Origin of the sequence: Polaromonas sp. C04 (genome assembly GCF_002002705.1) — a bacterium.
Taxonomy (GTDB): Bacteria; Pseudomonadota; Gammaproteobacteria; order Burkholderiales; family Burkholderiaceae_C; genus Rhodoferax_A.
Genome location: NZ_MUNS01000034.1, coordinates 56,228 through 167,129, shown reverse-complemented (window position 1 = coordinate 167,129; position 110,902 = coordinate 56,228). Strand labels below are relative to the sequence as shown.

Genomic DNA, 110,902 nt, shown 5'->3' with positions numbered 1-110,902 from the left:
GAAGGTCGCCCTGGTGGCTTGCATGCACAAGCTGCTGGTCATCCTCAATGCCATCGCTCGCACCAAGTCGCCTTGGAACAACGCTATCGCAGTGACAAATTAAGGTCTTCATTCAAGATGGTTGCTGAAGGATCAAACGGTGTGGGTGCCGAGCCAGGCACCCTCTAACTCCAGACGGGACTGCAACGCTTTGGTGTCCACCGCGGCGGCCGTGCAGCCGGCTGTCAAGGCCAGATCCGCCGCGCTGCCTGCCGCCTGGCCCATCACAAAACAGGCGCCGGTGACGCGCGCGGCCGACTGGGCTTCGTGGGTCATGGACGCGCAGCGCCCCGCGACCCACAGGTTGTCCAGCGTTGCGAGAGCCCCCACGCGCTTCGCGCTGCCCCCCGAGGGGGCGTCGCCGGCTTGAGGCGGCTCGGCGCCGGCGAGCGGCACGAGCATGCGGTAGGGCAGCTGGTTGAAGCCGCGGCTTTCGGGAATCGGGGGCCAGCGGAATTCCACATCGCCCTTCAGGTGCAGCTCCAGCGGCCAGCCGTTGACGCCGATGCTGTCGTCGAAACTGGCGCAGCCCAGCACGTCGGATTCGGTGAGCTGGTACTGGCCGCGCACGCGCCGGGTTTCGCGAATGCCGACCTGCGGCGCGATATCCACGATGTACGAGTCCTCGAACCCGGGGACTTCCTTGAGGAAACCGGCCACGCTGGCGATCTGCCGGCGGCCCAGAATCTCGGCGTCGCTGAGTTCCTGCGCGTTGGTGCCGTCCGTGGCGTTGCCCTGCGCATTGGCCAGCTGGGTCAGGTTCACGCGCCACTCGATCGGGTTTTTCTGCGGCCGCACGATCGGCGTCTTGCGCGGAAAGGTGTAGCGCCCGGCGGCTTCGGCCTGCTGCATCAGGCGCGGGATCACGCTCCAGTCCGAGCCCGCGCGCTGCGGGTCGATGCCGTTCAGGCGGAACATGGCGGACGGGTACAGCAGATTGCCCTGGCCGTCGCCTTTCTCGAAAGGCGCGCCGGCCCAGGCGGCGAGATCGCCGTCGCCCGAGGCGTCGATGAAGCAGCGCCCGAGCACTGCGCGCCGGCCGGACTTGGTCTCGATCAGCAGCGCGTGCACGCGCACCGGGGAGGCCATCACCACGCCCACCGCGAGCGCGTGGAACAGCAACTGCACGCCCGCGGACAGCAGCAGATCGTCCGCAGCGATCTTGTAGGCCGCGGTGTCGTAGGCCTGCGCCCAGGTTTTGCCGAACACCGTGTGCGGCGCGTTGAGCCCGCCGAGTCGGGCTATGCGCGCCAGCAGGTCGTCGGCCACGCCGTGCACCACCTGGCGGATGTCGCCATGCACATTGGCATGCAGGCCGCAGAAGTTGGTCACGCCCGCCGCCGTGCCCATGCCACCGAGAAAGCCGTAGCGCTCGATCAGCAAAGTGGAGCGGCCGGCGCGCGCGGCCGCCACGGCCGCCGCGATGCCGGCCGGCCCGCCGCCCAGCACCACGACGTCGTATTCGCCGTGGATGGGGGTCTGGCGACCAGGTTCGCCCAGGCTGGCGGGAGTCGTTTGAGTGTTGCTCATGCGGATCAGTGGAACAGGTTTTTCGGGTTGATGCTGCCGCCAGGCACCAAAATGGGAAGCGCTTGCGTCATGGGATGTGTCTCGAAAGAGCTTTGCGCGAGGCGTCTATATGTTAAGTGAACATATTGATTGTAAAAGCGCAATCCCTCTTTATTTGCATCAATCTGGGTACACTTGAAACATGGCAAAAAGCTTCGATTTCGAGCATTCGCCGGGCTATCTGATCCGGCGCGCGCACCAGCGCTCGGTGGCGATCTTCATGGAAGAAACGTCCGATTTCGATATCACGCCGGTCCAGTTTTCCATCCTGAATGCGCTGATCGACCAGCCCGGCGAGGACCAGATCACGCTCGCGGGACGGGTGGCGTTCGATGCCGCCACCTCCGGCTCGGTGATCGGCCGGCTCGAGAGCAAGGGCTGGATCCGGCGCGAGCCCGACGCCGACGACAAGCGCCGCAAGCTGTTGTGGGTCACACCGCAAGGCGAGCGGGCCGTGCAGCAAATGACGCGTGCGGTGCGCAAGGTGCAGGCGCGCATCGTCGACCGCCTCGATGCGCAGGAGCACCAGCAACTGATCGCGCTGCTGCGCAAGCTGGTGGCCGATTCCGACGCTTCGCCATAGCCCTGGCGCGCGCCCTGCGCAAGCCTGCGGACGCGGCGGACCGGACGGACCCGCCTCGCTGGGGGGTTCAGTCGGATTTGGCCAGCAGCTCGAAATGCTCGACCACGGGCGGCGCGGCGAAGAATGGCCCCACGATCGCGCGCCACTCGGCAAACAGCGGCGACTGGCGAAACGCCACGGTGTGGTCTTCCAGCGTGTCCCAGAAAATCTGCAGGATGTAGCGCTCGGGCGATTCGATGCACTTGTTGACCTTGAAGCCCTGAAAGCCCCTGGCGCGTGCGATCACGGTGGACAGGCCGCGCTGGATCGCTTCGTCGAAGGCGGCCTGCTGGCCGGGCTGGATGCGGATGTCGGCGAGTTCAAGAATCATGGGAATCTCCTGGGAATGGGGTGGTTACTTTCGCACGAAACGCACGATCATCTCGACGATGCTGTCGCGCCGTGCCCGCAGCGCCGCGGATGATGCGAGCTCGCGCTTGAAGATCAGCGAGAACGTGTGCCGGTTCGCCACGTTGAAGAAGCACAGCGCCGAGATCGACATGTGCAGGTCGGTGGGGTCGAGCCCCTGGCGAAACACACCTGCCTGCACGCCGCGCTCGTACACCCGCTGCACCGCGTTGATGGCCGGCACGTTCAGTTGCTGGATCGTTTTGCTCTGGGCCAGGTACTCGCCCCGGTGCATGTTCTCGTTCATCACCAGGCGGATGAAGTCCTCGTTGTCGTGCTGGTAGTCGAAGGTGAAGGCCACCAGTTTGCGCAGCGCATCCTCGGGCGCGAGGTCTTCGAGGTGCAGGCCGGTCTCGATGTCGCGGATGCGCTGGTACGAGGCTTCGAGCACGGCCAGGTACAGGCCCTCCTTGCTGCCGAAGTGGTAATAAATCATTCGCTTGCTGGTGCGCGTGGCGGCCGCGATCTCGTCGATGCGCGCGCCGCTCAGGCCTTTGTCGGCGAACTCCGCGGTCGCGACTTTGAGGATGTCCGCCATCGAGCGTCCGGCATCGTAGGTCCGGATTGGAGTCGTGCGCGCCGCCCCCATGGCAAGGCTGTTTGGTTGTACCAGTTCGTTCATTTATAGAGCCTATCACGAAGTTCCCGCAGGTAACTTTACAAAACCCTAGGGTTTTTACTAATGAATGAAAGCGAACTAGTTAGTACATTTACGTCAACCGGCTACTTCGAGGCCGCACCATGGAGACATCAATGAACCCAGGATCCCAGGCCACTGCCGCCCAGCCGAAAGCCGTGCACGCCCCCAAAAAAGCCGCCCTTGCGAGCTGGATCGGCAGTGCGGTCGAGTACTACGACTTTTTCATCTACGGAACGGCCGCCGCGCTGGTTTTCGGCAAGATATTCTTCCCGTCGATCGACCCCAAGCTCGCCAGCATCGCGGCGTTCGCGACCTTTGGCGTGGCCTACATCGCGCGCCCGTTCGGTGCCTTCATCCTCGGCCACGTTGGCGACAAGTTCGGGCGCAAGAAGGTGCTCACGTTCACGCTGCTGCTGATGGGCATATCGACCTTCCTGGTCGGCGCGCTGCCCACCTACGATCAAATCGGCATCGCCTCGCCGATCATGCTGGTCGTGCTGCGCCTGCTGCAAGGCATCTCGGCCTCGGGCGAGCAGGCGGGCGCGAACTCGATGACGCTGGAGCATGCACCGGCGCACCGGCGCGCCTTCTTCACCAGCTTCACGCTGTCGGGCACGCAGGCCGGGCTGATCCTGGCCACGCTGGTCTATATCCCGGTCTCGGCATTGCCCGAAGACCAACTGCTGGCATGGGGCTGGCGCATCCCGTTCTTCCTCAGCGCCGTGGTCGTCGCGGTCGGCGTCTGGGTGCGGCGCTCGCTGCCGGAGACGCCGGTGTTCGAGCAGGAGGAGAAGCAGCACGTCACGCCCAAGCTGCCGGTGGTCGAACTGTTCAGCCACCACGCCGCCGCCGTGCTGCGCGTGATCTTTGCCGCGCTGGTCTCGGTGGTCAGCACCATCTTCGCGGTGTTCACGCTGTCGTATGCGGTGAACACCATGCACCTGCCGCGCGCCACCATGCTCACCATGCTGGTGCTGGCCAACGTGGTGGCGCTGGCGGCGATTCCGCTGTGGGCGATTCTGTCGGACCGCATCGGCCGCCGCCCGGTGTTCATCATCGGCGCGCTCGGCTCGGCCGCGCTGATCTGGCCCTACATGTGGGCCATCGCAAGTGCCGACATGACGCTGATCTTCACCTTCGGCCTGTTGCTGTCGGGGGTCGTCTACAGCGCGGCCAACGGCGTCTGGCCGGCACTCTATGGCGAAATGTTCGACACCCGTGTGCGCCTGTCGGGCATGGCCATCGGCACGCAGATCGGCTTTGCGCTCGGCGGCTTCGCGCCCGCCATCAGCGCGGCCCTGCTCGGCGACGGCCCGACCGGCTGGATGCCTGTGGCGCTGTTCACCACCGCTACCAGCGTGGTCGCCGCAGTGTCGGCCTGGTCGGCGCGCGAGACCTACAACGTGCCGATGGAGCAGCTCGGCAAGAAGCTGCGCGCCGTCGCCGCCTGAGACCCCAACGCAAGGAAAGACTGCCATGATCAGCGGCAAAACCACGCTCATCACCCACCTCGGCTATCCGACCGAGGCGTTCAAGGCGCCGATGATTTACAACCCCTGGTTCGACCAGCAGGGCATCGATGCGGTCGTGGTCCCGATGGGTGTCAAGCCCGAGGACTACCCGGCGGCGCTGGCCGCACTGGCACGGCTGACCAACCTGCGCGGCGCGCTGGTGACCATGCCGCACAAGATCACGACGCTCTCGCTGGCCGACGAGGTCACGCCCACTGCACGCATCGCGGGCGCCTGCAACGCGCTGCTCAAACGCCCCGACGGCACGCTGCTGGGCGACCAGTTCGACGGCGCGGGCTTCGTGCGCGGCGCCGAGCGCAAGGGGCGGCAGATCCGTGGCACGCGCGTGCTGGTGGCGGGCTGCGGCGGTGTCGGCTCCGCCATCGCGGCCTCGCTGGCGGCGGCCGGCGCAGCCTCGATCAGCCTGTTCGACGCGCACGCCGCCTCGGCCGACGCGCTGCGCGAGCGGCTGCTGCAGCACTACCCGAAGCTGGTGGTGCAGACCGGCTGGAACGACCCCGCTGGCCACGACATCGTGGTCAACGCCACGCCGCTGGGCATGAAGGACGGCGACCCGCTGCCCTTCGACATCGACCGCATCGACCCCCAAACCTTCGTCGGCGAGGTGGTGATGAAGGCCGAGTACACGCCGCTGTTGCGCGCCGCCAGGGCCAAGGGTTGCGCGGTCCAGGTCGGCACCGATATGCTGTTCGAAATGATCCCCGCCTACCTCGAGTTCTTCGGCTTCGGCACGGCGACCTCGGACGAGCTGCGCGCGGTGTCGCAGATCAAATACTGAGGCCAGCGACCATGCGCCGATCCATCGCCACCGTCTCCATGAGCGGCACCTTGCGCCAGAAGCTCGAGGCGATCGCTGCCGCGCGCTTCGACGCGATCGAACTGTTCGAGAACGACTTCATCAACTTCAACGGCAGCGCGCCAGAACTGCGCGCCATGGCCACCGACCTGGGCCTGGGCATCGACCTGTACCAGCCGCTGCGCGACTTCGAGGGCATGCCGGACGAGCTGTTCCGGCGCAACCTCGACCGGGCCGAGCGCAAGTTCGACGTGATGCAGGCGCTCGGCGCGCCACTGATGCTGGTGTGCTCCAACACCTCGCCGCAGTCGCTCAACGATCCCGAACGCGCAGCCGCGCAACTGCACGAGCTGGCCGAGCGCGCGGCACGGCGCAACCTGCGCATCGGCTTCGAGGCGCTGGCCTGGGGCCGCTGGGTCAAGCTGTACGCGCAGGCCTGGCGCATCGTGGAGCGCGCCAACCATCCGCACCTCGGGCTGATCCTGGACAGCTTTCACACGCTGTCGCTGGGCGATGATCCGGCCGGCATCCAGGACATTCCCGGCGAGCGGATCTTTTTCGTGCAGATGGCCGATGCGCCGCTGCTCGCGATGGACGTGCTGCAATGGGCGCGGCATCACCGCAACTTCCCCGGCCAGGGCCAGTTCGACCTCGAGAATTTTTTTGAGAAGACGCTCTTGTCGGGCTACGACGGCAACTTGTCGCTGGAGATATTCAACGACGTGTTCCGCGAGACGCCCAACCGGCGCACCGCGGTCGATGCGATGCGCTCGCTCCTGTACCTGGAAAGCCAGGTGCGGCGCCGGCTCGAGCACCTGCGCGACGGGGCGGATCAGGGCGTAGCCGGCGACGCTTTGCGCGGCCTGGCCAAGAGCACTTTGAACCGCATCGAATTGTTCGATCCGCCGGATTCGCTGCCGCTCGATGGCATCGCGTTCCTGGAATTCGGCGTCGATGACGCGGCCGCCGTGGCGCTGGGCGCGCTGCTCGAACAGCTCGGCTTTGCACGCGCCGGCCGGCACCGCTCCAAGGCCGTGACGCTGTACCGGCAGGGCGGCATCCACCTGATCGTGAACGCCCAGCCGGGCTCGGACGCGCGGGCCCGCTTCGACCAGCAAGGGCCCTCGGTGTGTGCGCTGGGCCTGGGCACGAGCGACCCGGCGCGCGCCGCGAACCGGGCCAGCGCGCTGCTGTCGGCGCGCTACGACAGCCCGCGCGGGCCAAACGAGCTGCGGCTGCCCGCGATCGTGGCACCCGGCGGCACCGTGGTGCATTTCGTGCCCGGCGCAGCCGGTGATGTGGGGGGGCTGCAGGCCGACTTCGTGCCCGAAGTGCCCGGGGCATCGCGCCCCGATGCCCCGGCGGCCTGCGGGCTGCAGGCCATCGACCATATCGCCATGGGTCTGGCCAATGACCAGTTCGACACCTGGATGCTGTTTTGCCGCGCCGTGCTCGGCCTGCAGCCGGGCGAGAGCCTGGAGCTGGCCGATCCATTCGGCCTGATCCGCAGTTGCGGCCTGGCCAATGCCGGGCGCAGCGTGCGCGTGGTGCTCAACGTGTCGCTGAGCCAGCGCACGCGCACCGCGCGCCAGGTCAGCGCCACCGGCCGCTCGGGCGCCAGCGTGCACCATATCGCACTGCGCTGCGACGACATCTTCGCCGCGATGACCCGGCTGCGCGCCAATGGCGTGCGCTTCGTGCCGATCTCGGGCAACTATTACGACGACCTGCTGGCGCGCCTGGATCTGGACGAACCGCTGGTGCGGCGCATGCAGGCGCTGGACATCCTGTACGACCGCTCGGCCACCGGCGAGTATTTCCACGCCTACACCGAAGCGTTCGCCGACCGCTTTTTCTTCGAGATCGTGCAGCGCAGCGACTACGACGGCTACGGCGCCGTGAATGCGCCGGCGCGCATGGCGTCGCAGGAGCAGGGCGCCCGGCCTTGATGCCATGCCATCAAGGGTGCGACTGGCCTGCGGGATGGCGAATTTATGATGATTTCTGCCGCTAGCCCATACACCGCCTGCGCTGGGTGCTATGAATACGATAGTGAAGCAGCTGACTGCAAGAGTTGGCCCACGGCACGCGGGGACGCATCCGGTTTATCCTTGCATCCATGAAGCTCTACAACTACTTTCGCTCCTCAGCCTCGTTCCGCGTGCGCATTGCGCTGCAGCTCAAGGGGCTGGCCTATGAGTACATTCCCGTGCACATTGCCAGGGGCGAGCACAAGCAGCCCGGCTATGCCGCGATATCGCCCGACCTGCTGGTGCCCACGCTGGAGATCGACGGTCAGCGCCTGGGCCAGTCGATGGCGATCATCGAGTACCTGGACGAAACCCATCCCGAGCCGGCCCTGTTGCCCAGGGACGCGCTGGGCCGCGCGCGCGTGCGTGCACTGGCGCAGACCGTGGCCTGCGAAATCCATCCGCTGAACAACCTGCGCGTGCTCAAGTACCTGGTCCGGGACATGGGCGTGAGCGACGATGCCAAGAACAGTTGGTACCGGCACTGGGTGCGCACCGGGCTGGAGGCGTTCGAGCGCGAACTGGCCCTGCTGCCCGCGTCCACCCACTGCTATGGCGAGACGCCGACGTTGGCCGACTGCTGCCTGGTGCCGCAGATATTCAATGGCCAGCGCTTCAAGGTCAGCTTTGACGGCCTGCCGCGCACCATGGCCGCGTTCGACGCGTGCATGGCGCTCGATGCCTTCCAGAAGGCGCAGCCGTCCGCCTGCCCCGACAACGAGCCCTGAGCCGTTTGCGCATGCCGCACGACTGGCTGATGCCCGACTGGCCCGCGCCGGCCACGGTGCGCGCGCTGTGCACCACGCGCAGCGGCGGCGTCAGCACGGGTCCCTATGAGAGCCTGAACCTGGGCGATCACGTGGGCGATGCGCCGGCGGCCGTGCAGGCCAATCGCCAGGTGCTGCAACAGGCTCTTGGTGTGCGACCGGTGTTCCTGCAGCAGCTCCATGGCCGGCAGGTGGCAACGCTTGACGCGCAAACGCCCGATGGCACACCGGCCGATGGCTGCATGACCCAGAGTCCCGGCGTGGCCTGCACCATCATGGTGGCGGACTGCCTGCCTGTGTTGTTCAGCAATCGGCAGGGCAGTGCGGTGGCCGCCGCGCACGCGGGCTGGCGCGGGCTGGCGGGCGAGGGCGGGCGCGGCGTTCTGGAGTCGACCGTTGAATCTTTTCGGGTTCTAGCCCATGCCGGTACTGGGGATGGTGCTACAGAAATAGTAGCGTGGCTGGGTCCGTGCATCGGCCCCGAGCAGTTCGAGGTGGGGCCGGAGGTCAAGGCCGCCTTCGAGGCGCACGACCCGCAGGCGGCCGCTTGCTTCAGGCCGCACCCCGGCGGCAAATGGCTGGCCGATCTCGCAGGCCTGGCGCGCCGGCGGTTGCAGGCATCAGGCATCACCAGCATTCATGGCAACGACGGCAGCGCACCGTGGTGCACGGTCAGCAATCCGTCAAGGTTCTTTTCGCACCGGCGCGACACCCTCGCCCTCGGCGGCAGCGGGCGGCTGGCCGCCTGCATCTGGCTCGCTTGAGGCGGCTTCGGCCTGCCCGGCCGCTGCCTCGCGGGCCTTGATGGCGCGGCGCCGCGCGGGCGAGCCCATCAGGTACACCAGCAAGGCCATCGGCGCCAATCCATAGAAGACAAAGGTGGCGATGCCACCCAGAAGGGTGCCGGTGCTGCTGGCGGCTTCGGCCACCGCCATCATGAGGGTCACATATATCCACCCAATGACAATGAGATACATCTAAAAGCGCGCGTAGAGTGTTAAATTAAAGCTTATAAACAACAGTATCACGAGGAGACGGCATGAATCAGGAATCTCCGGAGTTCTGGGCCCAGGCGGCCGAGCAATTTCAGCAAGCCTTCAGCGATAACTGGAACAAGACGATGCAGTCTTTTCAGGGCGTGGATGTGGGTGCCGCCGGCACGATGGCTTCCGCTCCCCCCGTGACCCTGTCTCCCGACCGGTTAATGGAGCTGCAGCAGCAGTACGTCACGGACGCCATGCAGCTGTGGAACGAGAGCGTGCACGCCGTCCCGACGAGCGACGACAAGCGCTTCAAGGCGGAGGCCTGGAGCCACAACCCCGTCTCGGCCTTCTCCGCCTCCACGTATCTCCTGAACGCCCGCACGCTGATGGCCATGGCGGAATCCGTCGAGGGCGACGAAAAGGCCAAGGCGCGCATCCGCTTTGCGGTCGAGCAGTGGATGGCCGCCTCGGCCCCGAGCAACTTCCTGGCGTTCAATGCCGACGCGCAGCAAAAGGCCATCGAGACCCAGGGCGAGAGCATCGCCGCCGGGCTCGCCAACCTGCTGCACGACATGCGCCAGGGCCATGTATCGATGACGGACGAGAGCGTGTTCGAGGTCGGCAAGAACGTCGCCACCACCGAAGGCGCCGTGGTGTTCGAGAACGAGCTGTTCCAGCTGATCGAGTACAAGCCGCTCACGGCCAAGGTGTACGAGCGCCCGTTCCTGCTGGTGCCGCCCTGCATCAACAAGTTCTACATTCTCGACCTGCAGCCTGACAACTCGCTGATCCGCTACGCGGTGGCGCAGGGCCATCGCACGTTCGTGGTGAGCTGGCGCAATCCGGATGCGTCGCTCGGGAACAAGACCTGGGACGACTACATCGAAGACGCCGCTATCAAGGCGATAGCAGTCACGCAAGAGATCACGGGAGCCAAGAGCATTAATGCCCTGGGCTTTTGCGTCGGCGGCACGATTCTGACGACCGCGCTGGCGGTGCTGGCGGCGCGCGGCGAGAAGCCCGTGGCCAGCCTTACCCTGCTCACCACGCTGCTGGATTTCAGCGATACAGGCATCCTCGACATCTTTATCGACGAGGGCATGGTCAAGTACCGCGAAATGGAGATGGGCAAGGGCGGCCTGCTCAAGGGCCAGGACCTGGCCTCGACCTTCAGCGCGCTGCGCCCGAACGAGCTGGTCTGGAACTATGTGGTGGGCAACTACCTCAAGGGCGAGACCCCGCCGGCGTTCGACCTGCTCTACTGGAACGGCGACTCGACCAACCTGCCGGGCCCCTTCTACGCCTGGTACCTGCGCAACACCTACCTGGAAAACAACCTGATCAAGCCGGGCAAGGCCATCGTGTGCGGCGAGGCCGTGGACCTGCGCAAGCTGGACCTGCCGGTGTATATCTACGGCTCGCGGGAAGATCACATCGTGCCGATCGGCGGCGCGTATGCGTCCACGCAGTGGCTGCCGGGCAAGAAGCGTTTTGTGATGGGCGCGTCCGGCCATATCGCGGGTGTCATCAACCCGCCCGCCAAAAACAAGCGCAGCCACTGGATTGCCAACCACAACAAATTTCCGCCCACGGCGCAGGCGTGGATCGCCAGCGCCAAGGAGTATCCGGGCAGCTGGTGGGCCGACTGGTCCGACTGGCTCGCGGGTCACGCGGGCAAACAGATTGCCGCCCCCAAGGCCTATGGCAAGGGCAAGTACAAAGTCATCGAAGCGGCGCCCGGCCGCTACGTCAAGGCAAAAGCTTAATCACTGGAGGTCAAAATGGAAGATATCGTTATCGTTGCAGCCACACGCACTGCGGTTGGCAAGTTTGGCGGAACCCTCGCCAAAACCCCGGCCGCCGAACTCGGTGCGGTCGTCATCAAGGACATCCTCAAGCGCAGTGGCCTGGCCGCCGACCAGATTGGCGAAGTCATCATGGGCCAGGTGCTGGCGGCGGGAGCGGGCCAGAACCCGGCGCGCCAGGCGCTCATCAAAAGCGGACTGAACCAGGGCACGCCCGGCCTGACCATCAACGCGGTGTGCGGCTCCGGCCTGAAGGCCGTGATGCTGGCGGCGCAGGCGGTGGCCTGGGGCGACAGCGAGATTGTGATTGCCGGCGGCCAGGAGAACATGAGCGCCGCACCGCACGTGCTGATGGGTTCGCGCGAAGGCCAGCGCATGGGCGACTGGAAGTTGACCGATTCCATGATCGTCGACGGCCTGTGGGACGTGTACAACCAGTACCACATGGGCATCACGGCCGAGAACGTGGCCAAGAAATACGGCATCAGCCGCGAGGCGCAGGACGCACTGGCGCTGGCCAGCCAGCAAAAGGCGGCGGCCGCGCAGGATGCCGGCAAGTTCAAGGATGAAATCGTGCCGCTCAGCATCGCGCAGAAAAAGGGCGACCCCCTCGTTTTTGCGGCCGACGAATTCATCAACCGCAAATCGACCGCCGAGGGACTGGCGGGCCTGCGCCCCGCGTTCGACAAGGCCGGCGGCGTGACCGCGGGCAATGCCTCGGGCATCAATGACGGCGCCGCCGCCGTGATGGTCATGACGGCCAAGAAGGCGGCCGCGCTGGGCCTCAAGCCCCTGGGCCGCATCGCCAGCTTCGGCACCAGCGGGCTCGACCCGGCTTACATGGGCATGGGCCCGGTGCCTGCGTCCACCAAGGCCCTGGCGCGCGCCGGCTGGAAGGCCGCCGACCTCGACTTGCTGGAAATCAACGAAGCCTTTGCCGCGCAGGCCTGCGCCGTGAACAAGGAAATGGGCTGGGACACGTCCAAGGTCAACGTCAATGGCGGCGCCATTGCCATTGGCCACCCGATTGGCGCGTCCGGTTGCCGCATTCTGGTGACGCTGCTGTACGAGATGCAAAAGCGCGACGCCAAAAAAGGCATTGTATCGCTGTGCATCGGTGGCGGCATGGGGGTTGCCCTAACTATCGAGCGCTGATTTTGTAGCTGACAATGACCATGGGTTGGAGTATTCAACACTTTCAACCCATAGTCCCCGTGCAATGGTCGTAACATGCTATTAAATTTATAGCGAACAGGGTGAAAAAGGAGCAAATCATGAGCAAGAAAGTAGCGTACGTCACCGGTGGTATGGGCGGCATCGGAACCGCCATTTGCCAGCGTTTGCACAAGGAAGGCTTCACGGTCATCGCGGGCTGCGGCCCGACCCGTGATCACGCCAAGTGGCTGGGTGAGCAAAAGGCACTGGGCTTTACGTTCCACGCCTCGGTCGGCAACGTGGGGGATTGGGATTCCACGGTGGCCGCATTTGAAAAAGTCAAGGCGGAACATGACCCGGTGGCGGTGCTGGTGAACAACGCCGGCATCACGCGCGACGGGCAATTTCGCAAGATGAGCAAGGCCGATTGGGATGCCGTGATCTCGACCAACCTGAACAGCATGTTCAACGTGACCAAGCAGGTCATCGACGGCATGATCGAAGCCAACTGGGGGCGCGTCATCAACATCAGTTCGGTCAACGGCCAGAAAGGCCAGTTTGGCCAGGTCAACTACTCCACGGCCAAGGCGGGCCTGCACGGCTTCACCATGGCGCTGGCGCAGGAAGTGGCGGCCAAGGGGGTGACGGTCAACACCGTGAGCCCGGGCTACATCGGCACCGACATGGTCAAGGCCATCCGCCAGGACGTGCTCGACAAGATTGTTGCGACCATTCCCGTCAGGCGCCTGGGGGGGCCGGAAGAAATCGCATCCATCATCGCGTGGCTGGCGTCCGAGGAAGGTGGTTACTCCACCGGCGCGGATTTCTCGGTCAACGGTGGCTTGCACATGGGGTGAGCCTTATTGCATATTCCCCATTTTTTGAAAACCCGCTTCGGCGGGTTTTTTTGTCATCGCGGAATCGTTCAAACCAAAAGAGGTCTGCCAAATGAGTGAAACACTGGTTGCGGCAAAACGTCCGCTTTATAAATCCCTTTACGTGCAGGTGCTGGTGGCCGTGGTCATCGGTGTCGTCCTGGGCCACTTCTACCCGCAGTTCGCGGCGCAGATGAAGCCACTCGGAGATGGTTTCATCAAGCTGATCAAGATGATCATCGCCCCCATTATTTTCTGTACTGTGGTGGTGGGGATTGCGGGTATGGAGGATATGAAGAAAGTGGGCAAGACCGGCGGCCTGGCCTTGCTCTACTTCGAGGTCATGAGCACCGTCGCGCTGATCGTGGGCCTGGTCATCGTCAATCTGCTGCGGCCGGGCTCGGGCATGAATGTGGACGCCTCCACGCTCGACACGAAAAGCATCGCCGCGTACACCGAGCCCGGCAAGATGCAGGGCACGGTCGATTTTTTGCTCAACGTGATCCCGAACACTGTGGTCGATGCATTTGCCAAGGGTGAAATTTTGCAGGTGCTGCTGTTTGCGATGATGTTCGGCTTTGCGCTGCACAAGTTTGGCGGGCGTGGCACGCTGGTGTTCGATGTCATCGAAAAAACCTCGCACGTGCTGTTCTCCGTCGTTGGCATCATCATGAAGGTGGCCCCCATTGGCGCCTTTGGCGCGATGGCTTTCACGATCGGCAAATACGGCATCGGCTCGCTGTTCTCCCTGGGCAAACTGATGGGCACGTTCTACCTGACCTGTCTGATTTTCGTCTTCGTGGTGCTTGGCATCGTTGCGCGCCTGAACGGCTTCAGCATCTGGAAGTTCGTCAAGTACATCAAGGAAGAACTGCTGATCGTGCTGGGGACTTCGTCGTCCGAGTCGGTGCTGCCGCGCATGATGGAAAAAATGGAGAACCTCGGCGCCAACAAGACAACGGTCGGCCTGGTGATTCCGACCGGTTATTCGTTCAATCTGGACGGCACATCAATCTACCTGACCATGGCCGCCGTCTTCATTGCGCAGGCCACCAACACCCCCATGACGCTGATGCAGGAGATTACCCTGCTGATGGTGTTGCTGCTCACCTCCAAGGGCGCGGCCGGCGTCACCGGCAGCGGCTTCATCGTGCTGGCGGCCACGCTGTCGGCCGTGGGCCACGTGCCGGTGGCCGGCCTGGCGCTGATCCTGGGCATCGACCGCTTCATGTCGGAGGCGCGCGCGCTGACGAATCTGGTGGGCAATGGCGTGGCCACCATCGTGGTGGCCCGGTGGACGGGCGAACTCGATACCGGGCGGCTGCACGCGGGGCTGAACAACGAAACCTGGGTCGAAGCCGAGATGCCTGAAGTCATGCTCGACCGCAAAGTCGAGCACATGGCGGTGACGAGCCGGTAGCCGGGCGCCGGCGCGAGCCAGGCTGCGTGCTACTTCTTTGCCCGCAGCACGGCGGCGCGCAGCAGCACCAGCCGGTCGTTGCCGAAGTACATGTCGTCGCCGACAAAAATAGTGGGTGAGCCGAAGCCGCCGCGCCGGATCAACTCCTCCGTATTGGCCTTGAGCTGTTCCTTTACCGCGGGCTGCGCAATACCGGCAAAAAAGTCGTCAGGCGCGACCCCTGCCTGCTGGCAGGCCTGTGCCAGCACGGCGTCCTGCGAGATGTCTTCGTCGCGCTGCCAGTAGGCTTCAAACACGGCCGTGGCAAACGGCACCAGCTTGTCCTGCGGCGCCAGCCACAGGCAGCCGCGCATGGCCTTGACGCTGTTGACCGGAAAGACGCTGGGCGGCATCACGATCGTCAAGCCGGCCGCGCGCGCCCAGTCCTGCAGGTCTTTGAGCATGTAGTCGCGCTTGGCGGGCACCGGGTTGTCGCGCTGCGCGTACACGCTCGGGTTGACGCTGTTGAACACGCCACCCACGAGGATCGGCCGCCAGCGGATGGGCACGTCCAGCTCGCGGGCGAGCGGCTGGATGTTGTGGAACGCGAGATAGGTCCAGGGGCTGGAACAGTCGAAGAAAAATTCAATCATGAACGGGCTCCACGATGAGGTCGAACGAGGTTCAGATGAGCTTGTGCGCACCACCGCGCACGCTTTGCGCGGTCTGCCCGAACAGCGCCTTGCGTGCTTCCTCGGTCAGGCCCGGCGCGCGCAAGTCCTTGCCCAGATCGAGGCCGCGCTTGACGGCGGGGCGCTGGAACAGCGCGTCGTACCAGCGCTGGATATTCGGGAAATCTTCCAGCGCGACTTGCTGTGCCTTGTGTGTGCGCACCCACGGGAAGATGGCCATGTCGGCAATCGAGTAGGCCGCACCCGCCACAAAGGCGCCTGTGCGCGCGAGTTGCGTGTCGAGCACGCCGTACAGGCGATTCACCTCGTTGCCGTAGCGCTCGATGGCGTAGGGGATTTTCTCGGGCGCGTACAGCCGGAAGTGGCCGTTTTGCCCGGCCATCGGGCCCAGGCCCCCCATTTGCCACATGACCCACTGCAGAACCTGATAGCGGCCGCGCAGGTCGGCGGGCAGATAGAGGCCCGTCTTTTCGGCCAGATAGATCAGGATGGCGCCGCTCTCGAACACCGACACCGGCGCGCCGCCGCCCGCAGGGGCGTGATCCACGATGGCGGGCATGCGGTTGTTCGGGCTGAGAGCCAGAAATTCCGGCGTGAACTGCTCGCCCTTGCCGATGTTCACCGGGACCAGCCGGTAGGGCAGCGCGCATTCCTCCAGCATGATGGAAATTTTCCAGCCATTCGGGGTGGGCCAATAATGCAGGTCGATCATCCAGGTTCCTTAAGGTGCATCTTGCAGCGTGAGCGATGGTGCCGTCATCACGCGCACGGTGCTTTGCAGGCTGTCCAGCAGGTGGTTGGCGAAGTAGCTGCTTTGGGTGTCGGGCTCCAGCGCTGCGAGCACCAGGCTGCCCAGCGGCTGGTTTACCGGAACGTAGTAGCTGCCGCGCGGTGCATCGACCACCCCGCGCACCAGGTCAACGGCGACTCGGGTGACCGGTTGACTGTCGGCGATGGCGCCGCGCGCGTCCTGCCGTGCGCCCGTGGACCGTGCCGTTTCCCGGTAGCTCTCGCCCAGGACGGTTCCGGGCTCGGTGACCTGCATGACCGGGACGCCCAGCAGGCGCAGGCGGTCTACGGCTACGGTAGAGGCGGCCGACAACAGGTAGCCGCAGGGGCGCATGCGGCTTTTCAGGGCGCGCAATTGCAGGGCGGAGTTCCAGTCGACCGTGATCGTGTGGTCCAACCCGGTTTGGGGGTCGAGCATGATCAGGTCGCGCCGGGTAGGAGTGGGTGCTGCCTCGATCACCGCCTCTTCATTGCAGGCCTTGGCGCTGACCTCGCGCTCCACATACGAGCGCAGTTGCACCAGGTCGTTGGCACGACGCGCCGTGCTGTTGAGTACGCTGGTGATGGCGGTCACGTCGGTGTGGACCCGGCGCTGAATGTGCAGCCGTCCGATGCCGACACCGCGGGTTTCGATCAGCAGGCTGACGGCGTTTTCCAGCCCTCCGACGTTGCGCTCCGTGTCCGGCAGGGTGCCGCCCATGGAGATGCGCTTGTCGTCGGGGTCCGTGGAGGTGGTGTAGTACCACTCGCTGCTCAAGGACTGCTCCTTAAGTGCTGCCACGACCGGCTGGCGAAACCACTCCTCGGAGGCCTTGGTCACGAAATCCGGCAGATTGGCCGTGGTGGCGTACTGCAGCAGGGCGTCGAAGCGCTGGACGGCATCGAACTTTTGCAGATAGCGGCCAGCCACGGTGTATTCGTGCGCATCGACGATCACCATCGGGCGGTAGTCGCGCGCGAGTTTGGCCAGTGCACGTGCCTCCGGCGTCTTCAGCAGCAGGTGGTCGCGGTTCATGTCGATCCCGTTCGCCGTCACGCGCTGGTTCGCGGCGGCACCGTCGGGGTTGGCGCGCGGCACGATGATCACGTTGATTTGATCCAGCAAGGGCTGCAGCAGGCCCTGCACCAGTTCGCGTGCGATGACAAGCAACGCCTCACTGCCGGCGGGCTCGTTGCCATGCTGCTGGCCGATGAGCAGCACGGTGGGGCGTGCGGCTGCCAGCACCGTCGCGGCATCCGTGCTCGAAGCCCGGGTCACGATCAGCGCCTCGAGCGGCTCGCCGCGCTGCGACGGGCCCAGTGACAACACGGCCGCCTTCGGGCCGGCGGTCTGGGCCGACTGCCGCGCGAGATCGCGCAGCCAGGTCTGGACTTCGGCGTTCGAGGTGAAGCTGGTGCGTCCGGGCGCCAGTCCCGGCGTGCTGTAAACAATGGCGGGGTCGGGAAAGCGCGCCGCCACGGCGGCGCCATAGGGCACCGCGGCGGGTCCATTCGGTGCTGCCCCGATGGGCGTGACCTGCACCGGCACTGGCGTGGCCGGGGAGGGGGCCCGTGGCGCCGTGGCGGGCACCGCGGGGACGGCAGTCGCGGGCTGGGTCGTGTCGGGCCACTGTGGCAAGGGAACGGAGGTGCAAGCCGCCAGCAGCAGCGCTGCTGCCGCCATCCACCACGAGCGCCGCCGGAGCGCGCACAGGCCTTCGGCGGGGCCAGCGGAGCTCGTATTTGGTGCTGTCTGTCGTGTCATCGTCCAGGTCCCTTTGGCCATCACTTTGCGTTTGTCGGTTACCGGGCCGTGCACCGGGTGAGGGCGCAGCCGCGTCGCCGGATATTACCCGCCCCGGCGCTGGCACCCGACCGCTGGGATAATTGAGGCCATGCCGACTTTGCCGATGTCTGTTGCCTTGCCACCTTCAACGCTGTCCGTGGCCCCCATGATGGCGTGGACGGACAGGCATTGCCGCTATTTCCACCGCCTTCTCTCCAGCCAGGCCCTGTTGTACACCGAGATGGTCACCACCGGGGCACTCGTGCATGGCGACGTGGCGCGGCACCTGCAGCATGACGCGCGCGAGCACCCCGTGGCGCTGCAACTGGGTGGCAGTGAACCTGCGGACCTGGCGTACAGCGCCCGGCTCGGTGAGCAATGGGGCTACGATGAAATCAATCTCAATTGCGGCTGCCCGTCGGAGCGCGTGCAGCGCGGCGCTTTCGGCGCCTGCCTCATGGCCGAGCCGCAACTGGTGGCAGATTGTGTCCGGGCGATGATGGACGTGGTGTCCGTGCCGGTCACGGTGAAACACCGCATTGGCGTCGACCGGACCGAGAGCTACGACTTTGTCCGTGACTTTGTGGGGGCGGTCAGCGAGGCAGGTTGCCGCACCTTCATCGTCCACGCCCGCAACGCCTGGCTAAAAGGCCTGTCACCCAAGGAGAACCGTGAATTGCCGCCGCTGCGTTACGAGCTGGTGCATCGCCTGAAGCGCGAGTTCCCAAGGCTCACGATCTGCATCAATGGCGGCATCACCGGCAGCGAGCAGGTGGCGCAGCAACTGCAGACTCTCGATGGCGTGATGATCGGGCGCGAGGCCTATCACAACCCCTGGTGGCTGGCGCAATGGGACGAGCAGTTCTTCCATCGTCCGGCGCGCGCAGCGCTCACGCGCGAGGCGGTTGAGGAGCAGATGACCGACTACATGGCGCGTGAGGCGAAGTTGCACGGCACGCCGTGGAGCGCCATCGCGCGCCACATGCTGGGCCTGCGCCACGGCCTGCCGGGGTCCAGGCACTGGCGACAGGTTTGGAGTGATCACCGGCTCAAGGCGTTGCCTGCGCGCGACGTGATGGCGCTGGCGCATGAGACGGTGCAAAACAGCCCGTCCGAGTGCGCCACAGCTTGATCTCCGGCCCATCACCCCCAAAGACGATGCCGGAAAGAGGGCGTTTCCCGAACTTTTTTCACGTTTCATGGTCTATTCATCAGTCGCACGGGGGTATACATTGAGGGGGTGTGCGGTAGGGCAGAGTGGGCCGTCACCACTGCAGTGAGGGTGCCGTTCGACCGCCGCTTATGAAGGAGGTCTCTTATGGATGTCGTCCGCAACTTTCTGGCACGTTACGAGCAGTCTCGCGAGGAGGAACTGTCGCTCGAAGACTATCTGGAGCTGTGCAAGAAAGATCCCCTTGTCTATGCCACCTCGGCCGAGCGCATTCTGGCGGCCATTGGCGAGCCCGAGATGTTCGATACGCGCCATGACCAGCGGATGTCGCGCATCTTCGGCAACAAGGTTGTCAAGATTTACCCGGCCTTTCGGGACTTCTACGGGCTGGAAGACCCGATCGAGCAGGTCGTGTCGTACTTCCGCCATGGCGCCCAGGGGCTGGAAGAGAAGAAGCAGATCCTGTACCTGCTCGGCCCCGTCGGCGGCGGCAAGTCCTCGATCGCCGAGCGGCTCAAACAGCTGATGGAGCAGGTGCCGTTCTACGCGCTCAAGGGTTCCCCCGTCAACGAATCTCCGCTGGGCCTGTTCAGCAATACCGAAGACGCGCCGGTGCTGGAATCCCAGTACGGCATCGCACCGCGCTACCTGCAGCGCGTCATGTCGCCCTGGGCCGTCAAGCGCCTGGAAGAATACGGCGGTGACATTCGCAAGTTCCGCGTGGTCAAGCGCTTTCCGTCGATCCTCAAGCAGTGCGCCATTGCCAAGACCGAACCGGGCGACGAGAACAACCAGGACATCTCCTCGCTGGTCGGCAAGATCGACATCCGCAAGCTGGAAACCTTTGCCCAGGACGACCCGGACGCCTACAGTTATTCCGGCGGGCTGTGCCTGGCGAACCAGGGCTTGCTGGAGTTCGTCGAAATGTTCAAGGCGCCGATCAAGGTGCTGCACCCGCTGCTGACTGCGACGCAGGAGGGCAACTTCAAGGGCACCGAGGGCTTCGGCGCGATTCCGTTCGACGGCATCGTGATGGCGCACTCCAACGAGAGCGAGTGGAAGGCCTTCAAGAACAACAAGAACAACGAGGCTTTTCTGGACCGGATCTATATCGTCAAGGTGCCGTATTGCCTGCGTGCCTCGGATGAGGTCAAGATCTACGAAAAACTGATTCGCAACTCATCGCTGTCACACGCCGTCTGCGCGCCCGGCACGCTGAAGATGATGGCGCAGTTCGCCGTGCTGACCCGGCTCAAAGAGCCCGAGAACTCCAGCATCTTCAGCAAGCTCATGGTCTACGACGGCGAGAATCTGAAGGACACCGACCCGAAAGCCAAGAGCTACCAGGAGTACCGCGATTACGCGGGCGTGGACGAAGGCATGAGCGGCATCTCGACCCGCTTCGCGTTCAAGATCGTCTCCAAGGTGTTCAACTTCGATTCGACCGAAATCGCGGCCAACCCGGTGCACCTGATGTACGTGCTGGAGCAGCAGATCGAGCGCGAGCAGTTTCCGCCGGAAACCGAGCAGAAATACCTGGGCTTCATTAAGGAACAGCTGGCCGTGCGCTATGCCGAATTCATCGGCAAGGAAATACAAACGGCGTACCTGGAGTCCTATTCGGAATACGGCCAGAACATCTTCGACCGCTATGTGACGTATGCAGACTTCTGGATCCAGGATCAGGAGTTCCGCGATACCGACACCGGCGAGCTGTTCGACCGGGCGGCGCTCAACGCAGAGCTCGAGAAGATCGAAAAGCCGGCCGGCATCAGCAACCCGAAGGACTTCCGCAACGAGATCGTCAATTTCGTGCTGCGCGCGCGCGCCAGCAACGCCGGCAAGAATCCGGTCTGGACCAGTTACGAGAAGCTGCGCAGTGTGATCGAGAAGAAGATGTTCTCGAACACCGAGGATCTGTTGCCGGTGATTTCGTTCAACGCCAAGGCGAGCGCCGACGAGCAGCAAAAGCACGAGGACTTCGTCAACCGCATGGTGGCCAAGGGCTACACCCCGCGGCAGGTGCGCCTGCTGTGCGACTGGTACCTGCGGGTGCGCAAGAGCTCGTGAGGCCGACCTGAGGCCACCATGCTCTACCAAATCATCGATCGGCGTCTGTCAGGCAAGAACAAGTCGATCGGCAATCGCGAGCGCTTTCTGCACCGCTACCGCGGGCAGATCCGCGAGGCTGTGCGCCGCGCCGTGAGCGGGCGCAGCATCCGGGACATGGAGCAGGGCGAAGACATCACGCTGCCAAGGCATGACGTGTCCGAGCCGGTGTTCGGGCATGGCCCGGGCGGCACGCGCGAGAGCGTGCACCCCGGTAACCAGGAATATGTGCGCGGCGACCGCATCGAGCGCCCGGCCGGCGGTGGCGCGGGTGGGGCCGGCAGCGGGGCGAGTCCGGACGGCATGGGCGAGGACGATTTCGTGTTCCGCATCACGCGCGAAGAGTTCATGCAGTACTTTTTCGACGACCTCGCGCTGCCGCACCTGGTGCGCACGCAGTTGCTGCCCGATGCGCCGGAGTGGCAGTCGCGGCGCGCGGGTTTCATCTCGGAGGGAACGCCGACCAATCTGCATGTGGTGCGCTCGATGCGCATGGCGCTGGGCCGCCGCATTGCCATGGGAGGCGATGTACGCCGGCGCCTGCGCGAGCTGGAGGCGCGGCTGGCGACGGCCTTGCGCCACGCGCAAACGCCGCATACCGAAATCCTCGCCCTGAAAGCGCAAATCGAGGCACTGCGGCGCCGGCTCGGCCAGATTCCGTTTCTCGACCCGTTCGACCTGCGTTACCGCAACCGGGTCCGGGTGCCACTGCCCACCGCCAAGGCCGCGATGTTCTGCCTGATGGACGTGTCCGGTTCGATGGACGAGGCGCGCAAGGACATTGCCAAGCGCTTCTTCATCCTGCTGTACCTGTTTTTGACGCGGCATTACGAGCGCACCGATGTGATCTTCATCCGCCATCACACGCAGGCCTCGGAAGTCTCCGAGGAGGAGTTCTTCCAGTCCACCGAAAGCGGCGGCACCGTGGTGTCCAGCGCCCTGACGCTGATGCACGAGATCATTCAGGCGCGTTACCCGTCGAACCAGTGGAATATCTACGGCGCGCAGGCCTCGGACGGCGACAACTGGCACCAGGACTCGGCCAAATGCCGGGAACTGCTGTCCGACAAGCTGCTGCCGCTGACCCGTTATTTCGCCTACGTGCAGGTGGCCGATGAGGACCAGAACCTGTGGCAGGAATACAGCCTGGTGCAGGAGGCGCATCCCAACTTCGCCATGCAGAAAATCTCCGGGCCGTCCGAGATCTACCCGGTGTTCCGCGAGCTGTTCAAGAAAACGACCACGCCATGACCGTGCCCACCTTCCAGGTACCCTCAGACGAGCCGGCCGGGCCGCCCACCGCGCCGCGAGTCGTGGGCCGGCGCACGCCGCTGCCGTGCCCGTCCGACTGGTCGTTCGAGCTGATCGAGACGTACCACGCCGAGATTGCGCGCATGGCCCGGCGCTTCGGGCTGGACACCTACCCATTGCAGCTGGAGGTCATCAGCGCCGAGCAGATGATAGACGCCTACGCTTCGGTCGGCATGCCGGTGAACTATCGGCACTGGTCATATGGCAAGCAGTTCATCGCGACGGAAAAAAGCTATCGCCGCGGCCAGATGGGGCTGGCCTATGAGATTGTCATCAACTCCAATCCCTGCATTGCCTACCTGATGGAGGAGAACACAATGCCGATGCAGGCGCTGGTGATGGCGCATGCCTGCTATGGCCACAATTCCTTCTTCAAGGGCAACGACCTGTTTCGCATGTGGACCGACGCCACCTCGATCATCGACTACCTGGTGTACGGACGGGCCTACATCGCCGAGTGCGAGGAGCGCTACGGGCTGGACGCGGTGGAGGAACTGCTGGATTCCTGTCACGCCCTGATGAGCCACGGCGTGGACCGCTACCGGCGCTCGCAAAAGCGCTCGCTGGCCGAAGAGGAAGCACTGCGCAAGGACCGCGAAGCCTACCTGCAGCAGCAGGTGAACGACCTGTGGCGCACCCTGCCGAAGGCGGCCGAAAAGCAGGTCGAGAAAAAGAGCCGGCGTTTTCCGGCCGAGCCGCAGGAAAACATCCTGTACTTCATCGAGAAAAACGCGCCCTTGCTCGAGCCCTGGCAGCGCGAGGTGATTCGCATCGTGCGCAAGATTGCGCAGTATTTCTACCCGCAGCGCCAGACCCAGATCATGAACGAGGGCTGGGCCACGTTCTGGCACTACACGCTGCTCAACGCCATGTACGACGAGGGCCAGTTGACCGACGGCTTCATGATCGAGGTGCTGCGTTCCCACACCAATGTGATCTACCAGCCCCCGGTCACACACCCGGCATACAGCGGCATCAATCCCTATGCGCTGGGCTTTGCCATGTTCAGCGACCTGCGCCGCATCTGCGAGAACCCGACCGAGGAGGACCGGACCTGGTTTCCCGACATTGCGGGATCCCCCTGGCTGCAGACGCTCGACTACGCGATGCGCCACTTCAGGGACGAGAGCTTCATCGGGCAGTATCTGTCGCCCCATCTGATGCGCGAGATGCGGCTGTTCTCCATCGTCGATGACGCGTCGCAAAACGAGCTCGAAGTTGCCGCCATCCACGACGAGCGCGGCTACCGTCATGTGCGCGAAGCGCTGGCGCGTCAGAACGACCTGAGCTACCGCGAGCCCAACATCCAGGTCTGGAACGTCGATTTGCGCGGTGACCGCTCCCTGACCCTGCGCCATACGCGCCACAATGACCGCCCGCTCAACGAGGAGGCGCAGGAAGTCCTCAAGCACGTGGGTCGGCTGTGGGGGTTTCGCGTGCGGCTGGAGAGCGTGGACAAGCACGGCAAGGTGATGCAGCAATGGGAGGTCACGCCAACCCTGCCGCCCGTGTCCTGACGGCCGCGCGGTGCCCGTGCCGGCTCAGGCCATGTCTTCGATGATCAGCGGGCGGTATTTCTGCGCATAGGAAAACGGCACGCTGCGCACCGTTTCCATGATCCGCGGGGTGTCCTTTTCGGACGGCACATGGATCATGACCGCGCAATGCCCCTGCCGCGCGAATTTTTCGTATTCGCGCACCGTGTTGCTCTCGGAACCTACCGAAGGCAGCGGGTTGGTGTCGTCGCGCACGGTCTTGCGGATCTGCCCGAGGATGACCTCGGGCGTGAGCAGCATGAGTTCGCGGTCGCTGTAGCCGCTTGCACGCAGATTGCGGTCGAGCGTTTCAGCATCCTCGAGTTTGGGCAGCATCACGAACAGGTAACCGGTGGGGTAGAACACCCCGCGCATCGTCAGCATGCTCGATTCCAGTGAAAACGGCTTCATGGCATTCCTTTCGGCTGCGTTGCACGCCGTCAAGCGCTACCCGTTCAATTTAGTTGCTGGGCAGATGGAATTCAAACTTCACGCTCTTTTCGGCAAGGGCAATGGCAGCCCACGCCTGAGCATCGGCTTCTTCGGCCAGCCGGAAAAATTCACCAGAAAAATTCAACTTGACAGTTCTGTTTTTTGCCGCGACATTTCAGCCATCAAAAATGCACCTTTACGAAGGAACTGCCATGGTCATACAGGACGAAGTCTGGTTGTTGACGTTGACGGGGATCTCAGTGGTCGCGCTGGCGTTCATTTACGTGATCGCCCAGGCGGGCAAGCCGGCCGATCCGGCGCAGGTGCAAAAGAGGGCCCATGCGATCCGACGATGGTGGTTCCTCGCGTTGGTTCTGCTCGGTGTCGGCGTCGCGTATGCGACCCTGAGCCCGTTTCCGATTGCTGACCAGCGCGTGCAGGCGCCAGCCGCACAGATCGTCAACGTGATCGGGCGCCAGTGGAACTGGGAATTGAGCCAGAGCCAGGTCCGGGCGGGCACGCCGGTGGAATTCAACGTCACCAGCGCCGATGTCAACCATGGCTTCGCGATCTACGGCCCGAGCGGCCGGATCGTCACGCAGACCCAAGCGATGCCCGGCTTCAGCAACCGGCTGCTCTACACCTTCACCGAGCCCGGCAAGTACCGGGTCATGTGTCTGGAATATTGCGGTTTGGCGCACCACGGAATGGTCACCGAGTTCGAAGTCGTCGCGGCCGATAAAGGAGCGCAATCATGAGCACCATGCAACTGTACCCGGCCGACGAGGCCCTGACGCGCAACGAGCGCATCGTCTTCAATTTGTATGTGGTCTCGGTGCTGCTCGTCTTTGTGCTGATGATGCTCTTCGGCTTGACGATGCGCCTGGCCCAGAGTACCTGGCTCGGCGTTCCGCTCGACGTTTTCTATCGGGTAATGACGGCGCACGGTGCCGGCATGGTGGGCACGATCGGGTTGGCGTCCAGCGTGGTGATGTGGTTTTTTCTGCGCAAGTATGTCAAGTTGACACTCGCGATCTTCGCTGCCAACTACGTGCTCTTTATGCTCGGCGCGGTCGCTCTCCTGGCGGCGGTATTCATGGGTGGCTACGCCGGAGCGTGGACCTTTCTTTATCCGCTGCCGGTGCATTCGATGAACGTGTGGAGTCCGCACGCTGCCGCGCTGTTCATGTTCGGCTACCTGCTCATCGGCGTCGGCTTCCTGCTGTTCTACCTGGATGCGATGTGGGCCATCATCCGGGTTTACGGCAACCTCGGCCGCGCGCTGGGACTGCAGTGGCTGTTTGGCGGCGAGATCGACAAGTCGCATCCGAAGGCCGTGGTTGCGAGCACCATGGTGGCCATCACCAATTCGATCGGTGTGCTGGCCGGCGCGGTCGTGCTGGTGATGTGCCTGATCAACATCTATTTTCCGTCGGTCGGACTCAACGCACTGCTGGTGAAGAACCTGACCTATCTGTTCGGCCACATGTTCATCAACGCCAGCATCTACATGGGCGTGATCGCCGTCTACGAGATGTTGCCGCGCTACAGCGGCAGGCCGTACCCGATCTCGCGGCCGTTCCTGTGGTCATGGGCGTCGAGCCTGGTGATGGTGCTGATCGTCTATCCACACCACCTGATGATGGATTACGCCATGCCATTCTGGATGCTGGTGATGGGCCAGATCATTTCCTACTGCGCCGGCCTGCCGGTGTTTACCGTGACGGTCTATGGTGCGTTGACCAATGTTTACCGCTCCGGCATGCGTTGGCGCATGCCGTCCAGTCTGCTGATGTTGTCCATGTTCGGGTGGGCGGCGGGCATCATCCCCGCCATCATCGATGGCACCATTTCTGTCAACAGGGTGATGCACAACACCCAGTGGGTGCCGGGTCACTTTCATTTCTATCTGCTGCTCGGTGTGCTGCCGATGGTGCTTGCGTTGATGTTTCACGTGATTGGCCAGCGTACGCCCGCTCGCGCAAGCGACAAGCTTGGTTTTCCGCTCTATGTTTTGGGGGGCCTGGTGTTCGTCTTCGCATTTCTCGCGGCCGGCCATGAAAGTACGCCGCGGCGTTTCGCGGTCCATTTGCCGCAGTGGCTGCCGTACGACCAGGCCGGGGCCATCGGTGCAGCCTTGCTGATTACAGCGATGCTGGTGTTCGCTGTTCAAATCCTTGTCGGGCTGCTCAGGTCGCCTGGCCATGCCGACCCTGCGCGCGTTACTGGCTAGCCTGGTGTTCCTGCTGGTCGGCGGCGCAGTGTTCAGCGCGGCCACCGACGGGTTCCAGTCCTTTACCACCGAAGCCGCGCGGCGGCTTGCAGTGCAGCGGCATCCGGCCCGGATTCCTGCGGCGGCCTTGCAAACGCAGTCGGGCGCGCACATCCAGTTGAGCGATTTTCGTGGCAAGTGGCTTGTGATCGATTTCATCTACACGCGCTGCCCGAGCTATTGCATCGCGCTCGGGGGCGAATTCGCGCAATTGCAGGACCGTCTTGCCGGGCCAATCGCTCAGGGCAAGGTGCAGTTGCTGAGCATCAGTTTCGACCCGGATCACGACACCCCCTCGCAACTTGCGGCCTACCTGGCGCACTCACGCGACCGCGGCCATGGCTGGCTCGCCGCCAGGCCGATCGACCCTGACGGCCTGGCGCAGATCAAGCGTGTGTTCGGCGTCACCGTCATCGCCGACGGCCAAGGCGGCTACACCCACAACGCGGCAGTCCATCTCGTCGATCCGCGTGGCCGGCTGGTCGGGATCTTCGACCTCGGCGACCCGGGGTCGGTCGAGCGCGCGGTGCTGCAGCGTCTCGGCCAATGACCATGCACCTGCGTCACCCCGGCCGCCTCGCCGCGCTGGCGCTGGTGGTGCTGCTGGCGCCACCGCTCAGGCACGCGCTCGAGTCGAGCATGACCGCGCAGATGCTGCTGCAACTGCCATTGTTGATCGGCGTCGGCGGCCTGTTGGCGCAGGCGCTGCCGGCGCCGCTGCTGGCGCGAATCGCGCGCTGGAATCACCTCGGCATCAGCGGGCTGGTGCTCGCCAGCGTTGCCAGTGCGTTCTGGATGCTGCCGCGCGCGCTCGACGCCTCGGTGACCGAGCCACTGGTCGCCGCGGCCAAATATCTCTCGCTGCCGTTGCTCGTCGGGCTGCCGTTCGCGCTCAGCTGGCCGCGCATGAACTTCATCGTACGCGGCATGTTCCTGCTCGAATTCATTGCCACGTTCTTCCGCCTCGGCTGGCTTTACCTGATCTCGCCCGAACGCCTGTGCAACCTCTATCTGCTCGACGACCAGCAGCAGCTCGGCAAGTACATGCTGGTGATTGGCTCGGCGCTGTTTCTCGGCGTCGCCGGCAAGCTCGTCTGGGGGCGCTTTGAGTCGCCCCCGCAGACGCGGCCGACTTTCCCGCCGCCCGAGGGTTGAACCGCATGGGGCGCAGAGGCGCCAGTCCGATCAGGCCGCCGCCTCCAGCCCGTTCTTGAAGTGCTCGTGCATGCGCTGCACGGCCGCCGCGCTGTCGCGCGCGAGCAGTGCGGCCATGATGGCGCGGTGCTCGCGCAGGGACTCCTCGATCCGGCCCGACTTCAGCAGCGAGTTGTGGCGGTTCAGCTTCATGACCTTGCGCAGGTCGGCCACCATCTGGTCGCGCCAGCGGTTGTTGGCCACCGCCAGCAGTTGCATGTGAAAGCGCTCGTTGACGGCAAAGAACCGCTGGCGGTCCTCGCTGCCGGGCACGGCGGCGGCCTCCAGTTCCTGGTGCAAGGCCTGCAGTTCGCGCAGCTGCGCGTCGGTGGCCTCGGTCGCCACGACGCCGGCCGCGTCGGATTCCAGCAGGCCGAGCAGGTGGTACACATCGGTCAGGTCGCGCTCGGACACCTCGGTCACGTAGGCCCCGCGCCGCACCTTCATGGTCACCAGGCCCTCCGTGGCCAGCACCTTGAGCGCCTCGCGCAGCGGCGTGCGGCTGATGCCGTATTGCTCGGCCAGCTTGAGTTCGTCGATCCAGCTGCCGGGCTCCAGCTCACGGTTGAAAATGCGCTGGCGCAGCAGTTCGGCCACTTCTTCGTAGAGTGCGCGGGGGGACAGGGAGGCAGCGACCATGCGGTGAATTGTAGGCTCAAATGGATATTCTGAATGAATAATTATAAATGATGTAAACTCGCTGCCGTACAAAAACCGACAATAGAACGACCACCGAGCGAGCCATGCCATGAGCCCAAAGTCCCCTGAATTCAAATCCGCCAATCTCGACGATTGGGCCAAGGCCGCCGCCAGATCCGCCCCCGGCGGCGACGTGGATGCCCTGAGCTGGCACACGCCGGACGGCATCAGCGTCAAGCCGCTGTACACCGCGCAGGACATCAAGGATCTGCCCTACACCGACACGCTGCCCGGCTTCGAGCCCTATATCCGCGGCCCGCAGGCCACGATGTACGCGGTGCGGCCCTGGACCATCCGCCAGTACGCGGGCTTCTCCACGGCCGAAGAATCGAATGCGTTCTACCGCAAGGCGCTGGCGGCAGGCGCTCAAGGCGTGTCGGTCGCGTTCGACCTGGCGACGCACCGCGGCTACGACTCCGACCATCCGCGCGTGACCGGCGACGTCGGCAAGGCCGGCGTGGCGATCGACAGCGTGGAGGACATGAAAATCCTGTTCGACCAGATCCCGCTGGACAAGGTATCGGTCTCCATGACCATGAACGGTGCCGTGCTGCCGGTGCTGGCCGGGTATGTGGTGGCAGCCGAAGAGCAGGGCGTGAGCCAGGACAAGCTCAGCGGCACCATCCAGAACGACATCCTCAAGGAGTTCATGGTCCGCAACACCTACATCTACCCGCCCGAACCGTCGATGCGCATCATCGGCGACATCATCGAGTACACGGCGCAGCACATGCCGAAGTTCAACTCGATTTCGATTTCGGGCTATCACATGCAGGAAGCCGGCGCGAACCAGGCGCTGGAGCTGGCCTTCACGCTGGCCGACGGCAAGGAGTATGTGAAGACCGCCATTGCCAAGGGCATGGACGTCGATGGCTTTGCCGGGCGCCTGTCCTTCTTCTGGGCCATCGGCATGAACTTCTATTTGGAAGTGGCCAAGATGCGTGCCGCGCGGCTCTTGTGGTGCCGCATCATGAAGGAATTCAACGCGAAGAGCCCCAAGAGCCTGATGCTGCGCACGCACTGCCAGACCAGCGGCTGGTCGCTCACCGAGCAGGACCCGTACAACAACGTGGTGCGCACCACCATCGAGGCGATGGCGGCCGTGTTCGGCGGCACGCAAAGCCTGCACACCAACAGTTTCGACGAGGCCATTGCGCTGCCGACCGAATTCAGCTCACGTATCGCGCGCAACACCCAGCTCATCATCCAGGAAGAGACGCACATCACCAACGTGGTGGACCCGTGGGCGGGCAGCTACATGATGGAAAAGCTCACGCAGGACATGGCCGATGCGGCCTGGAGCATCATCGAAGAGGTCGATGCCATGGGCGGCATGACGAAGGCCGTGGACAGCGGCTGGGCCAAGCTCAAGATCGAGGCCGCCGCGGCCGAGAAGCAGGCCCGCATCGATTCGGGCAAGGACGTGATCGTCGGCGTCAACAAGTACAGGCTCAAGACGGAAGACGCGATTGAGACCCGCGACATCGACAACGTGGCGGTGCGTGACGGGCAGATCACACGTTTGAAGAATGTCAAGCAAAATCGCGATGAAGCCCTTGTGCAGTCTGCACTGTCTGCTATCACTTCTGCAGCAGAGTCGGGCGCCGGCAATCTACTGGACCTGACGATCCGCGCGATGCGCCTGCGCGCCACGGTGGGCGAGGTCAGTGATGCGATGGAGAAAGTTTACGGGCGCCACCGCGCCGATACGCAAAAGGTGACCGGTGTGTATGCAGCCGCTTATGACTCGGCCGAAGGCTGGGACAAACTCAAGGCCGAAATTGATCAATTCGCCCAGGATCAGGGCCGGCGCCCGCGCGTGATGATCTCCAAACTGGGCCAGGACGGCCATGACCGCGGCGCCAAGGTCGTGGCCACGGCCTTTGCCGACCTCGGCTTCGACGTGGACATCGGCCCGCTGTTCCAGACGCCCGAAGAGTGCGCGCGCCAGGCGATCGAGAACGACGTGCATGCGGTGGGCGTCTCCACGCTGGCGGCCGGCCACAAGACGCTGGTGCCGGCCATCCTCGCCGAGCTCAAAAAGCAGGGCGCCGACGACATCATCGTGTTCGTCGGCGGCGTGATTCCGCGCCAGGATTACGAAATGCTGTACGAGGCGGGCGTCAAGGGCATCTACGGCCCCGGCACGCCGATTCCGGCCAGTGCCAAGGACGTGCTGGAGCAGATCAAGGCTGCATTGAAGTGAGCCAGAGCGCACTGGCGGATGCAGTGCTGCATGGCGGTGCCAGCGTGCAGCGCCGCGCCATCGCCAAGGCCATCACGCTGCTGGAATCCACCCGCGCCGACCACCGCGCGCAGGCCGACGAACTGCTCACGGCGCTGCTGCCGCACACCGGCAAGGCGTTCCGCCTGGGCATCAGCGGCGTGCCGGGCGTCGGCAAATCCACCTTCATCGAAGTGCTCGGCCTGTACCTGATCGAGCAAGGGCACCGCGTCGCCGTGCTCACCATCGACCCGTCGTCCACGGTGTCGGGCGGCTCCATCCTGGGCGACAAGACCCGCATGGAAAAGCTCTCGGTGCACGAGCGCGCCTACATCCGTCCGAGCCCGTCCAGCGGCACGCTGGGCGGCGTGGCCGAGAAAACGCGCGAGGCCATGCTGGTGTGCGAGGCCGCGGGCTACGACGTCGTCATCGTCGAGACCGTGGGCGTCGGACAAAGCGAGACGGCGGTGGCCAGCATGACCGACATGTTCGTGTTGATGCAGTTACCCAACGCCGGCGACGATCTGCAGGCCATCAAGAAGGGCGTGATGGAACTGGCCGACCTGGTGGTCATCAACAAGGCCGATCTGGATGCCGACGCCGCGCGCCGCGCGCAGGCGCAAATCATGTCGGCGATGCGCCTGTTTGGCCTGGTGAACCATGCGATGGGGCACGCCCAGGCGCAGGATCCCGACAAGCGGTGGCATCCCCAGGTGATCCAGCTCAGCGCGCTGCACGGCAAGGGCGTGGCCGAATTCTGGGCGGCGGTCACGCAGTACCAGGTGTTGCAGGGCGCCAACGGACGGCTGGCGGCGCGCCGGCAACAGCAGGCGCTGGCGTGGATGTGGGAGCGCATCGATGCGGGCCTGAAGCAGGCGTTCCGCCAGCATCCGCAGGTGCGCGAGCTGCTGCCGCAGCTGACCCGCGACGTCGCCGAAGGCCGGCTGGCGGCCTCCACTGCGGCGCGAAATCTGCTCGCAGCTCAGGACAGACGGGCGTGACCCACTATCAATATTGAAGCAACGACGAAAACTGACCATGCAAAACATCCTCGAACAACTCGAAGCCAAGCGCGAACTCGCGCGCCTGGGCGGTGGACAAAAGCGCATTGATTCTCAGCACAAAAAGGGCAAGCTCACGGCCCGCGAGCGGCTGGAACTGCTGCTCGATGAGGGCACGTTCGAGGAATGGGACATGTTCGTGGAGCACCGCTGCAGCGACTTCGGCATGGCCGACAACAAGATTCCGGGCGACGGCGTGGTCACCGGCTACGGCATGATCAACGGCCGCCTGGTGTTCGTGTTCAGCCAGGACTTCACCGTGTTCGGCGGTGCGCTGTCCGAGGCGCATGCCGAGAAGATCTGCAAGGTGATGGACCAGGCCATGAAGGTCGGCGCGCCCGTGATCGGCCTGAACGATTCGGGCGGCGCGCGCATCCAGGAAGGCGTGGCCTCGCTGGGCGGCTACGCCGACGTGTTCCAGCGCAACGTGATGGCCAGCGGCGTGGTGCCGCAAATCAGCATGATCATGGGGCCGTGCGCGGGCGGCGCCGTGTATTCGCCGGCCATGACCGATTTCATTTTCATGGTCAAGGACAGCTCGTACATGTTCGTCACGGGCCCCGAGGTGGTCAAGACCGTGACGCACGAGGAGGTTACCGCCGAAGAGCTGGGCGGTGCGATTTCGCACACCACCAAGAGCGGCGTGGCCGACCTGGCGTTCGAGAACGACGTGGAGGCGCTGCTGATGTTGCGGCGCCTGTACAACTACCTGCCACTCAGCAACCGCGAAAAAGCCCCGGTGCGCCTGAGCGGTGATCCGGCGGACCGTATGGAGGCTTCGCTCGACACGCTGGTGCCTGACAACCCCAACCAGCCCTACGACATGAAGGAGCTGATCACCAAGACCGTGGACGATGGCGACTTCTTCGAGCTGCAGCCCGAGTACGCGAAAAACATCCTCATCGGCTTCGGCCGCATGGAAGGGCAGACGGTGGGCATCGTGGCGAATCAGCCGCTGGTGCTGGCGGGCTGCCTGGACATCAAGAGTTCGATCAAGGCCGCGCGCTTCGTGCGCTTTTGTGATGCCTTCAACATTCCCGTGGTCACGTTTGTCGACGTGCCGGGCTTCATGCCGGGCACCGCGCAGGAGTACGGCGGCATCATCAAGCATGGCGCCAAGCTGCTGTTCGCCTACGCCGAATGCACGGTCCCGAAGATCACGGTGATCACGCGCAAGGCCTACGGCGGCGCCTACGATGTGATGAGCTCCAAGCACTTGCGCGGCGATGTCAACTTCGCCTGGCCCAACGCCGAAATTGCGGTGATGGGCGCGAAGGGTGCGGTGGAAATCATCTTCCGCGAGGACAAGAACGATCCTGTGAAACTCGCTGCACGCGAGGCGGAATACAAGGCGCGCTTTGCCAACCCGTTCGTGGCCGGCGCACGCGGCTTCATCGACGACGTGATCCTGCCGCACGAGACGCGCAAGCGCATCTGCCGTAGCCTGGTGATGCTGCGCGAGAAGAAGATCGAGAACCCGTGGCGCAAGCACGGCAACATTCCTTTGTGACCATGGACATGAAGAGCTTTCCTCTGCACAGCGTGTGTGCGAGCGGGCTGCCCGGGCACTTTGCTTCGTGTCCCCCGGCCTTCGGCCTCCTCCTTTACCTACGCAAAGCACCCAGGCAGCCCACTTTTGAAGCGACGACGGGGTCGGCTGGCCTGTGCAGGACTCCCTTCGCAGCAACGGGCGCGGTGTGTCTGCCGCAGCGAAGTAAAGGAGGAGCCCGCAGGGCGGGGGACATGAGCGAAGGCGGATACGCCGTGCACGTTGCGGGTTCAGACATCCGCCGTTGGAGGTCCGGCGCCGCCTTGGTGAGACTTCAAGCCACTGCGCAAAGCACACAAACTGATTCCCGAACAGGAGACTGCGAATGTTTACCAAAATACTGATTGCCAACCGCGGTGAAATTGCCTGCCGCGTGATCAAGACGGCCCGCAAGATGGGTATCAAAACGGTGGCGGTGTATTCCGACGCCGATGCGGGCGCGCGCCACGTGGCGCTGGCCGACGAGGCCGTCAACATCGGCCCGGCACCCAGCCGCGAGAGTTACCTGGTGGCGGACAGGATCATTGCCGCGTGCAAGCAGACCGGCGCGCAGGCGGTGCACCCGGGCTACGGGTTTTTGAGCGAGAACGCGGACTTTGCCAAACGGGTGGAGGAAGAGGGCATTGTTTTCATCGGCCCCAAGCACTATTCCATTGCCGCGATGGGCGACAAGATTGCGTCCAAGAAGCTGGCCAAGGAAGCCGGCGTGAACTGCATCCCCGGCGTCAACGAAGCGATTGAGACGGCAGAGCAGGCGGTCGGGATCGCCAAGGGCATTGGCTATCCCGTCATGATCAAGGCGTCGGCTGGCGGCGGCGGCAAGGGGCTGCGCGTGGCGTTCAACGACAAGGAGGCGTTCGAGGGCTTTACCAGTTGCCGCAACGAGGCACGCAACAGCTTTGGCGACGACCGCGTGTTCATCGAGAAGTTTGTCGAGGAGCCGCGCCACATCGAAATTCAGCTCATGGGCGATAGCCACGGCAACTGCGTCTACCTGAACGAGCGCGAATGCTCGATCCAGCGCCGGCATCAGAAGGTGATCGAGGAGGCGCCGTCGCCCTTCATCTCCGAGGCCACGCGCAAGGCCATGGGCGAGCAGGCGGTGGCATTGGCCCGCGCGGTCAAGTACCAGAGCGCCGGCACGGTGGAGTTCGTGGTTGGCAAGGACCAGAGCTTTTATTTCCTGGAGATGAACACGCGGCTGCAGGTCGAGCATCCGGTGACCGAGTGCATCACCGGGCTGGACCTGGTCGAGCTGATGATCCGCGTGGCGGCCGGCGAGACGCTGCCGCTGGCGCAAAAGGACGTGCAGCGCAACGGCTGGGCCATCGAGTGCCGCATCAACGCCGAAGACCCGTTCCGCGGCTTTCTGCCGAGCACGGGCCGGCTCGTGCGTTTCCAGCCGCCGAAGGAGACGATGTTTGCGGCCGACACGTCGCAGCTGTATGGCGTACGCGTCGACACTGGGGTGCGGGACGGCGGCGAGATCCCGATGTTCTACGACTCGATGATCGCCAAGCTCATCGTGCACGGCAAGGATCGCCTCGACGCCATTGCCAAGATGCGCGAGGCGCTGAACGGCTTTGTGATTCGCGGCGTCAGCAGCAACATCCCGTTCCAGGCGGCGCTGCTGGCGCATCCCAAGTTTGTCGCGGGTGATTTCAACACCGGCTTCATCGCCGAGCACTATGCCAGCGGTTTCCGGGCGGAAGAGGTGCCGCGCGACGACCCGAACTTCCTGGTGGCGCTGGCCGCGTTTGTGAACCGCCGCTATCGCGACCGCGCCAGCGGCATCAGCGGCCAGATGCAGGGCCATGAAGTGGCGGTGGGTGAGGAGTTTGTGGTGGTCACGCTGGGCCAGCAGGGGCACAACCTCACGAGTCCGGTGCAGGTCACGGACTTTGAAGGAAAAACAGGCTCCAGCCATGTCCAGGTGGGCGCAAGCAGCTATAGATTCTGTAGCAACTTCCGGCTCGGTTCGGTCCGCATTCGCGGCACCTGCAACGACCAGCCGTTCACGGCGCAGGTCGAGCGCGGCACGGGCAAGAACCCTCTGTCCATTCGCGTGGCGCACAGCGGCAGCCGCATCGACGCGCTGGTGCTGTCGCCGCGCGCGGCCGCGTTGTATGCGCTGATGCCTTACAAGGCGCCGCCCGACATGAGCCGCTACGTGCTCTCGCCCATGCCTGGGCTGCTGGTGGACGTGGCCGTGCAGCCGGGGCAGAAGGTGCAGGCGGGCGAGCGCGTGGCCGTGATCGAGGCCATGAAGATGGAAAACGTGCTGTTTGCGGTGGCCGACGGCGTGGTGGGCAAGGTGCTGGCGGCCAAGGGCGAAAGCCTGGCGGTGGACCAGCCGATCATCGAGTTTTCATGAGCGCATGCATGAACGCAAATTGGGAGTTCACATGAGTCAGCGTCCCTTCAAAGTCCTGGGCATCCAGCAAATCGCCATCGGCGGCCCCAGCAAGGAGCGCCTGCGCACCTTGTGGGTGGACATGTTCGGCCTGGAAATCACGGGCAATTTTGTCTCGGAGCGTGAGAACGTGGATGAAGATATCTGCGCCATGGGCACCGGCCCGTTCAAGGTCGAAGTGGATCTGATGCAGCCGCTGGACCCCGACAGGAAGCCGGCCGTCCACACTACACCGCTCAACCATGTCGGGCTCTGGATCGACGACCTGCCCGGCGCGGTGCAATGGCTCTCCAGCAAGGGCGTGCGCTTCGCGCCCGGCGGCATCCGCAAGGGCGCGGCGGGGTTCGACATCTGCTTCGTCCACCCCAAGGGCAACGACGAGTTGCCGATTGGCGGCGAGGGGGTTCTGATCGAACTGGTGCAGGCACCGCCCGAGGTGATCAGCGCCTTTTCCCGGCTGGCGCTCTCGAAGCCTGGAGCGTTTGACGTGTAAAGACCACGCTGCGGGATTCACCCGAGAACACTTTCAGGGCTGCGAGGCTTAGACTGTTATTACTAGTCACCATTTGTGCAGTGCACACCAGGGCAAGGAGACAGTTTTGCAGCCTACCGATATCGCGAATCCGTCCTATTTCCACAAGGTCGTCGATTGCCAGTGGGCCTGTCCGGCCCACACCCCCGTCCCTGAATACATCCGGCTGATCGGCCAGGGTCGCTACAGCGACGCCTACATGGTCAACTGGGTCTCCAACGTGTTTCCCGGCATCCTGGGGCGCACCTGCGACCGGCCCTGCGAGCCTGCCTGCCGGCGCGGCCGGGTCGAGGAAAGCAATGGCGAGCATCCGCAGCCGGTGGCGATCTGCCGGCTCAAGCGCGTGGCCGCCGACCACAAGGACGACGTGCGCGACCGCATGCCGATTCCGGTGGCGCCCGAGCTGCGCCGCAAGGGCAAGCGCATCGCCTGCATCGGCGCGGGACCGGCCTCGCTCACCGTGGCGCGCGACCTCGCGCCGCAGGGTTATCAGGTGACGGTGTTCGATACTGAGGCCAAGGCCGGTGGCTTCATGCGCACGCAGATTCCGCACTTTCGCCTGCCCGAGTCGGTGATCGACGAGGAGACCGGTTATGTGTTGAACCTGGGGGTGGACTTTCGCGGCGGCCAGCGCGTGGACTCCATGAACGAGCTGCTGGCGCAGGGCTTCGATGCGCTGTTCGTGGGCTGTGGCGCACCGCGCGGGCGCGATCTGCAACTGCCTGGCCGAACTGAGGCCGCCGCACAGATTCACATCGGCATCGACTGGCTGGCCTCGGTCTCGTTCGGTCACGTCACCCGCATCGGCAAGCGGGTGATCGTGCTGGGCGGCGGCAACACCGCGATGGACTGCTGCCGTTCGGCGCGCCGCCTCGGCGGCGAAGACGTGAAGGTGATCGTGCGCAGCGGCTTCGAGGAAATGAAGGCCTCGCCCTGGGAAAAGGAAGACGCGATGCACGAGGGCATCCCGATCATCAACTTCCACGTGCCCAAGGCCTTCGTGCACGAAGGCGGCAAGCTCACGGGCATGACATTCGAAGTGGTCAAGGCGGTGCGCGACGACAAGGGCCGGCGCCAGCTGGTGGCCACCGGCGAGCCCGACGTCGTCGTTGCCTGCGACGAGGTGCTGATCGCCGTAGGGCAGGAAAATTCGTTTCCGTGGATCGAGCGCGACTGTGGCATCGCCTTCGATGAGTGGGGCCTGCCGGTGCTCGACAAAAAAACCTTCCAGTCCAGCCTTGCGCAAGTGTTCTTCGGTGGCGACGCGGCGTTTGGTCCCAAGAACATCATCACCGCGGTGGCCCACGGGCACGAGGCGGCGGTGTCCATCGATCGGTTGCTGCATGGCGAGGACATCCGCCAGCGGCCTGCGCCGCACGTGAACCTGCTGTCACAGAAAATGGGCATCCACGAATGGAGCTACGACAACGCGATCTCGGGCGATGCGCGCTTCAAGGTGCCCTGGGCCAAGGCCGAGAAGGCGCTGGCCAACATCCGCGTGGAGGTGGAACTGGGCTTTGACGCCGCCACCGCCTTCAAGGAGGCCGAGCGCTGCCTGAACTGCGACGTGCAGACCGTGTTCACCGACGCCAGCTGCATCGAGTGCGACGCCTGCGTGGACATCTGCCCCATGGACTGCATCACCTTCACCGACAACGGCGAGGAGCACGATCTGCGCACGCGGCTCAAGGCGCCGGCACGCAACTCCACGCAGGACCTGTATGTGTCGGGACTGCTGAAAACCGGCCGGGTCATGATCAAGGACGAGGACGTCTGCCTGCACTGCGGCCTGTGCGCCGAGCGCTGTCCCACGGGCGCCTGGGACATGCAGAAGTATCTGCTCATGGAAACTTACGCGGGCGAACGAGCGCGTGATCGCAAGAGCACCAGAGTCGGGGCACAGCGCATGGAGGCCAGGGCATGAAGCGCATCGAATCGGTGAACGACTTTGTCGTCAAGTTCGCCAACGTCAACGGCTCGGGATCGGCCTCGGCCAACGAGCTGTTCGCCAAGGCCATTTTGCGCATGGGCGTGCCGGTCAGCCCGCGCAACATCTTCCCGAGCAACATCCAGGGCCTGCCCACCTGGTACGAGGCGCGCGTGTGCGAAAAAGGCTACCTCGGCCGGCGCGGCGGCGTGGACATGATGGTGGCGATGAACCCGCAAACCTGGGACGCCGATGTGGCCGAGGTCGACCCCGGCGGCTACCTGTTCTACGACAGCACGCGGCAATTGCCGCCCTCGAGCTTTCGCGAAGACCTGCATGTGATCGGCATGCCGCTCACCGCCATCTGCAACGCCACCTACGAGGACGCGCGCCAGCGCCAGCTGTTCAAGAACATCCTGTACGTGGGCGCGCTGTCGATGTTGCTGGGCATGGACGCGCAGGTCATCGAGACACTGTTTTCCGAGCAGTACCGCGGCAAGGAACGACTGCTCGAGTCCAACGTGCGCGCGCTGAATGCGGGCCGCGAGTTTGCGCGCGACCATCTGGACCCGATCGGATTGCAGGTGCGCGCTTCCAAGAAAGTCGGCGAACGCATCTTCGTGGACGGCAACAGCGCTGCGGCCCTGGGCTGCGTATACGGCGGCGCCACGGTGGCGGCCTGGTACCCGATCACGCCGTCGTCCTCTGTGGCCGAGGCGTTCCAGAAGTACTGCAGCAAGCTGCGCGTGGAGCCCTCCACCGGCATGAACAAATTCGCCATCGTCCAGGCCGAGGACGAGATTGCCTCCATCGGCATGGTGGTGGGGGCCGGGTGGAATGGGGCGCGCGCCTTCACCGCGACCTCGGGGCCGGGCGTGTCGCTGATGACCGAGTTCATCGGCCTGGCCTACTTTGCCGAGATCCCGGTCACCATCATCAACGTGCAGCGCGGCGGGCCGTCCACCGGCATGCCCACGCGCACGCAGCAGGCCGACCTGCTGTCGTGCGCCTATGCCTCGCACGGCGACACCAAGCACGTGCTGCTGTTTCCCGAAGACCCGCACGAATGCTTTGAACACGCGGCCGCCGCGCTGGACCTGGCCGACCGGCTGCAGACGCCGGTGTTCCTGATGACCGACCTGGACATCGGCATGAACCAGCGCCTGTGCGAGCCGCTTCAATGGGACGATGCGCGCCAGTACGACCGCGGCAAGGTGATGACGGCCGAAGAACTGGAAGCAGGCAAGGATTTTGGCCGCTACAAGGACGTGGACGGCGACGGTATTCCCTGGCGCACGCTGCCCGGTACGCATCCGACCCGGGGCAGCTACTTCACGCGCGGTACCACACGCGATCCGTACGCCCGCTACTCCGAGCGTGGGCCGGACTACATTTACAACGTGCAGCGCCTGCTCAAGAAGTTCGAGACCGCCGCCACGCTGGTGCCACAGCCGGTGCTGCGCAAGGCGGCGCGCAAGACGCGGCTTGGCGTCATTTACTTCGGCTCCACCTCGCCCGCGATGAACGAGGCGCTGGATTCATTGACGGAGGTGGGCATCCACCTGGACGCACTGCGCCTGCGCGCCTTCCCGTTCCCCGAGAGCGTGGCGCAGTTCCTGGCCGAGCACGAGTCCGTGTTCGTGGTCGAGCAGAACCGCGACGCCCAGATGCGCAGCCTGCTGGTGAATGAGCTGGAGGTGGATCCATCGCGCCTGGTGCGCGTGCTGCACTACGACGGCACGCCGATCACGGCGCGCTTCATCACCGAAGCCATCACCGACCACGTGCACGCCGAGGCGAGCACGCCCAAGCGCAAGGCGCGAAGCACCGTCCAGGAGCAAGCCGTATGACTTACCTCGCCAAACCCCGCATGCACCATCCCGCGTTGCAGACCAACAAGGTCGGCTACACCCGGCGCGACTACGAAGGCAAGGTTTCCACGCTGTGCGCGGGCTGCGGCCACGACTCGATCTCGGCGGCCATCATCCAGGCCTGCTGGGAGCTCGACATCGAGCCGCACCGCGTGGCCAAGCTCTCGGGCATCGGCTGCAGCTCCAAGACGCCGGATTATTTTCTGGGTGCCTCGCACGGCTTCAACACCGTGCACGGGCGCATGCCCTCGGTGCTGACCGGCGCCAACCTGGCCAACCGCGACCTGCTGTACCTGGGTGTCTCGGGCGACGGCGACTCGGCCTCGATCGGCCTGGGGCAGTTCGCCCATGCCATGCGGCGCGGCGTGAACATGGTCTACATCGTGGAAAACAACGGTGTGTATGGGCTGACCAAGGGGCAATTTTCCGCCACGGCCGACCGCGGCTCCAAAAGCAAGAAGGGCGCGATCAACCGCGACAGCCCCGTCGACTTGATCGGCATGGCACTGCAGCTCGGCGCCACCTACGTGGCGCGCAGCTTTTCGGGCGACAAGGCGCAACTGGTGCCGCTGATCAAGGGCGCCATCGGCCACGGCGGCGCGGCCTTCATCGACGTCATCAGCCCCTGCGTGGCGTTCAACAACCACGCGGGCAGCACCAAGAGCTACGACTATGTGCGCGAGCACAACGAGGCCGTGAACCGCATCGACTTCATCACGCCGCGCAACGAAATCACCACCGACTACGCGCCGGGCGAGGTGGTGGAGGTGCTGCAGCATGACGGATTGACGCTGCGCCTGCGCAAGCTGCACGAGGGTTACGATCCGACCGACCGGCTGGCTGCGATGAACCATGTGCAGATACACCAGGCGCGCGGCGAGGTGGTCACGGGCCTGCTCTACGTGGACCCGGATGCCAGCGACCTGCACGCGGCGCTCAACACCGGTGCCGCGCCACTCAACGCGCTGGGGCGCGAGGACCTTTGCCCGGGCGCCCAGGCGCTGGCAGGCCTGAACGCGGCGCTGCGTTAGTTTCTACCGGATGCGTCGCCGCGGCGCGCGCGTGCACGGGCCAGCGCCGCTTCAATCACGGTGCGCTTTGGGGCGAGTGCCTCCGGGTCGGTGATCTGCGAGTGGGCGGGCAGGTCGGCCAGTTTGGCCTGGGCTTTTTCTTCGAGCCTTTTATCGTTCTCGCCCTGGTCCCTGCTTCTCCTGACGCCATGAAACTCGTAGCGTTCGCGGGCTTCGTCGGCCTGGGCTTGTGACCACGCGTCCCAGCCGGTGCGCTCTTGCGTGACGTTCTCCAGGCTGATGCAGTCCACCGGGCAGACCGGAACGCACAGCTCGCAGCCGGTGCAGTAAGGCTCGATCACGGTATGCATCAGCTTGTTGCTGCCGATGATGGCGTCGGTCGGGCAGGCGGCAATGCACAGGGTGCAGCCGATGCACCAGTCCTCGTCGATGACGGCGACCGTGCGCGGGGCCTCGAGCCCATTCGCGGGATTCAGCGGCCGCACGGGCCGTCCGGTCAGGCGGGCGAGCCGGGCAACGCCCTCGGCGCCGCCGGGCGGGCACTGGTTGATTTCTGCTTTGCCGCTGGCAATGGCCTGGGCATAGCCAGCGCAATCCGGGTAACCGCAGCGCGTGCACTGGGTTTGGGGCAGGACGGCATTGATGCGGGCGGCCAGCGCATCCACGGACGAACCTACTTCTTGCGCGCGACTTTTGTGGTCGTTGTTTTGGCGACCGGTTTGCTGAGCGCTTTGACGGACTTGCTGGCACTCGTTTTGAGGTGGGCCGCCGCGTGCGTTGCAGCGTGTACTACTGGCTTTGTAGCAGCTTCTTCAGCTTTGATAACGGCTTTGGCGGCATGGTGCTCAAGAATAAAGCGCTTGACCTCGGGGTACACCACCTCGCGCCAGCGCCGGCCGCTGAAAATGCCGTAGTGGCCTGCGCCCTTGGCCTCCAGATGGCGTTGCTGCGATGCGGGCACGCCAGTGCACAGCTCATGCACGGCCCGGGTTTGGCCCAAACCGGAAATATCGTCGAGCTCGCCCTCGACGGAAAGCAGGGCGGTGGTCTTGATGTCCTGGGGCCGAACACGCTCGGTCTTGCCGTCCACGCCCTTCACGTCCCAGGTTCCGTTGACGAGGCAGAAATCCTGAAACACCACCCGGATGGTCTCGAGGTAGTAGTCGGCGTCCATGTCGAGCACGGCGTTGTATTCGTCGTAGAACTTGCGGTGCGCTTCCGTGCTGACGTCATCGCCCTTGAGCAGGTCGTTGAAATAGTCGTAATGGCTGCGGGCGTGGTTGCTCGGGTTCATGGCAACAAAGCCGGTGTGCTGCAAAAAGCCCGGGTAAACGCGCCGCCCGGCGCCAGGATAGTTGCTGGGCACGCGGTAAATCACGTTGTTCTTGAACCAGTCGTGGCTCTTGTTGGTCGCCAGGTTGTTGACCGAGGTGGGCATCTTGCGCGCGTCGATCGGCCCGCCCATCATGGTCATGGTCAGGGGCGTGGTCTCGCCGCGGCTGGCCATCAGCGAGACGGCTGCCAGCACCGGCACGGTGGGCTGGCACACGCTCACGACGTGGCAGTTGCCGTAGCGCGCCTGCAGATGACGGATGAATTCCTGCACATAGTTGACATAGTCGTCGAGGTGGAATTCACCTTCGGACAGGGGCACCAGCCGGGCATTTTTCCAGTCGGTGATGTAGACCTTGTGGTCCTTGAGCATGGTCTTGACGGTGTCGCGCAGGAGCGTGGCATGGTGACCCGACAGCGGGGCCACGATCAGCACCGCAGGCTGGCCCTTGAGCTTGGTCAGCGTCTCTGGGTCGTCGGTGAAGCGCTTGAAGCGGCGCAGTTCGCAAAACGGCTTGTCGATTTCGACGCGCTCGTGGATGGCCACATCAATGCCGTCCACCGGGACGGTTTGCAGGCCAAACACCGGTTTTTCGTAATCCTTGCCCAGGCGGTAGAGCAGGCCGAATCCGGCCGAGACGCGTTGTGCGAAGGGATTCTGGCCCAGCGGCGACAGCGGGTTGCCGTACATCTTGGCGGCAGCCTGCGCAAAGTCGGCGAAAGGCTCCATCAGTGAGCGCTGGGTTTCGTAGATTTGGTACATCATGCTGAACATCTACTTTCGTTATATGTTGCAACGCAATATACCAGTTGTCCGACAAGCTGTCGTGGAGAGCAACCCCCAATTTCCACCCGACGTTGCCGATTTTGTGGAGAATTGGCAGGGAAAATGGCATGAACGCAACGGTGCGGCCCGGCAGGCCGCGCAGGGCCAAAGCCTGGCGACGACTTTGGCGTTTCTGGCTCTGCGGGGGCCTCAGGTTTCGGCAGGTGCTTCGATGAGAAGGGCGCGAAAGTCGTTCACATTGGTCAGCGTCGGCCCGGTGATCACCGAATCCCCCAGCGCCCCGAAAAAGCCATGACCGTCATTGTTCGCCAAGGCGTCTCTGGGCCTGATGCCCCGCGCCCAGGCACGCGCCAGCGAGTCGGGTGCGAGACAGGCGCCGGCAATCTCCTCCTGGCCATCCACGCCGTCGGTATCGCCCGCCAGCCCATGGATGCGCGGGTGGCCGTTGAGTGCGATGCCGATGGAGAGCAGGCATTCCACGTTGCGCCCGCCGCGCCCGCTGCCGCGCACGGTGACGGTCGTCTCGCCGCCCGAGAGCAGCACGCAGGGCGGTGGCACCGGCTGGCCGCGTGCGGCCACCTGCAGCGCGATGCCCGCCAGCACCTTGCCGACGTCGCGCGCCTCGCCTTCGAGTGCGTCACCGAGGATGTACGGGGTGTAACCGGCTTGCTGCGCCACGCTGGCGGCGGCCTCCAGCGCCATTTGCGGCGTGGCGATCATGCGAATGGCGGCGCGCGCCAGCCGCGGGTCGCCAGGCTTGATGGACTCGCCACGGCCGCTTTCCAGCACGCCCTGCACCGCCGCCGGCACCTCGATGCCGTAGCGCCGGATGATGGCGAGTGCGTCTTCGCAGGTCGTCGGATCGGCGACCGTGGGGCCGGAGGCGATGTCGATCGGATCATCGCCCGGCACGTCGGAAATCAACAGGGTGAGCACCCGCGCCGGATGACAGGCTGCGGCAAGGCGCCCGCCCTTGATGCCCGAGAGGTGGCGCCGCACGCAGTTCATCTCGCTGATGGTGGCGCCCGACTTCAGCAGGGCGCGGTTTACGTCCTGCTTGTGCTCCAGCGTCAGACCTGCCGCCGGCAGCGGCAGCAGCGACGAGCCGCCGCCCGAGATCAGGCACAGCACGAGGTCATCCGGGCGCAAGCCCTGCACGAGTTCGAGCAGGCGTTCGGCGGCGGCCAGGCCGGCGGCGTCGGGCACAGGATGCGCCGCTTCAACGATCTCGATGCGCTCGCACGGCACCGCGTAGCCGTAGCGGGTGACCACCAGCCCCGACAGGGGCCCCGGCCAATGGTCTTCAACGGCGCGTGCCATCGCGGCCGAGGCCTTGCCCGCGCCAATCACGATCAGGCGGCCCGTTCCAAGCTCCTTCGGTGACGGCATATGCGGCGGGATGCACAGCGCCGGCTGGGCGCTGGCGATGGCGGCGTCGAACAGGCGCCGCAGCAGGGCCTGCGGAGTTTCTTGGGGCATGGTCGGGTGTCTCGGGGAGGGTCTCGCGTATGCGCTTCAGGGGGCCTTCTGGCCGATTTCAAAGTTCGACAACTTTTCCAGTGCCCGCACCATACCCGAATGGTCCCAGGCGGCCCCGCCATGCGAGACACAGGCGCTGAACAGCTGCTGGGCATTCGAGGTGGCGGGCAGCGCCAGGCCCAGCGATTTGGCCGCGCCCAGCGCCAGGTTCAGGTCCTTCTGGTGCAGCGCGATGCGAAAGCCCGGATCGACGCTGCGCTTGATCATGCGATCGCCCAGGATGTCCAGGATGCGCGAGGTGGCCAAGCCGCCCATCAGCGCCTGGCGTACCTTGCCGGCATCGGCGCCGGCGCGCGCCGCGAACAGCAGCCCCTCGGCGACCGCGTTGATGGTCAGGGCCACGACGATCTGGTTCGCGACCTTGCAGGTCTGGCCGTCGCCGATGCCACCCACCAGCGTGATGTTCTTGCCCATGAGTTCGAACACGGGTTTGACGCGATCGAACACGGCCTGTTCGCCGCCGACCATGATGGACAGGGTCGCATTCTTCGCGCCGACATCGCCGCCGCTGACCGGCGCGTCGAGGTAGTCGCAGCCCAGGGCCAGGATCTTCTTCGCGAATTCCTTCGTCTCGACCGGCGAGATCGAGCTCATGTCCACCACCACCTTGCCCTGGCTCAATCCCGCGGCAACGCCGTTCTCGCCAAACAGCACGGCTTCGACATCGGGTGTGTCGGGCACCATCGTGATGATGATGTCGGCGCGCTCGGCCACGCCGCGGGCGTGGGTGCACTGTGTTGCGCTGCTGGTGGCGATCGCCTCGGGCGTCTTGCCGCGTGTGTAGACGAACAGTTGGTGGCCCGCCTTGAGCAGGTGGCCGGCCATCGGGGTGCCCATGATGCCCAGGCCGATGAAGCCGATCTTGAGAGGTTGTGAAGTCATGATGTGGGTCGTTGTTGGAGGGGAGTTTATTTCAGGAGTTGCTGGCGCCAGCCCAGGCCAGCCTCGGTGGTGGTGGCGGGCTTGTATTCACAACCGATCCAGCCGGTATAGCCGATGCGATCGAGGTGCACGAACAGGAACGCGTAGTTGATTTCGCCAGTGCCCGGCTCGTTGCGGCCCGGATTGTCGGCCAGCTGGATGTGGCCGATGCGCGGCAGGTACTTTTGCATGGTCGACGCCAGCTCGCCTTCCATGCGCTGGGCGTGGTAGATGTCGTACTGAACGAAGGCATTGTCGGCACCGACCTCGACCAGGATGGAGACGGCCTGCGTCGTTCGGTTGAGGTAGAAGCCCGGGATGTCGAAGGTATTGATCGGCTCGATCAGCAGCCTGAGTCCGGCCTTCTTCAATTGCGCGGCGGCATAGCGCAGGTTCTCAATCAACGTCTCGCGCAGCATCTTGTCGGGGACGCCTTCCGGCGCCTTGCCCGCCAGGCAGTTGAGCTGGCCCACGCCCAGCGTTTTGGCGTAGCTGATGGCCGTTGCCACACCATCGCGGAACTCCGCCACACGGTCAGGGTGGCAGGCGATGCCGCGCTCGCCCGCGTCCCAATCGCCAGCGGGCAGGTTGTGCAGCACCAGCGTCAAGCCGTGGGCGTCAAGCCGCTGCTTGATGTCGCCCGCGCTGTAGGCATACGGAAACAGGAACTCCACGGCCGTGAAGCCGGCTTTGGCGGCGCGCTCGAAGCGGTCGAGAAACGGAACCTCGGTGAACAGCATCGTGAGGTTGGCGGCAAGTTTTGGCATTTCAGTCCCCCTTAGTCGAGCATGGATACGGCGGTGGCGGTGGGCACGTCGGCCTTGCCCGTGGCCAGCTCCTCGAATTCCACCACGTTATCGATCTCGGTGCCCATGGCGATGTTGGTGACACGCTCCAGGATGACCTCGATCACCACCGGTACCTGATACTGCGCCATCCACGCTTCGGCCTGCTGGATGGCCGGCGCGATCTCTTCCTGCCGGTGCACGCGGATCGCCTTGCAGCCCAGGCCTTCGACCACCTTGACATGATCGACGCCATAGCCCTGCGCCGCAACCTCGTCGCGGCCGGCATTGATATTTTCAAAACCCAACTGCACGCAGTAGTCCATATTGAAACCGCGCTGACTCTGCCGGATCAGGCCGAGGTAGCTGTTGTTGACGACGACGTGAATGTACGGCAGCTTGAACTGCGCGCCCGCGGCCAGCTCCTCGAGCATGAACTGGAAGTCGTAGTCGCCCGACAGCGCCACGATCTTGCGCGAGGGGTCGGCGGCGCGCACGCCGAGCGCTGCGGGAATCGTCCAGCCCAGCGGACCCGCCTGGCCGCAGTTGATCCAGTGGCGCGGCTTGTACACATGCAGGAACTGCGCACCGGCGATCTGCGACAGGCCGATGGTGGAGACGTAGGTCACGTCTTTACCGAAGGCATTGTTCATGCACTGGTAGACGCGCTGCGGCTTCATCGGCACGGTGTCGAAGTTGGTCTTGCGCAGGTACTCGAGGGACGACTTGCGGGCCTGGCATTCGCCCGCCCAACCGGACCAGTTGCGCAGCTTGCCGGCTGCCTTCCATTCCCGGGCCACCCCGACGAACAGCGCCAGCGCCGCCCTGGCATCCGACACGATGCCGTAGTCGGGCGCGAACACGCGCCCGATCTGGGTCGGTTCGATGTCCACGTGGACAAACTTGCGGCCCTTGCAATACACCTCGGGCGAGCCCGTGTGGCGATTCGCCCAGCGGTTGCCGATGCCCAGCACGAAGTCTGCTGCCAGCATGTTGGCGTTGCCATAGCGCTGCGAGGTCTGCAGCCCGCACATGCCCGCCATCAAGGGGTGGTCGTCGGGGATCGTGCCCCAGCCCATCAGCGTCGGGATGACCGGAATGCCGGCAATTTCGGCGAACTGGGTCAGCAGATCGGCGGCGTCCGCGTTGATGATGCCGCCGCCTGCGACGATCAGCGGCTTGTCGGCCTGGTTCAGCATCTCGAGCGCCTTTTCGATCTGCTTGCGGCTCGCGCGGGGCTTGTAGACCGGCAGCGGCTCGTAGGTCTCGATGTCGAACTCGATCTCGGCCATCTGCACGTCGAACGGCAGATCGATCAGCACCGGCCCCGGACGGCCCGAGCGCATCAGGTGAAACGCCTGCTGGAAGGCGCGCGGTACCTGGGCCGGCTCCATCACGGTGGTGGCCCACTTGGTAACGGGCTTGGCGATGCTGGCGATGTCCACCGCCTGGAAATCCTCCTTGTGCATTCGCGCGCGCGGCGCCTGGCCGGTGACGCACAGGATGGGGATCGAATCGGCCTGGGCGGAGTACAGGCCCGTGATCATGTCCGTCCCGGCTGGCCCGGAGGTGCCCAGGCACACGCCGATATTCCCCGCCTTGGCGCGGGTGTAGCCCTCGGCCATGTGCGAGGCACCCTCGACGTGGCGGGCGAGCACGTGGCCAATGGTCTGGCGCTCGGCCAGTTGGGCGTACAGCGGATTGATCGCCGCGCCGGGCACACCAAAAGCCTGCGTGACGCCTTCCTTTTCCATCACCAGCACCGCGGCCATGGCGGCCTTCATCTTTGCCATCGAAGTCTCCTTGAGAGTGTGTAAACGTTGACGGGCAGTGTTGCGGCATCGGCTCCTGCCGGCAAGACGCCCCCGCGCATTACGGTTATTCAAAATTGGAATGACAGGCGCCGATGGCTGTGGTCCACTTGCAAGCCATGGACCGCATCCAGGCCGTTCGGCTCTTTATTCGCGTGGTGGACCTCGGCTCGTTCAGCAAGGCCGCGGCCGACATGGGCATGGGCCAGCCGTCCGCCACCAAACTCGTGGCGCAGCTGGAGCAACAGCTCGGCTCGCGCTTGCTGCATCGCTCGACGCATGGCGTGACGCCGACCGAGATCGGCGCGCTGTATTACGAAAAGTGCAAGCTGATTGCGCATCACGTGGAGGAGGCCGAGACCGTCGCCAGCCTGCTGCAGTCGCAGGTGCAGGGTGGCCTGCGCATCTCGACCTCGGTAGCCTTCGGCCGGCGCGTGCTGGTGCCGCTGGTGATGCGCTTCATGCAGCTCAACCCCAAGCTGCAGATCGAGCTGAATTTCGAGGACCGCTATGTGAATCTGGTCGAGCAGGGCATCGACGTGGCCATCCGCATGGGCCGGCTGGCAGATTCCACGCTGGGCGCCCGCTACCTGGGCATCAACCCCTGGGTGCTGGTGGCCGCGCCCGGCTACCTGGAGCGGCGCGGCACGCCGCTGAGTCCGGCCGATCTGGCGGCGCACGATGCGCTCATCTACAGCACGGTGCAAGGCGATGCCCGCTGGCACTTCATCGGTGCCGATGGCCAGCTGCTGCCCGTGCCGGTCAAGGGGCCGCTGCGTTCGAACAACCTGTCGGCGCTGCTCGCGGCGGCGCGCGGCGGCATGGGTGTGGCGGCCCTGCCCTGGTATGTGGCGTACGAATCGGTCAACAGCGGCGTCGTGCGGCCCTTGCTGGGCGACTGGGCGTTGCCGTCCCAGGAGATCCATGCCGTCTATCCGTCACCGCGGCTGGTTCCCGCCAAGGTCAGCGGCTTTGTGGCCTGGCTTCAGGGACAATTTGGGGAAGCCTGGTGGACCGACCAGAAGTAACGATGTTGACAGGAACCCATATGACCAATATTGCACAAGCCCTCCCACTCGACCAGATCCCCTCGCTCAAAAAATCGGAGCGGATGCCGGTGCTGTTTGTCGGCCACGGCAGCCCGATGAATGCGATCGAAGACAACGAGTACCGGCGCAGCTGGCAGAAGCTGGGCGCCGAGTTCGGCTCCAAACTGCCGCGGCCCCAATTGATTTTGTGCATTTCCGCGCACTGGCTCACCGAGGGCTGGTGGCTGACCGGCATGGCGCAGCCCAAAACCATTCACGACTTTGGCGGTTTTCCGCAGGAACTCTTCGAGCAGCAATACCCCGCGCCCGGCGATTCGGTGGCGGCGCAGGCGATCAGCCTATTGGTCCGGCAGCGGCACTCGGCACCGCTGGGGCTGGATAAGGGCGAGTGGGGGCTGGACCATGGGACCTGGTCGGTGCTTCATCCCATGTTTCCCGATGCAGACATTCCGGTGATCCAGCTCAGCATGGATTACAGCCGCGCGCCCGAAGAGCACTACGCGCTCGCGCAGCAGCTCAAGACCTTGCGCGAGCGCGGCGTGCTGATCGTGGGCAGCGGCAACATCGTGCACAACCTGCGCGCCGCGCGCTGGTCGGGCGCCGGCAACCAGACGTATGACTGGGCGCTCGAGTTCGACGCCGTCACTGGTGAGCACATCGCGCAAGGCCGGCTGGGCGCACTGCAGGATTTCCAGAAACTGGGGGCCTTGGCGCAACAGGCTCACCCGACCTGGGAGCACTATCTGCCGCTGCTGTATGCCGCTGGCGCGGTGGACGCAAAGGAGCCGCCGCGCTTTTTCAACACCAGCTTCCAGTTGGCCTCGATCTCGATGCGCTCGGTGCTTTGGGGCTAGCCGCGAAACTTCTATTTGCTATGGAAAGAATAGCTGGGTGCGCATAGCCCGTATGGGCTACAGCCTTAAATGACCTTGGCAATCGAGGCGCAGACGTAGTCGATGTTCTTGCTGTTGAGCGCGGCCACGCACATGCGCCCGGTGTCGGTGCCGTACACGCCGAACTCGTTGCGCAGGCGCACCATCTGGTCTTTGGTCAGGCCGCTATAGCTGAACATGCCGATCTGGGACGTGATGAAGCTCATGTCCTGCTTGACGCCCGCGGCCTTGAGTTTTTCGACCAGCAGGGTGCGCATCTGCTTGATGCGCACGCGCATCTCGCCCAGCTCCTTCTCCCACAGGGCGCGCAACTCGGGGTTGCCGAGCACGGCAGCCACCACCGCGCCGCCGTGGATCGGCGGGTTGCTGTAGTTGGTGCGGATCACGATCTTGAGCTGGGACAGCACGCGGTCGGCTTCTTCCTTGTTCTCGCACAGGACGGACAACGCGCCGACGCGCTCGCCATACAGGCTGAAACTCTTGCTGAAGCTGGTGGAGACAAAGAACGACAGGCCGGCCGCGACGAACTTGCCGATCGCCGCGCCGTCCTCGCGGATGCCGTGGCCAAAGCCCTGGTACGCCATGTCGAGGAAGGCGGTCAGCCCCCTGGCCTTGACGGCAGCCACCACCTGATCCCATTGCGCGGCGGTGATGTCGTAACCCGTGGGGTTATGGCAGCAGGCGTGCAGCACGACGATGGTGCCGGCGGCGGCGGCGTTCAGGGCGGCCAGCATGCCTTCAAAGTTCACACCGCGTTGGGCGGCGTCGTAGTAGGGATAGGTCTCGACCAGGAAGCCGGCGTTGGTGAACAGTGCGCGGTGGTTTTCCCAGCTCGGATCGCTGATCAGGACCTTGGCATCGGGGTTGAGGTGCTTGAGAAAATCAGCGCCCACCTTGAGGCCGCCGGTGCCGCCAATGGCTTGCACGGTGGCCACACGGCCCGACTTGACGGGTTCGGAGTCGGCCCCGAACACCAGGCCCTTGACGGCGGCGTCGTAGGCGGCGATACCGTCGATCGGCAGGTAGCCGCGCGCCGTGGGCGCTTCCATCATTGCGTGCTCGGCGGCCCGTACGCAGGCCAGCAGGGGCAGCTTGCCGTTGTCGTCGAAGTACACGCCGACGCCGAGGTTGACTTTGGCCGGGTTGGGATCGGCGTTGAACTGTTCGTTGAGGCCCAGAATCGGGTCGCGGGGGGCCATTTCGACGGCGGTAAACAATGACATGGAAGGGGTCCTGTTCAGGGGGTTGGAATTTCTGTGCTCTGGCGCGCCGGCTGGCGCTGCGGCTGAGGCGGTCAGGCTGAATTTTAACCGCCTGCCCGACATTGCCGGGCAAGGGCCCGGCTGTTTCGCGCTGCAACCGCCCCCGGCGCGATGCCCGGCCTGACTTGTCAATGAAATCAGGCTATAGCCCTTGTTGGGTATGCACTGTTTGCTATTAATAATGTAGTTTTCAGTGGGCGCCAATGCCCGAGCCGGCACCGCTTGAGGGATTGCAAATCCACCATCCGGCCCGACCTGACGTTCTATAAACTGTCGCCATCCCCGCCACTTCAGGTGGCGGCGCACCCCCGTTCACTTTGACCCGCACATTCATGTCCGAACCCCTGTCCATTCTTCACGGAAAATCTGACCCTCAAGGTGCTGGCACCGACGGCGGGGGCGCCGGGACAGCCGCAACGCCGGCCCAACCAGACGGTGCCACTGCGGGCGTCGGCGAGTTCATCCAGTTCCCCGGCTCGCCGTTCGAGCTGTTTTTGCCCTATCCGCCCGCCGGCGACCAGCCGGTCGCGATCGACAAGCTGGTCGAGGGCGTGAACGACGGCGAAGTGTTCCAGACGCTGCTCGGCGTGACCGGCTCGGGCAAGACCTTCACCATGGCCAATGTGATCGCGCGGCTGGGCCGCCCGGCCATCGTGTTCGCGCCCAACAAGACGCTGGCGGCGCAGCTGTACAGCGAGTTCCGCGAGTTTTTCCCGAGGAACGCGGTCGAGTACTTCGTCAGCTACTACGACTACTACCAGCCCGAAGCTTACGTGCCGCAGCGCGACCTGTTCATCGAGAAGGACTCGGCCATCAACGAGCACATCGAGCAGATGCGCCTGTCGTGCACCAAGAGCATCCTGGAGCGGCGCGACGTGGTGATCGTGGCGACCGTCTCGGCGATCTACGGCATTGGCCAGCCCGAGGCGTACCACAAGATGGTGATGACCCTGCGCGCCGGCGACAAGATGGGCCAGCGCGACGTGATCGCGCAGCTGATCCGCATGCAGTACCAGCGCAACGATGTGGATTTTTCACGCGGCAAGTTCCGCGTGCGCGGCGATACGATCGACGTGTTTCCGGCCGAGCATTCCGAGTTGGCGATCCGCATCGAACTGTTTGACGACGAGATCGAGAGCCTGCAGCTGTTCGACCCCCTGACGGGCCGCATCCGCCAGAAGATCCCGCGCTTCACGGTGTACCCGTCCAGCCACTACGTCACGCCGCGCGACCAGGTGCTGATGGCGGTGGAGACGATCAAGATCGAGCTGGCCGGGCGGCTGAAGGAACTGGTCGGTATGGGCAAGCTGGTCGAGGCCCAGCGGCTGGAGCAGCGCACCCGGTTCGACCTGGAAATGCTCAGCGAGGTCGGGCACTGCAAGGGTATCGAGAACTACACGCGGCACCTGTCGGGCGCGGCGCCGGGCGATCCGCCGTCCACCCTGACCGACTACCTGCCCAAGGATTCGGTCATGTTTCTGGACGAGTCGCACGTGCTGATCGGCCAGTTCGGCGCCATGTACAACGGCGACCGCTCGCGCAAGACCACGCTGGTCGAATATGGCTTCCGGCTGCCCAGCGCGCTGGACAACCGGCCGTTGAAATTCGAAGAATTCGAGACGCGGATGCGCCAGGCCATCTTTGTCTCGGCCACGCCGGCGGCCTACGAGCAGCAGCACGCGGGCCAGGTGGTGGAGCAACTGGTGCGGCCCACGGGCCTGGTGGACCCCGAAGTGGAGGTGCGGCCGGCCGCGACCCAGGTGGACGATGTGCTGCAGGAAATCCGCATCCGCGCCGAGAAAAACGAGCGGGTGCTGATCACCACGCTGACCAAGCGCATGGCCGAGCAGCTGACCGACTACCTCAGCGACAACGGCGTGAAGGTGCGCTACCTGCACAGCGACATCGACACCGTGGAGCGTGTGGAAATCCTGCGCGATTTGCGGCTCGGCACGTTCGATGTGCTGGTCGGCATCAACCTGCTGCGCGAGGGACTGGACATTCCGGAGGTCAGCCTGGTGGCGATTCTGGACGCCGACAAGGAAGGTTTTTTGCGCTCCGAGCGCTCGCTGATCCAGACCATTGGCCGCGCCGCCCGCAATCTCAACGGCCGCGCGATTTTGTACGCCGACAACATCACCGAGTCGATGCGCAAGGCCATGGGCGAGACCGAGCGCCGGCGTACCCGGCAGGTCGCGCACAACCTGGCGCAAGGCATCACGCCACGCAGTATCGTCAAGCAGGTGCGCGACCTGATCGACGGCGTCTACAGCGAAAAAGCGGGCCGGGAGGCCGAGCGGCTGGAGCAGGACGCAATGCAAAGGGCGCGCTTCGAGGACATGAGCGAGAAGGACATCGCGCGCGAGATCAAGCGGCTGGAAAAGCTGATGCTGGAACACGCCCGCAACCTCGAGTTCGAAAAGGCGGCGCGCGTTCGCGATCAACTCGGATTGCTCAAGCAACAGGTATTCGGGGCGCCGGGCACGGACAACGTGGCATCCATCGCTGCGGGGGGCAGCCGCGCAGGATAAAACGTATCAGGTCAAGTTGTGACCGCCAAGTTATATTACTTGAGTGTTTTGATCGGGCTTTGTGGTATACTTGACTTCAATAGTCAACAACCCGGTATGCAAGGCCCGGCCGCGCGAGAAGTGCGGCGCTGGTAGGGGTGGGGACGGGACCCCGCAGCCCACAAGGCGGCGGTGGTGATTTTACAGCGATCAACCCTAAAGAAGGAGCTTGCGATGCGTCTCACAACCAAAGGCCGTTTTGCGGTCACAGCCATGATCGATCTGGCCCTGCGCCAGAACAATGGCCCCGTCACTTTGGCCGCCATCAGCCAGCGCCAGCAGATCTCCTTGTCCTATCTCGAGCAGCTGTTCGGCAAACTGCGCCGCCATGAGCTGGTGGAATCCACCCGTGGCCCCGGCGGCGGCTACACACTGGGCCGCAAGGCCGGGGACATCACGGTGGCGGACATCATTGTGTCGGTGGATGAGCCCATTGACGCGACGCAGTGCGGCGGCAAGGAAAATTGCCTGGGCGAGGCCGGCCGCTGCATGACGCACGAACTGTGGGCTTCCCTGAATGCCCGCATGGTAGAGTTTCTGGATTCCGTCACGCTGCAAAAACTGGTGGACGACCAGCTCGCCAAAGGCGTCCAGATCGAGGACAAGCCAGCCGTCAAGCGCGCGATCTCCAGCATGCCGGTGGTCAAGCCGATTCGCGTGAATGCGCCTAATTCGGTGTTCGCCCTTGGCAACGTGTTTGCCAAGTCGTAGGTCGAACGCCACCTTTTGTATCTATCCGCCAGAACTATTGAATCAGCCATGGACATGACCCCGCACTTTCCGATTTACATGGACTACAGCGCCACCAGCCCGTGCGACGAGCGCGTGGTGGACGCCATGGTCCCGTGGCTGCGCGAGCACTTCGGCAATCCGGCCTCGCGCAGTCACGCCTGGGGCTGGGAGGCGGAAGCGGCCGTTGAAAAGGCGCGCGAGCAGGTCGCTGCGCTGATTGGTGCGGATCCGCGCGAGATCGTCTGGACTTCGGGCGCAACCGAGTCGAACAACCTGGCCCTCAAGGGCGCTGCCGGCTTCTACAAGACCCGGGGCAAACACATCATTACGGTCAAGACCGAGCACAAAGCCGTGCTCGACACCTGCCGCGAACTCGAGCGCCAGGGCTTCGAGGTGACGTATCTGGACGTCCAGTCCGACGGCCTGCTGGACCTGGAGGTTTTCAGGGCGGCCATCCGGCCCGACACGATCCTGGCCAGCGTCATGTTCGTCAACAACGAAATCGGCGTGATTCAGGACATTGCGGCCATCGGCGCGATTTGCCGCGAAAAGGGCGTGATCTTTCACGTCGATGCGGCGCAGGCCACGGGCCGGGTCGATATCGACCTGAGCCAGCTGCCCGTCGATTTGATGAGCCTGACCGCCCACAAGGTCTATGGCCCCAAGGGCATCGGCGCCCTGTTTGTGCGCCGCAAGCCCCGCGTGCGCATCGAGGCGCAAATGCACGGTGGTGGCCATGAGCGCGGCATGCGCTCGGGCACCTTGCCCACACACCAGATTGTCGGCATGGGCGAGGCCTACCGCATTGCCAAAGCTGAAATGGCGGCCGAGAACGTGCGCATCCGCGCCCTGCACGATCGCATGCTGGCGGGCCTGAAGGATGTGGAGCAGGTGTTCATCAACGGCCACCTTGAAAAACGCGTGCCGCACAACCTCAACATGAGCTTCAACTATGTCGAGGGCGAGTCGTTGATCATGGGCATCAAGGGGCTGGCGGTATCGTCCGGCTCGGCCTGCACCTCGGCCAGCCTGGAGCCCAGCTACGTGCTGCGCGCGCTGGGCCGAAGCGACGAGCTGGCCCACAGCAGTTTGCGCATGACGATTGGCCGCTGGACCACCGAGGCCGAGATTGATTACGCCGTGCAGACCATCAAGCAGAATGTCGCCAAACTGCGCGACTTGAGCCCGTTGTGGGAGATGTACCAGGACGGCGTTGACATCAGCACGATCCAGTGGTCCGCCCATTAATTAATTTAAAATATCCAAGAGGTCAATGCCATGGCTTACTCAGAAAAAGTGGTTGAACACTACGAAAACCCGCGCAACGTCGGCTCTTTCGACAAGGGCGATGAATCCGTTGGCACCGGCATGGTGGGCGCACCGGCCTGTGGCGACGTGATGAAGCTGCAGATCAAGGTGAATCCGCAAACCGGCGTGATCGAAGACGCGCGCTTCAAGACCTACGGTTGCGGCTCCGCCATCGCATCGAGCTCGCTCGTGACCGAATGGGTCAAGGGCAAGACGCTGGACCAGGCGGCCGCGCTCAAGAACAGCCAGATTGCGGAAGAACTGGCGCTGCCGCCCGTGAAGATTCACTGCTCCATCCTGGCCGAAGACGCGATCAAGGCCGCGGTGAACGATTACAAGCAAAAACACACCGCCCTGCAAACCCACTGACATTGAGAAGGTGCACTGAAATGGCTGTTACCTTGACTGAAGCTGCGGCGCAGCACGTCTCCCGCTACATGGAAAAGCGCGGCAAGGGCGTGGGCGTGCGCCTCGGCGTTAAAACCACGGGCTGCTCGGGCCTGGCCTACAAGCTCGAATATGTCGATGATGTCGCGCCCGAAGACATCGTCTTCGAAGGGCATGGCGTGAAGGTCCTGATCGACCCCAAGAGCCTGGCCTACATCGATGGGACCGAACTCGATTTTGTGCGCGAAGGGCTGAACGAAGGCTTCAAGTTCAACAACCCGAAAGAGCGCGATCGCTGTGGCTGTGGAGAGAGCTTTCGCGTCTGACTCCGTGCGTTCCCAGCAGACCGCCTTCACGCTCCGTGATGGCGGTTTTTTATTGACATGAACCTCCAATCCAGCGATTTCGAGCTATTTGACATTCCGGCGCGGTTTGCGCAGGAGCGTGCGACCCTGGATGCGCGCTGGAAGGCGCTGCAGCGCGAAGCCCATCCCGACAAGTTCTCCGGGCACGGCGCGGCCGCCCAGCGCGTGGCGATGCAGTGGTCGGTGCGCATCAACGAGGCCTACCAGCGCCTGAAGGATCCGCTCAGGCGAGCGGCCTACCTGTGCGAGCTGAACGGCGCGCCCGTCAATGCCGAAAACAACACGGCCATGCCGGCGGATTTCCTGATGCAGCAAATGGCATGGCGCGAGTCGCTCGATGATGCCGTCAGCCCCGCCGAACTGGATCAAATCAGCTTTGAGGTGGCCAGCGCACGGCGCCAGGCGCTACAAAAATGTGAGCAATTGCTGGATGTGGAGCACCACTACGCACAGGCCGTGCAGCAGGTCAGGGCCCTGATGTTCATCGAGCGTTTTGCCCGCGACATCGAAGACCGTCTGGACGCCGACGCTCAATCCAGTAGCCAGGCCGGCAGCGCCCCACCGGGCACTGCCGGCAAGGGACAATAGAGCCCGTCAATCCGAACAAATTACATGGCGCTTCTTCAGATTTCAGAGCCCGGCCAGTCGCCCGATCCGCACCAGCGGCGTATCGCGGTGGGCATTGACCTGGGCACCACCCATTCGCTGGTCGCTGCGGTGCGCAGCGGTGTGGCCGAATGCCTGCCCGATGCGCAGGGCAGGGTGATACTTCCCTCCGTGGTGCGTTATTTGGCCGACGGTGGGCGAAAAATTGGTTTTGATGCGCTGGCGGCGCAGGCCGAGGATCCGGAAAACACCATTGCATCGGTCAAGCGCTTCATGGGGCGGGGCCTCCAGGACATTGCCAATCACGACAAGTTGCCGTACCGGTTTGTCGATGCCGGCGCGTCGGAGCCTTCCGGCATGCTGTGGATCAACACCGTGGCGGGCGACAAATCGCCGGTAGAGCTGAGCGCCGAGATACTCGCCGCGCTGCGGCACCGGGCCGAGGACACGTTCAAAGACGACCTCTACGGCGCCGTGATCACCGTGCCGGCGTATTTTGACGAGGCGCAGCGCCAGGCCACCAAGGATGCGGCCCAACTGGCGGGCATCAATGTGCTGCGCTTGATCAGCGAACCCACGGCCGCCGCTCTGGCGTACGGGCTGGACAATGCCAGCGAAGGCATTTATGCGGTCTATGACCTGGGCGGCGGCACCTTCGACATTTCCATCCTGCGCCTGACGCAAGGCGTGTTCGAGGTCATCGCGACCGGCGGCGACTCGGCGCTGGGCGGCGACGACTATGACCGTGCACTGGCCGACTGGGTGCTGGCGCAAGCTGGCCTGCAAGCCGTCACCGCATCGGACAAATCGGCGCTGAAGGTGGCCGCGCGGGCCTGCAAGGAGGCGCTCTCTTCAGTTGCGTCTGCTACGGATTCGGTAGCGTTCAGTGCTGAACTGGCGGGGGCTAAGGTCAGTTTTCATGTAACCGCCGCACAATTCGAGGCCGCCACGGCCGGCCTGACGGATCGCACCCTGGCTGCTGCGCGCAAGGCCCTGCGCGATGCCAAACTCGGCCGGGACGACGTCAAGGGTGTGGTGATGGTGGGTGGCTCGACGCGCATGCCGCAAATCCAGCGCGCCGTCGGCAATTTTTTTGGCCATGCGCCGTTGAACAACCTCAATCCGGACGAAGTGGTGGCTTTGGGCGCGGCCATCCAGGCCAACCAGTTGGCAGGCCACAACATGGCGGGTGATCTGCTGCTGCTGGACGTGATTCCGCTGTCGCTCGGGATTGAGACCATGGGCGGCCTGGTCGAGCGCATCGTGCCGCGCAATCAGACCATCCCGACCGCGATGGCGCAGGACTTCACCACCTTTCAGGATGGCCAGACCGCGCTGGCGCTGCATGTGGTGCAGGGCGAGCGCGATCTGGTGGCCGATTGCCGCAGCCTGGCGCGTTTTGAGCTGCGCGGCATTCCGCCCATGGTGGCGGGCGCCGCGCGTATTCGCGTCATGTTCACGGTCGACGCGGATGGCCTGCTGACCGTGCAGGCCAGGGAGCAGACCAGCGGTGTCGAAGCCAGCATTGACGTAAAGCCTTCCTACGGCCTGAGCGACGAGCAGATCGCCAGAATGCTGCAGGACAGTTTCTCGACCGCGGGGCAGGACGTGCAGGCGCGCGCACTGGTGCAGGCGCGCGTCGATGCCGAGCGCATGATGGCGGCCACCCGCAGCGCGCTGGCGGCCGATGGCGATCTGCTGTCCGCCAGCGAGCGCGCCGGCATCGATGCGCTGCTGGACGCCAGCGTGCAGGCCCTGTTGCTGGAAGACCCCAAGGCGGTCGAGGCGACAACACAGCGCCTGGCCGCGGGGACGGAAGCGTTCGCGGCCCTGCGCATGAACCGCGGCATCCGGCAAGCCCTGGCCGGCAAAAACGTGAAAACCTTATAAAAGACAACATCGCATGCCCGTTATCAAAATACTGCCGCACCCCGAATACTGTCCGCAGGGGGCAGAAGTCAGCGCACCGGCGGGCACCTCGATCTGCGAGGCGCTGCTCGACAATCACATCAACATCGAGCACGCCTGCGACCTGAGCTGCGCCTGCACCACCTGCCATGTGGTGGTGCGCGAGGGCTTCCAGTCGCTCAACGAAATGGACGAAAACGAAGAGGACCTGCTGGACCGCGCCTGGGGGCTGGAGCCAAACTCGCGCCTGAGCTGCCAGGCAATCCTGGCGCAGTCGAATGTGACGGTGGAAATTCCCAAATATTCGATCAACCACGCCAAGGAGAATCACTGATGTCACGCCAGATCGTTCTCGACACCGAAACCACGGGCCTGTCGGCCGAAGGCGGTGACCGCATCATTGAAATTGGCTGTGTGGAACTGCTGGCGCGCAAACTCACCGGCAACAACAAGCACTTCTATCTGAACCCGGGGCGTGACAGCCACGAGGACGCGCTCAAGGTGCATGGCATCAGCAGCGAATTTTTGCGCGACAAGCCCAGGTTCGAAGCCGTGGCAGACGAGTTGCTCGACTACCTGCGGGATGCCGAAATCATCATCCACAACGCCCAGTTCGATGTCAGCTTCCTGAACAAGGAGCTGGAGCTGATCGGCCGGCCGGCCCTCGGACAGTTCGTGGGCAGCGTGACCGATACGCTGGCCATGGCGAAGGAAATGTTTCCGGGCAAGCGAAATTCGCTCAACGCCCTGTGCGACCGGCTGGGCGTCGACAACTCGACCCGCACGCTGCATGGCGCGTTGCTCGATGCCGAGCTGCTGGCCGATGTGTACATCAACCTCACGCGCGGCCAGGACGCGCTGTTGATGGATCTGGAGCCCGGTGACAACCAGGGGACCGTCACCACGCGCATGGACCTGCGCGGTTTTGATTTGCCCGTGCTGCCGGCCAGTGAGCAGGAGGCGGCGGCGCATGAAGACGTCCTCAAGCAACTCGACAAGTCCAGCGACGGCAAGACGGTGTGGCGGACCCTGGCGCCAGCGGCGGCACCATTTATGGCATAATTTAAGGTATTCTGAACAACAGATTTGGGCGGTTAGCTCAGGGGTAGAGCACTGCATTCACACTGCAGGGGTCGCAAGTTCGAAACTTGCACTGCCCACCAATATCATTGGTGATGAAAATCAAGGACCAGGCAGAAATGCCGGGTCCTTTTTTCTTGCCTGTCCCCACCCGCCACGCACGAACCCCGCAGCGGTCCCGCCGACGCATTACGTGTCTTTACGATATATTCACTTTGTAGACATTGAGAGGCATCGCCCCTGCCTGACAGTTGCACCATGCAATACAAAGGGCAGGCCTGCAACAGGCCACTTCCGGCCGCCGGGATCAAGGTGGGCAAAAAATGGCGTTGATCCAACACTGCCGCATCGATGGCGGAAATTTTGGCGACGACATCAATTTACAGCTATGGTCGCGGCTGTTTCCCGATTTATCGAAATTGACGGGGCAGATTCTCTTCTATGGCGTCGGAACGCTGCTGGACGGCCGGCACGATGCGGCGGCCCGAAAAGTGGTGCTGGGAACCGGACTCGGTGGAAATCTTGCCGGCCCACCCGATGCCAACTGGGATTTTCGTTGGGTGCGAGGCCCGGGCACGGCGAGAGAATTCGGGATCCCCGGTGAGCTGGCGCTGGGCGATTCGGCCATCCTGTGGCCCGAACTCCTGCCCGGGCATGATAGTAGGGGCCCTGTCGGGCTGATTCCGCACCATGCGACCTGGGACAGTTTTGACTGGGCCAGCGTCGCCAGCAAGGCAGGGATGTTGGCCATCAGCCCCAGGCAGTCGCCCGGCGCGGTCATTGCGCAGATGCGCACCTGCTCGCGCATTCTGGCCGAGTCCCTGCATGGAGCCATTTGTGCCGACGCGATGGGCATTCCATGGGCGGCGTGTATTCTGGCGCATCGCTTCAATGAGTTCAAATGGAGGGACTGGCTCGCCACGGTGAATCGACCCTATGCGCCCCTGGCGATGAATGTGCCCCTGGTCAGGTCGATCACGCGTACCAAGTCGATGGCGAACAGGCTGGCCCGGTTGATCAGGTATCAACGCAGCACGAGGCGTCCGGCACTGCGGCCCGTTGCCGCTGCGACGGCGCAGGATGTGGCGCGGGTCGCTGCTGCGCTTGACGCCTATGGAAGATGTACACGCAACTTCTTCTGCAGCGATTCATCGGACGTGGCACGGCAAAAGCAGCGGATGCTGTTGCGATGCGAGGAATTTGCCAGGGACTACAAGCTGCAGTTCACGCCCTGATGACAGGCGCGGCCTTGACCTTGATCAGACTCTTGGTAGTATTCATTGGGTAGCATCAAACTGTTTCAACCAACGAAAGCCTGCCATGTCCGAATTCACCGGTGCCAACAAAGATAAATTGATCAGCGACGTGCGTGTCGTCATCTCTGACGCGGAAGAGCTGCTGCGCATGACCGCCAACCAGGCCGGTGAGGGCGCGGCTGCACTGCGCGGACGCATCGAGTCCGGCCTCAAGAAGGCGCGCATCGACCTCGCGCACTTGCAGGATGCCGCCGTGGTGAAGGCCAAGGCCGCCGGGCGGGCCACCGATGACTTTGTCAATGAGCACCCCTGGAAGGCGGTTGGCATGGCGGCCGGTATCGGCGTGGTGGTGGGGCTGCTGATCGGCCGCCGCTGATGCGGCGCACTCCGACACGGCGCCTCCATGAATGAACCGCTCAGGCCCGGGCAGGGCGGCGGCCTGTTCGCTTCCTTGCGCCAGCTGCTGGCGACCGCCCTGGAGATGGCGCAGGTTCGCCTTGACTTGTTTCTGACCGAGATAGAGCAGGAGAAACTCCGCGTTTTCGATGGCCTGCTGTGGGCCGGACTGGCGCTGATGCTGCTGGGGGTCGGCGTGATCCTCCTGTGCGGCTTTATCGTGGTGCTGTTGTGGGAGGGCTATCGCCTTGCCACGCTGGGTATTTTGACCCTTCTGTTTCTGGGCACCGGCGCACTGCTGATGCATGCCGCGCGCAACCGGCTGCGCAACCCCTCGGGCGCGCTCGGCGCCACGGTCCAAGAGCTCCGGCAGGACCTGGCCGGGCTCAAGCCGCACAACACCGGTGAGTGAAGGCATGAGCAGCGATCGCGATGTCCAGCTCGCACTGCGGCGCCAGCGCCTGGTGATGCGCAGTGCGCAGTTGCGCCAGACGCTGGCCGGTCAGGCCGAGGTGCTGCGTGCGCCGCTGGCCCTGGCCGATACGGCCCGGGCCGGGGTGCAATGGCTGCGCCAGCACCCGTATGCGTTGATCGGCCCGGTGATGTTGCTGGCGGCCCTGCGCCCCGCACGTGCCATGCGCTGGGCCGGGCGCCTGTGGCGGGGCTGGCGCACCTTCAGGCAAACCGGGCGCTGGCTGGCGGCAATGCAGACACAACGCCGCTGAACGAGAGCGTCCCTGCGTGCCTGTGCCCGATGCCCGCACGCCCCTGGCCAGAGCGCCCAAATTTTGGTTACTACTCTTGCACATGAAGTGCATCTTTCACGCAGTGCAACCGCTACCATGGACTCTTCATTTTTTGGAGGAAGTTACGTGGCTCTACAGTCTCCCTTTTTCGGCAACAAGCGTGAATCCGACGGATTCAGTCCACGTCCCACCCCAACCAGCGGCGGCACCGCCGGGTTGAGTGGTTTGAATACTTTGCAGACAGCCACGCCCGTAGCAAACCCGGTCCCAAATAGCAACGCCGCAACTGCCGCAACGGCAAGCGTGCAGGAAGGCGGCAGCAAGCTCACGGTGGGGCCGAACATCAAACTCAAGGGTGTTGAGATCACCGATTGCGACACGCTCGTGGTCGAAGGCCTGGTGGAAGCCACGATGGACTCGCGCGTGATGCAGATCTCGCAGCAGGGCGCATTCAAGGGCTCGGCCGAAATTGATATCGCAGAGATTCGTGGCCAGTTCGATGGCAGCCTGACGGTGCGCGACAAGCTGGTGATCTACGCTACCGGCAAAGTCACCGGCAAGATCCGCTACGGCAAGCTCGTGGTCGAAGAAGGCGCCCAGTTATCGGGTGAGATCGAGTTCGGTGCCGGCAGCGGCACAAAATCCGCAGCGGCCAAATCGGCGGCGCTGCACGTCGCTGCCGCCGCCTGATACGCCGGGCCACCCGCCGCACGATGGGGTTGCCAGGCCCGGTCGTGCGGTTTTTCGCGTAGGCGCAGCGCCTGCCCTTGCGGCAAAATGGCCTGATGCATTACGTCACCTACCGCCCCGGCACCACGCCGCTGGTGCTCGACTCGCCCCATAGCGGCGTCCATTACCCCGACGATTTTGCCTATGCCTGTGCGCTGGAGACGCTGCGTACGGCCGAAGACACGCACGTCGAAAAGTTGTACGACTTTGCGCCCGCGCTCGGTGTCGCCTGGATCGAGGCGCACTTCCCGCGCAGCTATCTCGATGCCAACCGCAATACCACCGAGGTGGATGTGACGCTGTTCGATGAGCCCTGGCCCGAGCCGGTGGCCAGCGATCCGGCCACGCTGTCGAAGGTGCGTCTGGGCAAGGGCCTGATCTGGCGCGCCACCGACGACGGCGTGCCCATCTACAACCGCAAGCTCGGTGTGGCGGAGGTGCGCGCGCGCATTGCCAACTGCTGGCAGCCGTATCACTTTGCGGTGGCGCAGGCGATCGACGCGGCGCATGAGCGGCACGGCTACAGCATCCATATCAACTGCCACTCCATGCCGGCGGTCGGCGCCAGCCAGGCAACCGACTTCCCGGGGCTGGTCCATGCGGATTTCGTGATCGGGGACCGCGACCAGTCCACCACCAGCGCGCCTTTGGTGCGATTGGTTTGTGAGCATCTCAAGGGCTTGGGCTACAGCGTGGCCTACAACCATCCGTACAAGGGCGTGGAACTGGTGCGCCGCTACGGCGACCCGGCGCGCCAGCGCCACAGCATCCAGGTCGAGGTCAACCGCAAGCTGTACATGAACGAGCAGACGCTGCAGATGACCGACGGGTTTGCATCGCTGCAGGCGAGCCTGCGCTCGTTGGTGCAGCGACTGCTGCAGACCGATCCGCGGACGCTCTGACCGCTCAGGCGCACTGGACTGCCGGGTGGACAAGGTCGATTGCGTGGTGATTGGCGCGGGGGTGGTCGGGCTGGCCGTGGCGCGGGCGCTGGCCCTGCAGGGGCGCGAGGTGATGGTGCTGGAGGCGTTGGACGCGATCGGCACCGGCACCAGCTCGCGCAACAGCGAAGTCATTCATGCGGGGATTTACTACGCCACCGGCTCGCTCAAGGCGCAGCTGTGCGTGCAGGGCAAACAGCTGCTGTACGCCTACTGCGCCGCGCGCGGCCTTGCGCACCGGCGCTGCGGCAAGCTGATTTTGGCCACGTCAAAGGCGCAGGTGGCGCAGCTCTCCGCCGTCATCGATCAGGCGCGCGCCAACGGCGTGCACGACCTGCAACTGCTCACGCGCGAGCAGGCCAGGGCGCTGGAGCCGCAGCTCGAATGCGTGGCGGCGCTGCACTCGCCCGGCACCGGCATCCTGGACAGCCATGCGCTGATGCTGGCCTTGCAGGGCGATCTCGAGCATGCGGGCGGGCTGGTCGCCCTGAATTCGCCGCTGATCCGCGCCGAATGTTCGCAAGACGCTATTACTTTGATAGCATGCGACGGCACGGAATTGCGGGCGACGACGGTGGTGAACGCGGCCGGACTGCACGCGCCGGCACTGGCGTCAAAGTTTGCCGGCCTCGATGCGCGCCATGTGCCGCCAAGCTACTACGCCAAGGGCAACTACTTCACGCTCTCCGGCCGCTCGCCGTTCGGCCGCCTGATCTACCCGGTGCCAGAAACCGCCGGCCTGGGCGTGCACCTGACCATCGACCTCGGTGGCCAGGCCAAATTCGGCCCCGACGTGCAGTGGGTGGAATCGCCCGACGACCTGGTGGTGGACCCCGCGCGCGGTGATGCGTTCTATGCCGAGGTGCGCAAGTACTGGCCGGGCCTGCCGGACGGCGCCTTGATTCCCGGCTATGCGGGGATTCGTCCCAAGATCGCACCGCCACACGCGGCGGCCCGGGACTTCCTGATTCAAGGGCCGGCCGAACATGGTGTGCCGGGACTGGTCAACCTGTTCGGCATCGAGTCGCCAGGGCTCACCAGTTCGCTGGCGATCGGCGAGCATGTGGCCCGCTTGCTATCGAAATAGAAGCTATCAGCGCTCGCCCGGTATGGGCTACCGGCCTTTTTTTATCGCAAGTGCAGCTTGCCGAACCAGTTCCGGCCCCTTGTAGATCAGGCCGGTGTAGATCTGCACCACGTCGGCGCCCGCGCGGATTTTGCCCAGCGCGTCCTGCGCGCTCAGGATGCCGCCGACCCCGATGATGGGGAATTTTTTCCCCAGGGCCGCGCGCAGCTGGCCAATGACGCGGTTGCTGGCCTCAAACACCGGCGCGCCGGACAGGCCACCCGTTTCCTCGGCATGCGGCAGGCCCTGGACGGCCTCGCGGCTGATGGTGGTGTTGGTGGCCACCACGCCGTCCATGCCGTGGCGCTGGAGCGCGGCGGCAATCACCGCCACCTGCGCTTCAATCAGGTCGGGCGCGATTTTCACGAACAGGGGCACGCGCTTCTGGTGCTGCTGCGCCAGTGCCTCGCGACGCGCGGCGAGGGCGCCCAGCAGGCCATCGAGCGCCTCGTCGCCCTGCAGCGCGCGCAGGTTCTTCGTGTTGGGGCTGGAGATATTGACCGTGACGTAGTCGGCATGCGGGTACACGCCGTCCAGGCAGGTCACATAGTCGTCGGTCGCGCGCTCGATCGGCGTAGCGGCGTTCTTGCCGATGTTCAGGCCCAGCAGCATCGAATTCTTTCGCCCGCTGGCGCGCAGCGACGAGCGCTGCACATTGGCAATGAAGGCGTCCAGCCCGTCGTTGTTGAAGCCCAGCCGGTTGATCAGGGCGTTGGCCTGCGGCAGGCGGAACATGCGCGGCTTGGGGTTGCCGGGCTGGGCCTTCGGCGTGACGGTGCCGACCTCCACAAAGCCGAAGCCCATGGCGCCCAGGCCGTCGATGCAGCGCGCGTTCTTGTCCAGGCCCGCCGCCAGCCCGACGCGGTTCGGGAAGGTCAGGCCCGCCAGCTCGATCGGGTCTTCCACCCGGCCATTGCAATACGCCCACTCAAGCGGCGTGCCCTGCGCGCGCGCCAGGGTGTTCAGGGTCAGTTCGTGGGCAGTTTCGGCGTCGAGGCCAAACAAAAAGGGGCGGGCGAGCGCGTAGGGGAGTAGGGACATTGGATAATTCGTGGCAACTGTCTCCAATTGTCTCAAAAGCGAACTATGACCCAAGACGAACTCAAAACCCTGGTCGGCCAGGCGGCCCTGCAATATGTGGTGCCGGGCGAAATCGTCGGCGTGGGGACCGGATCCACCGTGAACAAATTCATCGACGCGCTGGCCACGATGAAAGGCCAAATCAGGGGCGCGGTGTCCAGTTCCGAGGCGTCCACAAAGCGGCTCAAGGCTTTGGGCATCGCGGTGTTCGACAGCAACGACGTGGCCGAACTGTCGGTCTATATCGACGGTGCGGACGAGATCGACGCCCGCGGCTACATGATCAAGGGCGGCGGCGCGGCGCTGACGCGCGAGAAAATCGTGGCTGCCCAGTCGCGCCAGTTCGTCTGCATTGCCGATGAATCGAAACTGGTGCCTACGCTGGGCAAATTCCCGCTGCCGGTGGAGGTGATCCCGATGGCCACGCAGCGCCTCATCCGGCAATTCGCAACGCTGGGCGGCCGCGCGACCGTGCGCCTGTCGGACGGCCAGCCGCTGGTGACCGACAACGGCCAGCAACTCCTCGATGTCACCGGCTTGCAGATCAGCGATCCACTGGCGTTCGAATCGCAGGTCAACCAGTGGCCGGGCGTGGTGACGGTGGGTGTCTTCGCGCACCAGAAGGCGCATGTGTGCCTGCTGGGCACGGCCGGCGGTGTGAAAACCCTGAAGTTTTAAGAGAAATCAGGCTATGTCTGCATTAGCTGTTGAAAGAGAGTAGGCCTCTGCCTAAAGTGAATATGAGGTCACCAGACGTGGAGGTGCAATATGGGCCACAGCGACTTTGTTAAATTGCTCGGACAACTGGCATTTCTGACCAAACGGCAGCGGGCGCAGATGCGAAGTGCCTTGGCTGAGTTGCCCAATACATCCACCAGTGCAGTTGCCAGCGTACTGCCAGGCCCCAACGTGTGCCCCCACTGCCAGGCCCCGGCCGCACAACTACGACCTTGGGGTCACAGCCATGGGCTGGCACGCATGCGCTGCCACGCTTGCGGCAAGACCAGCAATGCGCTCACGGGGACACCTCTGGCGCACTTGCGCAAACGTGAGCGATGGTTGCGCTATGGTCAGGCATTGATTGAGGGGGTGAGCGTGCGCCAGGCGGCTCAATGCTGCGGTGTCGATAAAAACACCGCATTTCGCTGGCGCCATCGCTTTCTTGAGGCTGCGGCCGCGCACCGCGCTGAGCACGAGGGTGGGATTGTCGAGGCCGATGAAACCTTCTTTTTGGAGTCCTTCAAGGGCCAGCGTAAGTTGCCACGGCCCGCACGCAAACGCGCAGGGGTGGGCACCCATTGGGAGCGCATTGCGGTGCTCGTAGTGCGTGACCGCGGCGGACAAACCGCCGACTTCAGGTTGGACAAGATCGACGCGCCCCATGTCGCCGCCGTGCTGCGCCCCTTGGTGGACCGGGACGCCATTCTGTGCACGGATGGCGCTCGGGTCTATCAAACGGTTGCCCGTGACATGGGCCTGACCCATCGGGCCATCAATGTCCAACAGGGCGTTCGGGTCATCGACGGAGCCTTCCATATCCAAAATGTCAACGCCTACGATAGTCGCCTCAAGGAGTGGATTCGCCGCTTTCACGGCGTGGCCACCAAGTACCTGGAAAACTACCTCGGCTGGCGCCGCATGATGGAGCGCTACCGCCAAAACATCTCACCTACCGCTTGTTTGTGCGAAGCGCTCGGGAGATTCCCATCTCAATAGCTAATGCAGACATAGCCAGAAATCAGGCACCAGCCCTTGAGGGAAGGGCGCAGTCAGCTATAAAAAATATAGCAATCCGGTTTTAGAAGCGAATTCCCGCCGGGTTGTCCACCCCGCTGCGATCCGGTGCCGGGCGTGGTGCCGGCACCCCCGACGGCTCCTGGGCCGCGTTGCCCATCGCGGACGTCGCCGGTGCCGGCTTTTGCACGGCGACCAGCGGCGCGGCCGGTGGATTGCGGTAACTCGCGGGCAATTGCGAGGTCCTGGGATAACCGGCGGCATCGAGGAACTGGTTCCACTCGGTGTCCGAGTACCCCTTGAGTTGCTGGGCGCCAATGGTCAGGAATGGCAGGGTGTTGTCGCCGCTGAGGCGTTGCAGGGCATCGGCATCTTGCGCCGTGTTGACCGTGCGCTCGGTAAACGGCACGCCGCGGCTGCTCAGCATGGCCCGGCCCGATCCACATGGGCCGCAATTGCTGCCGGTGTAGAGCGTGACCGGATATTTGCCGGCGACCTGTCTGAGCTCGAACGGCAGCGCCGGACCGCTGGCGGCCGGGCCCGAGGTGCCGGCATCGATGGTCGTAGCCTTGCCCGCCGTGGCGGGCGGCGGCTTGTCCGAGAAAGTGACCCGGCCGTCCGGCCCCACGATGCGGTAGACCGCTTGCGCGTGCACATGCATGCTGCCGAAGGCGAGCGGTAGGGCCAGCACGGTGAGAGCCGCCAGATGCGTGGTGATGTTTCGTGTCATTGCAATCTCCCGGCTGCCATTATCGTCAAGCCATGCCCTGGTGCCGCATCAGCGCATCCAGGTTCGGCTCGCGACCCCGGAAGGCCTTGAAGGATTCCATCGCGGGGCGGCTGCCGCCCACCTCCAGTATGGTCTCGCGGTATTTTCTGCCGGTTTGCGGGTTCGCCACGCCGTCCTTGCCGGCCGTCTCTTCAAAGGCCGCGTAGGCATCGGCGCTCAGCACCTCGGCCCATTTGTAGCTGTAATAGCCGGCCGCATAACCGCCCGCAAAGATGTGGCTGAAGGTGTGCATCGAGCGGCTCCAGGCCGGCGGCTGCAGCACCGCCACTTCCTCGCGCACCCGTTGCAGCAGCGGCATGAAATCCTGCTCGGGGTCGTGCTCGGTGTGCAGCAGCATGTCGAACAGGGAGTACTCGATCTGGCGCAGCGTCTGCAGACCGCTCTGGAAGTTTTTCGCGGTCAGCATCTTGTCGAACAGCGCGCGCGGCAGCGGCTCGCCGCTGTCCACATGCGCCGTCATGTGGCTGAGCACGTCCCACTCCCAGCAGAAGTTTTCCATGAACTGGCTGGGCAGCTCGACCGCGTCCCACTCGACGCCGCTGATGCCCGACACGTCGTGCTCGTTGACCTGCGTGAGCATGTGGTGCAGGCCGTGGCCGAACTCGTGGAACAGCGTGGTCACCTCGTCGTGCGTGAGCAGCGGCGGCTTGCCGTCCACGCCTTGGGAAAAATTGCACACCAGCTGCGCCACCGGGGTCTGCAGCGTGCCGGTGTCGGGGCGCAGCCAGCGCGCGCGCACGTCGTCCATCCAGGCGCCGCCGCGTTTGCCGGTGCGGGCCGCGGCATCGAGGTAGAACTGACCGACCAATGTTCCGTCGCGCTCGATGCGGTAGAACTCGACGCCGGGGTCCCACACCGGCGCGCTGTCCTTGCGGATCGCCACCTCGAACAGTGTCTCCACGATCTTGAACAGGCCGGCCAGCACCTTGGGCGCCGGGAAGTACTGCTTGACCTCCTGCTCGCTGAAGGCGTAGCGCGCTTCCTTGAGTTTTTCGCCGATGTAGGGCCAGTCCCAGGGCTGGGGGTCATCGAGGCCGAGCTGCTCGTGCGCGAACGCGCGCAGGTCGGCCACGTCTTTTTCGGCATAGGGCCGGGCGCGGTGGCCCAGGTCGCGCAGGAAAGTGATGACCTGCGCGGGCGACTCGGCCATTTTGGGAACCAGCGAGACTTCGCCGAAATTGGCGTAGCCCAGCAACTGCGCCTCTTCGCGCCGCAGCGCCAGCGTCTCAACGATCAGCGCGGAGTTGTCGAATTGGCGTGCGTCCTCGCTCGCCTGGTCGGAGGCGCGGGTCACATAGGCCCGGTACAGCGTCTCGCGCAGCGCGCTGCTGCGCGCAAACTGCATCACCGGCAGGTAGCAGGGCATCTTCAGCGTGAGCTTGTAGCCTGCCTTGTTCTCGGCCTGGGCCGCGGCGAGCGCCGTCTGCTTGACGTCATCGGGCACGCCGTCGAGTTCATCCTCGCGCGCGTAGTAGGCAAACGCGTCGGTGGCGTCGAGCGCGTTCTCGCTGAACTTCTGGCTGATCTCGGCTTGCCGCTCCTGGAGCCTGGCAAAGCGTTCCTTGGCAGCGCCCGTGAGTTCGGCGCCCGAGAGCACGAAGTTGCGCATCGCATTCTTGTGCGCCTGGCGCTGCTCGGCGTTTAGCGTGGCGACATCGATGGATTTGTACTTCGCATACAGGCGCTCGTCGGCGCCGAGCCGGGTCGAGAATTCGGTCACCTGGGGCAGTGCTGCGTTGTAGGCGGCGCGCAGCTCGGGCGTGTCGGCCACGGCGTTGAGGTGGCTGACGGCGCCCCAGGCCCGGCCCAGCTTTTCGGTCGCGACATCCAGAATCAGCGACATGGTGATCCAGGTCGCCGGAAAATCCGGGTGCGTGACGGTCTCCAGCGCCCGGTTGGCCTGCTCCAGCAAACTGTCGACGGCCGGGGCAACGTGCTCCGGCCGGATCTGGTCAAACAGCGGAAGGTCGGTGAAGTCGAGCAGGGGATTGGTCATACAGCTTAGTTGGTGGCCGGGGGCCGCAAGTTCAAGGGCGTTTGCGCAGGGGCAACATCAGCTGCGCTCGGCGGCTTCCAGCGTGTTGACGAGCAGCATGGTCACGGTCATCGGGCCCACGCCGCCGGGTACCGGGGTGATCCAGCCGGCGACTTCGCGCACACCGGCGAAATCCACGTCGCCGCACAGCTTGCCCTGCGCGTTGCGGTTCATGCCCACGTCGATCACCACGGCGCCGGGCTTGACCATGTCGGCTCTCAAGGTGTTGGGTTTGCCGACGGCGGCGACGATCACGTCGGCCTGCAGCGTGTGCGCCTTGAGGTCGCGCGTGGCGCTGTGGCAGATGGTGACGGTGGCGTTCTTTTGCAGCAGCATCAACGCCATCGGCTTGCCCACGTTGTTGCTGCGGCCGATGACGACGGCGTGCTTGCCGCGCAGCTCGATGCCGGTGCTCTCGATCAGCTTGATGCAGCCATACGGTGTGCAGGACCAGAAGCCCGGCATGCCGGTCATCAGCGCGCCGGCGCTGGCGATGTGAAAGCCGTCCACGTCCTTGGCCGGCGCGATGGTCTCGATCACCTTGTGCGCGTCGATATGGGCCGGCAAGGGCAGTTGCACCAGGATGCCGTGGATGGCCGGGTCGACGTTGAGCGCCTGCACGCGTGCCAGCAAGTTGGCTTCGCTCAGCGTTGCGTCATATTTTTCCAGCACGGAGTGCAACCCCGCCTGCGCGCAGGCCTCGACCTTTTTCCCCACATAGACCTGGCTGGCCGGATCCTCGCCCACGAGAATGACGGCCAGGCCGGGCGTGATGCCCCGGGCTTTGAGTGCGGCCGTGCGCCGGGCCACGTCGGCGCGCAATTGTCTGGCAATCGCGTTGCCGTCGATGAGTTGAGCGGTCATGTATCAGTTCTCAAGTAAAAACGCCCGCTGGTCCTTAGCGGGCGGGCGCTGGTAGCTATAAATACCGTAGCGTCAGGCTTTCACTGCAGTCTGTCCCAAGGCAATCTTCAGCAGATCGGCCACCGTGTTGGCGCCCAGCTTTTCCATGATGTTGGCACGGTGCGCCTCCACGGTCTTGATGCTGATGCCCAGGTCGTCGGCAATCTGCTTGTTCAGGCGCCCCGCCACGATGCGCTCGAGCACCTGGGCTTCGCGCGAGGTCAGCTTGGACAGCAGCGCGTCGCGGCTGGCCGCCTGCTGGTGATCGGTGAAGGCGCTGCGCGCGGATTCCAGCATGCGCTCGACCAGACCCAGCAGTTCGTCTTCCTTGAACGGCTTCTGGATGAAATCCATCGCGCCCTTCTTCATGGTGTTCACGGCCATCGGCACGTCGCCATGGCCGGTGATGAAGACCACGGGCAGCGGCGACTGGCGCTCCACCAGCCGGTCCTGCAGCTCCAGTCCGGTCATGCCGCCCATGCGGATGTCGACGATCAGGCAGGCGACTTCGCGCGCGTCGTAGCGGCTCAAAAACGATTCGGCCGACTCGAAACAACGCACCCGGTAATCCTTGCCTTCGAGCAGCCATTGCAGCGAATCGCGCACGGCCTCATCGTCGTCCACCACGTAGACGGTTCCTTTTTTAGGAATCAAACTCATGCAGTTACCCCAGCGTTTTTTGTCGTTGCTACCGAATTCGTAGTGTCGTTGACAGGGCCGGCGAGCGGTAGCCAGAAGGAGAAACGGCAGCCTGTCACTTCGCCGCCATTGTAGAGGTTCTCGGCATGCATCCGGCCCTGGTGCGACTCGACGATGCTGCGGCACAAATTCAGCCCGATGCCCATGCCTTCCGCCTTGGTGGAGAAGAACGCCTCGAACAGCCGCTCCATGGCTTCGGGCGCCAGCCCCTTGCCGGAGTCGAGCACGGAGAATTCCACCACCGGCTGCTCGTCGAGCTGGCGCGGGACCACCTGCAACTCCACCGTGCGTTGCGTCGGCGAGCGCTCTGAGGACTCGATCGATTCGGCCGCGTTCTTGAGCAGGTTCACCAGTACCTGCTCGATCAGGATCGGGTCCACCATGACTTGGGGCAGGCGCGCGGCCACGTAGGGGTTCAGGCGCACGTTGCGCCGGCGCAGCTCGATGCCGGCCAGCTCGACCGCTTCGTTGACCATGGCTGGAATGTCGGACAGCGTGCGGTTCGGCTCGCTGCGCTTCACGAACGAGCGGATGCGCTGGATGATGTGGCCGGCGCGCTGCGCCTGCCGCGCGGTTTTGTCGAGCGCCGCGAGCAGCTCTTCCTCCGAGATCTGTTTGCCCTTGATGCGCGAGACCATGCCGTTGCAGTAGTTGTTGATGGCGGTCAGGGGCTGGTTCAATTCATGCGCCACGCTGGACGCCATCTCGCCCATGGTGATGAGCCGGCTGGCCGATTGCGCGCGCTCGGCCTGCGAGGCGGACAGCTCCTCGGCGTGGCGCCGCGGCGTGATGTCGGTGGCAATCACCATCTGGGCCAGGCGCCCGTCCACCCAGGTCAGGTAGCGCGAGCGCACCTCGAGCCATTTGCCCAGCGCCGGCACAAAAACCTCGGAGTGGCCCGCATGCGCCTGTGTCAGCGTATCGGTCGGCAGACCCATGAAGGCGTCGACGTCGTCCTGTGCGTCGTCGCTGCCGGGGTGGCTGCTGGAGACCACGCCCGCCTGCGCCACCAGTTGCAGGTGGCCCACCGTGTGCGAACCAAACCAGAGCCGGTACAGCTTGTTGGCAAACAGCAGCTCCTTGCTGCCCAGCGGCGCCACCGACACCGAGGCGTCGAGCGCCTCCAGCACGGTGGTGAAGCGCTCGTACGAGGCCGACAGCTGCTCGCGAATGCGGTTCGGCTCGGTGATGTCGGTCATCGAGGTCATCCAGCCGGTCTGCTGGCCGCGGGCGTCGATCAGCGGCGAGGTGTACATGCGGGCATCGAACAACGAATTGCTCTTGCGCTTGACGCGCACCTGAAAGCCGCCGGGGATGGTGCGCCCGTGCAGTTCATCCTCGAGCCGCGCGGACAGCGATTCGAGGTCGTCTTCGGGCCAGTAGGGGAAGGGCGCGGTGCGCCCCACCAGCTCGCGCTCGCTCCAGCCCGTCATCTGGCAGAAGGCCGCGTTGACGTAGGTGATGCGTCCCTGCAGGTCCAGTGCGCGCATGCCGGTCAGCATGGAGTTCTCCATGGCACGGCGGAAGTTGGTTTCCGACACCAGCGCCTGCTGCACCTGCACGCGGCGCCGGGTGTGGCGCCAGGTGGCAATCAGCATCCAGGCCGTGAGCATGCTCAGCGCGCTGACCAGCCAGAACAGGCCGCTGCCGATCACCCCCATCGACGTCCGGTAGGCCTGGGCCCGGATGATCAGGCCGTTGCCCACGGGCGAGACCGGCACTTCGTACTCGTTGGGCGGCGTGGTCCACGGCAGCAGGCTGGCCGCGGGGTTGCGTGCCGGCACCGTATTGCCGGCAAGCAGTTTGCCTTTGTCGTCGAGCAGCGCCACGGAGTACTTGGCAGACACCTCTGTCGGCACGCCGTAGCGCAGCAGGCCGTCGAGCGAGTATTCGCCCAGTACCACGCCGGCGAACTTGCCGCCGTCGGCCAGCGGCACGTGCAACTGCAGCAGGGCGACCTGGTCGGCGCGCGCCGGCGGCTGGGCATACACGGGCTGTTGCAGCTCACGCGTGAGGCTGTAGCTGTTTTCGGTCTCGCCGATCTTCAGGATGTCGCCCGCGATGCGCTGCTGGGCCGTGGGCACGCTGGGCGCGGCCCGGCTGGCGATGATGCGGCGCCTGGCATTGATCCACGTGATGGCCAGCATTTCGGGGTATTGCGCCTCCAGCGATTCGGAGCGGGCCATGAATTCTTCGGGGTCGACTTCCTTATTGGACACATCGCGCGCCAGCCGCATGAGTTGTTCCTGGCGCTCCAGCAGGCGCAGGCGCACGCGCTGCTGCGCGTACTCGACATCGCGCTTGACGGCTTCCTGCTCCCGGTCGATCTCTTCCACCTGCAGGTACCAGAAGGCCACGACGATGGCGGCCAGGAACAGCAGCACGGAGGCCATCGGCGCCAGCAAGGCCAGCCGATCCTGATGGGTCGGGCTCTGGCGGCGCCACCAGTTGCGCCACGAAGTGAGCGGTGCGGCGGCCGCTGGTTTGACCGCGCCTGGCGGGGGACGATTCTGCATGACTGAAGTGTAGGTGACTGGCTTCGAAAGGGTGGGTGCACCCATGGATTTCAAATTTCATATCATGACATTTAAATCTACTATTTGAAATTTAAGAAAAATATGAGAAACTAGGGAAGTCGTACTAAATTACGACTTAAACACGAGGAGATAAAAATGTCAGCATTGCCCGAAAACGCGTTTGGCGCACCAGCGAATGACGCAGATTCCCAGGAAACCCGCGAATGGATGGATGCCCTGTCGGCCGTGATCGAAAGCGAAGGCCCGGAGCGGGCGCACGCCCTGCTGGAACAGTTGCTCGAGCATGCGCGGCAGAACAGCATCGACATGCCGTTTTCGGCGAATACCGGCTATGTGAACACCATCGAACCCGACCAGGAGGAGCGCAGTCCCGGCAACCTGCACATGGAGGGCCGTCTGCGCGCCTATATGCGCTGGAATGCGATGGCCATGGTGGTCAAGGCGAACCGTCACCACCCCGAGGATGGCGGCGACCTGGGTGGCCACATCGGCTCGTTTGCCTCGGTGGCCAGCATGTTCGGTGCGGGCTTCAACCACTTCTGGCATGCCGAGAGCGAAAACCATGGCGGTGACTGCCTCTACATCCAGGGTCACAGCTCGCCTGGCGTCTATGCACGCGCCTACCTGGAGGGTCGGCTCACCGAGGAGCAGTTGCTCAATTTCCGCCAGGAGGTCAACGGCCGGGGCCTGTCCAGCTACCCGCACCCCAAGCTGATGCCGGACTTCTGGCAGTTCTCCACCGTCTCCATGGGCCTGGGGCCGCTGATGGCGATCTACCAGGCGCGCTTCCTCAAGTACCTGCATGCGCGCGGCATCGCCAACACCGAGAACCGCAAGGTCTGGGTGTTCTGCGGCGACGGTGAGATGGACGAGGTGGAAAGCCTTGGGGCGATCGGCCTGGCCGCGCGCGAGAATCTCGACAACCTGATCTTCGTGATCAACTGCAACCTGCAGCGCCTGGACGGCCCGGTGCGCGGCAACGGCAAGATCATCCAGGAGCTGGAGGGCACGTTCCGCGGTGCCGGCTGGAACGTCATCAAGCTCTTGTGGGGCACGGACTGGGACCCGCTGCTGGCGCGCGACAAGGACGGCGCGCTGCGCAGGATCATGATGGACACGCTGGACGGCGACTACCAGGCGTTCAAGGCCAACGACGGCGCCTATGTGCGCAAGGAATTCTTCGGTCGCGACCCGAAGGCGCTGGAGTTGGTGGCCAAGATGAGCGACGACGACATCTGGGCCCTGCGCCGCGGTGGGCACGACCCGCAAAAGGTCTATGCGGCCTACCACGCGGCCGTGCACCACAAGGACCAGCCCTCGGTGCTGCTGGTCAAGACCGTCAAGGGCTACGGCATGGGCAAGATCGGCGAGGGCAAGATGAACGTGCACCAGACCAAGAAGCTGGCCGACGAGGACATCAAGCTGTTTCGCGACCGCTTCAACATCCCGATCCCGGACAGCCAGCTGGCCGACATCCCGTTTTACAAGCCGGCCGACGACACGCCCGAGATGCAGTACCTGCACGAGCGCCGCAAGGCGCTCGGCGGCTACCTGCCGCACCGCCGCGCCAAGGCCGACGAGCAGTTCACGGTGCCGGCGCTGGACATCTTCAAGTCGGTGCTGGAGCCCACGGCCGAGGGCCGCGAAATCTCGACCACGCAGGCCTTTGTGCGCTTTCTCACGCAACTGCTGCGCGACAAGGCGCTGGGCCCGCGCGTGGTGCCCATCGTGGTGGACGAGGCCCGCACCTTCGGCATGGAAGGCCTGTTCCGCCAGATCGGCATCTACAACCCGGCCGGCCAGCAATACACGCCGGTCGACAAGGGCCAGGTGAGCTACTACAAGGAGGACAAGCAGGGCCAGGTGCTGCAGGAGGGCATCAACGAGGCCGGCGGCATGGCCAGCTGGATCGCGGCGGCCACCTCGTACAGCACCAGCAACCGCATCATGGTGCCGTTCTATGTGTACTACTCGATGTTCGGCTTCCAGCGCGTCGGCGATCTGGCCTGGGCCGCGGGCGACATGCTGGCGCGCGGCTTTCTGCTGGGCGGCACCGCGGGGCGCACCACGCTGAACGGCGAAGGCCTGCAGCACGAGGACGGCCACAGCCACATCCTGGCCGGCACCATCCCGAACTGCGTGAGCTACGACCCGACCTTCGCGCACGAAGTCGGCGTGATCATGCAGCACGGCCTCAAGCGCATGGTGGAAAAGCAGGAGAACGTGTATTACTACATCACGCTGCTGAACGAGAACTACCCCATGCCGGGTCTGAAGGCCGGCACCGAAGAGCAGATCATCAAGGGCATGTACCTGTGCAAGGAAGGCCCCCAGCTCAAGACCACCGTGCAGTTGCTGGGCTCGGGCACGATCCTGCGCGAATCCATTGCCGCCCAGGCGCTGCTGGAGCAGGACTGGGGCATTGCCGCCAACGTGTGGAGCTGCCCGAGCTTCAACGAGCTGGCGCGCGAGGGGCAGGATTGCGAGCGCTGGAACCTGCTGCATCCGACCGAAGGTCCACGTGTTTCCTTCGTGAGCCAGCAGCTCGAACCGTACAGCGGCCCCGTGGTGGCGTCCACCGATTACATCAAGGCCTTTGCCGATCAGATCCGTCCCTTTATCCCGAAAGGGCGCACCTACAAGGTGCTGGGCACCGACGGTTTTGGCCGCAGCGACTTCCGCAGCAAACTGCGCGAGCACTTCGAAGTCAATCGCCACTACATCGTGGTCGCCGCACTCAAGGCCTTGTCCGAGGAGGGCACCGTGCCGGCCACGAAGGTGGCCGAGGCGATCAAGAAATACGGGATCCAGGCCGATAAAGTCAATCCACTGCACGCCTGACCCATTGTCGATACGAGCGCAGCGTGGCAACCCCGGCGGACTGCCACGCTGTGCGCGCAATAAGAACCCGAATCACTGGAGACGAAGAATATGTCCGTCATAGAAATCAAAGTTCCCGACATTGGCGATTTCGACGAGGTTGCCGTCATCGAGTTGCTGGTCAAGCCGGGCGACTCCGTCAGCGCCGAGCAGTCGCTGATCACGGTGGAATCCGACAAGGCCTCGATGGAAATTCCGTCCTCGGCCGCCGGTGTGGTCAAGGAGCTCAAGGTCAAGCTGGGCGACAAGGTCAAGGAAGGTTCGGTGCTGCTGCTGCTGGAAGCCACTTCCGTTCAGGCTGAGCCTGTCGAAGCCCCTGCAAGCCCTTCGACAAGCTCAGGGCGAACGGATTCACAGTCAAAACCTGCTGCAGCCCCGGCCCCTCAAGCGCAAGCTGCTACAAATGTTGAAGCACCCGCCGCTCCGGCGGGTGCGAGCCTGATCGAAGTGCGCGTGCCCGATATCGGCGACTTCAAGGATGTGGCTGTGATCGAAGTCATGGTCAAGGCGGGCGACAGCGTGAAGGTGGAGCAGTCGCTGATCACGGTCGAATCCGACAAGGCCTCGATGGAGATTCCTTCCTCCGCAGCCGGCGTGATCAAGGACCTGAAGGTCAAGCTGGGCGACAAACTCAACGTCGGCGACTTGCTGGCCATTGTGCAGGGTGCGGCTCCAGCGGCCGGCGCGGCCGCGCCAGCGGCACCCGCCGCGCCGGCATCCGCTCCTGCAGCTGCCGCACCCGCTGCGCCTGTAGCCACTTCATCTGTTGCGGCCATCGCCGCGCCGGCCGTTGCCGTGCCGCCTCACGATCCGACGGCGCCGCAGGGCCATTTGCCGCATGCCTCGCCGTCGGTGCGCAAGTTCGCGCGGGAACTTGGTGTGCCTCTGGCCGAGGTCAAGGGCAGCGGCCCCAAGGGCCGCATCACGCAGGACGACGTGCAGGGCTTCACCCGGGCCGTGATGGCCGGTGCGGCGCAGACCCAGGCGCAGGCCGCCAGGGCACCGGCGGGCGGCGGCGATGGCGCGGCGCTGGGTCTGATCCCGTGGCCGAAGGTCGACTTCACCAAGTTCGGGCCAGTCGAGCGCCGCGATCTCTCGCGCATCAAGAAGCTCAGCGGCGCCAACCTGCACCGCAACTGGGTGATGATCCCGCACGTCACGAACAACGACGAGGCCGACATCACCGAGCTCGAAGCCTTCCGCGTCGCCACCAACAAGGAAAACGAGAAGTCGGGCGTGAAGGTCACGATGCTGGCCTTCGTCATCAAGGCGGTGGTGGCGGGGCTGAAGAAATTTCCCGAGTTCAACACCAGCCTGGACGGCGACCAGCTCGTCTACAAGCAGTACTACAACATCGGCTTCGCGGCGGACACGCCGAACGGCCTGGTGGTGCCGGTGCTCAAGGACGCCGACAGGAAGGGCATCCTGCAGATCAGCGCGGAGATGGGCGAGCTGGCGAAGAAGGCGCGCGACGGCAAGCTGGGCTCGGCCGACATGCAGGGCGGGTGCCTGTCGATCAGCTCGCTCGGCGGCATCGGCGGCACGCATTTCACGCCGATCATCAATGCCCCCGAAGTTGCCATCCTGGGGCTGTCCAGGGGCCAGATGAAGCCGGTGTGGGATGGCAAGCAGTTCGTGCCACGCCTGGTGCTGCCGCTGTCGCTGTCGTACGACCACCGCGTGATCGACGGCGCCTCCGCCGCGCGCTTCAATGCCTACCTCGGCCAGGTGCTGGCCGACTTCCGGCGCGTCCTTCTGTGACGACAGTGGTCGTGGCCAAGAAGGCGGGCCAGGTGGCGATTGCCGCCGATACGCTGGTGACCTTTGGCGATACGCGCCTGGGTCATCGTTTCGAGGCCAACAGCAAACTCTTCAAGGTGGACACGGTGGCCGGGGTCAGTTATGTGGGGATTGCGGGGACGGTGGCGCACTTTCCTGTGCTGCGCAAGGCGATGACGGCGCTGCCGCAGGACCAGCTCAAACTGGGCAGCAGGGACGAGGTGTTTGACACCTTCACCAAGCTGCACCCGCTCCTGAAAGAGACGTTCTTCCTGCAAACCAAGGAAGACGACAACGACCCCTACGAATCGAGCCAGTTCAGCGTCGTGATTGCCAACGCCAGCGGCATTTATGGCCTGTACAGCTACCGCGAAGTGTTCGAGTTCAAGGAGTTCTGGGGCATCGGCTCAGGGCGCAGCTTTGCGCTCGGCGCCATGCACGCCAGCTGGGACAGGGCCAAAACGGCCCGCGAGGTCGCCACCGTCGGCGTGCATGCGGGTTGCGAATTCGACAAGAACTCCGCCGGCCCGGTGGAAGTTTTCACCATCAAGTTGAAGCAATAAGACAAGAGAGACAAACATGGCACTCCTGGAAATCAAGGTTCCCGACATTGGCGATTTCGATGAAGTCGCGGTCATCGAGCTGCTGGTCAAGCCCGGCGACACGGTGCAGGCCGAGCAGAGCCTGATCACGGTGGAGAGCGACAAGGCCTCCATGGAGATTCCGTCAAGCCACGCCGGCGTGGTGAAGGAACTCAAGGTCAAGCTGGGCGACAAGGTGAAGGAAGGTTCGGTGCTGCTGCTGCTGGAAGCCGCTTCCGCTCAAGCTGGGTCCGTCCAAGCCCCTGCGAGTCCTTCGACAGGCTCCGGGCGGACGGAATCACAGCCAAAACAGGCCGTAGCCCCCGCTGCGCCTGCGCCAGCCGCTACACAAAACGTAGCGGCGCCAGCGCCCACCGCCGCCAGTTTTGCCGGCACGGCCGATCTGGACTGCGACGTGCTGGTGCTCGGGGCCGGCCCCGGCGGCTATTCGGCCGCGTTCCGCGCCGCCGACCTGGGTCTCAAGGTGGTGCTGGTGGAGCGTTACGCCACGCTGGGCGGCGTCTGCCTCAACGTGGGCTGCATCCCGTCCAAGGCCTTGCTGCACGTGGCCTTCGTGATGGACGAGGTCAGCCACTTCGAGGCGCTGGGCGTGAGCTTCGGCAAGCCGGTGGTGAACATCGAGAAGCTGCGCGCCCACAAGGACAAGGTCGTCGGCAAGCTGACCGGCGGCCTGGCGGCCATGGCCAAGATGCGCAAGGTCACTACGGTGCGCGGCTACGGCGCCTTTGTGGGTGCCAACCACGTGCAGGTCGAGGAGACCACGGGCGACGGCCAGGAGAAGACCGGCAAGACGCAGACCATCGCGTTCAAGAACTGCATCATCGCGGCCGGCTCGCAGGCGGTGCGCCTGCCGTTTATGCCGCAGGACCCGCGCGTGGTCGATTCGACGGGCGCGCTGAACCTGCAGAGTGTTCCCAAGCGCATGCTGGTCCTGGGCGGCGGCATCATCGGCCTGGAGATGGGCACGGTCTACAGCACGCTGGGCGCGCGCCTGGATGTGGTCGAAATGCTGGACGGCCTGATGCTGGGTGCGGACCGCGATCTGGTCAAGGTCTGGCAGAAACTGAACGCGCCGCGCTTTGACAACATCATGCTCAAAACCAAGACCGTGGGCGCCAAGGCCACGGCGGCCGGCATCGAGGTGACGTTCGCCTCGGCCGAAGAGGGCGGCAGCGCGCCCGCGCCGCAGACTTACGACGTGGTGCTGCAGGCCGTGGGGCGCTCACCCAACGGCAAGAAGATTGGCGCGGAGAAGGCCGGCGTGGCCGTGTCCGAGCGCGGCTTCATCCCGGTCGACATCCAGATGCGCACCAACGTGCCGCACATCTTCGCTATCGGCGACATCGTGGGCCAGCCCATGCTGGCGCACAAGGCGGTGCACGAGGCGCACGTGGCGGCCGAGGTGATTGCCGGTGAACTGCAGGGCAACAAGGAGCTTGCCAGCACCGCCTTCAACGCGCGCGTGATCCCGAGCGTGGCCTACACCGACCCCGAAGTGGCGTGGGTCGGCCTGACGGAAGACCAGGCCCGGGCCGAAGGCATCAAGGTCAGGAAGGGCCTGTTCCCCTGGACTGCGTCCGGCCGCGCCATCGCCAACGGGCGCGACGAAGGCTTTACCAAGCTGCTGTTCGACGACAGCCCGGAGGCGCACGGCCACGGCCGGATCCTGGGCGGCGGCATCGTCGGCACCCACGCGGGCGACATGATCGGCGAGATTGCGCTGGCCATTGAAATGGGCGCCGATGCGGTCGATATCGGCAAGACGATCCACCCGCACCCCACGCTGGGCGAGAGCATCGGCATGGCGGCGGAGGTGGCGCACGGTAGTTGCACCGACTTGCCGCCGGCGCGAAAATAGTCCAGCGACGCGCCTCAAGCCTCAATACAGGTTCGCAAGCAAAGCCCGACCCGTCAACGGCTCGGGCTTTGCTTTTTTGCGTGTGGCCGGCAGTTCGCCCGGCTCATCGGGACAGGCCAATCCCAAGGCGAACGGCTGCCGCGGGCCATCAAGCAAGACGTGACATTCGACCTCTTGAAACCATTTTGGCAGACCCTATTTCCAGAAACGAGCCGGCAGGAACGGGTCTCCAGCCGGTGCCTTTGAACCATCGGAGGACATACCATGTATGCAACGTTGTTGAATCAGCCGACCAGCCTGTTCGGTCAATTTGAGCTCTTGCGCCGGGAGCTGGACCAAGCGTTTGGCGTGTTGGATCTGCCCAGCAGCATCCGCTCGGTCACGCCGGGTACCTTGCCCGCCGTGAACGTGGGGCGCACGCCCACCAGCGTGGAGGTCTACGCCTTCGCGCCGGGCCTGGATGCCTCGAAAATCGACGTGAGTCTGGAACGTGGCTTGCTGCGCATTGCTGGCGAGCGCGCTCCCGGCATCCCGGAGGAAGACGCCAACGTACACGTTTATGCCCGCGAGCGTGGTGCTGGCAGCTTCAGCCGCGCGATCTCGTTGCCAGATGACGTAAATCCGGACGCAGTGAAAGCGAGCTACCGCGACGGCGTATTGCAGATCAGCATCGCCCGACTGGAATCGGTCCAACCCAAGCGCATTGCCGTGCAGTGACGCGCAACGCATTCAAGGAGAAACCACCATGAGCGACAACAAGCAAGTGACGAACCCGGCATCGGGCTCTGCAACCGCAGTGCAGGAGCAACAGCGCGCCATGCTGCCGCCGGTCGACGTGTTCGAGGATGACAGTGGCATCACGCTGCTGGCCGACATGCCGGGTGTTCCGAAAGAGCAGCTGGAGCTGAAGGTTGAAGGAGATGCCCTGTTGATTGAAGGCGGGGTTCAGTCGCACACCCCGGACGGTCTGGAGGCCATCTATGCGGAGTTGCGGGTGCCGCGCTATCGGCGCAGCTTCACCCTGAGCCGTGAGCTCGATACAACCCGCATTGAGGCCAACCTGAAAGACGGCGTGCTGAAACTGCGTATTCCCAAACAGGCGCATGCGCAGCCGCGGCGGATTGCCGTGACGGCGGGTTGACATGCGCCATGATTGGAACCTGATACGAACTTTCGAAAGGATGAACCATGACCAAGCTTGCAGAGCAACTGAAGCACGGCGCGGATCAGGCCTGGGAGTCGTTGTCCGAAGGCTGGCGTGAGCTCAGTGCCCGCGCCAGCGGCGCACTGACGCGCTTCTGGCCCACAAGCGCCGAGCCATCGCCGACCAGCCAGCCCACGGCGGCGGAGGCTTCCATGCCCCCGCAGTCGGGCTGGGCCTTCATGGCGGCCGACGTATTTGATGATGCCGACAACGTGATCGTGCGCATTGAAGCACCCGGCATGCGGCGTGAGGACTTGCGTGTCGAGATCAACGGCGACCTGCTGACGGTTTGGGGCGAGAAACGCATCGATCGCGAAGCGACCGAAGGCCGCTGGCGCGTCGTGCAATGCGCGTACGGCAGTTTCCGCCGCGACGTGGCCTTGCCTGTGTCGGTCAAGGCCGACAAGACGCAGGCCAGCTACCGCGACGGCGTGCTGCGCATTGAACTGCCCAAGTCCGATGCGGCGCGTGCACGGCGTATCGCGGTGCAGACCGCCTGAAGTCCTGGTTCGGCATGCACGCCAGCACCGGCCCATCGGGTCGATACCGCCCGGCAACGTCCGGGCGGTCTTGTTTGTGGGGATCAAACCCACCATCCATGCAGGCGATGTCCGGCGCGCCGAACAACGGGTCAACCATGGGCGGGAACGCGCAGCACAAGGGTTTGCGCGCGTCGAACGACCGCTGCGGGCCGGCGCTGCGAGCAAAGGGCCTCAGTGGCTGCGCCGGCAGTCGCCCTGTGTCCGGTTGACGTTGCCAGTCGTGCGTTGCGAAATCGCAGCACCGACAAGCGATGCGGTGCGCTGCACACGCCGCACCGCATCCCGCGCCAGGAGGTAGGCCTGCGTTTGCCGCTCCGAAATATACGCAGTAGCGCCAGACCGGGTTGCCGAATTTCGGGCGGCAAGATTTTTCCCCGAAGTGGGAGTTGCGGAATGCAAATTCATCATCAAACTCCTTTCGTCGATCGGTACACGCTGGTTGCTCATAGAGAGCGAAGAAAAATCCGTTGCTAAGAATAAAGCTGGACGTGCAAATTTCAAGGGCGAGTTGGGGACCAAGACCGTGGCCTGGCCGTGGCCGAGCGCGGCTTCATCCCGGTCGATATCCAGATGCGCACCAACGTGCCGCACATCTTCGCGATCGGCGACATCGTGGGCCACCCGCACCCCACGCTGGGCTAGAGCATCGGCATGGCGGCGGAGGTGGCGCACGGCAGCTGCACTGATTTGCCGTTGGCGCGCAAGTAGCCCGCACTGCAAGCGTTCCTGTTGAGCCCGGACCCTCACAGGTCCGGGCTTTTTGCTGTCTGGCCAGTCCAGATGAGTACCGGCGGGCTGTCAATCCAGCGGTTCGGCAGCCCAAGAGCCCGGTTTTGCGGCGACGGCGTCAGGCGGAGCCTGGCGGCAGCCTGGCGCGCAGATAGGCCAGCAGATCCATGAGCGTGACGAGTTTTGCGTAGTCCGACTCGGCAATCTCGACCTTCAGTTGCTGGCTCAGCCCGATCAGGAAATTGAGCCAGTCCATCGAGTCCAGGTCCACCTGCAGGCGCAAGGGCCGGTCGTCGCGCAGCAGTGCCACATCGACCTCGGGCGCAATCGACAGCAGCGTGGCGAGTACGGTGGCGCGCAACTGGGAATCGTTCATGCGGGGTTCTCCGGTGAAATATTGCATGCCGGACAGTGCTTCTACAAGGCCTCGGGCTGCTGCAGCAAGTCGCGCAGCTCGGCCAGAAAGAGCGCTCCGCGGTGGCCGTCCGACACCCGGTGGTCCGCGGCCAGGCTCGCGATGACGGTGGGCAGGGCGCCCAGCCTGCCTTCGGCGTCCACCCAGGGCCGCCTGGCCACGCTGCCAAAGCCCACCAGCGCCACCTGCGGGGGGTAGATGACACCCATGACAGCCTGCACGCCCTGATCGCCCAGGTTGGTGACGGTTATGCAGGCGTCGCTCATTTCAGAGCTGCGCAGCGAGCCGGCGCGGCATCGTTTGACCAGGTCGGCCAGCTCTTGCATCAGCGGCGCCAGCGGCTTGCTGTCAACGTTGTGCAGTGCCGGGGCGATCAGGCCGCCCTGGCGCAGCGAGATGGCCACGCCCAGGTGGATGGCGACAGCAGGCTTGAACTGGTCGTCCTGGTACACGCCGTTGAACTCGGGGTATTTTTTCAGCGCCAGCGCGACCGCCTTGAGCTGCAGCACGGCCATCAGCAGCCGCCCGGTGATGGGGCGGCCGGCGTTTTCCCGCTCCAGCCATTGCTGCGAGCGCGCCATCGGGATGGTTTCCAGCAGGTAGTAGTGCGGAATCTCGCGGTTGGAGCGGCTCATGGCGGCGGCGATGGCGCGGCGGGTTTCCAGTTGACGGTCTGCTGGGCGGGTGGTGGGTTGGGGCGCGGCGGGTTTTGGCGCGCCCGCCGATGTCGCGGCCCGTTCGACGTCGGCGAGCGTGACGGCGCCGTCCGCGCCGCTTCCCGAGAGGGTGCTGATGTCGAGCTTCAGCGCCTGGGCTTTCTGGCGTGCCGCCGGGGAAATGCGCTGGCGGCGCGTGGCTGCCGGTGGAGTCGCCGGCGGGGCCGTTTCGCCGGGCGCCGTCAGGCGGGCCAGCACCGTATCCACCGGCACCTTGTCGCCGGGCTCGACCAGCAACTCCCGCACCGTGCCGTCCTGCCAGATCTCGATGTCGATGGCCGCCTTGGAGGTGTCCACGATGGCCACGACCTGGCCCTTGTGCACGGCCTCGCCGGGCTTGACTTTCCACTGCAGCAGCGTGCCCTCGTCCATGTCGGCGCCCAGCGAAGGCAGCTTGAACTCAAACATTGAGCATCCTCTTCACGGCGGCGATGATTTTCGCGACCTGCGGCAGCGCGGCGTCTTCGAGATGCTTGGCATAGGGAATCGGCACCTCCTCGCTGCACACGCGCGCCACCGGTGCATCCAGTTCGTAAAAGCAGTCTTCCATGAGCCGCGCCATGATCTCGGCCGCCAGGCTGCAGGTTTTCCAGCCCTCGTCGACGATGACGGCGCGGTGCGTCTTGCGCACCGACGCCGCCAGGGTGTCGCTGTCCAGCGGCCGCAGCACGCGCAGGTCGATCACCTCCGCGTCTATGCCTTCGCTGGCCAGTTCGCTGGCCGCCTGCATGGCCTTGGGCAGGCTGCCGCCGTAGCTGATCAGCGTGAGCTGCGCGCCGGAGCGCCGCACGGCGGCGTGCGTGATATCGCACTGCCAGTCATCGGGCAACTCGTCCTCCAGGTTGTAGAGCTGCGCATGCTCGAAGATCACCACCGGGTCCGGGTCGGCCAGGGCGGCGCCAAGCATGCCGCGCGCGTCAGCCACGGTCGCCGGCGCGAGCACGCGAATGCCGGGAATGTGGGCATACCAGTTTTCCAGGCTGTGCGAATGCTGGGCCGCCAGTTGCCGGCCCGCGCCGGTGGCCATGCGCACGACCAGCGGCACCGAAAACTGCCCGCCCGACATGTGGCGCAGCGCCGCAGCCGTGTTCACGATGGGGTCCAGCGCCAGCAGGCTGAAGTTCACTGTCATCACTTCAACAATCGGCCGCATGCCGCCCAGCGCCGCGCCAACGCCAGCGCCGACGAAGCCCAGCTCCGACAGCGGCGTGTCGCGGATGCGTTCCGGGCCGAACTCATCCAGCAAACCTTTGGACACGGCGTAACTGCCGCCATAACGGCCCACATCCTCGCCCATCAAGAAGACGCGCGCATCGGTGCTGAGTGCCTCGCGCAGGGCCAGTCGCAGGGCTTCGCGGTAACTGATTTTCATGAGGTACCCCGTGGCGTGCAGACATCTTTCAGCAGATCGGCTATCGGCTCCAGCCCGGCCGCTTCGGCATAGGCCACCGCATCCGCCACCTCGGCCTCGGCGCTGGCGTCCAGGGCCAGAAACGCCTCCTCGGTCAACTCGCCGGCGGCCTTGAGCTGCACCGTGAAGCTGTGGATGGGGCCGCGCTGCTTCCATTGCTCGATTTCCGCCTTGTCGCGGTACAGATCCGGGTCGAACATGGAATGGGCGCGGAAACGGTAGGTGGCATATTCCATAAAGAAGGGGCCGGCGCCTGTGCGCACCTGCTGCGCGGCCTGGAGAGTGGCCTCGTGAACCGCCCGCACGTCCATGCCATCCACCTTGACGGCCGCCACCTTGTAGCTCGCGGCCTTGGCGCACAGGTCGGTCTGCGACTCGGAACGGGCCAGCGCCGTGCCCATGGCGTACAGGTTGTTCTCACAGCAAAACAGCACCGGCAAGCGCCACAGCGCGGCCAGGTTGATGGCCTCGTGGAAAGCGCCCTCGGCCATGGCGCCTTCGCCGAAAAAGCAGGCGGTGACGCGCGCAATGCCCTTCAGCTTGTCGGCCAGCGCCAGGCCCACGGCCAGCGGCAGGCCGCCGCCCACGATGGCGTTGCCGCCATAAAAGCGCCGGGCGGCGTCGAACAGGTGCATGGAGCCGCCGCGGCCCCGGCAGCAGCCGGCCGCCTTGCCGTACATTTCGGCCATGATGGCGCGCAGGGGCACGCCGCGCAGCAGCGCGTGGGCGTGTTCGCGGTAAGTGGCGACGATGTTGTCCTCAGGCGCCAGGGCGTGCAGGGCGCCTGCCGCGCAGGCCTCCTCGCCGATGTAGAGGTGCAGGAAGCCGCGTATCTTGCCGGCGCCATAGAGCTCGGCGCACTTTTCCTCCATGCGGCGTATGCGCAGCATGTCGGCCAGCAGTTGGAGCGACAGGGTCTGGCCGGTTTCGGGTGGGGCGGTCATGCGCCTGCCTCCAGCGTGGAGGTGTCGCCTTCCGGCAGGCCCAGCTCACGCGCCTTGAGCAGGCGCCGCATGATCTTGCCGCTGCGCGTGCGTGGCAGCGTGGCCAGGAAGTCGATCTCTTTGGGCGCCACGGCGGCGCCCAGCTTTTTGCGGGCGTGGCCCAGCAGCTCCATGCGCAGCGCTTCGCTGGGCTCGAAGCCTTCTTTCAGCGAGACAAAGGCTTTCACCACTTCGCCGACCAGCGCGTCGGGCTTGCCGATGACGCCGGCCTCGGCCACTGCCGGATGTTCCATGAGCGCGCTTTCCACCTCGAACGGGCCGATCAGGTGCCCGGCCGACTTGATCACGTCATCCAGCCGGCCGACGAACCAGTAGTAGCCGTCGGCATCCCGCCGCGCCAGGTCGCCCGTGAGGTACCAGTCGCCGGCAAAGCATTTGCGGTAGCGCTCCTCATTGTTCAGGTAGCCGCGCAGCATCGAGGGCCAGCCGCGCTTGAGGGCCAGTTCTCCCTCCTGGTCGGGCTGATCCAGTACCTCAACCGAGCCATCGGCGCCTTGCCGCACGATGGCGGCCTCGACGCCGGGCAAGGGCAGGCCCATGGAGCCCGGCTTGATGTCGAGCGCCCGCAGGTTGGCGATCATGATGCCGCCGGTCTCGGTCTGCCACCAGTTGTCGTGAATCGGCTTGCCCAGCACGTCAAGACCCCACCAGACGGCTTCTGGATTCAGCGGCTCGCCCACGCTGGCGACAAAGCGCAGCCTGGGGTAGCTGTACTTGTGGGCCAGCTCCGCGCCGGCCTTCATGAGCATGCGGATCGCCGTGGGCGCCGTGTACCAGACGCTGACCTGCTGCTCGTGCAGGATGCGCCACCAGCGCTCGGCGTCGAACTCGGCCTCGTCGACGATGGAGGTCACGCCATGCAGCAGCGGCGCGATGATGCCGTAGGACGTGCCGGTGACCCAGCCGGGATCGGCGGTGCACCAGAAAATGTCGTCAGCGTGCAGGTCGAGCGCGTAGCGCCCCGTGGCCCAGTGCGTCACCACCGCGCCATGCACATGCAGCGCGCCCTTGGGGCTACCGGTGGTGCCGCTGGTGAAGTGCAGCAGGGCAGCGTCTTGCGCCTGCGTGGCGACGATCTCGAAGTCGTCAGACGCCGCAGCCATGAGCCGGGCCAGATCGTGCGTGTCCGGCACGTCGGTCGGCAGCCCTTCGTCGCCCACCAGCAGCACCTGCCGCAGGGCCGGCAGCTGCTGGCGGATTTTCGCCACCTTGCGCTCGTACAGCATGTCGGTGGTGACCAGCACCGCGCCTTCGCCGAGCTTCAGGCGCGTGGCCAGCGGCTCGGGGCCGAAAGCGGAAAACAGCGGTGACACCACGCAGCCGTTCTTGAAGCTTCCCAGCACCGCCGTATACAACTCTGGAATGCGCCCGGTCAGCACGAACACGCGTTCGCCGCGCTGGATGCCTAGTGTCTTGAGCACATTGGCAAAGCGGTTGGTGAGCCGGGACAGTTCGCGGTAGCTGATGTCGCGCTGGCCCTGGCCGCGCAGAAAGCGGAAGGCCACATGGTCGGCGCGCGCGCCCTGCGCATGGCGGTCCACCGCCTCGAAGGCGATGTTCAGGCCGCCGCCGGGCAGGCCCGCCAGTTCACGTCGGGCCGCATCCCAGGAAAACGCACGGCAGGTGGCGGCGTAGTCGACCAAGTTTGGCGGCACCGCCAGGTCGGCGGGAGTCTTGTGAATGATGGCAGGGCGACCCATGGCGCGCTCCTTGAGTTCAGGTCATTGTGGAGACCTGCCTGGCGCGCTGGCTTGATGTGCGTCAAGGCCGGCGTTTGTCCGGCCGCCGTTCAGGCGCAGCCCAGCGCGCGCGCCACGGCGGGATGCGTGACCCGGCCGTTCTGGACATTGAGTCCCATGGCCAGATGTGCATCGTCTGCCAGCGCCTGGCGCCAGCCCCTGTCGGCCAGCGTGAACGCAAACGGCAGCGTGGCGTGGGTGAGCGCGAAGGTCGAGGTGCGTGCCACCGCGCCGGGCATGTTGGCCACGCAATAATGTACGATGCCATCGACGATGAAGGTCGGGTCGGCATGGGTGGTCGGGTGGCTGGTCTCGAAGCAGCCGCCCTGGTCGATGGACACGTCCACCAGCACCGAACCCGGCCGCATGCGCGCCAGCCACTCGCGGCGCACCAGCTTGGGGGCGGTGGCTCCCGCCACCAAGGCCGCGCCTATGACCAGGTCGGCGTCCAGCACCATCGCTTCAATAGCGGCCGTGGTGGCGTACCGGGTCTGGATGCGGTTGCCGAACTGTTCATCAAGACGGCGCAGGCGCTGCGCCGAGCGGTTCAGGACCGCGACCTGGGCTCCGAGTCCCACGGCCATCATGGCGGCGTTGCTGCCCACCACGCCGGCCCCCAGGATCACCACCTTGCCCGGCGCAACGCCGGGCACGCCGCCCAGCAGCACGCCAGCGCCGCCACGGGGCTTTTCCAGGCAGGCCGCGCCTGCCTGGATGGCCATGCGGCCCGCCACCTCGCTCATGGGCGCCAGCGGCGGCAGGCCGCCGTTCGGGCTGGTCACGGTTTCGTAGCCGATGGCGGTGACGCCCGACGCCAGCAGCAGTCGGGTCTGGTCCGGATCGGGGGCCAGGTGCAGGTAGGTGAACAGCACCTGGTCCGGGCGCAGCAGCCGGCATTCATGTGGCTGGGGCTCCTTGACTTTGAGGATCAGGGCGGCCCGGGTGAAGACCTCCTGCGGTGTGTCGGCCAATTCGGCGCCGGCGGCCAGGTACTGGGCGTCGGTCAGGCCGATGGCCGCGCCAGCGCCCTTTTCCAGCAGCACCTGGTGCCCATGCGCGACCAGTTCCCGAACACCGTCAGGCGTGGCGCCCACCCGGTATTCGTGGCTCTTGATTTCCCTGGGTATGCCGACGAGCATGGCGCGACTCCCTGATAAGGCCCCTGGCCAGCGACAGGCTGATCAGGGGCGTGGTCGATGCAAACAGCTAGCTGTTTTCAGGCTATCACAAGCGCTCGAAAATCGCTGCAATGCCCTGGTCGCCGCCTATGCACATTGCCGCCAGCGCACCCAAAGCCGCAGAAGCGCCTCGCACACCCAGTCCGGCTAAACGCCTCCCGCCTCCCTACCCTGTTCAGGGGATGGGCTGCGATGGCGCAGGCGCGTAGTCTGGATAGGTTCGTGATTCTTTGCACCATGGACCGGAGGCAGGCATTGCAGGCTGTTTCCTGTTGGCAATGGCGCGTCAGCGCAACGGGGCCGTCGCTGGCTGTTTTGATGCGTGAGGCCCCTTTGTCCGAAGGAGAACCAATATGGTTACGTACATTGCACTTTCCAACTTTACCGATCAGGGGATTCGCACCATCAAAGACACCACCAAACGCGCCGATGCCGTCAAGGAGGCCGCGAAAAAATTTGGCGCCACCATGACGCAAATTTACTGGACGCTGGGGAAATATGATTTGGTGGCGATCATCGAAGCACCAGACGACGCGTCGGCCACCGCCTTCGCGCTGGCCATTGGTGCGGCGGGCAATGTGCGCATGCAAAGCCTGCGCGCCTACTCCAGGGATGAGATGAACGGGATTCTGGCCAGGATGGCCTAGCGGCCCGGCCGCCCACTCCCTCAGGCGTGTGCGGCATCGCCTTCAAATGCTGCGGCAATATGGAGAACATCCCATGAAAATGCTACTGACGGTCGAGATTCCCCATGAGCCTTTCAACTCCCTTGTCCGAAGTGGCAGGGCGGGCGAGATCATTGGCCGCATCCTCGAAACCATCAAGCCAGAGACCGCCTACTTCACGGAGCAAGACGGCACACGCGGCGCAATCTTCGTGATTGACGTAAAAACCCCGTCGGATGTGCCCAGCTTTTCAGAGCCGTTCTTTCTCAACTTCCAGGCCGATTGCAAATTTCGTATTCTGATGAGTCCCGAGGATTTGCAAAAAGCGGGACTGGAGGCGCTCGGCAAGAAGTGGGCGTGAGATCCGCCTAACTATGTCTTGAACCGCAAATCGCCCGTTTCCGAAAATTCGCACATCGGCGCCCAGGCCACTTCCCAGTAGTGGCCGTCCAGGTCGGTGAAGTAGCCGCTGAAGCCGCCCCAGAAGGTGTCGTGCGGCGGCGTGACGATGGTGGCGCCGGCGGCTTGGGCGGCCTCAAACACGGCGAGCACGTCTTCGCGGCTGCCGACGTTGTGGCCCAGGGTGATGCCGCTGAAGCTGCGCGTGGTGGGCTCCAGCGCGGGGTCCAGTGCTGGCGAGATATCGCGCGCCAGGTCCGCGCGCGGGTACAGCGCGATCCAGACGCCGGGCAGGGTGAAGAAGGCCACGCCCTCGTTGTCGCCGGTGGGCGCGGTGCCGAAGACGCGGGTGTAGAACGCCCTGGCGCGTGCGAGATCGTTCACGCCCAGGGTAATCAGGCTCATGCGGGGGATGGTCATCGCGGGGCCTCGTTGGTTGACAGCCTGTCAGCGTACGACTTCTTTTGCAGCCGGGCAACACGGCGGACCGGCTCGGCTCGGCGGCTACCGGTGCCTGTCAATGCTCAGCGCACTCGGGGTTGCGAACGGGATGTGAAATCAGCGCAGTAGGGCAGCCGCGGCAGAAGCAGAAACCGGCGTTGAAACGGGCGCAGCAGAAGTCACCGCCCTGTCGGCGTCGGCCGTCTCGACCCGGCGGGCGCCGTTGAAGCGCGAACGCCAGTAGCTCCCGCCCATGTCCTCGACCCGAATTTCGGCGCCGGTACGGGGAGCATGGATAAATTTGCCGTTGCCCACGTAGATACCGACGTGGCTGAAGGCGCGCCGCATGGTATTGAAAAACACCAGGTCACCGGGTTGCAGGTCCTTGCGGTCGATGGCCTGGGTGGCTGCGGCTTGCTGGTCCGAGCGGCGCGGCAGCGCCAGGCCCAGCGTTTGCTCATAGATGGCGCGCACGAAGCCGCTGCAGTCAAAGCCGCCGGTATCGACCGAATTACCGCCATATTTGTACGGTACGCCAAGGAACCCCATGGCGTTGACCACCAGGTCGGATGCCTTGCTGCTGACCGTCTGGCGCACCTGCTCGAACTGGCCGCCGATCTGGGTGATCAGGCCCTTGTCGCTGAGAAGTTTGTCCATGTCGTCCGTATTTGGACTGGAGGGAGGAGCGGCTTGTGCACTTGCGCAGAGGAACAGGAAAAGCAGGAGCCATTTGGACATGGGCTGCAGGTTAGTGGCATTTTATTGTGAAGTCAAGTGAGGAAATCGTTGTAAGTTATTGATTCATAATGAGTTCGTTGAACTTTACTTTACTGAACTTCACAAAATGGCCATCTTGGGAGCTTGCCAGCGGCACCGGCCATCCGATAAAAGTGTTTCAATTCAACCCACTCTAACCCCATCTTTCTGGAGACAAACCCATGTTCAAAGCCCTGCTGCTGGAAAAAAACGAGACCTTCTCGGCCACCGTCAAAGAGGTGGATGAAGCAGCGCTGCCGGTCGGCGATGTGACCGTCAAGGTGGATTACTCCACGCTTAACTACAAGGACGGCCTGGCCATCACCAACAAGGGCCCGGTGGTGCGCACCTGGCCGATGGTGGCGGGCATCGACGGTGCGGGCACGGTGCTCGAATCCAGCCACCCGGCGTGGCGCGCGGGCGACGCGTTCATCCACAACGGCTGGGGCGTCGGCGAGACGCATTGGGGCTGTCTGGCCGAAAAGGCGCGGCTCAAGGGCGACTGGCTGGTCAAGCTGCCATCCGTCTTTAGCGCGCGTCAGGCCATGGCCATCGGCACGGCGGGCTACACCGCCATGCTCTGCGTGCTGGCGCTGGAAGATCATGGTGTGAAGCCCGAGTCCGGCGAGGTTCTGGTCACTGGAGCCACCGGCGGCGTTGGCAGCGTGGCGATCGCGCTGCTGGGCAAGCTGGGCTACACCGTGGTGGCGGCCACGGGCAAGGCGAGCCAAGAGGCCTACCTCAAGTCATTGGGCGCGACGTCGGTGATCGACCGCGCCGGGCTGTCCGCCGCCGGCAAGCCGTTCCAGAAGGAGCGCTGGGCCGCGGTGGTGGACCCGGTCGGCTCGCACACGCTGGCCAATGCGCTGGCGCAGACGCGTTATGGCGGCGTGGTGGCGGCCTGCGGGCTGGCGCAGGGGGCGGATCTGCCGACCACGGTAATGCCCTTCATCCTGCGCGGCGTGACGCTGGCCGGTGTGGATTCGGTGATGGCGCCTTTGCCGAAGCGCCAGCGCGCCTGGGACCGGCTGGCGCGTGACCTGAACCCCCAGTTGCTGGAATCGATCACCACGGAAGTAACGCTGGACGCCGCGATTGCCAAGGCCCATGAGCTGATGTCGGGTCAGTTGCGCGGGCGCGTCGTCGTGAAGATCGGCTGACCGGTTCTGTCCTTGATTGTGAGGAAAATATGCCTTCAGCCCTTGTCAGACAAGCGCTTGCAGCTATTGTTTTGATAATCTCCGGCTGGAGCGCGCAAGCCCAAAGCGTGCGCCCCGAGGTGGTGGCGACCCACCTCGAACATCCCTGGGCCGTGGCGTTTTTGCCTGAAGGGCGCTTCCTGGTGACCGAGCGCCCGGGCCGCCTGCGCGTGGTCGAGGCCAACGGGCGTCTGGCTTCGCCCGTGGCGGGCGTGCCGCCAGTGGCCGCGGGCGGGCAGGGCGGCTTGCTCGACCTGGTACTGGACTCGGGCTTTGCGCGCAACCGCACGCTGTACTTCTGCTACTCGGAGCCCGCCGCTACGGGCAACACCAGCGGCACCGCGCTGGCGCGCGCGGAACTCTCGCCGGATCGTGCGCGGCTCGAGAACGTCAGGGTGATTTTTCGTCAGCAGCCCAAGGCCGCCGGCAGCCTGCAGTTCGGCTGCCGGATCGTCGAGCGGCTCAAGGATGGCAAGCCCGATGGCACGCTGTTCCTGACGCTGGGCGAGCGCTACACGCACATGCAGGATGCACAGACGCTGGACAACGACCTCGGCAAGATCTTGCGCATCGCCAAGGACGGCACGGTGCCTCAGGACAACCCGTTCGTGGGACGGCCCGGGGCCCTGCCCGAGATATGGAGCTACGGGCATCGCAACCCGCAGGGCGCCACGCTCGCGCCCGACGGCACGCTGTGGGAGCACGAACACGGCCCGCAGGGCGGCGACGAGATCAACCTGCCGCTGCCCGGGCGCAACTACGGCTGGCCCGTCATCACCTATGGCGAAAACTACGGCGGCGGCAAGATCGGCGAAGGCATCACCGCCAAAGAGGGCATGGAGCAGCCGCTGCACTACTGGACGCCGTCGATCGCGCCGTCCGGCATGGCCTTCCTGAGCAGCGAGCGTTACGGCCGCACCTGGCGGGGCAACCTGTTCGTCGGCTCGCTCAAGTTTCATTACCTCGACCGGATCGAGCTGAGCGAGCCGTTCAAGGGCCGGGTGGTGCATGAGGAGAAGCTGCTGACCGAACTCGATGAGCGCATCCGCGATGTGCGGCAGGGGCCGGATGGCCTGTTGTATGTGCTGACCGATAATCCGGCAGGCCGGCTGATCCGGCTGCTGCCTCAGTGAGCCCGCCGGTCTGAGACCCGGCCCGAATTTCTCAACATCCCCGTCTGCTGCCCATGATTCCCTTTTCCATTCTCGACCTGTCCCCCATCATCGAAGGGGGCGACGCCGCCCTGTCGTTTCGCAACACCCGTGATCTGGCCCAGCATGCGGAGCGCTGGGGCTACCGGCGCTTCTGGCTGGCCGAACACCACGGCATGCCGGGCATCGCGAGCGCGGCGACCTCGATACTGATCGGACACGTGGCCGGCGCGACCTCGACGATTCGCGTGGGCGCCGGCGGCATCATGCTGCCCAACCATTCGCCGCTGGTGATCGCCGAGCAGTTTGGCACGCTGGAGTCGCTGTATCCGGGGCGCATCGACCTCGGGCTGGGCCGTGCGCCCGGCTCGGACCAGGTCACGGCGCGGGCGCTGCGGCGCAACCTCGCCTCGGACGCCGACGAGTTCCCGCAGGACGTGGTCGAATTGATGGCGTACTTCGCGGCCGATCCGCGGCTGCCGGTGCGCGCCGTGCCTGGCTCCGGCGCCAACGTGCCGGTATGGATACTGGGCTCCAGCCTGTTCGGCGCGCAACTGGCGGCGGCGCTCGGCTTGCCGTATGCGTTCGCCTCGCATTTCGCACCCGCCCAGATGATGGAGGCTGTGGCCCTGTACCGTGCCAATTTCCGGCCTTCGAAGCAACTGCAAAAGCCGTACGTGATGCTGGGCTTCAACGTCATCGCGGCCGACACCGACGAGGAGGCCGCGTTTCTTGCCACCTCGAAGCAGCAGGCCTTTGTGAACCTGCGCAGCGGGCGCCCGTCGCGCCTGCCGCCTCCACAGGCCGATTATTTGAGCCGCATCGGCCCGCAGGAGCATGCGCTGCTCGCGCAGGTCCTGTCGTGCTCGGCGATCGGCTCCCCCGCCACGGTGCAGGCAGGGCTCCAGGCCTTCATCGACCGCACTGGCGCGGACGAGTTGATGATTGTGGCGCAGTGCTTCGACCATGCCGCGAGCCTTCGCTCCTTCGAGATCACGGCGCAAGTCCGAAGCGCACTGCACTCATAAATTCAGTTACGATTCACCCGTAATTGGTGCGCGCGGCAACCCCATGGCACCAAGACAGGATCCGGACGGCGAGCGCTACCCGCGCGTGCCGATCCGGCCACAGCGACCAGACGCAAGACATGATCGAGCGAGGAGTGACGCGAATGAGCCAGAACGAACCCCTGCATCTGCACGTGCCGGAGCCGACCGGGCGCCCCGGCCAGGAGACCGATTTTTCCTACCTGCATCTGTCACGCGCCGGCGAGGTGCGACGGCCGCCGGTGGACACTGCGCCGGCCGACACCGGCGATCTGGCGCGCAGCGTGGTGCGGGTGCTCGACGACGACGGACAGGCCGTCGGGCCCTGGGCGCCGCAGGTGGACAAGGAATTGCTGCGCCGTGGGCTGCGCGCCATGATGAAAACGCGTGTCTTCGATGCGCGCATGCTGATCGCGCAGCGCCAGAAAAAGATCTCGTTTTACATGCAATGCCTGGGCGAGGAGGCGATTGCCGTCGCGCACGCCATGGCACTGGCGCCCGGCGACATGTGCTTTCCGACCTACCGGCAGCAGGGCCTGCTGCTCTCGCGCGACGATATTTCCATGGTCGAGATGATCTGCCAGCTCATGTCGAACGAGCACGATCCGCTCAAGGGCCGGCAGCTGCCCGTGATGTACTCGTACAAGCGCGCCGGCTTTTTCTCGATCTCGGGCAACCTGGCGACGCAGTTCATCCAGGCGGTGGGCTGGGGCATGGCCTCGGCGATCAAGGGCGACACCAAGATCGCCTCGGGCTGGATCGGCGATGGCGCCACCGCCGAAGCCGATTTCCATACCGCGCTCACGTTTGCCCACGTGTACCGCGCGCCGGTCATTCTTAATGTGGTCAACAACCAGTGGGCAATCTCGACCTTCCAGGCGATTGCCGGCGGCGAGGGCACGACGTTCGCGGGACGCGGTGTCGGCTGCGGCATCGCCTCGCTGCGCGTCGACGGCAATGATTTTCTTGCGGTGTACGCCGCCTCCATGTGGGCTGCCGAGCGCGCGCGCAGCAACCTCGGGCCGACGCTGATTGAGTGGGTTACCTATCGGGCCGGCCCGCACTCGACCTCGGACGATCCCAGCAAGTACCGCCCCGCCGATGATCCCGCCCGCTTCCCGCTGGGCGACCCGATCGCGCGTCTGAAGCAGCATCTGATCGGCATCCAAGCCTGGTCGCAGCCCGAGCACGAGCAGGTGCAAAAGGAACTGGAGGCCGAGGTGGGCGCCGCGCAGAAAGAGGCGGAGCGCTATGGAACGCTGACCGACGGCCGCATGCCCAGTGCCGCGACCATGTTCGAGGGCGTTTACAAAGACATGCCCGAGCACCTGCGCCGGCAGCGTCAACAGCTCGGAGTCTGACCATGGCCGATGAAAACAACAACCTGAAAACGACGCCGATGTCCATGATCCAGGCGCTGCGCTCGGCGATGGATGTGATGCTGGCGCGCGACAGCAACGTCGTGGTGTTCGGCCAGGACGTGGGTTATTTTGGCGGTGTGTTCCGCTGCACCGAAGGGCTGCAGGCGAAGTACGGCACTTCGCGTGTGTTCGACACGCCCATCTCCGAGGGCGGCATCGTCGGCGTGGCGGTCGGCATGGGCGCATACGGCCTGCGCCCAGTGGCCGAAATCCAGTTTGCCGACTACTTCTATCCGGCCTCCGACCAGATCGTTTCGGAGGCGGCACGCCTGCGCCATCGCTCCGCCGGTGACTTCACCGCACCCTTGACGATCCGCATGCCCTGCGGCGGCGGCATCTACGGCGGGCAGACGCACAGCCAGAGTCCGGAGGCGCTGTTCACGCATGTCAGCGGTCTGCGCACGGTGATACCGTCCAACCCCTACGACGCCAAGGGCCTGCTGATTGCCTCGATCGAGAACGACGACCCTGTCATCTTTCTCGAACCCAAGCGCCTGTACAACGGGCCGTTCGACGGCCACCACGACAAGCCGGTGGTGCCGTGGTCGAAGCACCCGCTGGGCGAGGTGCCCGAGGGCTATTACACGGTGCCGCTGGAGTCGGCCGCCGTCTTCCGCCCCGGCGCAGAATTGACGGTGCTGACCTACGGCACCATGGTGTTCGTGTCGGAAGCCGCGGCCAAGCAGACCGGCATCGATGCCGAGATCATCGACCTGCGCAGCCTGTGGCCGCTGGACCTGGACACCATCGTCGCATCGGTCAAGAAGACCGGGCGCTGCGTGGTGGTGCACGAGGCGACGCGCACCAGCGGCTTTGGCGCCGAACTGACGGCGCTGGTGCAGGAGCACTGCTTCTACCACCTGGAGGCGCCGATCGAGCGTGTGACCGGCTGGGACACGCCGTATCCGCACGCGCAGGAGTGGGCGTATTTCCCCGGGCCGGCGCGGGTCGCGGCGGCGTTCCAACGCGCGATGGAGGCATGATGGGCATTCACGTGATCAAGATGCCGGACATCGGCGAAGGCATTGCCGAAGTGGAACTCGTGGCCTGGCGCGTGCAGCCCGGCGAGACGGTGGCCGAGGACCAGATTCTGGCCGACGTCATGACCGACAAGGCGACCGTCGAGATTCCCTCGCCGGTGGTGGGCAAGGTACTGGCGCTCGGCGGCGCGGTCGGTCAGGTGATGGCGGTGGGCAGTGAGTTGATCCGCATCGAAGTGGAGGGCGAGGGCAATGCCAGCGCCGCCAGTGCGTCCACCGCTCCCCCAGCCCCCGCTTCGGCCCCACCTCCTGTGGCGAAGGCTATGGCACCGGTCCCGCCTGCAGTCTCTGTGGCCCCGGCGGCGGCCCAGCCCAAGCCCGCGCCGGGGCGCGCTGCGCCGGCTACTGCTGCACCGTCAACGCGCCAACCCGGCGACAAACCAATTGCCTCACCGGCGGTGCGCCGACGCGCCTGGGAGCTCGGCATCGAGTTGCAATATGTGCACGGCAGCGGTGCCGCGGGCCGCATCATGCACGAAGACCTCGACGCTTACGTCGCGCGCGGCGCGGCCGGGCAGCAACAGCCAGCTGCCGGTGGCGCGCGTTACGCGCTGCGGCATGACGAAGAGGCGATTCCCGTCATCGGGCTGCGCCGCAAGATTGCGCAGAAGATGCAGGAGGCCAAGCGCCGCATTCCGCACTTCACCTACGTCGAAGAAATCGATGTGACCGAACTGGAGGCGCTGCGCAAGCGTCTGAACGAGCGCTGGGGCGCCGAGCGCACGCGTCTGACGGTACTGCCCCTGCTGATCCGCGCCGTGGTGCTGGCGGTGCGCGAGTTTCCGCAGATCAATGCGCGCTTCGACGACGATGCGGGCGTGGTGACGCGCCACGGCGCCGTTCACATCGGCATTGCCACGCAGACCGAAGCCGGCCTGATGGTGCCGGTGTTGCGCCACGCTGAAGGCCACGACCTGTGGGTCAGCGCGGCCGAGATCGCGCGCCTGGCCGAGGCTGCACGCACAGGCAAGGCCACGCGCGAGGAACTGACGGGTTCGACCATCACCATTACTAGCCTGGGTGCGCTGGGCGGCATTGTGTCCACACCGGTGATCAACCACCCGGAAGTGGCGATCGTCGGCGTCAACCGCATGGTCGAGCGCCCGATGATGCGCGCTAACGTGGTGGTGCCGCGGCTGATGATGAACCTGTCGTCGTCGTTTGATCATCGCGTCGTCGACGGCCTGCATGCCGCCGAATTTATCCAGGTGCTGCGCGGCTTGCTCGAGTGCCCGGCCACCCTGTTTGTGGAGTAAGCCATGGCTACGCAATCAACCAAGCTGCTGGTCATCGGTGGCGGCCCGGGCGGTTATGTTGCCGCTATCCGCGCCGCGCAACTGGGCGTCGCTACCACGCTGGTGGAGGGTGAGCAACTGGGCGGCACCTGCCTGAACATCGGCTGCATCCCGTCCAAGGCACTGATCCACGCCGCCGAGGAGTTCGAGAAGACATGCCACTATGCGCAGGATTCGGCGCTGGGCATTCATGTCGCAGCGCCACGCATCGATCTGGCGCAAACGGTGCGCTGGAAGGATGGCATTGTCCACAAGCTGACCAGCGGCGTGGCCGCGCTGCTGAAGAAAAACGGCGTGCAGGTGGTGCGGGGCTGGGCCAGGATCATCGACGGCAAGACGGTCGAGGTACAGGAGCATGGCACCAGTGCAGATGCCGCGCCGCGGCGCATCGTCTGCGAGCAGCTGCTGCTGGCGCCGGGCTCGCTGGCGGTGGCGCTGCCGTTCATGCCGTTTGGCGGGCGCGTCATCTCGTCCACGCAGGCGCTGGCGCCGCAAACACTGCCCAAGCGTCTGGTCGTCGTCGGTGCCGGTTACATCGGTCTGGAACTGGGCATGGCCTACCGCAAGCTCGGGGCCGAGGTCGCGGTGGTCGAGGCGCTGGACCGTGTGTTGCCCGCCTACGATGAAGAACTTACCAAGCCGGTGCTGGCGTCGCTGCGTCGCCAGGGCGTGCAACTGCTGCTCGGTCACACCGTGCAGGGCTTGAATGCCAATGGTGATGCGGTGCGGGTGCGCGATGCGAAGGGTGAAGAATCGGAGTTGCCGGCTGACCAGGTGCTGGTGGCGGTTGGCCGGCGCCCGCGCACGCAAGGCTGGGGTCTGGAAACCCTGATGCTCGACATGAAAGGGCCGGCGGTGCAGATCGACGACCAGTGCCGCACCTCGATGCGCGGCGTCTGGGCGATCGGCGACCTGACGGGCGAGCCCATGCTGGCGCACCGCGCCATGGCGCAGGGCGAGATGGTGGCCGAGATCATCGCAGGCACGCGCCGGCACTTTGCGCCGGCAGCGATCCCCGCCGTGTGTTTCACCGATCCCGAGGTGGTGGTGGCCGGCCAGACGCCGCAGGATGCGGCCCAGGCTGGCCTGGACTTCATCGCTGCATCGTTTCCCTTCGCCGCCAACGGCCGGGCCATGACGATCGAGTCCACCGACGGTTTCGTGCGCGTCGTGGCGCGGCGCGACAACCACCTGATCGTGGGCTGGCAGGCCGTGGGGCGTGGCGTGTCCGAGTTGAGCGCCGCGTTCTCGCAATCCATCGAGATGGGCGCGCGGCTTGAGGATGTGGCCGGCACCATTCACGCACACCCTACGCTCGGCGAGGCCGTGCAGGAAGCCGCATTGCGCGCGCTGGGCCACGCGCTGCATATCTGAGGTGTCGTCAGAGAATGGTCGGGCCCTGATCGACCCGACCGCCTCCAGTTGCGCCTGTATTTGACGGCGCTACTCGCGCACCCGCTTCGACGGCAGCGTCGCCTGCACGCTGGGCAAATCCACCATCACCGGCTGGCCCGGCGTGGTGCATCCCGTGTCACAGCATCGGCCCGGTTGCCGATTCTTCGTGATGGCGCGGCCGGGGTCGTGCGCCACGCCGCGGTCCAGCAGCCGCTCGACCAGCTCCACCTTGGAGCCTACGGGATAATTGCGGTAAATCTCCTGCTTCATCGCGGCGGGCGAGCCACCGCCGTGCAGGCTGATCACGCTATACCAGCCGCCCTGGTAGCCGGCCGTCAGGTCTTCGATGAAGCGCGCCGTCTCGATACGCTGCTCATACGGCACGTCGGGGTTGGCGCGCAGCACCTCCGATAGCCGCGCCGCGGTCTCGGGGTTGTGGTCTTCGTCGGGGCCGGGCAGGGTGACGATCAGGCCGCCACTCACGTAGTGGGCAATGCGGTGCATGTCGTAGATTTTGGTGGCCAGCAGCAGCTTGCCGATGTTGCTGAACACCGGGTCGGGCATGAAGCTGCGGCTGTGTTCGTCGGTCTTGCCATACACGCTGGCGGCGACGCCACAGGCGAAGAAGCTCTCAACAATGGTGATGAGTTCGACCATTTGCTCGCGCAGGTGCGATTCCTTGCCCGGATCGAAGCCGTTGGCCTCGCACATCAGCGCGCCGGCGCCGATCAGCAGGTCGCCAAAACCGGCGCGCGCGCCGATGCAGGTGTGGCGGTGGTGCGTGGCGTAGCTGTAGGTCAGGTGGCGCGAGTGTTCCCACTCGCCGGCGTAGAACACATGCTCCATCGGCACAAACACCTTGTCGAACATCACCACACCGGTGCTCTGGCCGTATTTGCGGCTGAACAGCGCGGCGCCGTGCTCGACCTTTTCGCCCGGGCGGCCTGCGGGCCGGGCCACGATGATGAGGCCCGGTGCGTCGATGGGCACCGCGCAGCAGACGGCGAAGTCCGCGTCTTCGCGGCCCATGTTGCGACACGGCATGACCAGCAGCTCGTGCATATAGGGCGCGCCGGTCACGATGGCCTTGGTGCCGCTGATGACGATGCCGCGCCGGCCATTGCGGAGCGCGCTGCGCTCGACGACGTGAACATACGTGTCGATGTTGGCCTGCTCGTGCGGGCGCCGGCTGCGGTCGCCCTTGGCGTCGGTCATGGCCACGCCCAGCGTCAGGTCCTGGTCCTGCACGCGGTGCAGGTACTCGGTGAAGCGTGCGGTGTTCTCGGTCGTGCCGCGGGCGTCGTCAATGCGCGCGCTGACCTGGCCGATGGCGTTGAGCGCGTCGTGCGTCAGGTAGCGCTGGGCGCAGCCGGTTTCCTGGCAGACCAGGCGCACGGCCTCGAGCTTGTTGAGCAGGTCGCCCGAACTGGTGTTGATATGGCTCAGCCGGTTTACCAGTTTGCCGCTGGTGTGCTGCACCGCTGTCAAGAGGGGCGCGTACTGGGGTTTCAGGGCGTAGTCATAGGTGAGCGCGATGGCGTTGATGCCGGGCTGGAACGCCGGCTCGTCGGCCACGCCGTCGATCTTGCGGCCATCGACGTAGATGGTGGGCTGGTAGCGGCGCAGCGACTCGCGGTAGTCGGCGCCAGACATCATCAGAGCTGTGGGGGCGGGCGTGTTCATGGCTGAGCTTCCTTGTATTCAGGAAAAGGGTTGCAGGTGACAAAAGCCGCTGGGTAAGTCATTTAATTGGTGAATGTACAATAATTTAAACGTTGTTTAAATTAACTTATTTGCGTTCATGAAATTGATGAACGGGTCAAGTGGGCCGCTATAGTTAACCCATGCAAGCCAAGCACCAGCGCCAGCAAACCATGACCGATGCACGCCGCGCCCTGGTGCTCGACGCCGCTCGCGCGGTATTCTCCGAGGCCGGCATCGAAGGCGCCAGCATCCGCGAGATTGCCAAAAAAGCCGGCTACACGCCCGGCGCGATTTATTCCTATTTCGACAGCAAGGAAGCTATTTACGGCGCGCTGCTGGGGGAGTCGCTGGAGCGTCTGAACGGTGCCGTCGAGGCGGCGCGGGTGGTGAAGAACCGGCCGGACAAAACCCTGCAATCCAAGGCGCAGGCCTGGTTTGGCTTTTACGCGGCCAACCCGCGCGATCTGGATCTCGGGTTTTACCTGGTGCAGGGCCTGCGCCCGCGCGGCCTGACCAGCGAACTCAACACCCGGCTCAACGAGCGCCTGCATGACGCGCTGCGTCCCTGCGAGGCGGCGCTGCGGGCGATGGGCTTGTCGGCGGGCGACGCGCTGCGCGAAGCCACGGCGCTGTTCGCCCATGGCGTGGGCCTGCTGCTGCTCCAGCACACCGGTCGCATCCGCATGTTCGGGCAATCGGCGCCGGCGCTGTTCAAACGCTACGTGGAACAACTGGGCGCGCGGTATGGCCAACCGGATGCGTTGCTGAATGCGGGCGGCGCGGAGTCAGACCCGGCCGCCTCGCCGCAGGCTGATCTTTTTTAAGCGACGGTGCGCGCTGCGGTTAAAGTTGAATCGCAACCCCCTGCGCACTCTTTAGATCTTTAGAAACTGCTAACTCCTACCGGATGCCATCATGCTGCTCGACGCCGCCGAATCCCAACTCGTGCTGGTGGACTACCAGATCCGCCTGCTGCCTGCGATTTTTGAGGGCGCAGCGGTCGTCGCCAATGCCGCGCGCCTGGGGCAGCTGGCCCGCCTGATGGGGGTGCCCGTGTGGGGCACCGAGCAAAACCCGTCCCGGCTTGGCGAAAATGCGCCCGAGCTGCGCGCCCTGTGCGACAAGACGCTGAGCAAAATGCACTTCAGCGCAGTGGAGGAGGGCCTGGGCGAATGGCTGCGCCCGCCCGTCAAAGCGCCGCAGGGCAATGCGCGCAGCCTGCCCAAACACCTGCAAAAACCGGCTGGCGGGAGCGAGCGCGACATGATTGTGATCGCCGGTTGCGAGGCCCACGTCTGCCTGCTGCAGACGGCGCTCGATTTGCTCGAAGACGAGTTCGACGTGTGGGTCGTGACCGACGCCTGCGGTTCGCGTACCGAGCGCAACCGCGACGCGGCCTTTGACCGGCTGGCCGGTGCGGGGGCCGAGCTGGTGACTACCGAAATGGTCGCGTTCGAGTGGCTGCGCACGGCCGAGCACCCGGACTTCAAGGCGGCGCACGCGTTGATCAAGTGAAATTGAAGTGAAGTAAAGTGGAGTGCAACAAGATTCGAAGGAGACATGGATGACGAAGTACGCCGACTTTTACCGCCGTTCGCTGCACGATCGCGACGCATTCTGGTCCGAGCAGGCCGGGTTGATCGACTGGAAAACACCGCCGCAGCAGATCTGCGACTACAGCCGCCCGCCGTTCGTGCGCTGGTACGTCGGTGGCACCACCAACCTGTGCCACAACGCGGTGGACCGGCACCTCAAGGACCGGCCCGACCAGGCCGCCCTGATCTACGTATCGACCGAAACCGGCACCGAGAAGACCTACTCGTTCCGCGAGCTGCACGCGGAGGTGCAGCGCACTGCCGCCGTCTTGAGGGAGCTCGGGGTGCAAAAGGGCGACCGCGTGTTGATTTACATGCCCATGATTGCCGAAGCCGCCTTTGCCATGCTGGCGTGCGCGCGCATCGGCGCCATTCATTCCGTGGTGTTCGGCGGCTTTGCCAGCGTCAGCGTGGCCAGCCGCATCGAGGATGCCAGCCCCAAGCTCATCATCAGCGCCGATGCGGGCTCGCGTGGCGGCAAGGTGGTGGAGTACAAGCCGCTGCTCGATGAGGCGATCCGTCTGTCCAGCCACAAACCCGACGCCGTGCTGCTGGTGGATCGCGGCCTGTCTGCCATGACGTTGGTCGCTGGCCGCGACCATCTGTGGGCGCCTTTGCGGGAAAAACACATGGATGCGACGGTGCCCTGTGAGTGGCTCGAATCCAACGAGATCAGCTACACCATCTACACCAGCGGCACCACGGGCAACCCCAAGGGCGTGCAGCGCGACACCGGCGGCTACGCGGTCGCGCTGGCCGCCAGCATGAAATACATCTTTGGTGGCAAGGCGGGGGAAACCTACTTTTCCACCAGCGACATCGGCTGGGTGGTGGGACACAGCTACATCGTCTATGGCCCCTTGATTGCGGGCATGGCCACGATCATGTACGAAGGTTTGCCGACCCGCGGGATCGATGGTGAACCCAACCCGGGCATCTGGTGGCAACTGGTCGAGAAGTACAAGGTCACGCAGCTGTTCTCGGCGCCCACGGCGGTGCGTGTGCTCAAGAAGCACGACCCCGCCTACCTCAAGAAGTACGACATTTCCAGCCTGAAAACCCTGTACCTCGCCGGCGAGCCGCTGGACGAACCCACTGCGCAATGGATCAGCGATGCGCTGGGCGTGCCGGTCATCGACAACTACTGGCAGACCGAGACCGGCTGGCCGATCCTGACGATTGCCAACGGCGTCGAAAAAGCGCCCAGCAAATTCGGCAGCCCGGGGGTTGCAATGTATGGCTTCGACGTGAAACTGCTCAACGAGATCACCGGTGAGGAACTGGTCGGCGCAGGCGAGAAGGGGGTGGTGGCGATCGAAGGGCCGTTGCCACCGGGCTGCATGCAAACGGTGTGGCGCGATGACGCGCGGTTTGTCAAGACCTACTGGGAAACGGTGCCCGGAAAAATGGTTTACAGCACGTTCGACTGGGGCATTCGCGACAAGGACGGCTACTTCTTTATCCTGGGCCGCACCGACGACGTGATCAACGTCGCCGGCCACCGGCTGGGCACACGCGAAATTGAAGAGAGCATCTCCAGCCATCCCAACGTCGCCGAGGTGGCCGTGGTGGGGGTGGCGGACAAACTCAAGGGGCAGGTGGCCATGGCGTTCGTTGTGGCCAAGGATGCCAGCACCGTGAATGATGAGCGGGCCCGCCTGCAGCTGGAGGGCGAAGTAATGAAGCTGGTCGAGGGGCAACTGGGGGCCTTCGCCCGGCCGTCACGCGTGCGGTTTGTGACGCTGCTGCCAAAAACACGCAGCGGCAAATTGTTGCGCCGCGCCATCCAGGCGGTGTGTGAAGGCCGCGACACGGGGGATTTGAGCAGCATGGACGACCCCTCGGCGCTGCGCCAGATCAGGGATCTGGTCGCCAGCGCCTAGCTGCCTTGCCGGTGCGGACGCGGCAGGGCGGTGTGCCCTGCGGCCGGTTCAGTGGCACAATTGCGGCTGCACCCGGGCCCTTCCAGCCACTGTCGCATCCGCCAATCGGTCTAGCCGTGTCGCGGGAGGTAATTTAACCAGCTTATGTTTCCCGCAGGGGAACGGAGGTCAGCGCAATATGAGCGAGCAATCGTCGACGCCGCCAGTGTCGGCATACCAGGCCTATCAAGGCAACACCTATCTCTTCGGCGGCAACGCGCCTTATGTCGAAGAGTTGTACGAAAACTACTTGGGCAATCCGGGCAGCGTGCCCGACAACTGGCGCGATTACTTCGATGCCTTGCAGCATGTGCCCGCCGTCGATGGCAGCAACGCGAAGGACGTACCGCATTTGCCGGTTGTCAACGCCTTCGCCGACCGCGCCAAACAGGGGCAGACGCGAGTGGTCGTGGCCAGCGTCGACGCAGAGATGGGGCGCAAGCGCACCGCGGTCCAGCAATTGATTGCCGCCTATCGCAACGTCGGTGCCCGCTGGGCCGACCTCGACCCCCTGAAGCGGACCGAGCGCGAGAAGATTCCGGAGTTGGAGCCGTCGTTTTACGGCTTCACCGATGCCGACCAGGAAACGGTGTTTGACACCGGCAACACGTTCTTCGGCAAGGACACCATGTCCCTGCGCGATCTGCTCAATGCGCTGCGCGAAACCTATTGCGGCACGATCGGCGCCGAGTACATGTACGCCACCGACCAGATCAAAAAGCGCTGGTGGCAGCAAAAACTCGAGAGCATCCGCAGCAAGCCCAATTTCACCCCGGAGAAGAAGCTGCATATCCTGGACCGGCTGACCGCGGCCGAAGGCCTGGAGCGCTTTCTGCACACCAAGTACGTCGGCCAGAAGCGCTTCTCGCTGGAAGGCGGGGAGAGCTTTATTGCCAGCATGGACGAGTTGATCCAGCGTGGCGGAGAGATGGGCCTGCAGGAAATCGTGATTGGCATGGCGCACCGCGGCCGCCTCAATGTGCTGGTGAATTCGCTGGGCAAGGTGCCGGCCAATCTGTTTGCCGAGTTCGATCACACGGCCCCCGAAGAGCTGTCCAGCGGCGACGTGAAATACCACCAGGGTTTCAGCTCCGATGTGACGACTCCTGGCGGACCGGTGCATTTGTCGCTGGCTTTCAACCCGTCGCACCTCGAAATTGTCAACCCTGTGGTCGAGGGCTCGGTACGCGCGCGCATGGACCGCCGCGACGACCCGCACGGCAAGCAGGTGCTGCCGGTGATCGTGCACGGCGACGCGGCCTTCGCCGGCCAGGGCGTGGTGATGGAAACGCTTGCGCTGGCCGAAACACGCGGCTATTTCACGGGCGGTACTGTGCACCTCGTGATCAACAACCAGATCGGCTTCACCACCAGCGACCCGCGCGACACACGCTCCTCGCTGTACTGCACGGATGTGGTCAAGATGATCGAAGCGCCGGTGCTGCATGTGAACGGCGACGATCCCGAGGCCGTGGTGCTGGCGACCCAGATTGCGCTCGACTACCGTATGGAGTTCCAGAAGGACGTGGTGGTCGACATCGTGTGTTTCCGCAAGCTCGGCCACAACGAACAGGACACCCCGGCGCTGACGCAGCCGCTGATGTACAAGAAAATTGCCGCTCACCCCGGCACGCGCAAACTCTACGCCGACAAACTGTCGGCACAAGGCATGGGCGCGACGCTGGGGGACGACATGGTGAAGGCGATGCGCGTCGCGCTGGATGCGGGCAAGAGCACTTTTGATCCGGTGCTGACCAATTTCAAGAGCAAATACGCGGTCGACTGGGCGCCCTATCTCGGCAAAAAATGGACCGACGCCGGCGACACCGCCATTCCCATGGCGGAATGGAAGCGACTGGCTGAAAAAATCACCACCATCCCCGCCACGGTGACGCCGCACATGCTGGTGAAAAAGGTCTACGACGACCGCGCCGCGATGGGCCGCGGCGACATTCCGGTGGATTGGGGCATGGGCGAGCACATGGCCTTTGCGTCGCTCGTGGCCAGCGGCTACCCCATCCGGTTGTCGGGAGAAGACTCCGGGCGCGGCACCTTTTCGCACCGCCACTCCGTGATTCACGACCAGAACCGCGAAAAATGGGATATCGGTACCTACACGCCGCTGCAGAACGTGGCCGAAAACCAGGCCTCGTTTACCGTCATCGACTCGATCCTGTCGGAAGAAGCGGTGCTGGCCTTCGAGTACGGCTATGCCTCCAACGATCCCAACACGCTGGTGATCTGGGAAGCCCAGTTTGGCGACTTCGCCAACGGTGCCCAGGTGGTGATCGACCAGTTCATTGCGAGCGGTGAAGTCAAATGGGGCCGCGTCAATGGCATCACGCTGATGCTGCCGCACGGCTATGAGGGACAGGGTCCGGAGCACAGTTCGGCGCGGCTCGAGCGCTTCATGCAGCTGTCGGCCGACACCAACATGCAGGTGGTACAGCCCACCACGGCGAGCCAGATCTTCCACGTGCTGCGCCGCCAGATGGTGCGCAACCTGCGCAAGCCGCTGATCATCCTGACGCCGAAGTCGCTGCTGCGCGCCAAGGACGCGGCCTCGCCGCTGTCGGAATTCACCAAAGGCAGCTTCCAGACCGTGATTCCGGAGCACAAGGAAGAAATCAACAAAAGGGCCGACAAGGTCAGGCGCGTCATTGCGTGCTCGGGCAAGGTGTACTACGACCTGGTCAAGAAGCGTGTGGAAAAAGAGGCGGACGATGTCGTCATCCTGCGCGTGGAGCAGCTCTATCCCTTCCCGCACAAGGCGTTTGCGGCGGAGTTGAAGAGGTATCCGAACGTGGTCGACATCGTGTGGTGTCAGGACGAGCCGCAGAATCAGGGCGCCTGGTTCTTTGTCCAGCACTACCTTCACGAAAACATGCGCGAAGGACAGAAGCTGGGCTACTCGGGCCGCGCCGCCTCCGCATCGCCGGCGGCGGGCTATTCGCATCTGCACCAGGAGCAGCAAAAAGCCCTGGTGGACGGTGCGTTTGGCAAACTCAAGGGCTTTGTGCTGACCAAATAACTTCGGTCTGTCATTCCAGAGAGCGGGAATCCGCGTCGTGCGTCGTGGGTACCGGCGCTTGCGGGAATGGCAGCCTAAAAACCAACAGAAAGAATTCAAATGGCACTCGTAGAAGTCAAAGTTCCGCAACTGTCCGAATCGGTTGCCGAAGCAACCATGCTGCAATGGAAAAAGAAGGTCGGCGACCCGGTCGCGATCGATGAAATTCTGATCGAGATCGAAACCGACAAGGTCGTGCTGGAAGTCCCTGCGCCTGCGGCCGGCGTGATTGCCGAGTTGAC

At 64.6% G+C, this 110,902-nt stretch carries 99 protein-coding genes, 1 tRNA gene and 1 pseudogene (1 of these 101 only partly in view); 69 read left to right on the top strand and 32 right to left on the bottom strand.

The window, feature by feature from the left end:
* Positions 1-132: 132 nt before the first annotated feature.
* Positions 133-1,569 carry an FAD-dependent oxidoreductase gene (locus B0E49_RS14065; protein ID WP_077562827.1) on the bottom strand — a complete coding sequence of 479 codons (1,437 nt, stop codon included), beginning with the start codon at positions 1,567-1,569 and terminating at the stop codon, positions 133-135.
* A gap of 181 nt (positions 1,570-1,750) precedes the next feature.
* Here B0E49_RS14065 and B0E49_RS14060 point away from each other — a divergent pair, with 181 nt between their 5' ends.
* Positions 1,751-2,191 (top strand): MarR family winged helix-turn-helix transcriptional regulator, encoded by a 441-nt coding sequence (locus tag B0E49_RS14060; protein ID WP_077562826.1) that lies wholly within the window; start codon positions 1,751-1,753, stop codon positions 2,189-2,191.
* A gap of 67 nt (positions 2,192-2,258) precedes the next feature.
* Here B0E49_RS14060 and B0E49_RS14055 read toward each other — a convergent pair whose 3' ends face one another.
* Positions 2,259-2,561, bottom strand: a complete 303-nt coding sequence (locus B0E49_RS14055; RefSeq protein ID WP_077562825.1) for an antibiotic biosynthesis monooxygenase family protein — start codon at positions 2,559-2,561, stop codon at positions 2,259-2,261.
* A gap of 24 nt (positions 2,562-2,585) precedes the next feature.
* Positions 2,586-3,260: a TetR/AcrR family transcriptional regulator gene (locus B0E49_RS14050; protein WP_077562824.1), complete on the bottom strand. Its 675-nt coding sequence runs from the start codon at positions 3,258-3,260 to the stop codon at positions 2,586-2,588.
* A gap of 131 nt (positions 3,261-3,391) precedes the next feature.
* On the opposite strand from B0E49_RS14050, the gene B0E49_RS14045 reads away from it, so the two are divergent.
* The 5 genes from B0E49_RS14045 to pgeF all read left to right on the top strand — a co-directional run bounded on the left by B0E49_RS14045 (position 3,392) and on the right by pgeF (position 9,167).
* Positions 3,392-4,729 (top strand): MFS transporter, encoded by a 1,338-nt coding sequence (locus tag B0E49_RS14045; RefSeq protein ID WP_286138009.1) that lies wholly within the window; start codon positions 3,392-3,394, stop codon positions 4,727-4,729.
* Between the two features lie 25 nt (positions 4,730-4,754).
* Positions 4,755-5,588, top strand: a complete 834-nt coding sequence (locus tag B0E49_RS14040) for a shikimate dehydrogenase family protein (RefSeq protein WP_077562822.1) — start codon at positions 4,755-4,757, stop codon at positions 5,586-5,588.
* Between the two features lie 11 nt (positions 5,589-5,599).
* On the top strand, positions 5,600-7,555 hold the full coding sequence (locus tag B0E49_RS14035) for a bifunctional sugar phosphate isomerase/epimerase/4-hydroxyphenylpyruvate dioxygenase family protein (protein ID WP_077562821.1): 1,956 nt from the start codon (positions 5,600-5,602) through the stop codon (positions 7,553-7,555).
* Positions 7,556-7,725: 170 nt separating this feature from the next.
* Complete coding sequence (gene maiA / locus B0E49_RS14030; RefSeq protein ID WP_077562820.1) at positions 7,726-8,364, top strand: maleylacetoacetate isomerase; 639 nt, start codon at positions 7,726-7,728, stop codon at positions 8,362-8,364.
* Between the two features lie 11 nt (positions 8,365-8,375).
* Positions 8,376-9,167 carry a peptidoglycan editing factor PgeF gene (gene pgeF / locus B0E49_RS14025; protein WP_144264566.1) on the top strand — a complete coding sequence of 264 codons (792 nt, stop codon included), beginning with the start codon at positions 8,376-8,378 and terminating at the stop codon, positions 9,165-9,167.
* Here the strand turns inward: pgeF and B0E49_RS14020 are convergent.
* Positions 9,087-9,380, bottom strand: coding sequence for a hypothetical protein (locus tag B0E49_RS14020; RefSeq protein ID WP_077562819.1), 294 nt, complete (start codon positions 9,378-9,380; stop codon positions 9,087-9,089). The two genes, pgeF and B0E49_RS14020, sit on opposite strands and share 81 nt — an antisense overlap.
* A 62-nt stretch (positions 9,381-9,442) precedes the next feature.
* Between B0E49_RS14020 and phaC the strand changes: the two genes are divergently transcribed.
* The 4 genes from phaC (at position 9,443) to B0E49_RS14000 (ending at position 14,641) form a co-directional block, all read left to right on the top strand.
* A complete protein-coding gene (phaC, locus tag B0E49_RS14015; protein WP_077562818.1) occupies positions 9,443-11,152 on the top strand; it encodes a class I poly(R)-hydroxyalkanoic acid synthase in 1,710 nt (569 codons plus the stop codon).
* A 15-nt stretch (positions 11,153-11,167) separates the two neighbouring features.
* Positions 11,168-12,346, top strand: coding sequence for an acetyl-CoA C-acetyltransferase (locus B0E49_RS14010; protein ID WP_077562817.1), 1,179 nt, complete (start codon positions 11,168-11,170; stop codon positions 12,344-12,346).
* A gap of 119 nt (positions 12,347-12,465) precedes the next feature.
* On the top strand, positions 12,466-13,203 hold the full coding sequence (gene phbB / locus B0E49_RS14005) for an acetoacetyl-CoA reductase (RefSeq protein ID WP_077562816.1): 738 nt from the start codon (positions 12,466-12,468) through the stop codon (positions 13,201-13,203).
* 91 nt (positions 13,204-13,294) lie between these two features.
* Entirely contained in the window at positions 13,295-14,641 is a 1,347-nt protein-coding gene (locus B0E49_RS14000; RefSeq protein WP_077562815.1) for a dicarboxylate/amino acid:cation symporter, read from the top strand.
* Positions 14,642-14,670: 29 nt separating this feature from the next.
* Here B0E49_RS14000 and B0E49_RS13995 read toward each other — a convergent pair whose 3' ends face one another.
* From B0E49_RS13995 to B0E49_RS13985, 3 genes are read right to left on the bottom strand one after another with little or no spacing between them, the layout of a single operon-like run.
* A complete protein-coding gene (locus tag B0E49_RS13995; protein ID WP_077562814.1) occupies positions 14,671-15,273 on the bottom strand; it encodes a 2-hydroxychromene-2-carboxylate isomerase in 603 nt (200 codons plus the stop codon).
* 31 nt (positions 15,274-15,304) lie between these two features.
* The gene (locus tag B0E49_RS13990) at positions 15,305-16,024 is read right to left on the bottom strand and encodes a glutathione binding-like protein (RefSeq protein WP_077562813.1); all 720 of its coding nucleotides are present in this window, start codon (positions 16,022-16,024) and stop codon (positions 15,305-15,307) included.
* Between the two features lie 9 nt (positions 16,025-16,033).
* Positions 16,034-17,845 (bottom strand): M14 family metallopeptidase, encoded by a 1,812-nt coding sequence (locus B0E49_RS13985; RefSeq protein WP_077562837.1) that lies wholly within the window; start codon positions 17,843-17,845, stop codon positions 16,034-16,036.
* 130 nt (positions 17,846-17,975) lie between these two features.
* Between B0E49_RS13985 and dusA the strand changes: the two genes are divergently transcribed.
* The 4 genes from dusA (at position 17,976) to B0E49_RS13965 (ending at position 23,974) form a co-directional block, all read left to right on the top strand.
* A complete protein-coding gene (dusA, locus tag B0E49_RS13980; protein WP_174571102.1) occupies positions 17,976-18,998 on the top strand; it encodes a tRNA dihydrouridine(20/20a) synthase DusA in 1,023 nt (340 codons plus the stop codon).
* A 186-nt stretch (positions 18,999-19,184) separates the two neighbouring features.
* Positions 19,185-21,107: a PrkA family serine protein kinase gene (locus B0E49_RS13975; RefSeq protein WP_077562811.1), complete on the top strand. Its 1,923-nt coding sequence runs from the start codon at positions 19,185-19,187 to the stop codon at positions 21,105-21,107.
* Between the two features lie 18 nt (positions 21,108-21,125).
* The gene (locus B0E49_RS13970) at positions 21,126-22,397 is read left to right on the top strand and encodes a YeaH/YhbH family protein (protein WP_077562810.1); all 1,272 of its coding nucleotides are present in this window, start codon (positions 21,126-21,128) and stop codon (positions 22,395-22,397) included.
* Positions 22,394-23,974: a SpoVR family protein gene (locus B0E49_RS13965; RefSeq protein WP_077562809.1), complete on the top strand. Its 1,581-nt coding sequence runs from the start codon at positions 22,394-22,396 to the stop codon at positions 23,972-23,974. Before B0E49_RS13970 ends, B0E49_RS13965 begins: the two co-directional genes overlap by 4 nt.
* A 24-nt stretch (positions 23,975-23,998) precedes the next feature.
* On the opposite strand, the gene B0E49_RS13960 is transcribed toward B0E49_RS13965, so the two are convergent.
* Positions 23,999-24,403: a hypothetical protein gene (locus B0E49_RS13960; RefSeq protein ID WP_077562808.1), complete on the bottom strand. Its 405-nt coding sequence runs from the start codon at positions 24,401-24,403 to the stop codon at positions 23,999-24,001.
* Between the two features lie 233 nt (positions 24,404-24,636).
* Between B0E49_RS13960 and B0E49_RS13955 the strand changes: the two genes are divergently transcribed.
* The 4 genes from B0E49_RS13955 to B0E49_RS13940 are packed head-to-tail and all read left to right on the top strand — an operon-like array spanning position 24,637 to position 27,851.
* Positions 24,637-25,182 (top strand): cupredoxin domain-containing protein, encoded by a 546-nt coding sequence (locus tag B0E49_RS13955; RefSeq protein WP_077562807.1) that lies wholly within the window; start codon positions 24,637-24,639, stop codon positions 25,180-25,182.
* On the top strand, positions 25,179-26,657 hold the full coding sequence (locus B0E49_RS13950; RefSeq protein WP_077562806.1) for a cbb3-type cytochrome c oxidase subunit I: 1,479 nt from the start codon (positions 25,179-25,181) through the stop codon (positions 26,655-26,657). The genes B0E49_RS13955 and B0E49_RS13950 overlap by 4 nt, the downstream gene beginning before the upstream one ends.
* The gene (locus B0E49_RS13945; protein WP_077562805.1) at positions 26,629-27,246 is read left to right on the top strand and encodes an SCO family protein; all 618 of its coding nucleotides are present in this window, start codon (positions 26,629-26,631) and stop codon (positions 27,244-27,246) included. The genes B0E49_RS13950 and B0E49_RS13945 overlap by 29 nt, the downstream gene beginning before the upstream one ends.
* 2 nt (positions 27,247-27,248) lie before the next feature.
* On the top strand, positions 27,249-27,851 hold the full coding sequence (locus B0E49_RS13940) for a hypothetical protein (protein ID WP_174571101.1): 603 nt from the start codon (positions 27,249-27,251) through the stop codon (positions 27,849-27,851).
* 30 nt (positions 27,852-27,881) lie between these two features.
* Here B0E49_RS13940 and B0E49_RS13935 read toward each other — a convergent pair whose 3' ends face one another.
* Positions 27,882-28,529: a GntR family transcriptional regulator gene (locus B0E49_RS13935; RefSeq protein ID WP_077562803.1), complete on the bottom strand. Its 648-nt coding sequence runs from the start codon at positions 28,527-28,529 to the stop codon at positions 27,882-27,884.
* A 109-nt stretch (positions 28,530-28,638) separates the two neighbouring features.
* Here B0E49_RS13935 and scpA point away from each other — a divergent pair, with 109 nt between their 5' ends.
* The 8 genes from scpA to B0E49_RS13895 all read left to right on the top strand — a co-directional run bounded on the left by scpA (position 28,639) and on the right by B0E49_RS13895 (position 41,197).
* Positions 28,639-30,795, top strand: coding sequence for a methylmalonyl-CoA mutase (gene scpA / locus B0E49_RS13930; protein ID WP_077562802.1), 2,157 nt, complete (start codon positions 28,639-28,641; stop codon positions 30,793-30,795).
* Positions 30,792-31,814 carry a methylmalonyl Co-A mutase-associated GTPase MeaB gene (meaB, locus tag B0E49_RS13925; protein WP_077562801.1) on the top strand — a complete coding sequence of 341 codons (1,023 nt, stop codon included), beginning with the start codon at positions 30,792-30,794 and terminating at the stop codon, positions 31,812-31,814. Before scpA ends, meaB begins: the two co-directional genes overlap by 4 nt.
* 37 nt (positions 31,815-31,851) lie before the next feature.
* Complete coding sequence (locus B0E49_RS13920; protein WP_077562800.1) at positions 31,852-33,384, top strand: acyl-CoA carboxylase subunit beta; 1,533 nt, start codon at positions 31,852-31,854, stop codon at positions 33,382-33,384.
* Positions 33,385-33,748: 364 nt separating this feature from the next.
* Entirely contained in the window at positions 33,749-35,797 is a 2,049-nt protein-coding gene (locus B0E49_RS13915; protein ID WP_077562799.1) for an acetyl-CoA carboxylase biotin carboxylase subunit, read from the top strand.
* Positions 35,798-35,828: 31 nt separating this feature from the next.
* Positions 35,829-36,329 (top strand): VOC family protein, encoded by a 501-nt coding sequence (locus B0E49_RS13910; protein ID WP_077562798.1) that lies wholly within the window; start codon positions 35,829-35,831, stop codon positions 36,327-36,329.
* A 106-nt stretch (positions 36,330-36,435) separates the two neighbouring features.
* Positions 36,436-38,292 (top strand): FAD-dependent oxidoreductase, encoded by a 1,857-nt coding sequence (locus B0E49_RS13905; RefSeq protein ID WP_077562797.1) that lies wholly within the window; start codon positions 36,436-36,438, stop codon positions 38,290-38,292.
* Positions 38,289-40,145, top strand: coding sequence for a 2-oxoacid:acceptor oxidoreductase subunit alpha (locus B0E49_RS13900; RefSeq protein WP_077562796.1), 1,857 nt, complete (start codon positions 38,289-38,291; stop codon positions 40,143-40,145). Before B0E49_RS13905 ends, B0E49_RS13900 begins: the two co-directional genes overlap by 4 nt.
* Positions 40,142-41,197, top strand: a complete 1,056-nt coding sequence (locus B0E49_RS13895; protein ID WP_077562795.1) for a 2-oxoacid:ferredoxin oxidoreductase subunit beta — start codon at positions 40,142-40,144, stop codon at positions 41,195-41,197. Before B0E49_RS13900 ends, B0E49_RS13895 begins: the two co-directional genes overlap by 4 nt.
* On the opposite strand, the gene rsxB is transcribed toward B0E49_RS13895, so the two are convergent.
* From rsxB to gcl, 6 genes are all read right to left on the bottom strand, one after another.
* Entirely contained in the window at positions 41,194-41,862 is a 669-nt protein-coding gene (gene rsxB, locus B0E49_RS13890; RefSeq protein WP_077562794.1) for an electron transport complex subunit RsxB, read from the bottom strand. The genes B0E49_RS13895 and rsxB overlap by 4 nt on opposite strands.
* An 8-nt stretch (positions 41,863-41,870) precedes the next feature.
* Positions 41,871-43,295: a polyhydroxyalkanoate depolymerase gene (locus tag B0E49_RS13885; protein WP_077562836.1), complete on the bottom strand. Its 1,425-nt coding sequence runs from the start codon at positions 43,293-43,295 to the stop codon at positions 41,871-41,873.
* Between the two features lie 210 nt (positions 43,296-43,505).
* A complete protein-coding gene (locus tag B0E49_RS13880) occupies positions 43,506-44,795 on the bottom strand; it encodes a glycerate kinase type-2 family protein (protein ID WP_077562793.1) in 1,290 nt (429 codons plus the stop codon).
* A 36-nt stretch (positions 44,796-44,831) separates the two neighbouring features.
* A complete protein-coding gene (locus B0E49_RS13875) occupies positions 44,832-45,737 on the bottom strand; it encodes a 2-hydroxy-3-oxopropionate reductase (protein WP_077562792.1) in 906 nt (301 codons plus the stop codon).
* A 26-nt stretch (positions 45,738-45,763) separates the two neighbouring features.
* A complete protein-coding gene (hyi, locus tag B0E49_RS13870) occupies positions 45,764-46,543 on the bottom strand; it encodes a hydroxypyruvate isomerase (protein ID WP_077562791.1) in 780 nt (259 codons plus the stop codon).
* 11 nt (positions 46,544-46,554) lie between these two features.
* A complete protein-coding gene (gene gcl / locus B0E49_RS13865; RefSeq protein WP_077562790.1) occupies positions 46,555-48,354 on the bottom strand; it encodes a glyoxylate carboligase in 1,800 nt (599 codons plus the stop codon).
* A gap of 137 nt (positions 48,355-48,491) precedes the next feature.
* Here gcl and B0E49_RS13860 point away from each other — a divergent pair, with 137 nt between their 5' ends.
* Both B0E49_RS13860 and ygiD read left to right on the top strand, forming a co-directional pair.
* Entirely contained in the window at positions 48,492-49,400 is a 909-nt protein-coding gene (locus B0E49_RS13860; RefSeq protein ID WP_077562835.1) for a LysR family transcriptional regulator, read from the top strand.
* A 20-nt stretch (positions 49,401-49,420) separates the two neighbouring features.
* The gene (ygiD, locus tag B0E49_RS13855) at positions 49,421-50,275 is read left to right on the top strand and encodes a 4,5-DOPA-extradiol-dioxygenase (protein ID WP_077562789.1); all 855 of its coding nucleotides are present in this window, start codon (positions 49,421-49,423) and stop codon (positions 50,273-50,275) included.
* A 65-nt stretch (positions 50,276-50,340) separates the two neighbouring features.
* On the opposite strand, the gene B0E49_RS13850 is transcribed toward ygiD, so the two are convergent.
* Complete coding sequence (locus tag B0E49_RS13850) at positions 50,341-51,537, bottom strand: amino acid aminotransferase (protein WP_077562788.1); 1,197 nt, start codon at positions 51,535-51,537, stop codon at positions 50,341-50,343.
* Between the two features lie 371 nt (positions 51,538-51,908).
* On the opposite strand from B0E49_RS13850, the gene uvrB reads away from it, so the two are divergent.
* From uvrB to B0E49_RS13765, 17 genes are all read left to right on the top strand, one after another.
* Positions 51,909-54,107 carry an excinuclease ABC subunit UvrB gene (gene uvrB / locus B0E49_RS13845; protein WP_286138006.1) on the top strand — a complete coding sequence of 733 codons (2,199 nt, stop codon included), beginning with the start codon at positions 51,909-51,911 and terminating at the stop codon, positions 54,105-54,107.
* A 213-nt stretch (positions 54,108-54,320) separates the two neighbouring features.
* Positions 54,321-54,857 carry a Fe-S cluster assembly transcriptional regulator IscR gene (iscR, locus tag B0E49_RS13840; RefSeq protein ID WP_077562787.1) on the top strand — a complete coding sequence of 179 codons (537 nt, stop codon included), beginning with the start codon at positions 54,321-54,323 and terminating at the stop codon, positions 54,855-54,857.
* 48 nt (positions 54,858-54,905) lie between these two features.
* Positions 54,906-56,126 (top strand): IscS subfamily cysteine desulfurase, encoded by a 1,221-nt coding sequence (locus B0E49_RS13835; RefSeq protein ID WP_077562786.1) that lies wholly within the window; start codon positions 54,906-54,908, stop codon positions 56,124-56,126.
* Positions 56,127-56,156: 30 nt separating this feature from the next.
* Positions 56,157-56,555, top strand: a complete 399-nt coding sequence (gene iscU / locus B0E49_RS13830) for a Fe-S cluster assembly scaffold IscU (protein WP_077562785.1) — start codon at positions 56,157-56,159, stop codon at positions 56,553-56,555.
* A 20-nt stretch (positions 56,556-56,575) separates the two neighbouring features.
* Positions 56,576-56,899 (top strand): iron-sulfur cluster assembly protein IscA, encoded by a 324-nt coding sequence (gene iscA, locus B0E49_RS13825; protein WP_077562784.1) that lies wholly within the window; start codon positions 56,576-56,578, stop codon positions 56,897-56,899.
* Between the two features lie 57 nt (positions 56,900-56,956).
* Positions 56,957-57,526, top strand: a complete 570-nt coding sequence (gene hscB / locus B0E49_RS13820) for a Fe-S protein assembly co-chaperone HscB (protein ID WP_077562783.1) — start codon at positions 56,957-56,959, stop codon at positions 57,524-57,526.
* A gap of 24 nt (positions 57,527-57,550) precedes the next feature.
* Positions 57,551-59,434: a Fe-S protein assembly chaperone HscA gene (gene hscA, locus B0E49_RS13815; protein WP_077562782.1), complete on the top strand. Its 1,884-nt coding sequence runs from the start codon at positions 57,551-57,553 to the stop codon at positions 59,432-59,434.
* Positions 59,435-59,447: 13 nt separating this feature from the next.
* Positions 59,448-59,786: an ISC system 2Fe-2S type ferredoxin gene (gene fdx, locus B0E49_RS13810; RefSeq protein ID WP_077562781.1), complete on the top strand. Its 339-nt coding sequence runs from the start codon at positions 59,448-59,450 to the stop codon at positions 59,784-59,786.
* The gene (gene dnaQ / locus B0E49_RS13805) at positions 59,786-60,514 is read left to right on the top strand and encodes a DNA polymerase III subunit epsilon (RefSeq protein ID WP_077562780.1); all 729 of its coding nucleotides are present in this window, start codon (positions 59,786-59,788) and stop codon (positions 60,512-60,514) included. The genes fdx and dnaQ overlap by 1 nt, the downstream gene beginning before the upstream one ends.
* Before the next feature lie 26 nt (positions 60,515-60,540).
* Positions 60,541-60,615, top strand: a tRNA-Val gene (locus B0E49_RS13800).
* 240 nt (positions 60,616-60,855) lie between these two features.
* Complete coding sequence (locus tag B0E49_RS13795; RefSeq protein ID WP_077562779.1) at positions 60,856-61,767, top strand: glycosyltransferase family protein; 912 nt, start codon at positions 60,856-60,858, stop codon at positions 61,765-61,767.
* A gap of 85 nt (positions 61,768-61,852) precedes the next feature.
* Positions 61,853-62,164 carry an ElaB/YgaM/YqjD family protein gene (locus B0E49_RS13790; protein WP_077562778.1) on the top strand — a complete coding sequence of 104 codons (312 nt, stop codon included), beginning with the start codon at positions 61,853-61,855 and terminating at the stop codon, positions 62,162-62,164.
* A gap of 27 nt (positions 62,165-62,191) precedes the next feature.
* On the top strand, positions 62,192-62,596 hold the full coding sequence (locus B0E49_RS13785; protein ID WP_077562777.1) for a phage holin family protein: 405 nt from the start codon (positions 62,192-62,194) through the stop codon (positions 62,594-62,596).
* Between the two features lie 4 nt (positions 62,597-62,600).
* Entirely contained in the window at positions 62,601-62,909 is a 309-nt protein-coding gene (locus tag B0E49_RS13780; protein ID WP_168175059.1) for a YqjK-like family protein, read from the top strand.
* Positions 62,910-63,056: 147 nt separating this feature from the next.
* The gene (locus tag B0E49_RS13775) at positions 63,057-63,620 is read left to right on the top strand and encodes a bactofilin family protein (RefSeq protein WP_077562775.1); all 564 of its coding nucleotides are present in this window, start codon (positions 63,057-63,059) and stop codon (positions 63,618-63,620) included.
* Positions 63,621-63,715: 95 nt separating this feature from the next.
* A complete protein-coding gene (locus B0E49_RS13770; protein WP_077562774.1) occupies positions 63,716-64,561 on the top strand; it encodes an N-formylglutamate amidohydrolase in 846 nt (281 codons plus the stop codon).
* A gap of 25 nt (positions 64,562-64,586) precedes the next feature.
* Positions 64,587-65,687: an NAD(P)/FAD-dependent oxidoreductase gene (locus tag B0E49_RS13765; RefSeq protein WP_077562773.1), complete on the top strand. Its 1,101-nt coding sequence runs from the start codon at positions 64,587-64,589 to the stop codon at positions 65,685-65,687.
* 27 nt (positions 65,688-65,714) lie between these two features.
* On the opposite strand, the gene B0E49_RS13760 is transcribed toward B0E49_RS13765, so the two are convergent.
* Positions 65,715-66,767, bottom strand: coding sequence for a quinone-dependent dihydroorotate dehydrogenase (locus tag B0E49_RS13760; RefSeq protein WP_077562772.1), 1,053 nt, complete (start codon positions 66,765-66,767; stop codon positions 65,715-65,717).
* Between the two features lie 45 nt (positions 66,768-66,812).
* Between B0E49_RS13760 and rpiA the strand changes: the two genes are divergently transcribed.
* Positions 66,813-67,484, top strand: a complete 672-nt coding sequence (gene rpiA / locus B0E49_RS13755) for a ribose-5-phosphate isomerase RpiA (protein WP_077562771.1) — start codon at positions 66,813-66,815, stop codon at positions 67,482-67,484.
* A gap of 90 nt (positions 67,485-67,574) precedes the next feature.
* Positions 67,575-68,522 carry an IS1595 family transposase gene (locus B0E49_RS13750; protein ID WP_077562770.1) on the top strand — a complete coding sequence of 316 codons (948 nt, stop codon included), beginning with the start codon at positions 67,575-67,577 and terminating at the stop codon, positions 68,520-68,522.
* Positions 68,523-68,604: 82 nt separating this feature from the next.
* Here B0E49_RS13750 and B0E49_RS13745 read toward each other — a convergent pair whose 3' ends face one another.
* The 5 genes from B0E49_RS13745 to B0E49_RS13725 form a co-directional block, all read right to left on the bottom strand.
* Entirely contained in the window at positions 68,605-69,270 is a 666-nt protein-coding gene (locus tag B0E49_RS13745) for a glutaredoxin family protein (protein ID WP_077562769.1), read from the bottom strand.
* Positions 69,271-69,295: 25 nt separating this feature from the next.
* Complete coding sequence (locus tag B0E49_RS13740) at positions 69,296-71,326, bottom strand: M3 family metallopeptidase (RefSeq protein ID WP_077562768.1); 2,031 nt, start codon at positions 71,324-71,326, stop codon at positions 69,296-69,298.
* Between the two features lie 57 nt (positions 71,327-71,383).
* Positions 71,384-72,229 (bottom strand): bifunctional methylenetetrahydrofolate dehydrogenase/methenyltetrahydrofolate cyclohydrolase FolD, encoded by an 846-nt coding sequence (gene folD / locus B0E49_RS13735; protein ID WP_077562767.1) that lies wholly within the window; start codon positions 72,227-72,229, stop codon positions 71,384-71,386.
* A 72-nt stretch (positions 72,230-72,301) separates the two neighbouring features.
* Entirely contained in the window at positions 72,302-72,928 is a 627-nt protein-coding gene (locus B0E49_RS13730) for a response regulator transcription factor (protein ID WP_077562766.1), read from the bottom strand.
* Positions 72,925-75,483 (bottom strand): PAS domain-containing sensor histidine kinase, encoded by a 2,559-nt coding sequence (locus B0E49_RS13725; RefSeq protein WP_077562833.1) that lies wholly within the window; start codon positions 75,481-75,483, stop codon positions 72,925-72,927. Before B0E49_RS13725 ends, B0E49_RS13730 begins: the two co-directional genes overlap by 4 nt.
* Before the next feature lie 156 nt (positions 75,484-75,639).
* Between B0E49_RS13725 and aceE the strand changes: the two genes are divergently transcribed.
* The 7 genes from aceE (at position 75,640) to B0E49_RS13690 (ending at position 84,327) form a co-directional block, all read left to right on the top strand.
* Entirely contained in the window at positions 75,640-78,345 is a 2,706-nt protein-coding gene (aceE, locus tag B0E49_RS13720) for a pyruvate dehydrogenase (acetyl-transferring), homodimeric type (protein WP_077562765.1), read from the top strand.
* A gap of 90 nt (positions 78,346-78,435) precedes the next feature.
* On the top strand, positions 78,436-80,145 hold the full coding sequence (aceF, locus tag B0E49_RS13715) for a dihydrolipoyllysine-residue acetyltransferase (protein ID WP_077562764.1): 1,710 nt from the start codon (positions 78,436-78,438) through the stop codon (positions 80,143-80,145).
* Positions 80,142-80,726: an Ntn hydrolase family protein gene (locus B0E49_RS13710; protein ID WP_077562763.1), complete on the top strand. Its 585-nt coding sequence runs from the start codon at positions 80,142-80,144 to the stop codon at positions 80,724-80,726. Before aceF ends, B0E49_RS13710 begins: the two co-directional genes overlap by 4 nt.
* A 16-nt stretch (positions 80,727-80,742) precedes the next feature.
* Positions 80,743-82,623 (top strand): dihydrolipoyl dehydrogenase, encoded by a 1,881-nt coding sequence (gene lpdA, locus B0E49_RS13705; RefSeq protein ID WP_077562762.1) that lies wholly within the window; start codon positions 80,743-80,745, stop codon positions 82,621-82,623.
* A 264-nt stretch (positions 82,624-82,887) separates the two neighbouring features.
* A complete protein-coding gene (locus B0E49_RS13700; protein WP_077562761.1) occupies positions 82,888-83,340 on the top strand; it encodes an Hsp20/alpha crystallin family protein in 453 nt (150 codons plus the stop codon).
* A 28-nt stretch (positions 83,341-83,368) separates the two neighbouring features.
* A complete protein-coding gene (locus tag B0E49_RS13695) occupies positions 83,369-83,764 on the top strand; it encodes an Hsp20/alpha crystallin family protein (protein WP_077562760.1) in 396 nt (131 codons plus the stop codon).
* A 47-nt stretch (positions 83,765-83,811) separates the two neighbouring features.
* On the top strand, positions 83,812-84,327 hold the full coding sequence (locus B0E49_RS13690; protein WP_077562759.1) for an Hsp20/alpha crystallin family protein: 516 nt from the start codon (positions 83,812-83,814) through the stop codon (positions 84,325-84,327).
* A gap of 213 nt (positions 84,328-84,540) precedes the next feature.
* Here the strand turns inward: B0E49_RS13690 and B0E49_RS20555 are convergent, their stop codons facing one another.
* Entirely contained in the window at positions 84,541-84,816 is a 276-nt protein-coding gene (locus B0E49_RS20555; RefSeq protein WP_168175058.1) for a hypothetical protein, read from the bottom strand.
* A gap of 78 nt (positions 84,817-84,894) precedes the next feature.
* Here B0E49_RS20555 and B0E49_RS20630 point away from each other — a divergent pair.
* Positions 84,895-85,077 (top strand): annotated as a pseudogene (locus tag B0E49_RS20630) (FAD-dependent oxidoreductase); the annotation flags it as partial.
* A 139-nt stretch (positions 85,078-85,216) separates the two neighbouring features.
* Here the strand turns inward: B0E49_RS20630 and B0E49_RS13680 are convergent.
* The 6 genes from B0E49_RS13680 to ald form a co-directional block, all read right to left on the bottom strand.
* A complete protein-coding gene (locus B0E49_RS13680; RefSeq protein ID WP_077562758.1) occupies positions 85,217-85,474 on the bottom strand; it encodes an acyl carrier protein in 258 nt (85 codons plus the stop codon).
* Positions 85,475-85,515: 41 nt separating this feature from the next.
* Positions 85,516-86,637 carry a dihydrolipoamide acetyltransferase family protein gene (locus B0E49_RS13675; RefSeq protein WP_077562757.1) on the bottom strand — a complete coding sequence of 374 codons (1,122 nt, stop codon included), beginning with the start codon at positions 86,635-86,637 and terminating at the stop codon, positions 85,516-85,518.
* Positions 86,630-87,601 carry an alpha-ketoacid dehydrogenase subunit beta gene (locus B0E49_RS13670; protein WP_077562756.1) on the bottom strand — a complete coding sequence of 324 codons (972 nt, stop codon included), beginning with the start codon at positions 87,599-87,601 and terminating at the stop codon, positions 86,630-86,632. Before B0E49_RS13670 ends, B0E49_RS13675 begins: the two co-directional genes overlap by 8 nt.
* Complete coding sequence (pdhA, locus tag B0E49_RS13665; protein WP_077562755.1) at positions 87,598-88,584, bottom strand: pyruvate dehydrogenase (acetyl-transferring) E1 component subunit alpha; 987 nt, start codon at positions 88,582-88,584, stop codon at positions 87,598-87,600. Before pdhA ends, B0E49_RS13670 begins: the two co-directional genes overlap by 4 nt.
* Positions 88,581-90,344, bottom strand: a complete 1,764-nt coding sequence (acsA, locus tag B0E49_RS13660; RefSeq protein WP_077562754.1) for an acetate--CoA ligase — start codon at positions 90,342-90,344, stop codon at positions 88,581-88,583. Before acsA ends, pdhA begins: the two co-directional genes overlap by 4 nt.
* Positions 90,345-90,433: 89 nt before the next feature.
* Positions 90,434-91,522, bottom strand: coding sequence for an alanine dehydrogenase (gene ald / locus B0E49_RS13655; protein WP_077562753.1), 1,089 nt, complete (start codon positions 91,520-91,522; stop codon positions 90,434-90,436).
* A 392-nt stretch (positions 91,523-91,914) separates the two neighbouring features.
* On the opposite strand from ald, the gene B0E49_RS13650 reads away from it, so the two are divergent.
* Both B0E49_RS13650 and B0E49_RS13645 read left to right on the top strand, forming a co-directional pair.
* On the top strand, positions 91,915-92,208 hold the full coding sequence (locus B0E49_RS13650; RefSeq protein ID WP_077562752.1) for a GYD domain-containing protein: 294 nt from the start codon (positions 91,915-91,917) through the stop codon (positions 92,206-92,208).
* Positions 92,209-92,281: 73 nt separating this feature from the next.
* Entirely contained in the window at positions 92,282-92,587 is a 306-nt protein-coding gene (locus B0E49_RS13645) for a panthothenate synthetase (protein WP_077562751.1), read from the top strand.
* Between the two features lie 11 nt (positions 92,588-92,598).
* On the opposite strand, the gene B0E49_RS13640 is transcribed toward B0E49_RS13645, so the two are convergent.
* Together B0E49_RS13640 and B0E49_RS13635 are read right to left on the bottom strand one after the other, a co-directional pair.
* Positions 92,599-93,045 carry a VOC family protein gene (locus B0E49_RS13640; RefSeq protein WP_077562750.1) on the bottom strand — a complete coding sequence of 149 codons (447 nt, stop codon included), beginning with the start codon at positions 93,043-93,045 and terminating at the stop codon, positions 92,599-92,601.
* Positions 93,046-93,183: 138 nt separating this feature from the next.
* On the bottom strand, positions 93,184-93,804 hold the full coding sequence (locus tag B0E49_RS13635) for a C40 family peptidase (RefSeq protein WP_077562749.1): 621 nt from the start codon (positions 93,802-93,804) through the stop codon (positions 93,184-93,186).
* Positions 93,805-94,004: 200 nt separating this feature from the next.
* Here B0E49_RS13635 and acuI point away from each other — a divergent pair, with 200 nt between their 5' ends.
* The 7 genes from acuI (at position 94,005) to lpdA (B0E49_RS13600) (ending at position 102,348) form a co-directional block, all read left to right on the top strand.
* On the top strand, positions 94,005-94,982 hold the full coding sequence (acuI, locus tag B0E49_RS13630; protein ID WP_077562748.1) for an acrylyl-CoA reductase (NADPH): 978 nt from the start codon (positions 94,005-94,007) through the stop codon (positions 94,980-94,982).
* 29 nt (positions 94,983-95,011) lie between these two features.
* Positions 95,012-96,154 (top strand): PQQ-dependent sugar dehydrogenase, encoded by a 1,143-nt coding sequence (locus B0E49_RS13625; RefSeq protein WP_077562747.1) that lies wholly within the window; start codon positions 95,012-95,014, stop codon positions 96,152-96,154.
* Between the two features lie 53 nt (positions 96,155-96,207).
* Positions 96,208-97,200 carry an LLM class flavin-dependent oxidoreductase gene (locus tag B0E49_RS13620; RefSeq protein WP_077562746.1) on the top strand — a complete coding sequence of 331 codons (993 nt, stop codon included), beginning with the start codon at positions 96,208-96,210 and terminating at the stop codon, positions 97,198-97,200.
* 143 nt (positions 97,201-97,343) lie between these two features.
* Positions 97,344-98,579, top strand: a complete 1,236-nt coding sequence (locus B0E49_RS13615) for a 3-methyl-2-oxobutanoate dehydrogenase (2-methylpropanoyl-transferring) subunit alpha (RefSeq protein WP_077562745.1) — start codon at positions 97,344-97,346, stop codon at positions 98,577-98,579.
* Positions 98,580-98,581: 2 nt separating this feature from the next.
* Positions 98,582-99,622: an alpha-ketoacid dehydrogenase subunit beta gene (locus B0E49_RS13610; RefSeq protein ID WP_077562744.1), complete on the top strand. Its 1,041-nt coding sequence runs from the start codon at positions 98,582-98,584 to the stop codon at positions 99,620-99,622.
* Complete coding sequence (locus B0E49_RS13605; protein WP_077562743.1) at positions 99,622-100,935, top strand: dihydrolipoamide acetyltransferase family protein; 1,314 nt, start codon at positions 99,622-99,624, stop codon at positions 100,933-100,935. Before B0E49_RS13610 ends, B0E49_RS13605 begins: the two co-directional genes overlap by 1 nt.
* Before the next feature lie 3 nt (positions 100,936-100,938).
* Positions 100,939-102,348 carry a dihydrolipoyl dehydrogenase gene (lpdA, locus tag B0E49_RS13600; RefSeq protein WP_077562742.1) on the top strand — a complete coding sequence of 470 codons (1,410 nt, stop codon included), beginning with the start codon at positions 100,939-100,941 and terminating at the stop codon, positions 102,346-102,348.
* A gap of 69 nt (positions 102,349-102,417) precedes the next feature.
* Here lpdA (B0E49_RS13600) and B0E49_RS13595 read toward each other — a convergent pair whose 3' ends face one another.
* Positions 102,418-104,052, bottom strand: a complete 1,635-nt coding sequence (locus B0E49_RS13595) for a 4-hydroxyphenylacetate 3-hydroxylase family protein (protein ID WP_077562741.1) — start codon at positions 104,050-104,052, stop codon at positions 102,418-102,420.
* A 161-nt stretch (positions 104,053-104,213) separates the two neighbouring features.
* Between B0E49_RS13595 and B0E49_RS13590 the strand changes: the two genes are divergently transcribed.
* The 5 genes from B0E49_RS13590 to odhB form a co-directional block, all read left to right on the top strand.
* Positions 104,214-104,897 (top strand): TetR/AcrR family transcriptional regulator, encoded by a 684-nt coding sequence (locus tag B0E49_RS13590; protein WP_077562740.1) that lies wholly within the window; start codon positions 104,214-104,216, stop codon positions 104,895-104,897.
* Between the two features lie 91 nt (positions 104,898-104,988).
* On the top strand, positions 104,989-105,588 hold the full coding sequence (locus B0E49_RS13585; protein WP_077562739.1) for an isochorismatase family protein: 600 nt from the start codon (positions 104,989-104,991) through the stop codon (positions 105,586-105,588).
* 49 nt (positions 105,589-105,637) lie between these two features.
* Positions 105,638-107,551: a propionate--CoA ligase gene (locus B0E49_RS13580; RefSeq protein WP_077562738.1), complete on the top strand. Its 1,914-nt coding sequence runs from the start codon at positions 105,638-105,640 to the stop codon at positions 107,549-107,551.
* Positions 107,552-107,729: 178 nt separating this feature from the next.
* Positions 107,730-110,621: a 2-oxoglutarate dehydrogenase E1 component gene (locus B0E49_RS13575; protein ID WP_077562737.1), complete on the top strand. Its 2,892-nt coding sequence runs from the start codon at positions 107,730-107,732 to the stop codon at positions 110,619-110,621.
* Between the two features lie 99 nt (positions 110,622-110,720).
* Positions 110,721-110,902, top strand: the 5' end (the start) of a protein-coding gene (odhB, locus tag B0E49_RS13570) for a 2-oxoglutarate dehydrogenase complex dihydrolipoyllysine-residue succinyltransferase (RefSeq protein ID WP_077562736.1). It continues 1,075 nt past the right edge of the window; 182 of the gene's 1,257 nt are visible here — the first part of the coding sequence; the start codon lies at positions 110,721-110,723; its stop codon lies beyond the right edge, outside the window.

Bases quoted from the DNA above. Each gene is read 5' to 3' on its own strand.
- hscB (WP_077562783.1), top strand. From the start codon at position 56,957: ATGAACCTCCAATCCAGCGATTTCGAGCTATTTGACATTCCGGCGCGG.
- B0E49_RS13910 (WP_077562798.1), top strand. From the start codon at position 35,829: ATGAGTCAGCGTCCCTTCAAAGTCCTGGGCATCCAGCAAATCGCCATC.
- ygiD (WP_077562789.1), top strand. From the start codon at position 49,421: ATGACCAATATTGCACAAGCCCTCCCACTCGACCAGATCCCCTCGCTC.
- B0E49_RS13610 (WP_077562744.1), top strand. From the start codon at position 98,582: ATGGCCGATGAAAACAACAACCTGAAAACGACGCCGATGTCCATGATC.
- lpdA (WP_077562742.1), top strand. From the start codon at position 100,939: ATGGCTACGCAATCAACCAAGCTGCTGGTCATCGGTGGCGGCCCGGGC.
- B0E49_RS13575 (WP_077562737.1), top strand. From the start codon at position 107,730: ATGAGCGAGCAATCGTCGACGCCGCCAGTGTCGGCATACCAGGCCTAT.
- B0E49_RS13585 (WP_077562739.1), top strand. From the start codon at position 104,989: ATGCTGCTCGACGCCGCCGAATCCCAACTCGTGCTGGTGGACTACCAG.
- B0E49_RS13900 (WP_077562796.1), top strand. From the start codon at position 38,289: ATGAAGCGCATCGAATCGGTGAACGACTTTGTCGTCAAGTTCGCCAAC.
- B0E49_RS13955 (WP_077562807.1), top strand. From the start codon at position 24,637: ATGGTCATACAGGACGAAGTCTGGTTGTTGACGTTGACGGGGATCTCA.
- B0E49_RS13745 (WP_077562769.1), bottom strand. From the start codon at position 69,270: ATGACACGAAACATCACCACGCATCTGGCGGCTCTCACCGTGCTGGCC.
- B0E49_RS13915 (WP_077562799.1), top strand. From the start codon at position 33,749: ATGTTTACCAAAATACTGATTGCCAACCGCGGTGAAATTGCCTGCCGC.
- B0E49_RS13835 (WP_077562786.1), top strand. From the start codon at position 54,906: ATGGACATGACCCCGCACTTTCCGATTTACATGGACTACAGCGCCACC.
- B0E49_RS13590 (WP_077562740.1), top strand. From the start codon at position 104,214: ATGCAAGCCAAGCACCAGCGCCAGCAAACCATGACCGATGCACGCCGC.
- B0E49_RS13985 (WP_077562837.1), bottom strand. From the start codon at position 17,845: ATGACACGACAGACAGCACCAAATACGAGCTCCGCTGGCCCCGCCGAA.
- B0E49_RS14035 (WP_077562821.1), top strand. From the start codon at position 5,600: ATGCGCCGATCCATCGCCACCGTCTCCATGAGCGGCACCTTGCGCCAG.
- hscA (WP_077562782.1), top strand. From the start codon at position 57,551: ATGGCGCTTCTTCAGATTTCAGAGCCCGGCCAGTCGCCCGATCCGCAC.
- B0E49_RS14060 (WP_077562826.1), top strand. From the start codon at position 1,751: ATGGCAAAAAGCTTCGATTTCGAGCATTCGCCGGGCTATCTGATCCGG.
- scpA (WP_077562802.1), top strand. From the start codon at position 28,639: ATGAGCCCAAAGTCCCCTGAATTCAAATCCGCCAATCTCGACGATTGG.
- B0E49_RS13895 (WP_077562795.1), top strand. From the start codon at position 40,142: ATGACTTACCTCGCCAAACCCCGCATGCACCATCCCGCGTTGCAGACC.
- B0E49_RS14045 (WP_286138009.1), top strand. From the start codon at position 3,392: ATGAACCCAGGATCCCAGGCCACTGCCGCCCAGCCGAAAGCCGTGCAC.
- B0E49_RS13770 (WP_077562774.1), top strand. From the start codon at position 63,716: ATGCATTACGTCACCTACCGCCCCGGCACCACGCCGCTGGTGCTCGAC.
- maiA (WP_077562820.1), top strand. From the start codon at position 7,726: ATGAAGCTCTACAACTACTTTCGCTCCTCAGCCTCGTTCCGCGTGCGC.
- B0E49_RS13790 (WP_077562778.1), top strand. From the start codon at position 61,853: ATGTCCGAATTCACCGGTGCCAACAAAGATAAATTGATCAGCGACGTG.
- folD (WP_077562767.1), bottom strand. From the start codon at position 72,229: ATGACCGCTCAACTCATCGACGGCAACGCGATTGCCAGACAATTGCGC.
- aceF (WP_077562764.1), top strand. From the start codon at position 78,436: ATGTCCGTCATAGAAATCAAAGTTCCCGACATTGGCGATTTCGACGAG.
- pgeF (WP_144264566.1), top strand. From the start codon at position 8,376: ATGCCGCACGACTGGCTGATGCCCGACTGGCCCGCGCCGGCCACGGTG.
- B0E49_RS13615 (WP_077562745.1), top strand. From the start codon at position 97,344: ATGAGCCAGAACGAACCCCTGCATCTGCACGTGCCGGAGCCGACCGGG.
- fdx (WP_077562781.1), top strand. From the start codon at position 59,448: ATGCCCGTTATCAAAATACTGCCGCACCCCGAATACTGTCCGCAGGGG.
- B0E49_RS14000 (WP_077562815.1), top strand. From the start codon at position 13,295: ATGAGTGAAACACTGGTTGCGGCAAAACGTCCGCTTTATAAATCCCTT.
- B0E49_RS13945 (WP_077562805.1), top strand. From the start codon at position 26,629: ATGCCGACCCTGCGCGCGTTACTGGCTAGCCTGGTGTTCCTGCTGGTC.
- iscR (WP_077562787.1), top strand. From the start codon at position 54,321: ATGCGTCTCACAACCAAAGGCCGTTTTGCGGTCACAGCCATGATCGAT.
- uvrB (WP_286138006.1), top strand. From the start codon at position 51,909: ATGTCCGAACCCCTGTCCATTCTTCACGGAAAATCTGACCCTCAAGGT.
- B0E49_RS14040 (WP_077562822.1), top strand. From the start codon at position 4,755: ATGATCAGCGGCAAAACCACGCTCATCACCCACCTCGGCTATCCGACC.
- B0E49_RS13750 (WP_077562770.1), top strand. From the start codon at position 67,575: ATGGGCCACAGCGACTTTGTTAAATTGCTCGGACAACTGGCATTTCTG.
- B0E49_RS13850 (WP_077562788.1), bottom strand. From the start codon at position 51,537: ATGTCATTGTTTACCGCCGTCGAAATGGCCCCCCGCGACCCGATTCTG.
- acuI (WP_077562748.1), top strand. From the start codon at position 94,005: ATGTTCAAAGCCCTGCTGCTGGAAAAAAACGAGACCTTCTCGGCCACC.
- B0E49_RS13700 (WP_077562761.1), top strand. From the start codon at position 82,888: ATGTATGCAACGTTGTTGAATCAGCCGACCAGCCTGTTCGGTCAATTT.
- B0E49_RS13795 (WP_077562779.1), top strand. From the start codon at position 60,856: ATGGCGTTGATCCAACACTGCCGCATCGATGGCGGAAATTTTGGCGAC.
- B0E49_RS13730 (WP_077562766.1), bottom strand. From the start codon at position 72,928: ATGAGTTTGATTCCTAAAAAAGGAACCGTCTACGTGGTGGACGACGAT.
- B0E49_RS13640 (WP_077562750.1), bottom strand. From the start codon at position 93,045: ATGACCATCCCCCGCATGAGCCTGATTACCCTGGGCGTGAACGATCTC.
- gcl (WP_077562790.1), bottom strand. From the start codon at position 48,354: ATGGCAAAGATGAAGGCCGCCATGGCCGCGGTGCTGGTGATGGAAAAG.
- hyi (WP_077562791.1), bottom strand. From the start codon at position 46,543: ATGCCAAAACTTGCCGCCAACCTCACGATGCTGTTCACCGAGGTTCCG.
- B0E49_RS13880 (WP_077562793.1), bottom strand. From the start codon at position 44,795: ATGCCCCAAGAAACTCCGCAGGCCCTGCTGCGGCGCCTGTTCGACGCC.
- B0E49_RS13960 (WP_077562808.1), bottom strand. From the start codon at position 24,403: ATGAAGCCGTTTTCACTGGAATCGAGCATGCTGACGATGCGCGGGGTG.
- B0E49_RS13935 (WP_077562803.1), bottom strand. From the start codon at position 28,529: ATGGTCGCTGCCTCCCTGTCCCCCCGCGCACTCTACGAAGAAGTGGCC.
- B0E49_RS13860 (WP_077562835.1), top strand. From the start codon at position 48,492: ATGGACCGCATCCAGGCCGTTCGGCTCTTTATTCGCGTGGTGGACCTC.
- B0E49_RS13695 (WP_077562760.1), top strand. From the start codon at position 83,369: ATGAGCGACAACAAGCAAGTGACGAACCCGGCATCGGGCTCTGCAACC.
- phaC (WP_077562818.1), top strand. From the start codon at position 9,443: ATGAATCAGGAATCTCCGGAGTTCTGGGCCCAGGCGGCCGAGCAATTT.
- B0E49_RS13785 (WP_077562777.1), top strand. From the start codon at position 62,192: ATGAATGAACCGCTCAGGCCCGGGCAGGGCGGCGGCCTGTTCGCTTCC.
- B0E49_RS13650 (WP_077562752.1), top strand. From the start codon at position 91,915: ATGGTTACGTACATTGCACTTTCCAACTTTACCGATCAGGGGATTCGC.
- iscA (WP_077562784.1), top strand. From the start codon at position 56,576: ATGGCTGTTACCTTGACTGAAGCTGCGGCGCAGCACGTCTCCCGCTAC.
- B0E49_RS13605 (WP_077562743.1), top strand. From the start codon at position 99,622: ATGGGCATTCACGTGATCAAGATGCCGGACATCGGCGAAGGCATTGCC.
- B0E49_RS14065 (WP_077562827.1), bottom strand. From the start codon at position 1,569: ATGAGCAACACTCAAACGACTCCCGCCAGCCTGGGCGAACCTGGTCGC.
- B0E49_RS13995 (WP_077562814.1), bottom strand. From the start codon at position 15,273: ATGATTGAATTTTTCTTCGACTGTTCCAGCCCCTGGACCTATCTCGCG.
- B0E49_RS13670 (WP_077562756.1), bottom strand. From the start codon at position 87,601: ATGAAAATCAGTTACCGCGAAGCCCTGCGACTGGCCCTGCGCGAGGCA.
- B0E49_RS13970 (WP_077562810.1), top strand. From the start codon at position 21,126: ATGCTCTACCAAATCATCGATCGGCGTCTGTCAGGCAAGAACAAGTCG.
- B0E49_RS13990 (WP_077562813.1), bottom strand. From the start codon at position 16,024: ATGATCGACCTGCATTATTGGCCCACCCCGAATGGCTGGAAAATTTCC.
- ald (WP_077562753.1), bottom strand. From the start codon at position 91,522: ATGCTCGTCGGCATACCCAGGGAAATCAAGAGCCACGAATACCGGGTG.
- B0E49_RS13885 (WP_077562836.1), bottom strand. From the start codon at position 43,295: ATGATGTACCAAATCTACGAAACCCAGCGCTCACTGATGGAGCCTTTC.
- lpdA (WP_077562762.1), top strand. From the start codon at position 80,743: ATGGCACTCCTGGAAATCAAGGTTCCCGACATTGGCGATTTCGATGAA.
- B0E49_RS13875 (WP_077562792.1), bottom strand. From the start codon at position 45,737: ATGACTTCACAACCTCTCAAGATCGGCTTCATCGGCCTGGGCATCATG.
- B0E49_RS13760 (WP_077562772.1), bottom strand. From the start codon at position 66,767: ATGTCCCTACTCCCCTACGCGCTCGCCCGCCCCTTTTTGTTTGGCCTC.
- B0E49_RS13620 (WP_077562746.1), top strand. From the start codon at position 96,208: ATGATTCCCTTTTCCATTCTCGACCTGTCCCCCATCATCGAAGGGGGC.
- B0E49_RS13625 (WP_077562747.1), top strand. From the start codon at position 95,012: ATGCCTTCAGCCCTTGTCAGACAAGCGCTTGCAGCTATTGTTTTGATA.
- B0E49_RS20555 (WP_168175058.1), bottom strand. From the start codon at position 84,816: ATGAGCAACCAGCGTGTACCGATCGACGAAAGGAGTTTGATGATGAAT.
- B0E49_RS13740 (WP_077562768.1), bottom strand. From the start codon at position 71,326: ATGACCAATCCCCTGCTCGACTTCACCGACCTTCCGCTGTTTGACCAG.
- B0E49_RS13975 (WP_077562811.1), top strand. From the start codon at position 19,185: ATGGATGTCGTCCGCAACTTTCTGGCACGTTACGAGCAGTCTCGCGAG.
- phbB (WP_077562816.1), top strand. From the start codon at position 12,466: ATGAGCAAGAAAGTAGCGTACGTCACCGGTGGTATGGGCGGCATCGGA.
- rpiA (WP_077562771.1), top strand. From the start codon at position 66,813: ATGACCCAAGACGAACTCAAAACCCTGGTCGGCCAGGCGGCCCTGCAA.
- pdhA (WP_077562755.1), bottom strand. From the start codon at position 88,584: ATGACCGCCCCACCCGAAACCGGCCAGACCCTGTCGCTCCAACTGCTG.
- B0E49_RS13635 (WP_077562749.1), bottom strand. From the start codon at position 93,804: ATGTCCAAATGGCTCCTGCTTTTCCTGTTCCTCTGCGCAAGTGCACAA.
- dusA (WP_174571102.1), top strand. From the start codon at position 17,976: ATGCCGACTTTGCCGATGTCTGTTGCCTTGCCACCTTCAACGCTGTCC.
- B0E49_RS13595 (WP_077562741.1), bottom strand. From the start codon at position 104,052: ATGAACACGCCCGCCCCCACAGCTCTGATGATGTCTGGCGCCGACTAC.
- B0E49_RS13645 (WP_077562751.1), top strand. From the start codon at position 92,282: ATGAAAATGCTACTGACGGTCGAGATTCCCCATGAGCCTTTCAACTCC.
- aceE (WP_077562765.1), top strand. From the start codon at position 75,640: ATGTCAGCATTGCCCGAAAACGCGTTTGGCGCACCAGCGAATGACGCA.
- B0E49_RS13680 (WP_077562758.1), bottom strand. From the start codon at position 85,474: ATGAACGATTCCCAGTTGCGCGCCACCGTACTCGCCACGCTGCTGTCG.
- iscU (WP_077562785.1), top strand. From the start codon at position 56,157: ATGGCTTACTCAGAAAAAGTGGTTGAACACTACGAAAACCCGCGCAAC.
- B0E49_RS14010 (WP_077562817.1), top strand. From the start codon at position 11,168: ATGGAAGATATCGTTATCGTTGCAGCCACACGCACTGCGGTTGGCAAG.
- acsA (WP_077562754.1), bottom strand. From the start codon at position 90,344: ATGGGTCGCCCTGCCATCATTCACAAGACTCCCGCCGACCTGGCGGTG.
- B0E49_RS13580 (WP_077562738.1), top strand. From the start codon at position 105,638: ATGACGAAGTACGCCGACTTTTACCGCCGTTCGCTGCACGATCGCGAC.
- B0E49_RS14050 (WP_077562824.1), bottom strand. From the start codon at position 3,260: ATGAACGAACTGGTACAACCAAACAGCCTTGCCATGGGGGCGGCGCGC.
- B0E49_RS13940 (WP_174571101.1), top strand. From the start codon at position 27,249: ATGCACCTGCGTCACCCCGGCCGCCTCGCCGCGCTGGCGCTGGTGGTG.
- B0E49_RS14020 (WP_077562819.1), bottom strand. From the start codon at position 9,380: ATGTATCTCATTGTCATTGGGTGGATATATGTGACCCTCATGATGGCG.
- B0E49_RS13690 (WP_077562759.1), top strand. From the start codon at position 83,812: ATGACCAAGCTTGCAGAGCAACTGAAGCACGGCGCGGATCAGGCCTGG.
- B0E49_RS13920 (WP_077562800.1), top strand. From the start codon at position 31,852: ATGCAAAACATCCTCGAACAACTCGAAGCCAAGCGCGAACTCGCGCGC.
- B0E49_RS13725 (WP_077562833.1), bottom strand. From the start codon at position 75,483: ATGCAGAATCGTCCCCCGCCAGGCGCGGTCAAACCAGCGGCCGCCGCA.
- B0E49_RS13965 (WP_077562809.1), top strand. From the start codon at position 22,394: ATGACCGTGCCCACCTTCCAGGTACCCTCAGACGAGCCGGCCGGGCCG.
- B0E49_RS13950 (WP_077562806.1), top strand. From the start codon at position 25,179: ATGAGCACCATGCAACTGTACCCGGCCGACGAGGCCCTGACGCGCAAC.
- B0E49_RS14055 (WP_077562825.1), bottom strand. From the start codon at position 2,561: ATGATTCTTGAACTCGCCGACATCCGCATCCAGCCCGGCCAGCAGGCC.
- B0E49_RS13780 (WP_168175059.1), top strand. From the start codon at position 62,601: ATGAGCAGCGATCGCGATGTCCAGCTCGCACTGCGGCGCCAGCGCCTG.
- B0E49_RS13675 (WP_077562757.1), bottom strand. From the start codon at position 86,637: ATGTTTGAGTTCAAGCTGCCTTCGCTGGGCGCCGACATGGACGAGGGC.
- dnaQ (WP_077562780.1), top strand. From the start codon at position 59,786: ATGTCACGCCAGATCGTTCTCGACACCGAAACCACGGGCCTGTCGGCC.